This is a genomic window from Auritidibacter sp. NML120636 (assembly GCF_003185945.1).
Classification (GTDB): Bacteria; Actinomycetota; Actinomycetes; order Actinomycetales; family Micrococcaceae; genus Auritidibacter; species Auritidibacter ignavus.
In genome coordinates this window covers 1-115,343 of the sequence record NZ_QHLO01000002.1, presented here as the reverse complement: position 1 = coordinate 115,343, position 115,343 = coordinate 1, and the positions used below count along the sequence as shown (strand labels likewise).

The following is a 115,343-nucleotide window of genomic DNA, read 5'->3' as shown; positions in this document are numbered from 1 at the left end:
ACGCCCGTCCCGAAGATCTCGAGGATGAGAACATCCCCGACTGGTTGCGCGAAGAACGAGAAACACAACAAGCACAACAGCGCGACGATTCCGAAGGTCACACCCCCACCGACTCCAACACCGATTAGCGCAACATCAGCCCCCGCGCTCAGCAACACTGCCGGCGCGACGCAGGAACGTCAGCTCAGGGACATAACAACGTAGTGGGCGGGCCCGGGTGTAACCGGGCCCGCCCACTACATGGTTGTCGATCAGTTGTTGCTCAACTGAACCTTGCTACCCTTCACAGTCGGTGCAATACAGCAGACCATTTTCTTCATAAGCCACCTGGGATCGATGTCGCACCAAAAAACAGGAGGCGCAGGTGAATTCATCAGATTGTGCCGGCAGCACAGTAACCTGCAGTTCTTCATTCGACAGGTCAGCGCCGGGCAGCTCAAACCCCTCAGCAGCTTCGGCCTCGTCTTCATCGACCGCGGCAGACTGCGTATCGGTCCGACGATTCTTCAACTCCTCAATGGAGTCTTCCCGGACCTCATCGTCGTTTTTGCGGGGCGCATCGTAATCAGTTGCCATATATTTGCTATCCACTCCACTAAGTCATCGACTGAACGCACAGGTGTCAGTGTCTGACAGGTTAATCTCGGTGATTGGTTCTTTTATTCCAGGCCCAAACCGATGGCTTACCGCGGTGCATGATCCCTGGAATGACCCTCGTGACAACGCGCTCACCGAGTATCATTTCGCAGAGAATCCTACTGTCCCCGACCAAAATTTCAAATCGCCAACAGTGAACACATCTTGAAGTGCCTTGAAGCGCCGTGTTGACCGCTTTATGGGATCGCTCACACTCGTCGATCCCCCTGCGATGTGTCGCCACACCGGGCGAGATTCTGGTGTAGTGGGGGCTGACGTGGCAGAGTTCAGCACAGAACTAGGACTATTCTGGAGGCAATTTATGGATTCACCGCAGTCACCAGACCATACCACCGCGTCCGGTGCACGTCGCGCCCAACCGTTGCGCCTCGTTGGTGTCGATGATGCCGGTGACCACCTGATTCTGTCCAATGATGCTGGCGAAGAGTTCTCCCTGCCGATCACCGATGCTTTACGTCATGCCACCACCCGCCCCATTGGCCGGCCCTCGGCGGCCGCAGCCGACGAGGCAGCAGCGGTGACGTTGTCTCCCCGAGATATTCAATCCAAGATCCGCGCCGGCTACTCTGTGGACGAGCTGGCTTCTCGGTACGACGTCAGCCTGGACCGGTTGAAGATCTACGAGGCCCCGGTGCTAGCCGAACGCCGCTGGATTGTTGATCAGGCCCGCGCGATCGAAGTCTCTTCTCCGCAATTAGGTCACGATATTTACCGGGCCGTTTTTGGTGAAGAACCGGCTCTGCTGGAACCCATGGTGCGACACCGGCTGGCGGCACTGGGCTTAGACACCTCCACCCTGGAATGGGACGCGTGGAAGGAAGAGGGCTCCAACCACTGGACCATCTCGGCCAGTTTCCAAGATAACGGCGCCCAAACCCAAATCGGCGACGAGCCGGTGGCCCGCTGGAGTTTCCGTCCCGCCGCCAAGCATGTCGATAATCTCAACCGGTGGGCCCAGGTGCTCTCCGAACTCGAACCACTCGATACTCCTACCGCGACACCCACCCGACGGCTGAGCGCAGTGTCATCAGCGGAACGTGTTTTTGACGTGGAATCCACCGAAAAGCCTGACCCGCGACCGCGACGGCATTTTGATTCCGATGCGCAAGAAGAGTTACTCGAGGTCCTGCACGCCCGACGCGGGCAACGGTTGGGCGTCGATGAAGACGCTGATGACGAGCTAGCGATGATGATCACTCGCGAGGAGCACCCCACCTCCTGGACTGGACCACGTCTGGTGGTCAGCGGGGAATCCGATTCCGCTAAACCTGCTGAGTCTGAGACAGCTGATCAGACCGATCCGGATACGGAACAACCGGGGCAGCAGGAGCCGGAGCCGTCCACGCGGGCAGGGGTCGAGGACGAGTCAAGCCAACCAGAGAAGTCTACATCATCACTGTCTTCTGTCTCATCCTCTGAATATGAGGGTCAAACCGATGCCTTTGACGGGATGGATGAGGCCTCTCGCGGTAACGCCTTGCACCAGCAATCCACCCAACACCACCAGGACGGCAAAGACGGGCGGAGCGGTAGCTCCGCGTCTAAGTCCACACGCAAGCGTCCCCGGGTGCCCAGCTGGGACGAGATTATGTTCGGCACCCGCAAAGACGACTGAGACGAAGCGCTACTCTACAGCCTCCGCTCGTTGTGAGATTTCTCAGTCGATCACCAGCAGTGGCACCAGGCGTTCATCGTCGGTGGTCGATCCGTGGTGGCCCCACATCTCCCAGGACATCGCTGAAGCCCGGAGTGAGTCGTAGAGTGCGATATCGCTCTGGGCTACCACCAGCAGGTCTCCAATACGGGGCACCACCCGGGGTTCTAAGGGCCCGAACCAGCCGTCGTGTTCTGCTCGGTCGCGACTAATGACGATGGCTACTTCGCCATAGATTTTCTCCCACCGTTGCTGGATCTCGCGCCGGTGACTGTCGTCGGCCTCGGGAGCGAAATACAACTGGAAAAAGCGAGGTTCCCCGGCCGTGTGCAGCACGCCGTCGTAGAGTTCGGAATGTTCTCGGGTGTCCAACCGGTCTGCCGGGGCAATGGTGACCATACCGTGGTCGGCCGTCAGGAGCACGTTCACCGGGTGGCCGATCGTCGATAGTTTTCTGCGTAGCCGACGCATGTGACTATCGATCGCTTCCAGTACCTCAATCCATTCGGCAGAACCGACCCCGTGACGGTGCCCTGCTTTATCCAGTTCCGGGATATACAGGTAGACAAGCGCGCCGGGTCGTTGCAACTCCGTCAACGCCTTATGAAAGCGGGCTCCCAGGGACCGTGCCCCCACAAAGCGCGGACCGCGCAAACCAGCCCGGGTCAGCCCGCTGTCAGCAAACTCCGGCAAGGAGACCGTGACGGCCTCCAGCGGTGCCTGCACACTCTCAAAAAGTGTGGGATGGGGTTGCCATTGTTCGGGATTAACCTCCGGGTCCCAGTTGCCCAGCTGGTTAATAACCTGGCCACGATCCGGGTCGAAACTGTCATAGCCCACTAGTCCGTGTCGGCCGGGTAACAACCCTGTGGCCATCGAAGTCAAAGCGCTCGCCGTGGTGGTGGGTAACACCGTAGAGATTTCGGTTGGGGCACCACCGGTAGCAGCAGCGTGATCTCCTTGGCGGGTGAGCATCTGGCGCAAGGTGGGAGCGTAGGAAGAGTAGGCCACCAGCTGGCGGATTCCTAGCCCGTCGACCAGAATCACCATGCCAGACCCAGCCTGGGGAAGCTGCAGGCTCGTCGTCGCGACCGGCTGGGCATCAGACGAGGGCCTCAGCGAATTCAGCAGGGCCGGAACAACGTCCCAGATCCCCGGAGACTGGGGGTAGTGCGTATGACGATCGATCATCAGCGATGCTGGTCCCGAGCGGTCAAAAAGGTGGTCCGCAGGGTGCGGGCAAAGGCCAGGGCCTGGTCCACAGCCTGTTGGCCCTCGGCTTCGGCAGCGACCCGCAGAGCAAGATCTTCTGGTGTACTGGTTCCGGTCACCCCGTGGTCGGCAGAACAGTCGGGATCCGGGCAGACTGCCGGGACCAGCTCCAGGCGCTGATTGCCACGCCACAACACGCTCAGGGTCACCTCAGCCACCGGCAGATCCGGAGTCCACGTGGCCGGCTGGTCGTGGACGGTGGTGACCGAGACCGAGTCCAGCGCATCCAGCGGGACCATCTCGGTGGTCACTTGCGCCCGGGTGGCACCTGCGTATTCTTCGGCGACGAAGTCGGTCAGGTGCACGGCAGCCAGTGCGGTGTCGGTCAGTGCCAAGACCGTCAGGTGGCGGTGTAGGTCGTTGTAGTCCACGTGGGTCTCCACGTGGACTAGCGAAGCGAGGATCTCACGGGAATCGAGTTGATCGTACAGCGCACTGATCACCAGTTCGGGGTAGAACCCAGCGTGGTAAATGTCTGACCAGGGTGACAGCGAGGTATCGATGTCCGAGGAGAGGTCTGTCATGATCCCATCATAAAGCGTAACCGGTGGTCTGCTACTGGATATCTCATCATCCGCTCAAGGCCCGGCGGGCTGAGTCGGTCCGGCGAGCTGCGTTGGCCAGCTGGACTTCTGCTTGGAGCACGCTGACGTTGTCTTCGGAGGCCAATAGTGGCGAGAACCGCACCCGCACCACCTGGGGTAAGTCATGGGCCAAGATCGACAGCCGTCCGAGTACTTCTTTCACCCCGTGAATATCGGCCGGACGAAGCCCACCGTAGCCAAAGAGTTTGGCGGCCGCCCGCGGGGTGCGCACCATCCGTTCCAGATCTGCGCTGGTTAGCGGTGGCACCATATGCACCCAGTCGTGGAGGAGTTCTACGGCGTCACCGGAGATCCCGAAGGACACCACCGGTCCCAACAGCGGGTCTTCCACGGCCACCACCGTGCAACCTTGACCGGCCGGTGCCATCGATTGCACCTCGAGTTCAGGGCTACCGTAGCGGGTGAGCACCTCACGCATTTGGGCGACATTGCCTCGCAGTGATTCAGCATCGACAATATTCAGGCGCACCCCGCCAAGATCCAAGCGGTGGCGCAGATTGGCGTCCACGGCTTTTAGGGCGACCGGGAAGCCAAGTTCTTCAGCAGCGGCCACAGCTTCGTCTGCGGTACTAAATCCCCGGGATTCCAACACCGAGATCCCGTAGCACGCCAACAGCTCGGCGGTTTGGTGCTGATCCAGAGCCAGCAGGTCGGTGCCGACGGCTTCTTGGGCCCATTCGGTGACCAGATCAACGGCACGGTGCCGATCAAGATCAGAGTATTCGAGTTCTTTGCCCTGATCGGCGTCCCGCCAAGCCTGGTAGCGAGTCAGCTGGGCAATGACTTTCAGCGCGCTTTCCGGAGTACTGAAGACCGGTAGTCCGTGCTGGGCCGACAGTGTGATTTCTTCCGCGGCTTCAGCTTCGGTGCGTTCCCGGTAGGTGCCCGCACCGAAAACGCCGGTCGGGGTAAAGGCCTGGTCCAGCACCGCGGTAAAGCAGGCCAGCACAGTAACCTCAGTGTCGGCAGCGATCTCACCGAGTTGATTGGCCAATTCTCGGGCATCGCCAGGCAACTGAGTCATGGCTGACTGCACGCAGACCAGTACGGTATCGACCTGTTGCGATTCCACGGCCTGTTCAATGGCCTCGGAGAAGGCACCGAAAGCCTGCTCGACGGTATGGTCTTCAGGCAGTCCCGACACCGCGTCCCGGCGAGTAACCTTCAGACCCTGCATTTCGGCCGATTCGGCAACTAGCTCGTTAATAGCAACCGCATTGCCGATCACGCCGAGCCGGTCGCCACCAGGGACCGGCTGACAGGCCAGCACCTGGAGGACGTCCATCATGTGGGCGGTGGAGTTGGTCTGAATCACCCCGGCCTGGTCCAGCATCGATTCCACGGTGCCCAGCGGAGCCTGGGTGGTACGGGTGGAGTGACCGGGAGGCAACCGGCGTCCCATGGCCGGTGAACTGGCCAACACCACCGGTTTCTTCCGCGAGAGACGCCGTCCGATACGGGAGAACTTCCGCGGATTACCGAAGGATTCCAGATAAATACCCACCGCTGAGGTGTAGGGATCGTCTTCGAAGTATTGCATCGCATCGTTACCGGACACATCGGCACGGTTCCCGGCCGAAATCACCGAGGAGACCCCGATGCCACGTCGGCTGGATTCGGTGTAGAGATTAGCGCTGAGCGCAGCCGATTGGGAGAACAGTCCGATGGAGCCACGTTTGGGCATCGCCGCAGCCACCGAGGCGTTGAGCGAAACCTCGGGGTCGGTGGAAATAATTCCGGCCGAGGCGGGCCCGATCAGACGCATCCCGTAGGAACGAGCCAAGGAGACCAGCTGGCGCTGGCGGTCTATGGCCGAAGTGTCCTGGGCACTCAGATCGGAGACCACCACCAGACCGCGCACACCTTTGGCCGCACAGTCACGAATGACCTTATCAAGCTGGTGATCCGGCACCGCGATCACCGCGACGTCCACATCGCCGGGAGCCTCAGCGATGGACCCCAACGAGATCATCCCGGCCAGCTCGAGTGCTTCGGGGTTGATGCCGTAGACCGGTCCGGTGAACTTGCCTTCAATGATATTTTCCATCAGCGCGTAACCGACCGACCCCCAGTCCCGCGAGGCACCGATCACCGCAATGGATTCGGCCCGTAGCAACTCACCCAAGGACTTGGCTTCGGCGCGGTGTTCGCGCGATTCCATGACCGCACGCGTTTTGGCGGTCTCGTCCAGCGGAAATTCCACAACAATGACACCGTCTTCAAAAGAGCGTTTGATATCGAAGCCGGCGGCCTGGAAGACGGAGAGCATCTTCTGGTTCTCGGGCAACACGTCGGCCACGAAACGCCGGATCCCGTTCTCGCGGGCGGCTTCGGCCAGGTGTTCCATCAGAATCGAGGCCAGTCCGCGACCGGAGTGCCGGTCGGCGATATTGAAGGCAACCTCGGCGTCGTAGGAGTTGGGCAAGCGATCATATCGGCCAATGCCAAGCAGTTCGTCGCCGTGCAAGATCACGAACGCGACCCGGTCGCGATAGTCCACGACGGTAAAACGCTCGAGCTCTTTGGCTGACAGCGAGGACTTATACGTAAAATAGCGAAAGTAGATAGAGTCCTGGGACTGATGCTGGTGCATCTGTTGTAGCGCCTGCGCATCATGAGGTGACACCGGGCGCATCCGGGCAGTGGCACCATCGGCGAGTACGACATCTGCTTCCCAATGAGCTGGATATGCACGGTCTGTGGTGAGCTCTCCCATAGACTCAGCTTAGACTCTGGACCGATATCAGCGAAAGTATAGACCGAAGAGGACCATGGCGAAAAAGTCGACACCGCGTTCCACCGCTGACAGCAAGCTGGCGCCCCAAACCGTGCCGGACCAGGAACAGAAGATCATCGATATCGATGTGTCTGCCGAGATGGAACAGTCCTTTTTGGAATATGCCTATTCGGTTATTTATTCTCGCGCCCTGCCCGATGCCCGGGACGGACTAAAACCGGTGCAACGTCGCATCCTGTACATGATGAGCCAGATGGGGCTGACCCCAGAGAAAGGGCACGTGAAATCGGCGCGCGTGGTGGGCGAAGTGATGGGTAAGCTCCACCCGCACGGTGATGGGGCCATTTATGACGCAATGGTGCGGTTGGCTCAGGACTTTAATATGCGCCTGCCACTGGTGGATGGTCACGGGAACTTCGGCTCGGTCGATGACGGTCCAGCGGCCTCTCGGTACACCGAGGCGAAGATGACCCGGGCCGCGGTGGCGATGACCGCCGATATTGGTGAAGACACCGTAGAGTTTGAGCCCAACTACGATAATCAGATCTTCCAGCCCTCGGTGTTGCCAGCGGCCTTTCCGAACCTGTTGGTCAACGGCGCCTCCGGTATTGCGGTGGGGATGGCCACCAATATGCCACCCCACCACTTAGGTGAGGTTATTGCTGCCGCCCAACACCTGCTGGCCCACCCTGAGGCCGATACCGCCGCGTTGATGAAGTTTGTGCCCGGCCCGGACCTGCCCTCGGGTGGCAAGATCGTGGGGCTGGAGGGCATTAAAGAGGCCTATGAAACCGGCCGTGGCTCGTTCAAGATGCGGGCCAGCATCACCGTGGAGCAGGTCAGTGCTCGCCGGACCGGTTTGGTGATCACCGCCCTCCCCTACGGGGTGGGGCCGGAAAAGGTGATCGATAAGGTCAAGGACGCGGTCAATAACAAAAAAGTCACCGGCGTGGCCGACGTGGTGGATCTCACCGACCGGCATCACGGGCTACGGATGGTCATTGAGCTGAAGTCCGGGTTCAATCCGCAGGCAGTGTTGGCTCAGCTGTATAAGCACACTCCGTTGGAGGAATCCTTCGGGATCAATAACGTGGCCCTCGTCGATGGCCAGCCGCGCACGCTGGGACTAAAAGAACTGCTTCACGTCTATGTACACCACCGACTCACCGTGGTGCGTCGGCGCACCGAATACCGGTTAGGCAAACGCCGGGACCGGCTGCATTTGGTCCAGGGACTACTGTTGGCACTCGTCGATATTGACGAGGTTATTGAGATCATCCGCTCCTGCGATGACGCTGCAACGGCCCGGTCACGACTAATGATGGTCTTTGACCTCACCGAGGTACAAGCCGACCATATTCTGCAGTTGCGACTACGACAGCTGACAAAGTTCTCCCGGATCGAACTCGAATCTGAACAGGCAGAGCTTACGGCAGCGATCGCCGAACTGGAAGCGATTCTGGCTTCTGATGACAAGCTCCGCGAAACTGTCTCGGACGAGCTGGGGCAGATCGCAGAGAGTTTCTCCGACCCGCGCCGCACAACCTTGCTGAAGTCCGAGGAATTGGCGCCGGTCCCCTCGACCGCCCAGGCGAAGAAGTCCCCGGAGAAAGCTGCCTCGGCGATGATGATCGCCGATGACCCGTGCTGGGTAATTTTGTCGACCTCTGGTCAGCTGGTGCGCACTGTGGATCGAACCCCGCTCGTGGCCGCCGGGCGACGGAAACGCCATGATGTCTTCCAGTCGGTGGTCGCGACCACCGCCCGCGGCGAAGTGGGCGCGGTGACCTCCACGGGGCGGATTATTCGATTCAATACGGTCGATGTACCGGTGCTCAGTCAACCTACCGAATCGCCGACAATGACCGATGCGGTGAAGGTCTCGCAGTTCCTTCCCTTACCGGACCGAGAAGACCTCGTCGGCCTGGTGCCACTCAATAAGGTGCTGGCACTGGCGACCCGCCAGGGTGTCATCAAGCGGGTGCGGGATGAGTGGCCGTTGAACCAGGACGAATTTGATGCCATTAGCCTAAAGACCAACGATCAGGTGGTGGCAGTCGCCGTGGCCGACCGTGACGACGACACGATCGTGTTAATCACCGCCCAAGCACAGCTCTTGCGGTTTGAAGCCAGCAAGGTGCGCCCTCAAGGGCGCCACGCCGGTGGGGTGGCCGGCATCAAGCTCTCCGAGGAGGATGAGGTCATTGCCCTGGGCGTCATACCGGCTGTCGCAACCGAGCAGGCGGAGGTGGTGACCGTCACCGAGGCAGAGGAAGACCTGTTAGGCGCGGTGGGGTCAGCTAAGCGTAGCCTGCTCAGTCAGTTCCCGGCCAAAGGCCGGGCGACCAGGGGCGTGCGCGCTCACCGGATGCTACGTGGCGAGACCGGGCTGAAACTCGCCTGGGCCGGAAGCGATCCGCGCGGTAGTACCAGCGGTGGTACGGCTCGGAACCTGCCCACTGAGCACAGTGACCGGGATGCCTCCGGTGTGCTATTGGATTCGGCCGTAGAGACCGTGGGGACCGCCAGCTCACCGGTGACCGTAAACAGCGCGTCGGCACCGTCCGAACCATCCGACCAGCAACCGGAAGGATTGTTCTAGCCCCTGCCCACGCACCGGCTAACCCAGCGTCACCGCCTGGTTTCCAGCGGTGGCGAATCGGGAATCGTGGGTGACCATCACCACGGTTCGATCGGCCAAGGCCCTCTTGAGATCCGCTACGAGGTGCGCTGCTTCATCGGCACCTAGGTGTGCAGTGGGTTCATCCAAGAGCACGACGTCAGCACGAGCGATGAGAGCCCGGGCGACAGCGATGCGTTGACGTTGACCGCCGGAGACAAAATGTCCGGAGGGGCCCAGTCGAGTGTCGAGCCCGTTCGGGGCCACCTCGAGCCAGTCGGCCAGTCCCACGGTTTTCAGGGCACGGATGAGCTCGGCATCCTCGGGTCGGTCATCCGGGTCGCGGGCCAGAGCCAGGTTGGAGCGTAGCGTGGAGTCAAAAAGATACGCCTCCTGCGGGCACCAGGCGATCGCGCCCAGGGCAGATTCCGGGCCGATGATGCTGTCAGTACCGGACTCGGTGGCGTCTGTGCGCCGGGTGGCATGCAGGACCATGCGCCCGGATTGTGGTCGCAAGAAACCCAGCAGTACCGCCAACAGCGTGGACTTTCCAGACCCTGACGGTCCGGTAACCACACAAAAGTCACCGCGGGTGGCCTGCAAGCTCAAATCTGCCAGTACTAACGGTCCGTGTGGCGCATAAGCCACGTCAATCTGGTCAACCTCCACCGCGCTGACGACCACATCGCGATGGTGGGCGCGCTTCTGTTCAGCCACGTCGTCAGTCGCCGGTGGGGTGGGCACTGCCTCGACCTGCACCCAACCACCAGTGGCGGTCTGCGAGGTCTCCAGTAATGGACCGATCTTCTGCAGTTGCCGGCGGAGAATTGAGAACTCTTGAACCCCTTGGTTCAACAGTCCGAAGGGCTCGGCGAGGGCGAGCATCATCATCACCACCAGCGCGGTATGAGGGGCGTTGATGCCGTGTTGGACGCATTCCCACATGATCTGGATGGCGGCCCAGCCGGAGACCAATGAGGATAGCCCCTGGCCAAGGCCGGCAACCATCGAATGGCGTTTCAAGGGGCGCTGGTGGTGGAGATCCCAGCGGGCAAAGCGTTCCGAGGCCACCGTTGCGCCCCCATTGCCGGCCAAATCTGCGGCCGCTGTCAACAGTCGGGAGGTTTGCGACATCACCTGGGTGCGGTGATCGGCCAGCATCGCCGTCGACCGCGCATCGCTGAGAGCAACCAAGCCCGGGATGACGACGATGCCGAAAAGTCCGGCAACCAGGGCGGGCCACCAGGCTCCGGGGGCGAAGTACATGGTTATCCCCAGCGTCGCCAACCACGCGATCACCGCGGCGGGAATGGGGACGATAACGCGCGGTACTGCATCGCGCAATTCGTCAACGTCGGAGATCAACACCGACAGGGCGCCACCGGTGCGGGTCAGTCGGGTCCACTGTTGCGCTTGGGAGCCTAGAGCGTCCCAAATCTTCAGGCGCAAGTCATCAGCCCAGGACAGCACCGCGTCGTGGACCGCCAAGCGTTCGGCGTAACGAAACACTGCCCGGCCGATGCCGAAGAAACGCACCGCGACAATGATGGCCAGCAAGTAGAGGATCGGGGGCTGGTAAGAGGCCTGCACAATGAGCCATCCGGACAGGGCCGATAGGAGCGCGGCGGAAAGCACGGCAGCGGCCGACCAAAAGACTCCGGCCAGGAATTTTCCGCGGTTCAACGGCAAGAACCGGATCCACTGTCCCAGGCTGAGCCGGTGGTTCTCGGTGTCGTGTGGCTGGTGCGCCCTGTGGTGGTCTGGGGAAGACCTCTGGGGCGTGGTAGCGCTATGCTCCGCCTGGTCGGTGATTCGTGCACCGGCAGACACGGTATCTGCTACCGGTGTGGTCGCAGCGTGTGTCACGGTCTGAACGGTCGTGGCATCGGTCGTCACCCTGGCACCGTCCACCAAATGGTCGGCCAGGTGGTGCACTTCGGGATCGTGGGAGGCCACCACCATCGTGATCGGTGGAAGCAGTGGTGTCTCGCCGACGTGGTGCGTGCGATCGGTCGCTTTAGGGAGACGTCGTTGTCTCAGCGTGGCCAGCGTCTCCCGGACGGCGTCAGCGGAGGCTGGATCCAAGTGGGCGGTGGGCTCATCCAGTATCAGTAGCCAGCCACGGGCGTCGTCACCGGCGGCGAGTAACCGGATGACCACGCGGGCGAAGCCCAGGCGCCGGCGCTCCCCGGGGCTGAGATCGTTGACGATGCGGGATTGATAGTCGACCAGCCCGCTCGTAGCCAAGGCGTGAGCCACCAAGGACTCGACGGTATCGGCGGTGGCCTCAGGGCGGTCCAGTCGGACATAGAACTCCAATTCCTCGGCCACGGTGGGTTCACTGAAATTGGGGTGCTGGGCCAACCAGGCCACATGGAGCTCATCGAGGCCGCTCACCCTGCCACGGAATTCTGCTTCGGCCTCGGTGAGTACTCCGGCCAAGGCGTTGAGCACCGTAGATTTTCCGGTCCCCGAGGCCGAACCGAACACGGTGATTTCTCCCGGTGCCAAGCTCAAACTCAACCCGGTGACCACCGGGTCTAACACCTGCATCCGATGGGTCGGGCCCGCATGGTTCTTGTGGGCCAGCACTTTGGCCCGTCGTGGGTCATCGTGGTGGAGCGCCCGAATATCGGGGAGTTTTTCCGCTGTGATTTCGGTGAAGGAGCGGTAGGCAATGCTGAGGTTGTCGATGGAGACAGTGCCCGTTTCATAGGTTGACTCAGCCCGCAGGGATTCGGCGAGGGTTTTGGCTTCGGGCTGGTTGATCTGTTCGCGAGCGCGTCGCAGGGCGTCCACACCGTCTTCGGAAGAGTGGAAGGCAGAGCCAACATCACGGAAGGGCAAATATACTTCCGCGGCCAGGGTGAGCACCATCAGGCCCACGTTGAGTTCTAGTCCCCCGTAGACCAGACGCACCCCGATCAACACCGCGATCACCGCCACCGACAGGGTCGCGATGAGTTCCAGAGCCAGGCTGGACATAAACGCGGCTCGTAGGGTGGACATGGTGGTGCGTTGGTATTTTTCTGACACCGTCGCCAAGGACTTCCGCTGCACCCCAGCACGGCGCAACCCAACGAGCACGGGCAGACCGCGGGCGAGCTCTAATAAGTGATGCGAGAGCCGATTGAGCCCCGCGGTGGCGTCATCGACCCGGGATTCGGTATACCGACCGATCAGGATCATAAAGACCGGGATCAGGGGCACAGTGATGACCAAAATGAGTGCCGAAACCCAGTCGTGTAGCAGAATCCAGCCGCCAAGCAGAACGGGAATGACCAGGGCGGAAAGTAGGGCCGGCAGGAACTCGGTGTAGTACTTATCCAACCCATCGAGACCTTTGGAGGCCAGTACCGCGTCTTCGCCGGCTCGATCGGCGTGTTCGCCGGCGGCGTTGAGCCGATGAGTGACCAGCTGGGCGCGCAAATATTCTTTTTCGCCCAGCGCGGCCCGGGAGGCCAACACCTGTTGGCCCCAGACGGCGACACCGCGCAACACCGCTCCCCCGAAGCCAGTCACCACGGGAGCGAGGAATTCGGCTGTGAAGGCAGCTTGGGCTAGTGATTCGACGATGCCCGGTGAGGTGGCCGGAGGATTGAAGAAGAGGTCAATGAGTTGGGCTGCGTCCTGGGTGGGCAGTGAGGCAGCCAGCTGCGAGATGCCTCGGGCGATCCCGATGGCAATCAGGATCCATCCGAGAGCTTTCACCACGGCGAGGACGCCGAGCCCTATCAGAGCACGGCGTCCTGTCGCAGAGGTTGGTAGTTCTGGTTTCAGACCGGAGTCACGACCTTGGATTCAGGGATATGGGTTTCGGCGATCCGCTTGCGGAACACCCAGTAACTCCAGCTACTGTACGCCAAAACGATCGGCACGAAGATCGCTGCGACCACGGCCATCACGGTCAACGTGTAATCCGAGGAGGAGGCGTTGTTGACGGTAAGGTTCCACGCGTCGTTGAGCGTAGAGGGCAACACATTGGGGTACAGCGCCCAGAAGATCGCTGCCACACCGGCGGCAACGAAGACCGTCATCCCAAAGAAGGCCCAACCTTCACGTTCCTGGGCCGCGAAAACCAGTGCGGCAATCATGCCTGCCACGGCGACAACAAGCAGGATCCACGGCATCACCTTCGGGTAGAGGATCAGGACACCGACAGCCCAGCCGGCCATCGGTAACAGGTAGACCCACAGCCACCGGGACAGGTGGCGTTTGGCGGCTGCTCGTGGAGCGCCCATGGTCTTCAGGCCGAGGAAGGCCCATCCCTGAGCCAAGGCGAAACCAACCACGGCCAGTCCGCCGATCACAGCCCAAGAGTTCAGCCAGACGAAGGCGTGACCCACTCGGTCACCGTTCTCATTCAGTGGCAGACCGGTGGTGGTGATGGCCAGCATCGCCCCGACACAGAAGGCTGCCGTCAACGACCCGAGACACAGTGCCCAATCCCACAAGTTACGCACTCGTGTGGTGTGGGCTTTGCCCCGATACTCGATCGCGACCGCGCGGAAGATGAGCCCCAGCAGGGCCAGGGTCAGCGGGATGTAGAGGGTTGAGAACAACGAGGCGTACCACATTGGGAAAGCCGCGAAGGTGGCGCCACCGGCGGTGATCAACCACACTTCGTTGCCGTCCCACACGGGGCCAATCGTGTTCAGCAACACACGACGTTGGGACTCGTTGCGAGCCCAGAACTTCATGAGCATTCCGACACCGAGGTCGAAACCCTCAAGCACGAGGTATCCGGTCCAGAGCACTGCAATGAGGATGAACCACAGGGTGGGAAGAAATTCCATGATGGCGTGATTACCTTTCTCTACTGGGTTCTCTCATTTAGTACGCGAAGGACAGAACATCAGAGGAATCTTTGTTCTGGTCATCCCCGTCGTTTTCTTCATCTGCAGTCAGCTCCGGCATACCTGCCGGCACACCACCGCGGATGTAACGGACCAACAGAACCACTTCGACCACCAGCAACACCGCATAAACCAGAGTGAGGACGATCAGCGAGAACAAAATCTCACGCCCGTCGACTCCCGGTGACACCGCGGCAGCGGTAAACTGCCAGACCTGATCCACTCCGGTGGGGTCGGGGTTGGGGGCGACCGTGAAGGGTTGACGCCCCATTTCCGTGAAGATCCAACCGGCCGCGTTGGCGCCAAACGGTGCCAGGATCGACAGCCAGGCGGCGTGCATCAGCCACGGAGTTTGCGGCACGGTGCCCTTGCGCCCCAGGAAGAGTCCAATAGCGGCTGCCAAGGCCGCCAGACCACCAAAGGTGATCATCAGCCGGAAGCCCCAGTAGGTGACTTCCATGACCGGCAGGTACTCAATCTCTGACCCGGCACGTTCACCGTACATGGGGTCGTCGGGCAGGTGGGTACCGAAGTTTTCTTCATAAATCGGGATCAGGGTGTTCACACCGGGGACGTCGGTGTTGAAGTCGCCGTAGGCCAGGTAGGACAGCAGGCCCGGAATCTCAAAGACGCCCACCACGTCATCACAGGTGGTGGCTCCGTCGGTATTGGAAATATCTCCGACCGTCAGCACCGAGAAACCGGTCCCGTCGTGGCAGGCAGCTTCAGCGGCTGCCATTTTCATCGGTTGCTGTTCGATCATCATTTGAGCTTGAGCGTGACCGGTAAAGGCCGTGCCTAGGAAGGCACCCAGGGCGATCCAACCACCCCAGCGGAACGAGGTCCGCCACACGGTATGGTCAATACCGTCACGAGCTTTGGAGCCGGTGGCACCAATGATCACTTCGCCGTTGGTGTTGACGGAGTCGATACCGTCTTTGCGACGCTTCCACAGGTGGTACCAGGCCACACCGAAAAGCATGGAGCCGGCCACGGACAGGGCGCCGAAAATGGTATGGGGGAAGTGCACCAACAAGGTGGGGTTAGTTAGCACGGCCCAGATATCGATCATCTGAGCTCGACCATCGGCGTATTCAATGCCGACTGGGTGCTGCATGAAGGCGTTTGCGGCCAGAATGAAATAGGCCGACACCACCGAACCAATCACCGCGGCCCACAGAGTCGCTAAATGCAAACGAGGGGAAATTCTGCCCCAGCCGAAAATCCAGATACCGAGGAAGACCGATTCCAAGAAGAATGCGATCAGAGCTTCCATGGCCAGCGGGGCACCGAAAACGTCGCCAACGAACCGGGAGTATTCGCTCCAGGCCATTCCGAACTGGAACTCCTGGACAATACCGGTGGCTACACCCATGATGAAGTTGATCAAAAAGATCTTGCCCCAGAACTTCGTCATGCGTAAATAGTGTTCTTTACCGGTGCGATGCCACATGGTCTGCATTGACACCAGCACAATACCGAGGCCGATTGTCAATGGAACCATCAGGAAGTGGTAAACGGTCGTGATACCGAATTGCCACCGGGCTACCTCAAGTGGATCCATCAGGATTCCTTCCTCACGAGCGCCTAACGCGCCGACGAATGCAAGAGATGGGTCGAGTTCGGCTGTGGTCGACCTCGGTCAAAACCCTGTCGCCAAGGCCTCAAACTCGAGGCTCAAACGGTGATACGACACGATGCTCGCAGTGAGACTCACTCCGTACAACGCTTGATCGCCGGATAAGCTACCACCATCATAACCACTTTTCTACGCTGCGTAGAAAAGATTTCTACACGTTGTAGAAAATTCGCCTAGACTGAGGTCAACACACGGTGCCCCGGTAGCGTATGACGCAGATCAAGCAGGCGCGCCCCGTGAAAAGCACCCGAGAGCAACGGTCGTGGATATGGCATCAGGCCACTATGTCGTCATAGTGCACCGAAACTTCTACAATGCGTAGAATAAATCTACTACCGTGACCGTCAGCCCCAAGGAGTACAGAGTATGAACACTGGTTCATTAGGACAGCTGGAACAAGCCGTCATGAATCTGCTGTGGGATTCCTCTGCGCCGATGACCGCTAATGACTTACGCGAGCGATTAGAGCAGCGTACCGGCTCCACCAAGAATACTCCGGCGATCACCACGATCCTGACGGTGCTGACCCGGCTGACGAAAAAAGGTTTTGTGAATAAGGACCAGCAACAGCGTCCGCACACCTTCACCGCCCGAGCAACCCGGGAAGCCCACACCGCTGATGTTTTGCACGAGGTCCTCAACCAGGCGCCAGATCGTCAAGCGGTGCTTGCTCAATTTGTGGGCTCCATTAACTCTGAGGAACTCGCGACTCTTCGGAGCATCCTGAATGCTCGCGACGAATCACTCAGTCAGTAAACTAGAGGGGCTCAGTCCCTTAACCGCAACGCCGTCCGCCCATTCGTCGCATTCTCGACCCACGTTGTTATGGCCCCCATTCTTCTCGCCCTCGTGGCCGTGCTATTGGCCTGGCCCGTACCTGTGCTTCTGGGGCGCGCCCAGTGGCCTGCTCGCGCTCCCGTGGCAGCGATGATTTTATGGCAAGCGGTGGGGCTCGGTGGCGGTCTAGCCCTGATTTCAGCACCCTTGCTCTATGCAGTCCGCAAATTCGGCTCCGGGCTCATCCCTGCCGGGACAGAAATATTCGAGGCGATCACCAACCACGGTTTATTCGCTCTCCACCTCGACCCACGCTGGGGTGGGCTAGAGATCGTGGCTGGAACCCTGGCAGTCGCCATCGGCGTACATCTGGTGCTGAGCCTGGTGTACTCCGCATGGCGAACCACCCTGGAGCGTCGTCGCCACCGCGAGACGGTGCAGTTACTCTCCGAAGTCATCCACGACCCCACGGCCTCTGAGACCCTGACCCCATACCAACGCAATTCCGGTGGCGTCACCACTTTGTTGCTCCCCTCCGAGCACCCGCTGGCCTACTGCATTCCCGCACTGTCCGGCTCGTATACCGTGATCTCTCAGGGATTGATGGAGCGACTAACCGAGGCCGAATTGTCAGCGGTGATCGAACATGAAAAGGCCCATTTGCGTCAGCGTCACGACCTATTGCGGGTGGGGTTTGAGGCCTGGCACCGGGCGGCATCCTGGCTGGTCGCCACCGAGACCTCACGGATTGCGGTGACCACGCTCACCGAGATGCTTGCCGATGATGCAGCTCTGGCGCGCATCGATCGCGCGACCTTAATCCGGTCTATGGCCATGGTTGCCAGCCACGACTCCCCACATACCATCGCCAAACCCCTCTCCTCGGACCAGCCGGCCGACCGCACTACCTCGGTAACCGCGGTACGACTCAAACGGCTCCTCTCCAGCCGCCCCCCTCTACCCGGTTGGCAACAAGCCCTGATCATCACCCTGGCAGCCTGCCTGTTGATTGTCCCGGCAGCCCTGACGCTGTGCGGGGTGTAAGAAAACTAACAGGCTTTCATTAAGGCCAAATGCCGTCAACTTCTTCGTGACCGATAGAGTAAGAAGACATGGCTAGGCGAGCGGTCGTCGCGAACCCTATCATCGCGATTGCCCCAGACCTGGTTCCGCGAAACTGAAGTCTCCGCGTCATCGTGCCCTACCCCAGACCAGGTGGGGCTTTTGATCAACACCTCGGTCATCCGCACCCACCTGGAACCAGCGGTGTCCGTGGTGGTTCACGACAAAATGGGACTGCCGAGCTCGGCCATGAACTTTGACATCACCAACGCCTGCCTGGGATTTGTCAACGGGATGGGGTTGGCCGCGACCATGATTGATTCAGGACAAGTGGACTAGGTGGTGGTCGTTGCCGGAGAAGATGCTTCCAAGGTACACGAAGCCACCAACCGCGATGCCTTCCTCTCCCAATTCGCCACCCTGACCCTGGGATCAGGGGCCGCCGCTGCGGTTATTGGGCCGAGCGACCGTCACCCCGAGGGGCACCGCATCCTGCACAGCGTCACCCGGGCAGGTACCGAGTTCAACCATTTGTGCGCCGGAGACCATAAGGGCATGAGCACCGACTCCGCGGCTCTGCTAGCCAATGGTCTCGACCTGGTCATGGCTGCCTGGAACGACGCCGACCCGGCATGGAAGTGGTCCGAGGCCGACCGCTACATCACCCACCAGGTCTCCTCCCAGCACACCAACGCCATTATTCAGGCCGCCGGGATTGACCCAGACAAGATCCCGGTCACGTTCCCGGATTTGGGCAATATCGGACCCGCCGCGCTACCGGTGACCTTGGCCCGGGAAAAAGACATGCTGAGCCCCGGCGATTCTGTGTTGTGCATGGGTGTTGGCTCCGGACTCAACGTGGCCATGCTCGATCTGCAGTGGTAATAGCCCCACCCGGTCCACACCCTCGAGAAAGAAGAGTGTTGCTGTGATTGTGACTCGTGCCGCCCATCAACCCGACTCCGAGACCATGCAGACCGAGCTTCCCGGTTTCCGTCCAGAGTTTTCTCACCTGGTCACTCTCGCACGAGCAGAACATCCCGCCGGCTTCCACGTCATGGACACCGGCCCGGCTCTCGAAGCCCAGGGACTGACCCCCCACGCCACCATCGTGGCCGTACACGGCAACCCCACCTGGTCGTATCTGTGGCGCGCATTGCTCAACACCACCTACGACCGGGCCGTCTCCGACCCACAACGATACCCAGTCATCCGGGTGATCGCCCCCGACCAGCGGGACATGGGACTCTCCGACCGGTTAGCCCACCGGCGACTGCCTCGTCACAGCGGCAATGGTGGCGACTACCTGGCCCTGGAGGATCGGATCACCGATCTGCAGGAATTGCTCACAGTTCTCATCCCGGAAGCTGAGCACCCGGTCTTCACCCTCGGCCACGACTGGGGCGGGGTCATCTCCTTGGGCGCTGCTCTGCGAGCGCATCAGGCTGGATCCCATCACCTCGCCGGGCTGATGACACTGAACACGGCCGTGCACCAGTCCGAGGACGATCCCCTTCCTGCTCCCCTGCGGTGCGCGATCCACTGAACCTGCCTTACCGGCGCCAAGCCGACCGTGGCGGTGTGGGCGGGTTCGTCGCCGACATCCCCACTGATGCCACCCACCGCAGTGCTCCTGCGCTCCGCCGAGTGGCCACAGCACTCAGCGAGACCTCGTTACCGGCCCTGATCATCTGGGGTGCTACAGATCCGGTATTCCAGGATCGCTACCTCAACGATTTGCGCCAACGCCTGCCTCAAGCCGATGTGCACCGAGTGGAAACCGGCGGGCACCTGATCGTCGAAGACGTCGACTACGCCGCTATCGTCCTGGAATGGGTCTCCCAACAACTCTCCGCCGACGACAACTCTCCTACCGTCAACACCACCGCCACCATCACACACAGTGGTCACTCTGCCAACCAACCCCGCCCCGCCGGCTCAGCCCACGAGGTGCCCTACCAGCCACTGTGGGAGTTCCTGTACCGTGGCGAAGACTCCGCAGCTGCGGCCCTGGTGGATATGTCGGTCAGCGACCGCGGAAAACCCTTCACCGTTTCCTGGGCTCAGCTTTCCCAGCTCGTGGCCGCCATAGCCCAGGGGCTGTGGGATCTTGGACTGCGCCCCGGGGACCGGGTCTGCATCCTGGTTCCTCCCGGACGTGATCTGACCGCGGGACTTTACGCACTGTTGCGCATCGGCGGTGTCGCGGTAATTGCCGATCAAGGGCTGGGGATCACCGGTATGACCCGAGCTGTTCGTAGCGCCAACCCGGACTGGATTATTGGTGAAACCCCCGGACTGATCCTGGCTCGCGCCCAGGGATGGCCAGGCCGTCGCATCTCGGTGTCCACCCTGTCCACTCCGCTGGCTGGCGTACTGGGCGTCGAAGACTCGCTCTATGGTATGGCACTGCGCGAGAAAACCACTACCCGGCTTTCAGCCCTACAGGCTCCCACCCCGGACCCCGAGAGTCTGGCCGCCATCCTGTTCACCTCCGGCTCCACCGGGCCGGCCAAGGGTGTGCGCTACACCCACACCGGGCTCTCCCACCTCACCCAGCTGTTGCGCGATACCTTCGGCGTCACTCCCGGCGCCTCGCTTTTGGCTGGGTTCGCGCCCTTCGCGCTGCTGGGCCCGGCCATTGGTGCGACCTCGGTCACCCCGCGCATGTCGGTCACCAAACCGGCAACCCTGACCGCCTCTGCTCTGGCCGATGCGGCCATTGCCGGTCAGTCCACGATCGCCTTTGGTTCCCCGGCGGCATTGCGCAATGTGGCAGCAACCGCCCGGGAACTCTCCCGTGCCCAGCGCGAAGCACTGGCCGGGATTACCATGATGCTCTCGGCCGGGGCTCCGGTGTCCCAGGACCTAGTCAGAGATATTCAGGTGTTGATGCCACAAGCCGAGATCCACTCCCCGTATGGCATGACCGAGCCGCTGGCAACCCCGGTGTACTGGTGGGCACCCCGGCCGGTGAAGTCCGCCTTACCATGGCCCCGCTGGATGACCATGGTATCCCGGCCGAAACACTGTATAACCCCGAGGATTCGGTGGACCAGCTGGGCGAAATCGTGGTGTCGGCCTCCCATATGCGCCAAGGCTATGACGCACTGTGGTACATCACCGCTCAAGCCTCCCACGATCAGCTCGACGGGTTACGCTGGCACCGCACCGGCGATATCGGGCACCTGGATGCGCACGGCCGACTCTGGATCGAAGGACGCACCCACCACGTCATCTCCACCCCGGCTGGACCCCTGGGTCCGGTGCACATCGAAGAAAACGTCGCCGCATTACCAGAGGTATACCGGGCTGCAGCTGTCGGACACGGACCGGCCGGCACCCAAGCGCTGGTGGTCATTATCGAACCCGAGCGTGAGGTCACTGGCCCAATCAAGCCTGGACTGGCTCCCACCCAACTGACGGCAACCGTGCGCAGCGCGGTCACCACACCGGGAGATGTTCCGGTCGCCGCCGTATTGGTAGTCGACAGCATCCCGGTGGATACCCGCCATAACTCCAAGATTGACCGCTCCCGGTTGGCCCGCTGGGCCGATCGAGTCCTCACCGGAGGAAAGGTTGGCAAGCCATGAATCGTTTCGCCGTTGCTCTGCCCAATCTCAGCACGCGTCATGTCCTGGTCACCGGAGCCTCGGGACTGCTGGGTTCCGGTGTCGCATCCGCGCTGGTCGCTGCCGGCGCACAGCTAACCACGTTGCAGCGTCGCCGAAGCGGGATCGCCGGCGCTTACGACGTGCTGGGATCGATCACCGACCCGGAACTGGTTGCCCGCGCGGTCCAGGGTGTAGACACCATCATCCACGTAGCCGCCAAGGTTTCTGTTTCGGGTCCGGCCGAAGCGTACCGTAACGTCAACATTCAGGGCACGGGCAACCTGCTAGATGCTGCACACCGGGCGGGAACGGTGAACCGCTGGATTCACATATCCTCTCCCTCGGTCGCTCACGCCGGTCGCTCTCTGGTGGGTACCACCGCCCAACCGGCCGACCCCGACCAGGCACGCGGGCACTACGCCGCAACCAAAGCAGCCGGTGAGCGCCTGGTCCTTGCAGCTGACCGCGAAGACTTCCGTGTGCTGGTGCTTCGCCCCCATCTGATGTGGGGCCCTGGTGATACCCAGCTGACCGAACGCATCACCGATCGCGCCCGCAGCCACCGTATGCCCATCCTGGGTTCCGGTGCCCCACCGATCGACACGCTGTTTATCGACAACGCTATCTCGGCGGTGCTCGCAGCCGTGTCAGCTATCGAAAACCACCACGGTGAAGCCCTGGTCGTCACCAACGGGGAACCCCGTCCGGTCGGTGAACTGATTCGTCAGATTGCCATCGCCGGTGGCGCTGTAGAACCCACCTTGCGATTACCGGCCGGGCTGGCCACCGTCGCTGGAGCCGTGATTGAAAAGATCTGGGACCTCACCGGAGAACATGACGATGAGCCCCCACTGACCCGGTTTCTCGCCGAACAGCTCTCCACCGCCCACTGGTTCGACCAGCGTCGTACCCGTGAGGTTTTGGCCTGGAAACCCGAGATCAGCATTGACCGCGGGCTAGAACTCACCGCCGAGTATTACGGTAACCGCTAGGCATCAATCTGTTCCCGGTTGAGCTCTTGTGCCCCAGAGATAATGAAATCCTTGCGCGGGGCCACATGGGACCCCATCAGTAGCTCAAAGATCTCTTCGGCCGCCTCAAATTCGGAAATATTCACCCGCCGCAGCGTGCGGTAGCGCGGATCCATCGTGGTTTCTGAGAGCTGGTCGGCATCCATCTCGCCCAGACCCTTATACCGCTGAATTGGCTCCTTATACTTCCGGCCATCGGCTTCCAGCGAGCCCAGCAGGTTTTTGAGCTCTTGTTCGGAATAGGTGTACATGACCTCGTTCTCCTTCGAGCCAGAGTTGATAATTTCAACCCGGTGCAACGGTGGAACAGCGGCGTAAATCCGGCCGGCTTCCACCATCGGGCGCATGTAGCGGAAGAATAAGGTCAACAGCAAGGTGCGAATATGAGCCCCGTCCACGTCAGCATCGGTCATCAAAATCACCTTGCCGTAGCGGGCCGCGTTCAAATCAAAGGACCGCCCCGAGCCACCGCCGACCACTTGAATCAGCGCTGAACACTCAGCATTGGAGAGCATATCCCCCACTGAGGCCTTTTGAACATTGAGAATTTTGCCACGAATCGGAAACAGGGCCTGGAACTCCGAGGAACGAGCCATTTTCGCCGTCCCCAGCGCTGAGTCACCCTCAACAATGAACAATTCTGACCCGATGGCGTCATTGGTGCGGCAGTCGGCCAGCTTGGCCGGCATGGTCGAGGTTTCTAGTGCGTTCTTGCGCCGCTGATTTTCTTTATGAGTTCGGGCAGATACGCGAGATTTCATCTCCGCGACGATCTTTTCCAACAGCTGGGTGGTCTGTTGTTTGTCCTGGCGTTTCGTGGACTTCAGAATGGCACCCAGTTGCTCGGTGACCACCTTATTGACGATTTGTTTGGCAGCCGGAGTACCCAGCACCTCTTTGGTTTGACCTTCGAATTGCGGTTCGGCCAGACGCACGGTGAGCACCGCGGTGAGTCCCGCCAGGATATCGTCGCGCTCGATTTTGTCCTGACCGGGCTTCAGTTTCCGGGAATTGGCCTGAATCGCTTTCCGGAACACCTTCGTCATAGCTTGTTCAAAACCGGAGAGGTGAGTACCGCCCTTCGGGGTAGCAATGATATTCACGAAAGTTTTCACCCGAGTGTCGTACCCAATGTCCCAACGCAGAGCGACATCCACATCGCAATCACGGTCCACATCCTGCATTTGGGCATGTCCCTCCTCGTCGAGAACCGGCACGCGTTCGGTAAAGGACCCTGATCCCTGCAACCGCCAAATATCGGTAACCGGATTCAGTGTAGAGAGGTGGTCGACGAATTCCGAGATACCCCCGTCGTATTGGAAGACCTGTTCGTGGGGCCCCTCGGCTCCGGCAGTACCCGGCAACCGACGCAAATCTCGGATCGTAATCCTCAGGCCGGGCACCAGATATGCGGTCTGACGGGCACGGTCTTCAAGTTCTTGGTACTGGAAGGTGGCATCCGGGGTGAAAATCTGTTCATCGGCCCAATAGCGCACCTTCGTACCGGTGTGTCCGCGCTTCGCCTTGCCCACCACGGGGATATCTCCGGCTTCTGTTTTCGGACTAAACGGCGCCTCGGGGCTGGGAACCCGATGATCTTCAAAGGTCCCTGGCTTCCCGCGCTGGAACGACATCTGGTAAGTCGTCTTGCCACCACGAAAAACGTGCACGTCCAGACGAGAGCTCAGCGCGTTAACGACTGACGCGCCCACACCGTGGAGGCCACCGGCGGCGTTATAGGAACCACTACCAAATTTTCCGCCGGCGTGGAGCTTTGTAAACACCACTTCGACACCAGACAAGCCGGTACGGGGCTCGAGGTCGACAGGAATACCGCGTCCGTGGTCTTCAACCTCCACACTGCCATCGGCATCCAACGTGATGGTGATGGACTGCCCGTAGCCGGCCAGAGCTTCGTCCACGGAGTTATCGATGATCTCCCAGAGACAGTGCATCAGCCCCCGGGAATCGGTAGAGCCAATATACATGCCCGGCCGCTTACGAACCGCCTCAAGTCCTTCGAGTACGGAAAGCTGATGGGCATTGTATTCACTGTTTCGAGACACGGAATCCGCTGACCTTTCATCTGCTGAGTGATGGGCGCTTAAGAGCTTGGATTTTCTCTCCTGTTGACACTAGCCGTTTTTTGTCTCGCCGGAAGTATTTTGGCGTTCCAGCACATGTTCTTGGTTCGCCTTTCGCTTAAGCTCTGACAGAAACGCGACCATGTCCGGAAATCAATGCAATCATTGGTCAGGTCCAGCACCCGTTCGATGGCGTTTCGCCCACGGCGTTGTCCACTCAGGGGTGTGCCGGGACTAAAAGGCGAGATGCTTGTGTTGAACTTGTCAAAGACAGCATGTACCTGCGAGGGTGGTACCAACCGCCCAACTTCGCTTGGACCACACAGAGGAGGCCCAATGTCCACAGCAACAACAGTTGAGTCACCGACCTTGACCGGTGCCGATCGTTGCGATCGGTGCGGCGCACAGGCCTACGTTCGGGCAGTTCTCGCCTCCGGTGGCGTGTTGTTGTTCTGCGCTCACCATGCGCGCCAGGTCGAGGACCAGTTGCGTCCTCAAACCAGCACCTGGCACGATGAGACCCAGCGTCTGCACGAAGGTGCCAGTAGCGAATAAGACTCCAACGCACAAACAGCAACAGCGGGGCGGTTCTCCCCAGATCATGAGAACCGCCCCGCTGTTATCTGCTCAGACCTGCTGTCTCAGGCGACGGCAGAGTTCTTACTCGAGATAATCGCGCAGAACCTGCGACCGAGATGGGTGGCGCAATTTCGACATCGTCTTGGATTCAATCTGGCGGATGCGTTCGCGGGTCACGCTGTAGACCCGACCGATCTCGTCCAACGTCTTGGGCTGTCCATCGGTGAGACCAAAGCGCATCGCCACCACGCCAGCTTCTCGCTCAGACAGGGTGTCCAACACCGAGTGCAGTTGTTCTTGCAACAACGTGAAAGACACCGCGTCAGAAGGAACAACTGCTTCGGAGTCCTCAATCAAGTCACCAAACTCAGAGTCTCCATCTTCGCCCAGTGGAGTGTGCAAGGAGATCGGTTCGCGACCGTACTTTTGAACCTCGACCACCTTTTCGGGCGTCATATCGAGCTCGGCGGCCAATTCTTCCGGTGTGGGCTCCCGACCCAGGTCCTGGAGCATCTGGCGCTGTACGCGAGCCAACTTGTTGATGACTTCGACCATGTGCACCGGAATACGAATCGTGCGGGCTTGATCTGCCATCGCGCGAGTGATCGCCTGGCGGATCCACCAGGTGGCGTATGTCGAGAACTTGAAGCCCTTGGTGTAGTCGAACTTCTCGACCGCACGGATCAGACCGAGGTTGCCTTCCTGAATCAGGTCCAGGAACAACATGCCACGACCGGTGTAGCGCTTAGCCAGCGACACCACCAAACGCAGGTTTGCTTCTAGCAGGTGGTTCTTCGCCCGACGTCCATCAGCGATCACCAATTGCATGTCTCGGCGCATGCGCGGGTCATCGTAGGTCTCTTTCTGCATCTTGTGCTCAGCGTAGAGACCTGCCTCGACACGCAACGCAAGGTCTACCTCCTGTTCTGCATTCAACAGCGCGACCTTACCGATTTGCTTCAGATAGTCCTTGACCGGATCGGCGGTGGCACCAGTGACGTTTACGCGCTGAGCCGGGGCATCATCTTCCGCATCAGACACCACGAAGCCGGAGGACGAACTATCATTGTCGTCTTTGCTCGGCGAGACCTTCTGCCCCTTAAACGCATCCACGACTCCCCGGTCGTTCTTGGTCTCCGGCTCTTGGTCTTCAACCAGATCATCGAGATCTACCGGAGTATCGTCTTCACCTTCGACCTCGATATCATCGGCCTCATCCTCGGCGAAGTCATCGGTGTCCTCATCCAATAAGGTATCGTCAACCTCTTCGTCGTCGACCACCGGCTCGGTCTCGGCCTGAGTTGCCTTCTTACCGGAAGCCTTCTTCGCGGTGGTTTTCTTCCCCGCAGTCGACTTCTTGCTCGTCGATTTGGCCGTTGATTTAGCACCAGACTTACCGGTGGACGAAGTACCCGTCGTCTTCTTCTTGGACGAGCTCTTCTTCGTCCGAGTCGTCGAGGCCTTGGCCGTGGAGGCCTTCGTTGTCGAGGCCTTCGTCGTGGTCTTCTTTCGTGTCGAAGACTTCGATGCCGCGCTTTCTGGGTCGACAGCGTCGATCTTTACGGTACTGTCAGTCACTCGATACCTTTCCTACGGGTCAATCCCGTTCAACAGACAGTGGTCTACACACCTATGACCCTGTCAAGTCTGCGTTGCAATGGACAGAATCTCGCTGTTCTTTCGCATCGGAAAGCCAACCGGTTCTGTCCCGCAGAAACAGGGTCCATAGCAGGTGCAACGATCACAGTCGAGGTCTTATTCCCTAAACCGGGCAAAAAGTTCTTCGCTTTTCACCCAGCAGACGTCATCGTCGAACTAGGCACTCATTATTACATGTTTTTCGCTGGTCTTTTGCACCATGACAGCGAACACAGTCCTGCCCAGAAGATGAACATCAGGTACGACCGCTGGAAGACCATGCCCGCTGGGCATCTTTGGCCCAATCACAGACCATTCCACGGTCCAGAGTCTTGCCCAGTAGGTTCAACAGTTCATATCCGTCTCCCCCGGCATGTTGTAGCTGGCGGTGGTAATTGGCTGCAATGCTCCCTCGGCCTCTCACCCACTCGATATAGACAAGGTTAATCCCTAAAACAAGGACTTCCGGACCGTCGTAGATACTCATTGCATACCGTGCACAATCTTCAAACCGCTGGATCCGGGTCCAGTCTGCCACGGTGTCCGAAGCACCGATAAATGCTTGACTGAACTGTGTGCCACTGGTTGCTGTGGGGATCACGTCGAACTCATCGGCATAGCCTTGAGGGATCAGGCCCAGGTGGATGGCTCCCGCCAAGGCAGGCTCAAGACCAAAACAGGCGATATTGAGCACCATGTCACGGTAACGGTCTTCGCCCAGCCCACGGACGAGATCACACCATTCAGTAGATTCCAGCGACTGCGGTAGGGTCTCGCCAGACAGCAGGCGGTCCCACGCCTGAAGGTCCGCGTATAAGGCACGAATTTGCTCGGGCGTGTTTGCCTCAGCGACCTGATGGCGCTGTGTGGGGTCCATTGCTGGCCACGTTTCAAGTTGTTCGGCCAGTCGTTGGGTATTAAACGGCAACACCAAATCGTTCGGGCCTCGGGGTGTGTCAACACCGTCGGCGCGCATTGAGAGGTCTAAGAAACTGTTTTCGGTCGCGTCCAACGTCGCACCCTGGACAGGGCATTCGGCTCCGTGCGCGCAGTCCAGGTGCCATACTCGGTGTGGGCTGAGCACCCAAACTTCTTGAGCCGGTAATTGGTGGTGGCGCAAATGCTCTTGCAGGTTTGCAGCAAAGCGTCGGTATCCAGCTAGCCGGTCGACCGGACCGGGATCGCCCACCGTGTCATCTTCGGATTGCAAGAGCATAAAGCAACCGTCGGCCTTTGGATCGGTGCGCAGGGTTGTCGCCACGCGATCGAAGAATCCGGTGGAAATAGGGAATTCGTCCTCACCGACGGGGTCATCTAGCGCTGGCAGATCGACACGCAGTACGGCGCGGAAGCTGGACCCGCAGGTGCTAATTAACACGCAACTTCGTTGGGGGACGAATCCCAACGTATTCTGCACGAAGGCCAGGACATCTTCTTCAGTTCTGGCGAGAAACTGTCGTGGTCCTTGCGACCGGACTGGTGGTGTTGAGTCGGTGGTTCCAAGGGCTACTGAATGCTGATTATTTTCTGTCATGTACCCAGCATCAGCCCATCATCGGAGACGACACTATCCAGCGAGATGAACTGTGGACGGTTCCAGCGCAGGACCGACATTGTGGAGAACCAGCCCGACTTAGTGCTTGGGGATCTAGCGCCCGTCCGAGTCCTGAGGGTTGTCTCCGTCAGTTTCCGAACCCGACTCCGCGCCATTGGATTCTTCGGCCGACTCGTCCTCGTCGTGTGCAGTTGAGCTCAACCCGAGTCGCTCGGCGTTATGCTGCGACTGGGTATTAAGGAAGTCCTCGGCTTGAGCACCAATCTCTTCGCCGTCGGGAATGTGCTGGTTCGGCGGCAGAAGCAAAGAACGCGGCTGTTCCTGGTCTTCGGTATACCGGTCGAACTGAGCTTCCAGGGCCGCAACCATGTGTGAAATCTGGGGGGAGTTCTCGGTTTGTTGGGCCAGTTGCCGATCAACCTGACGTCCTGCTTCACGCAACTCATCGGTGGGCACCACGATGCCCATCGCCGCTGAAAGGTATTCCAGTCCGGCCACGGCCGCCTGCGGGTAGGTTGCATCGGCCAGATAATGTGGCACGTGCAGGGTGAACCCGGTGACCTTTCGGCCGTTCTCGGTGAGCTTGACCTCGAGTAATTGCGACATACCGGCCAACATCTGGGCCTGAGGAGACCAGGTGGACAGTCCTTCGAGTAATTCCTCCCGGCTACCGTGCGTGGTCACGCCCAAGGGACGAGTGTGTGGAACCGGAAGCGGAATAGCGTCCACTATCGCGACCTGTGACAGGTCCAGTTCGCGCACGATGGACATGACCGCATCGGAGAAACGTTCCCACTGGTAGTCCGGCTCAGGGCCGGACAGTACCAAAAACGGCTGGTCCATTTCATCGGTAAAGACATCCAGTGAGATTTCTGGACGCTGATAGTCGGTGAATTTTTCCCCGTCAAAGGTAATATGGGGGCGTTGAGCCCGGTAATCAATGAGCTGATCAGTATCAAAGGTGATCAGTTGCTCGTGATTGAGCCGGTTGAACAAAAGGTACCGGATCTGTTCGGTAAGGTGCCCGGCATCCAGATGACCACCGAAAAGCAGTAGTAGCTTGGTTCCTCGCAACGGTGAGGGATCGTCCTCGGACCCGGTCATGAGGTCACGACCGGCGGGACTGAACTGGATTAGGTGATGCGGATCCTGCATCCAGAAGCCTCCTCACGTCCTGGAATATCAAGTGTTCTGTCGATTCTATCGATCTTGTGCACTATAACTGTGTTCCCTACCCGATCTATTCCAACCTCCCTTTAATTCCATCCTCCCTTGACCGGGTCAGGCAGCTCTTTACTCGTCTGCGCTCTGAGAGGAACCCTTCACGTTACGCCCCTGTGACGGGCGACAAGATAGCGGTGACTGTCTAGGATTAACTGCGTTGTCATTGTAAAGATGTATGAATCACCGGGAAGTGATGTCGTTGACTGAAATCACCGAACTCATGAGCAAGTTCTGCGCCGAACCGCACCTGCGTTATGCCACCGTTGCACCGGAAGCCGATCTGGTGATCTACGGGGTCGCCGTCGGAGAAGAATCCGGAACATTGGTGGCCTCCGACGCCCCGGAGAGTCTCCATCGCCTGCTGAGTGATTTCCACGTCACCGGTGCTGCCGAGAAGGTTCTGGTCTTCCCCGCTCCAGAAGATGTTGCCGCCCGCAAGATCGCCTTCGTTGGCTTAGGCTCGGCCAAACCAGCCCCGCAGGGCACGCCGGTCCCCGATCAGCGCACACCGGATACTCTGGGACCCGAAAGCTACCGTCGCGCCGCCGGTGCTGCGGTTCGCCACCTGTTGGACCAGCACCCGGTGTCCACCGTGGTGTTTGAGATGGGCGCTGATTCGCCCGAGCTGCTCCAGGCCGTTGCCGAAGGTGCTGCCATTGCAAGCTACCGGTTCACCGCCTTTTCAACGCGTACCAGCAACGACGAGACTCCGCACGATGCGACCGGGCAGCGACAGGATCGCTTGGTCGCTGACGAATTCGTGATCCGCACCGCAGTGGAGGAAGAACAAGCCGAACGTATTGTGACTGAGGCGTCTCAGATCAGTCGTGGTGTGCACACCGTGATGAACCTGGTCAATACTCCAGCCTCGGTGCTCTACCCCGAGTCTTTCGCCGAGTTCGTCACCCAGCTGGTCTCCGATCAGCCACAGATCAGGTGCGAGATCTGGGATGAACAACAACTCCACGCCGAAGGGTGCGGTGGCATTCTGGGTATCGGTCAGGGATCGGCCCACCCGCCCCGGCTAGTCAGGCTCTCCTATCAGCCCGCCACGGACTCGCACGTCCAGCCGACTCACGTTGCCCTGGTGGGCAAAGGCATCACCTTCGACACCGGAGGGATTTCGCTCAAGCCCGCCAATTCTATGCTGACCATGAAAACCGATATGACCGGAGCTGCCACCGTGGCCGCGGTGATCAACACGGTGGCGGCACTGAACCTGCCGATCAAGGTCACCGGCTGGCTGGCCATGGCCGAAAACATGCCCTCCAGCACGGCCGTCAAGCCCTCCGATATCGTGACCATCCGTAACGGAAAGACCGTGGAAATCATGAACACCGACGCCGAAGGTCGCGTCGTGATGGCCGATGCGCTGGTAGCCGCCACCGAAGAAGCCCCCGCTGCTGTAATTGACATTGCCACTCTCACCGGCGCTCAAATGGTGGCCTTGGGGCAACGAACCACCGGCGTCATGGGGCACGACCAGGTCCGCACCCAGCTGGTCGAGGCCGCCCAACGGGCCGGAGAGCTGATCTGGCCGATGCCGATACCAGAGAACCAGCGGGAGTCCTTGGATTCACGCGTGGCTGATATCTCTAATATGGGCTCGAAGTTTGGCGGAATGCTCACCGCCGCGGCGTTCCTTCGAGACTTCGTCGGCGAGACCCCCTGGGCACACCTGGATATCGCCGGCCCCAGTTTCAACGAAGAGGCACCCTTTGGCTACACGCCCAAAGATGCCACCGGAGTCATGTTTCGAACCCTGGTGGAATACCTGCGCCAGAACGCTCAGCAGAGCTAAACATTCGAAGACAGCCCCGAAAACAGCGCTCCAAGATCAGCTGTGACGAGTTTTACACCGCAGTCGTTAATACCGCAGACAATGTGTGGCAACAGCCTGGTTGTCAGCGATAAGCTGGTTATCAAAGGCATCGAGGATCAGTGTGCGGTCCTGCACGGTGCACCGCTGACGAAAAGTCGATATTTGTCGAGCCAAACAGGCTTGACCTAGATGAGGAGAACTCAACGTGACCGAAAACGCCACAGAATTCGACGTCCTAATCCTCGGCGGTGGCTCCGCCGGTTATGGTGCCGCTCTACGAGCAGTGCAGCACGGATTCAGCGTAGGTCTGATCGAAAAAGAGAAACTCGGGGGGACGTGCTTGCACTTTGGTTGCATCCCGACCAAGGCATACCTGCACGCTGCAGAGGTAGCCGATGAAGCACGCGGCGGTTCCAAGATCGGTGTCAACTCCAACCTGGAGTCCATCGACATGTCCAAGGTCCGTGACTACAAGGACAAAATCGTCTCCGGCAAGTTCAAGGGTCTACAGGGCCTGATGAAGATGCGCAAGATCACGGTGATTGAGGGCGAAGGCAAGCTGGTGTCCGAGTCCGAAATTGAGGTCGATGGTACCCGCTACCGGGGCGAGAACATCATCCTGGCATCCGGTTCCTACTCCAAGACCATGGGCCTGCCGATCGGCAACAAGATTATGACCAGCTTCGAGGCCTTACAGCTGGACTATTTGCCCAAGTCAGCGATCGTGCTCGGTGGCGGTGTCATCGGTTCTGAGTTCGCCTCCGCCTGGAATTCCTTCGGCATTGAGGTGACCATCATCGAAGGCCTGGACCACTTGGTCCCCAACGAGGATCCGGCCATCATCAAGGTCCTAGAGCGTGAGTTCAAGTCCAAGGGCATCAAGTCCAACCTGGGGACCTTCTTCGACAAGGTCGAAGAAACTGACAACGGTGTCAAGGTCACCCTGGTGGACGGTAAAGAATTTGAAGCCGAAGTCTGCTTGGTCGCGGTGGGCCGTGGACCCAACACTGAAGGTTTGGGCTATGAAGAGGTCGGTATCCCGATGGACCGTGGCTTCGTGACCCCCAATGAACGTTTGCACACCGGCGTGGGCAACATCTACGCCATCGGTGACATCGTCCCGGGCAAGCAACTGGCCCACCGTGGTTACCAGCAGGGTATTTTCGTGGCCGAAGAAATCGCTGGCAACAACCCGATGGTCGTTCCCGATGAACGGATCCCTGCAGTGACCTTCACCAACCCCGAGATCGTCTCGGTTGGTTTGACCCAGCCCAAGGCTGAAGAGCGCTTCGGTAAAGACAACGTGGAAGTCGCCGAGTACAACCTGGCCGGTAACGGTAAGTCCTCGATCCTGGGTACGAAGGGTTTGATTAAGCTGGTGCGCCAGAAGCACGGCCCGATTGTTGGAGTCTTCGGCGTTGGTGCCCGCATTTCCGAGCAGGTCGGTGAAGCCCAGTTGATCGTCAACTGGGAAGCCTACCCTGAGGATGTGGCTTCGCTGGTGCACGCTCACCCGACGCAGAACGAATCGCTGGGTGAAGCAGCCATGATGCTGTTCGGTCACCCCCTGCACGCCTAATCATCCACCCCACCGGGTGGCTGGCAGGCACCGACCGTCGTCCACCCTTGAACCACCGACAACTACTGATCTGCAGCGAAGACATCAGCACATCATTGGCCCAAGATCAGTGGGAAATTGAGAGAGGAAACGGGACACCATGTCAGAAACCGTGAACCTGCCCGAGCTGGGCGAGTCCGTGACCGAAGGAACGGTAACGCGTTGGCTCAAAGAAATTGGCGACACCGTCGAAGTCGACGAACCCATTGTGGAAGTCTCCACCGATAAGGTCGACACCGAAATTCCCTCCCCAGTGGCCGGAACCCTGGTCGAGATTTTGGTTGACGAGGACGAGACCGTTGAGGTTGGTCAGGCTTTAGCCCAGATTGGCGATGCCGATGAAGCCAGCGGTTCTTCCTCCAACGACGAGGGCGCCGCAGACGAAACTGAAGAGAAACCTGAAGATCAACAGCAGGAAGAGCAACCGGAGGAGTCCGGTGACGACTCCGCTGACCAGCAGGCTCCGGCTGCTTCCTCCGGCGGTTCCGGCGAGGGCGAAGAGGTAACCCTGCCAGAACTCGGCGAATCGGTCACCGAAGGTACCGTGACTCGCTGGCTGAAAGACATCGGCGACACCGTCGAGGTGGACGAAGCTCTGTTGGAGATCTCCACCGATAAGGTCGACACGGAGATCCCCTCCCCAGTCGCCGGTACTCTATTAGAGATCAAGGTCAACGAAGACGATATTGCCGAGGTCGGTGATGTCCTGGCTATCGTGGGCTCCGGCGATGCCACCGAGTCCCCCTCCGAGACGCCGTCAGACGACTCGTCCACCCACGAGACCGCAGACGAACAAGCTGATGAGGAGCCGGCACCGGCCGAGCCACAGGATCAGGGCGAAGCCGAGGCCAAGACCGAAGACACCCAGAGCGCAGAACCCGCTGAACAACCGGCTACACCGGCTTCTGATGCGGAATCCGACACTGCGACTCAGAGTAGCGGTGGCTACGTCACCCCGCTGGTACGTCGTCTGGCCCGTGAGTCCGGTGTGAACCTCAATGATGTGACCGGTACCGGTGTGGGTGGTCGGATCCGTCGTCAAGACGTGCTCACTGCCGCTGAAGCTCAGAAGTACGAAGAGAAGCAGGCTCAGAAGTCTTCCTCGGCAACGACACCATCTCAGGCTCCTGCACAATCCTCTCCTCCGGAGCCGAAGTCCTCGGTCGATCCGTCCAAGCGTGGTTCCACCGAGAAGGCTTCGCGCACCCGCCAGGTGATTGCCCAGCGCATGACGGATTCCCTGCACACCACTGCCCAGCTCACCCAGGTTCACGAGGTCGATTTGACCCGTATCGTCGCCCTGCGCAATGCCGCCAAGGAACAGTTCCAGGCCCAGCACGGTGTCAAGCTGACCTACCTGGCCTTCATTACTCTGGCAACTGCGGAGGCACTGCGTGCTCACCCGGTCATCAACGCCGAGTACAACTCCGAGTCCAAGGAAATCACCTACCACGATTCCGAGGACATCGGCATCGCCGTTGATACCGAAAAGGGTCTGCTGGTGCCGGTTATCAAGGGCGCTGGCAACCTGAACCTCTCCGGCATCGCCTCCCAGATCGCTGAGCTGGCTGAGAAGTCCCGGACCGGCAAGATCTCGCCAGATCTACTCTCAGGTGGTACCTTCTCGATCACCAATTTAGGGTCCTTCGGCGCCCTGTTCGACACCCCGGTGCTCAACGCGCCGCAGTCGGCCATCTTGGGTCCGGGGAACATCGTCAAGCGACCAATGATCGTTCCGGATGCTGAAGGTAACGACAGCATTGCGATCCGCGACATGATGTATCTGTCCTTGACCTACGACCACCAGATCATCGATGGTGCCGACGCAGGTCGTTTCATGACCACGTTGAAGAACCGCCTTGAAAATGCGGAATTCGGCGCTGAGCTTGGTCTGAACTAAAGGAGCTTGACCCCACCATTATGGAAATTGTTCGTCTCATTTTTCTTGCAATTCACTTGCTCGGTTTCGCAGCGGTGGTCGGTGGATGGTTCGCGCATTTCAAGCGACCGACGGTAACCAAGTCGCAGTTCTGGGGCGCCATCGTGATTGTGCTGTCCGGACTAGTACTCTTTGGATTGGCCGAAATGATGGGCGAACCAAACCGCATCAAGCTCACTATCAAGTTGGTGCTGGGCATTACGGTGCTGGTGGTTGCCTGGGTGGGCCAACGCAAGGTCAATAAGGGTGAGCTGGTCCCCACTGGCATTGCCCACGCGACCGGCGGGACCGCGCTCATTACCGCTTTAGTAGCTGTGCTATGGCAGTAATACCCTAAGCAGATCATCCCCAACGTTTCGGGGCCACCGTCAATTCCTGCCAGGAGGATCCTGACGGTGGCCCCGAAGCCTGTGTGCGCCGTTAGTGCTCATGGACCCGGCTTATTTTCCATTCCTGGTCATACTGCAACGTGACCACGAGATCAGCGTGTGACTCTTGTACCGACGCCCTGACCACGCCGTGAGCACCTTCGTCCGTCACCTCCTGTTGCGGCCACCCCCACTGGACGGGAATACGCACTGTCGTATCATCCAGGATCTCAACCTCGCCAGTGCGTTGTCCGCGCATTGAAAAGTCCTCCAAGTTCAATCCCTGCTCCGCCAAGCCCTCAATCATTTCTCGATCGTGAACCGCCACCTCAGATTCCCCGACCGCATAACGATCCACCATGTCCGGATCGGTGGTACGAAACGCCGCTGAGCGTTGTTGCACAATCTGTTCCAACCGCTCATCCAAACGTTCCGGATCCATGTGGTCGGTGACCGAGACAGTGTCCTGTGTGGCCCTGGCTGGTTCTTGAGACTCTGCCGTCAACGACGGCGACCCGCTAATCAGCGCTAAACCAACCGCCATGGCACCCGCTCCAGCGATGAATCGTCGTTGGGCCCGTTGCCGAAGGCCACGACGCGTTTTCGGTAACCTTCTTCGGGCGGGGCGTCGGGGGCGGTTTTTCTTCTCCGACGGTGGTTCCGACAATTTGGTGGGAAGTAAGATCCTCAAGTCTGCAGCCACAATCGAATGCAACTCCAGCGCCCTGGGCTCGCCCCAATGCACGGCAGCTTCCAGACAATGACGCATAGTGGGGCGTTGTGTCGGATCATCGTCCAGACACGCCTCCAGAACATCTACCACGTGTTCATCAATGTTGGGCACCAAGGACGGGAGCGGAGCGCGCACGTATGTTTTGCCCGGCACTCGTCCGGTCAGAAGATACCAGCACAGCGCCGCCCAGCTATACACGTCCGTCGCCGATGTCACGGCTGACGCCTTAGCGTGCTGTTCTGGTGCTGCAAAACCGTGCACCGGTTGGCCCGGTCCTGCATCCGTGAGATAGGGCGCCCCGTTGAGGTCAAAAACCACCTCGGCCGGGCCCAACCCGCCATGACTGAGCCCTTGTCGGTGTAGTTCAGATAAAGCCTGAGCAACCGGGATGACAATGGTCAAACATTGCTCGAGTTCCAGCGGACCCATGGTGTTGACGAGTTTAGCGGCATGAGAACCTCGCATCAGTTGCCAGCATCCCACCTGTGGCGCCGAATCGTCGCGGAGCTCGACGGCGCCAATCAGTGGCACCACGTGCGGATGGCTAAACCGTTGGGCCCGGTCGATAATCTGTGAGTGTCTCTCCTCCCCTACCTGCCCGAGGTCTGGAATTTTTAGCACGGCGGGCGCATCTCGTGAGCTAAATCCCGGGGGACGAAACCGCCAGAGGTTAAAGCGTTCGCCGGTGCAATACAGCTCGCCGACCTCACCCGAGAGCGGCTGTGGAGGCTGAGGTAGTGCGTCGGAGGTGTGCGATGAGGGATAGGTCATCAAATAATCCTGGGCTCGTAACAACGCGGTGTGCGATGCGGGTGTGCGAGGACAAAGGTGACAATGTCTGCCCCTGATTCTGCCGGAATCGCTCCCCTCACGGGGTGAGTTATCCACAGATAACTTTCGGTAGTATAGGTGTCATTATGGCCTCAGATAATTCTTCTCCCACTAAAGATCTCAAGACTGTCAAAGCCGAGCAGAAAGAGCGTCGGCGACAGCAGAGAGCCGAAGCGAAGGCGAACAAGAAGAGCCGCAAAAAGAACCAGGACGGTTTTTTCAAACGTATTGGGCGAGTCTTTAAAGACACCAAAGAATACGATCCCGCCGTGGTGTGGTGGATGCTACTTGGTTTTGCGGTGCCGATTCTGATCGGTGTCATCCTTGCCGGTCTCACCGGCAACTGGGTGACGTGGATCTTGATTGCTATCCCGTTCGGTTTGCTGACCGCCTTGATTATCATGAACCGGCGGGCTGAACGCGCGGCTTTTGCGCGCATCGACGGACGTCCTGGTGCTACGGGCGCGGCTTTGTCAACGTTAGGCCGCGGCTGGGTGGTACCCCAGGAGCCGGTCGCCATGAACGCTAAGTCTCAGGAAGCGGTGTACCGTGCCACCGGGAAAGCTGGTGTGGTCCTGGTGGCTGAGGGCTCGTATAACAAGGCCCGTCAGCTGGCTGAAAAAGAGCGTCGCCACATGAGCCGTTATTTGCCTAATGTCGAGATCCGTATTCTGCAGGTCGGTCATGGAAAGAATGAAGTGTCACTACACCAGCTGAGAAAGACCATCAAACGGATGAAAAAAACCCTCAATAAGCACGAAGTTCGGGCCATTGAGAACCGTCTGGCGTCCTTGCCTAGTAATAAGCTCCCGATTCCTAAGGGTGTGGATCCTTTCAAATCCCGTCCAGATCGTCGGGCGATGCGAGGGCGCTAAAGCCCCGGAGCTCGAGCGTGGATACACTAACTAGGCGGTGATCACGACCGTTTTGGCGAGCAGATCGTGGACTCCACGCTGGTCCTTGTCCATCACGATCGCCGGGATAAACAGGCCCAGGAGTAGCGCACGAATTGCTGCCTGCCATAGTCCCACGGAGGCCCCGCCAACGCGAACCACCTGAATGCGGAATAGGGCTTTGCCGATGGTAGCTCCCAACAGTCCTACCAACAGCCAGTGCATCATCACGAAAAACAGCAGGGGAAGCCAGGGCTGATCACTGCCAACAAGCCAAGCCAATCCTACGGAGATAAACCAGTCGCTAAACAGTGCTCCGACACGGCGTCCCAGCGAGGCAACCGAGCTCGGCCCGGTTCTGGGGAGCCCTAATCGTTCACCGGGGTAGGTATCTTGCTCTCCCGGGGGACCTTCCACCCAGGAAGCAAGATCTTTCCGGGTGATCAACGGGTCCTCGGCGTTGTCTTCGCGACGGTGTTCTGCGGACATAAGACAACTCTATCGGTTCGGTCTTGTCATCCTCAGTGTGTGGCAGGCACGGCTCCGCCTGACCAAGACCCTTTCTCCGTTGCGCTATTGCAGAAATTCCCGACGGCTTTCCCCCGATCAAAGCGCGCTTTCTGTAGGGTTAATGCCATCGCGGAAAGTCTGCATCGCGGAAACTATGACAGGAGTAAGAATGTTCTCCACCTCAGAAGAAATTCTCGCCTATCTCAAAGACGAGGATGTGGCCTTTGTTGATGTGCGGTTCACCGACCTCTTCGGTGGAATGCACCACTTCAACCTGCCGGCCAAGGCTGTCGACAACGACTTTTTTGAAAGTGGCCAGCTCTTCGACGGCTCGTCGATTCCCGGCTTCGCCACCATCGCAGAGTCCGATATGCAACTGATTCCCGATGTGACCACCGCGTTTATCGATCCCTTCCGGGAGCAGAAGACTCTGGCGATGTTCTTCTCTATCATTAATCCCCGCACCGGGGAGCCCTACCACCGGGATCCCCGCGGTGTGGCCACGCGAGCAGAGGATTATTTAGCCTCCACCGGTATCGCCGACACTGCCAGTTTCGCCTCTGAAGCCGAGTTCTACCTGCTGGATGGCGTCCGTTACGAGAATCAGGCACATAAATCGTTCTTCGAAATTGATGCTGAAGAAGCCTGGTGGAACACCGGTCGTGAAGAGCCCGGTGGCAACCTAGGACACAAGACTCCGTCCGGTGGTGGCTACTTCCCGGTCTCCCCGATTGACCAAATCGCCGATGTGCGTGATGAAATCTGCTTACTTTTGGAACAGGTTGGGCTCGAAGTCGAGCGCTCTCATCACGAGGTGGGCTCGCCCGGGCAGGCCGAGATCAATTTCCGCTTCGATTCTTTGTTGCACTCGGCCGATAAGGCTCAGGTGTTCAAGTATGTCGTGAAAAACACCGCCTTGTTGTTCGGCAAAACCGCGACCTTTATGCCCAAGCCGGTCTACGGTGATGGCGGTTCAGGCATGCACTGCCACCAGTCCCTGTGGCAGGACGGAGAACCGCTGTTCTACGACGAAAAGGGCTACGCTTCACTGTCTGATCTGGCCCGCTGGTACATCGGCGGACTGCTGGAGCACTCCTCAGCCATTATGGCCTTCACCAACCCGACGGTGAACTCCTATAAGCGTCTGGTCAAAGGTCACGAAGCACCGATCAACATGCTCTACTCGCAGGGCAATCGCTCGGCAGCTATCCGCATTCCGATTACCGGGACCAACCCCAAAGCCAAGCGACTGGAGTTCCGTGCGCCGGATCCCTCCCAGAACCCCTATCTCGCTTTTGCAGCTCAGCTGATGGCCGGTCTGGACGGAATTCGTAATCGCATCGAGCCACCGGAGCCGGTGGATAAGGACCTCTACGAGTTGCCTCCGGAGGAAGCCGCCGATGTGAAGCAGGCGCCACGCACTCTGGAAGAAGCGATCGACGCTCTGGAAGAGGACCACGAATTCCTCCTGGCCGGTGATGTGTTCAGCGAAGACCTGATCAGCACCTGGATTGACTATAAGCGTGAGTACGAAATCAATGTGTTGCGCGCCTACGTTTCGCCGAAGGAATTCGAGCTCTACTACTCGATCTAGCACCTACGCCATCAAGGACGGCTTCGACCTTCTACCTGGCGACTCAGGTAAGTGCAACGGTGCTGGTGGGGATCACAGTGATCCCCACCAGCACCGTCGGTTAATACCGTGGTGAATCTGACACGCGTCGTAGCACCGCCAAGGAATATTTGTCTCTCGGTTGGAGCTATACGCGACAGAAACACAGATCCTGCTCACTGAAAGAAGGTTTCGAATGCCTGAAGCTGGCGCTTCAACGAACTACCGGGTTTCCATTCTCGACTTAGCCACCGTCCGCCATGGGCAGTCGATTGGTGACGCGGTCGGTGAATCGCTGACTTTGGCCCAGCGGGCCGAAGAACGAGGTTTCCACCGTATTTGGTTCGCTGAGCACCACAACATGCCCTCGATCGCTTCGTCGGCAACCTCCGTGTTGCTATCTCACATCGGCGCCCACACCTGCACGATCCGCTTGGGCTCTGGTGGCGTGATGTTGCCCAACCACGCTCCGTTGCTGATTGCCGAACAGTTCGGGATGTTGCAGGAACTCTACGGCCCCCGCATCGACCTCGGCTTGGGCCGTGCACCAGGAACCGACCAGAAGACCCTGTGGGCACTGCGTCGCGATCCTCAGTCCGCTGACCGGTTCCCCCAAGACGTTGTGGAGCTGCAGGGCTACTTAAGTGGGGACTCCCAGATTCCCGGGGTGGAAGCCTACCCGGGTAAGGACACCAACTTGCCCATCTTCATTCTCGGCTCCTCACATTTCGGCGCGCAGCTAGCTGCCAAACTGGGCCTGCCCTACACCTTCGCATCTCATTTCGCTCCGCAGATGCTGGAATCGGCTGCCAGCTTGTACCGGGAGCACTACGAGCCCTCTGAACAGCACCCGGAGCCCTACTTCATTGCGGCCCTGAACGTCATTGCCGATGAGACCGAAGAGGGCGCCCAGGCCAGCTTGGAGGCCGCTCAGCGCTCCCGGATTCGGTCCTTCCTGGGTCGCGGTAAGAACCTCAGCGACGATGAGGTGTCCTTGCTGATCCACTCTCCGGCCGGCGAACAGGTGTTGAGCATGTTGAAGTACACTGCGGTGGGCACCGCCTCAGTGGTACGCGAGTACATGGATCAGTTTGCCGAACGGGTCTCAGCCGATGAGCTGATCATGACTAATCTGGCCCCGTCGTTGCAGAGTCGCTTGACCACCTTGGACCTGGTCGGCTCCTCGGTCATCAACCGATAAACTCCAGTCACCCCGATGGGTTGAGGCTAGTTCATCCCATAGAACCGATGTTCGAACACCTGCCGAGCATGGCGGGTGATGCGCAAGTAGTCCTCTTCGAAAACACCCGCATTGCCCGACTCATACCCGCACCACTGGGCGACCGCTTCTAGGTCATCTCGGTTGGTGGGCAACGTGTCGGAGGCACGGGCCGACCAGATCATATTCGCCGAGCGGATCCTAGAGCACAGTCTCCAGGAGTTTTCCAAGGCTTGGGCCTCGTGGGCATCAAGGTGCCCGAGCTCGTGCAATGCCTCCAACGCTTCCACGGTGGAGGTGGTGCGCAATGACTCTGCTTGACCGGCGTAGCGCAACTGGAAGGTCTGCACCAGCCACTCCACATCCGACAGCGACCCACGCCCGAGCTTCACATGCCGGTTAGGATCAGCCCCGCGGGGTAGTCGCTCGGATTCCACCCGAGCTTTCATTCGACGGATCGCCCGTAACCGTTGCGGGGTCAGCTCGGTGTGATAGCGCACCGAGTCTGCCCAGTTCGTGAATTCATCCTGCAGAGCCTGTTCTCCAGCTAGCGTCCGGGCCCGCAACAGCGCCTGGATTTCCCAAATCTCAGCCCATTGCTGGTAGTAGTTCCGATAGGACTCCATCGAGCGCACCAAGGGACCCTGTTTACCTTCGGGGCGCAGGTCCGCGTCAATCATCAGTACCGGTTCCAACGGGATGGCCGGTTTCAGCGGCATCTTCAGGTAGTGGGTGAGTTTCTTGGCTTGGCTGACGGCCTGTTGGTGGGCCTCACGCTCGTCGGTGGCTGCCTCGGTGGGTTGGTGAACGAACATCACGTCCAAATCCGAGCCATAGCCGCATTCCTGTCCGCCTTGGCGCCCCATGGCCACCACCACCAGGTTCGCCAGTCGTTTCTCACCACTGTCGGCAAGTTCGCGTTCCACCAAATCTAGTCCGGCCATCGCGCTGGCTTGGTCGGCCCGGCATAGCGCGTGAGAGATCTCATCTTGGTCGATCAGTTCCAAGGCGTCAGCCATTGCGGTACGCAGAATTTCGCGTCGACGAATCAGCCGGATGTGGCGCATCGCTTCGTTGACTTCAGGGTGACGCGACAGCACCGAGCGCATCTCGGTCAGGATGGCGTCCAGGCTCAAGGGCACCAGGTCCTGGTCACGGTCTAGCCAGGCGGTGGCCTCCGGAGAGTGTTCCAGCAAGTCGCAGACATACCGGGAACTGGACAACACGGTGCAGAGTCGCTCGGCAGCATCGGAGGAGTCCCGCAACATACGCAGGTACCATCCTGAGCGACTGATCGATTCCGACAGACGCCGGAAACTCAGCAGACCACCATCGGGGTCCGGACCGGCAGCCAGCCAGCCCAACATGGCCGGTAGGAGCTGACGTTGCAACGCCGCCGAGCGAGACACGCCCTCGGTAAGGAACCCAATATGGCGGATCGCGCCCTTGGGGTCTCGGTACCCCAGGGCGACCAGCCGCTGTTGGGCAGCTTCAGAGGAGAGTCTGACCTGGTCGGCCGGCAGGGCCGCGGTGGCAGGAAGGAGCGGCCGGTAGAACAACCGCTCAAAGACCTCGGCGACGGCTCGAGCCGTCTTCTTCCAGCTGCTCAGCAACTCATCAGCGTTATGCGGATGTTCCTGCGCACCTGAGCCGACGGCCCGGGCTAGCACCCGGAGATGTTGTTCTTTTTCGGGTAGCAGGTGGGTGCGACGCATCTGGGCAAGTTGTAACCGGTGCTCCATCACGCGTAAGAACCGGTAGTAGTCCGTCATCGAGCGCGCGTCGGCCCGTCCCACGTATCCGCCGGCTTCCAAAGCCTGGATAGCTTCTTCGGTGGAGCGCACATGCAGGCTCGAATCCGTTTTTCCGTGCACCAGTTGCAACAGCTGGACCGGAAATTCAATGTCACGCAGTCCCCCACTGCCGAGCTTGATGTCACGGTGACGCTGTTTCGCCGGAATATTCTTTACCACCCGGCGTCGCATCGATTGGACCTGAGAGACGAAGCCTGGCCGGGTGGAGACCTGCCAGACCAGGGGGTAGATGGCGTTGAGATATTCCTCAGCCAAGCGGTGGTTACCGGCCAGTCGACGACACTTCAGCAAGGCCTGGAACTCCCAGGTATGGGCCCACCGGTTGTAGTACGTGCGGTGTGACGCTACCGTGCGCGACAGTTCTCCATCTTTGCCTTCGGGGCGCAGGTTGGCGTCGACCTCCCACAGCCCGGGCTCTGGGGCGGGAGACTGGATGGTGTGTGAAATCCCGGTGGCCAGTTCTCGGGCCACCGCGGTCATGGTTTCCTCCGACAAAGACTCCACATGCTCCGAGGCTGCCGGTCCGTGCACAAAAATCACGTCGACATCCGAAAGGTAGTTCAGCTCTCGGGCACCGCATTTGCCCATCCCCATCACGGTCAGGCTCGTGCCATCGATTTCTTCGCGACTAAACTTCGACTCAGCATCGAATCTCGCCACCGCCAGAGCGGCCTCCAGGGCCGCAGCAGCCAGGTCAGCCAACCACCGGGAAATAATCGGCTGGGCACCCATGGGATCGGGGGCATTGAGGTCTTGGACGGTAATGCTGAGAATTTGTCGCCGATACATAACCCGTAGCGCCACCGCCGCCTCTTTACCACCCTGGGTGGCCACCGGTTCTTCCTGCTGTGGATCAGCTCCCACAGCCTCCAGTAACAGGCAACGCAAAGCCTCGGGAGCATAGCGTGCTTCTCCGTGCGCGTCAGGCTCGTAGATCCCAGCAACTGCGGGTGCGCTGGCCACAGCGTCCTCGGACCCGGTGACGACGTCCAGGTGCTCAGGGTAGCGGATCAGAAATTCACCAAGGGCTTCCGAGGTGCCCAACAGCCGAATCAGCGAGCGGATCTGGTGTTGCTCAGCTTGGTTGAAGAGCTCTTGGACACTGGCTTCGGCCTCCACGAGTCGGATTAGCAGGATTAGCGCTTGGTCAGGATTGGCAGCCACCGAGATGACATCGAGCAACTGGTCTCGATCCAGCTCAGCGAGCTCGGGCGCTTGTAGCCGGCTTTCCGCTCGCGACAGGTCGGTGAACCCCGCTCCGGCCAGGGTGCGCCCGCGTGAGGACCGGGATCGTGAACCGGATGCGGAGGTGGGGGTACGTTTGGTCAAGGAGCTACACCGCCCCGAGGTAACGGGAGAGCTCGAACGGGGACACATTGACCCGGTATTGTTCCCATTCTTCGCGTTTATTGCGCAGAAAGGACTCAAAGACCTGTTCGCCGAGCACCTCGGCAACGAATTCAGATTCTTCCATCACCCCCAAGGCATCGTGGAGGGTGGATGGCAACGGTGAGTGCCCCAAGAGTCGGCGTTCGTGTGAGGTCAACTGTGAGATGTCCTCTTGGGCAGCCTCAGGTAGGTCATATTCTTCCTGAATACCCCTCAGACCGGCAGAGAGTAGCAACGCATAGGTCAGATAGGGGTTGGCCGCGGCATCAATACCGCGGTATTCCACCCGAGCGGATCCGGCCTTATCCGGCTTATATAAGGGAACACGGACCAGGGCGGAGCGGTTGTTGTGGCCCCAGGAGACATAAGGTGGTGCTTCTCCCCCGCCCCAGAGCCGTTTATAGGAGTTGACGAACTGGTGGGTTACCGCGGTGATCTCCGCGGAGTGTTTTAGCAGTCCGGCGATAAAACGACGGGCGGTGGTCGACAGCTGGTACTCGGCTCCGGGGGCATAGAAGGCGTTGACGTCCCCTTCGAATAACGAAAAGTGTGTGTGCATCGCTGAGCCGGGGTGTTCGCCAAAGGGCTTGGGCATGAAGGTCGCGTAGTAACCCTGCAAAGTGGCGACTTCTTTGACCACGGTGCGGAATGTCATGATGTTATCCGCGGTAGCCATCGCATCCATGGCACGTAGATCAATCTCGTTCTGGCCCGGGCCCCCTTCGTGGTGGGAGAACTCCACGGAAATTCCGACCTGCTCCAGCATGGACACCGCATGACGGCGGAAGTCTTGGGCGACCCCACCGGGCACGTGGTCAAAGTACCCGGCAGCATCCACCGGTTCGGGGTTGTGCATCATCCGCTTCGGGTCCGAGCGTTCTTCCAGATCTGCCTTGAGCAGATAAAACTCGATTTCCGGGTGCAGGTAGCACGTGAATCCCAAATCCGCGGCCTTGTCGATACTGCGTTGGAGCACGTAGCGGGGGTCAACGGCCGCCGGTTCCCCATCGGGCATCTTCACGTCGCAGAACATGCGTGAGGTTTGTTCATCTTCACCCCGCCAGGGCAAAACCTGGAAGGTCGAGGGATCCGGTTGTAAGAGCATGTCGGATTCGAAAATCCGGGTGAACCCATCGATCGAGGAGCCATCGAACCCCAGGCCCTCAGTGAAGGCGTACTCCACTTCAGCCGGGGCCAGAGCCACTGATTTCAGGGCACCGACCACATCGGTGAACCACAGTCGCACAAAGCGGACGTCTCGATCCTCAAGGGTGCGCAACACGAATTCTTGCTGCCGGTCCAATCGTTCCACGGTCGCTCTCCTGCATCAGCGTCGTGAGGTGGTGGGGCTCGCCGGTGACGAGCTACCTCGGCAAGTCTACGTCACCGCTTACTCGGTGTCGTCTAGTTCCACCGGGTCACTAGTGACCACGATCCCGTCGGCATCGGAGTAAACGTACTCTCCCGGAATGAACTCAATCCCACCGATCACCAGGTTAACATTCGTGACACCCAGTCCTTCTTTGCGGGATTTTTGGGAGTTGGTGCCCAAGGCTTTAACACCGATCGCCATCTCGGCGATCTCGGCCGAGTCGCGGATGGCGCCATGGACGATCACCCCGGCCCAGTTGTTGTCGATGGCCAGTTGAGCAATATTGTCTCCGAGCAACGCCCGGTTCAGGCTTCCGCCCCCATCGACAACAAGTACCCGCCCCTCTCCTGGCGTGGACAGCGTAGCCCGGACTTCGGTGTTGTCTTCGAAGCAACGCACCGTGGCGATCTGGCCGGCGAATTTCTGCACTCCGCCGAAGTTCCGTAGTTGAATCGGACAGCTCCGGACCGACTCTCCAAGGTGATCTGCAAGGTCTGTGGTGTTCAGTGGTGTTGTCATGCCTCGATCTTAGAACATCCTCTGTGATCTAGATCCCCTAGACTGTGAGCATGTCGAGTTCAGAGAATATCAGCTACGCCACCGAGAGCCCGAACCCGAAACGTGTTCGCACCCACCACCTCCAGCAGCTCAAAGACGCCGGCCACCGGTTTGCGATGCTCACGAGCTATGACGCCCTGACCGCCCGGATTTTCGACCAGGCCGGTATCGAGGTGTTGCTCGTTGGTGATTCCGTGGGGAACACGGTGCTCGGCTATGACACGACCATCCCGGTCACCTTAGATCAAATGGTGCTGTTCTCCCAGGCGGTCGCTCGTAGCGTCGGACGGTCCCTGGTGGTCGCGGATATGCCATTTGGTAGCTATGAGTCCTCGGTGCAGCAGGCCGTGGACAGCGGGGTTCGGCTGGTTAAAGAATCTCAGGTCGCGGCGGTCAAGCTCGAGGGTAGCGCCCGGTATGCCGAACACGTGGCTGCGATGACCTCAGCGGGCGTGGCGGTCATGGGCCATATCGGGTTCACACCGCAGTCAGAACATGTGCTCGGTGGGTTTCGGGTCCAAGGGCGTGGCCAGGACGCCACCCAACAGATGATCCAGGACGCACTAGCACTTCAAGAAGCTGGGGCGTTTACCGTGTTGATGGAAATGGTGCCCACTGAGGTGGCCGCCGCAGTCGACGAGGCCTTGCAGGTACCGACCATCGGGATTGGCGCCGGCAATGCCACCACCGGTCAGGTCTTAGTCTGGCAGGACGCTTTCGGACTTAATACGGGGCGTCTGCCTCGGTTCGTCAAGCAATACGCCACCCTTGCGGAACAGCTCTCCCAGGCGGCCAAGACCTATGCCGATGAGGTGCGCTCGGGGGCATTCCCGGACGAGGACTACTCCTTCGCCCGTTAGGTCCGTGATGGATCAGCGTGCAACGGGGAGCACGTAGCGCGGTCGAGCGCGCGCCAGCAGGCGGGGCGAGACGGCTAGTCCTCGGCTTCGTCCTCGGCCTCCCACCGCTCATTATTCTCCTGGACCTTCTCCAAGGCCCGACGAGCCTGTTCCGCCGTCTCGAAGGGGCCCAACAATTTGCGCCAGTTCGATTGGGGACCCTTTTCAACCTCGTGAGTCTCAACATTGAACCAGTACTGTGTCGCGCTGTCAGTCATGGCTCCATCCTCTCATATGGTCCCGAGCTGAGCGTCGGGGGCGAACTACCCCGCACATGCTATTCAGCGTTAGGATCAAGGTATGCCCAGCAATTCAGTGACACTTCATCCTGCCCCAGAACCCGGTACCGAGGGTTCCCATAATCTTCCGGTCGATGGTCCGGCACGGCCTGGGCCCGGCTCGCTGGCGCCGGTGGGACGACTCGCCCCGGGGTATGTTGCCCCACGCTTGCACGTACCCGCCGAAATTCCCCGGCCCGATTATGTCGGCAAAAAAGACCCGAATGAGGGTCAGCACGGCGATGTTTATGATGAGGTAGCTATCGAGAAAATCCGCGCTGCCGGACGGCTGGCCGCGGAGGCGATGAACGCGGTCGAAGCTGCGATTCAACCCGGTGTCACCACTGCCGAGTTGGACCGCATCGGCCACCAGTACATGATCGATCACGGGGCTTACCCCTCATGTTTGGACTACCGGGGTTTCCCAAAATCACTGTGTACCTCGCTGAACGAGGTCATCTGCCACGGGATCCCCGATGACACCGTGCTTGAAGACGGTGACATCATCAATATCGATATCACCGCCTACCTGGATGGTTACCACGGCGACCATAATAAGACCTTTACCGTCGGTGACACCGACGAGCAGTCCCGGTTGCTCATCCAGCGCACCCACGAAGCCATGATGCGCGGCATCAAGGCGGTCAAGCCCGGACGCGAAATCAACGTGATTGGTCGTGTGATTGAAAAATATGCCAACCGGTTTGGCTACGGTGTCGTCCGCGACTTTGTCGGCCACGGCGTGGGCCGGGAGTTCCACTCCGGGCTGATTGTGCCCCACTACGACACCGCCCCTGACCATAACACCGTGATGGTTCCGGGCATGGTGTTCACCATCGAACCGATGATCACACTGGGCGATATTTCCTGGGAGATGTGGGATGACGACTGGACGGTCACGACCAAGGACCGTCAACGCACCGCTCAGTTCGAGCACACACTCGTGGTACGCGAAGATGGCGCCGAAATTTTGACCCTAGCCGAGTAGACACGATCGGAAGACGAGTACAAGGGAACCGTGGTAGCGATGTCTGGTAACAACACCCCAACCTATATCGGCGTGGATATTGGCGGCACCGGGATGAAGGGTGGCATCGTCGCAATCTCAGCCTCCGGCCAGCAGGCCGGTGAACTCTCCGGTGAGCGGTTCCGGATTCCCACCCCGCAACCAGCGACTCCCCAGGCGGTCGCCCGCACCGTCGCTGAGATCATCGATGAACTTGACAGCCGTGAAATGGCCCCGGCCCGGGATCGCCCGGTGGGAATTTGTTTTCCGTCAGTGATTCACCACGGGCTGGCGCTGTCTGCCAACAACATCGACCCGTCCTGGATTGAGACGAATGCTCACGAGCTGTTCTCCGATCACCTGCACCGCGATGTGCGAGTCATCAACGACGCAGATGCTGCCGGGCTGGCTGAAGCCCGTTTCGGTGCTGCCCGCGGGGTGTCTGGTTCGGTGCTGGTGGTTACACTGGGCACCGGCATCGGTTCGGCCATGATCCATAACGGAGTGTTGGTGCCCAATTTCGAACTGGGTTCACTCGAGTTCCGGGGAAATATGGCCGAGCGCGATGCCTCTGCGTCGGCGCGGGAGCGTGCTGAGCTAAGTTTCCAGGAGTATGCCGAGCAACGGTTACAGCCCTATTTCTCCTACCTGGAACGACTATTTTCCCCGGAACTGTTCGTGATCGGCGGTGGCATATCGCAACGTGCCGAAGAGTTCCTGCCCTATGTGAAGCTCCGCGCACGAACTATCCCGGCACAGATGGTCAATAACGCTGGCATTATTGGCGCAGCGTTGTTCGCCTCGATCGCCGACACATCGATGTAGTCGAGGCCGGTTTCACACCGCAGTCTGCACCGCGACGACGCAGTGCCGCGGTCCATTGAGTTGAAAACCGGTGGGATCGCGGCTTCCCCTCCGCAATCCCACCGGAAAACTATTTTATCGAGTAAAGAGTTTCGCTTGTAGGGGTTCTACCGCGAAAGGATGCTCTCTCAGCTCGCTAATGGCTTTCTCGAAATCGTCCAAAGAATCAAAGTCCTGGTACACCGAGGCAAATCGCAGATACGCCACCTGGTCCAATCGGCGCAATGGTCCCAGAATGGCCAACCCGACTTCGTGGGCATCGACCTCCGAATTACCGGTCGATCGAATGGCCTCTTCAACCTCTTGCGCCAAGACAGCCAAGTCGTCTTTTGATACCGGGCGACCCTGGCAAGCTTTCGAGACACCGTTGATGACCTTATTGCGGTCAAAGGGCTCAGCGACTCCGGAACGTTTCACCACCATCAATGACGTGGTTTCTAACGTGGTGAAACGTTTACCACACGCTTGGCACTGCCGACGGCGACGAATTGCAGAGCCGTCGTCGAGGGAACGAGAATCGACCACCCGGGACTCCTCGTGTCGACAGAAAGGACAGTGCATCTTCGCTCCGATTTTCTCACCGTGTCACGGTATCGACGTTAGACATCCCCCACAATACTCCCACATATAGGCGTGTTTCAAATACACAGCTACTACATGTAGTAACCGAAGGGTTTGTGGCGCTTAGTCCAGACAGGAGGCTCCCAGCAGCACCTTGAGGTCACCAAATAGGGCTGGATTAGGTGACACGCGGAAATCTGGGCCAAGCTGCATCACGTCAATGCCGAGATTGCCCATCAGTTTCACCCGCACGTCGGTCGACCCGGAATGGTTCTTCAGGGTTTCGCCAAGCTCCCGCATCAGACTTTCGGTGGCCTTGAAATGCGGGATGCTGAGGTTCACCGGTCCCCCATGGCCTACACTGGCTTCCTGTGCGTCGATCAGCGTCATCTCTTGGGCCGAGAGCGAGACCGACCCGTCGTCACGTCGTTGGACTCTGCCTTTGACCGAGACGATGAGATCTTCGGCCAGTACGGTGGCAATCGGTGCATAGACCTGTCCGAAAAACATCACATCCATCGACCCGTTGAGATCTTCGACTTCGGTACGGGCATAGGCATTACCCGAGTTCTTCGCGATCCTGCGCTCCAGGGTGTTGATCAGGCCAGCAATGGTGACTTGGGCCCCGTCAGCAGGGCCATCTTCATCCAGGATCTGGGTGATGGTGTGGTCAGCGTATTGCGACAGCACCGATTCTAGGCCTTGCAACGGGTGATCCGAGACGTAGAGTCCCAGCATGCCACGTTCAAAGCTGAGCTTGGTCTTACGATCCCATTCCGGCACGTCCGGCACAGAGATACCCAGGCCCACGTCAGCGGCTGAGGTGTCGCTGTCGTCAAGCAGGGAGAAGAAGTCGAATTGGTTATTGGCCTCTTGCCGTTTCTGCACCACCGAGGCGTCTACGGCTTCTTCATGCACCGCCAACAACGCGCGCCGGGGGTGACGCATCGAATCGAAGCCCCCGGCTTTAATCAAGGATTCGATGGTGCGCTTATTGCACACCACCTGCGGGACCTTTTTAAAGAAGTCCTGGAAGCTGGTGAACTGACCTTGCTCTTCACGGGCGTTCACGATCCCGTGCACGACATTGTCGCCCACGTTGCGCACCGCCCCCAGGCCGAAACGAATATCGTTACCAACCGGTGTGAACTGCAAAGCTGATTCATTGACGTCGGGCGGAAGCACTGTGATACCCATGCGACGGCACTCGTTGAGATACATTGCCATCTTGTCTTTATCCGAGCCCACCGAGGTCAACAGGGCTGCCATGTATTCAGCCGGATAGTGAGCCTTCAGGTACGCGGTCCAATACGAGACGAGTCCGTAGGCAGCCGAGTGGGCCTTATTGAACGCGTAGTCAGAGAATGGAAGCAGAATGTCCCAGAGCGCAGTCACCGCCTCTTCCGAATAGCCACGGTCCAGCATGCCTTGGTGGAAGTCCACGTACTGTCGGTCCAGCTCGGCTTTCTTTTTCTTACCCATTGCGCGACGGAGAATATCCGCTTGACCCAGCGAGTAGCCGGCGACCTTCTGGGCGATGGCCATCACCTGCTCCTGGTAAACAATCAGACCGTAGGTGGTGTCCAAAATGTCTGCCAGTGGTTCTGCTAGCTCCGGGTGGATCGCGGTAATCTCTTGTTGGTTGTTCTTGCGCAACGCGTAGTTGATGTGCGAGTTGGCACCCATCGGGCCCGGGCGATATAGCGCGATGGTCGCGGAAATATCTTCGAAGTTATCCGGGCGCATCATCTTTAGTAGCTGGCGCATAGGGCCACCGTCGAGCTGGAAGACTCCGAGGGTTTCTCCACGCGCCAGCAACTCATAGGATTCGGTGTCGTCTAAGGTGAGAGCTTCCAGATCCAGTGGGGTTCCCTGGTTGGCCTCAATGTTGTCCAGGGCATCCGAGATGATGGTTAGGTTGCGCAAACCCAAGAAGTCCATTTTGATCAGCCCCAGGCCTTCACAGGTGGGGTAATCAAACTGGGTGATGACCTGGCCGTCTTGGAGTCGGCGCATAATGGGGACTACATCAATCACCGGCGCCGAGGACATGATCACCCCGGCGGCGTGCACACCCCACTGCCGCTTCAAACCTTCTAGGCCCTTCGCCGTTTCGAAGACATCTACCATCTCCGGGTCGGTCTGGAGCAATTCGCGGAACTCTGCAGCCTCGTTGTACCGAGGCGCCTCGGGGTTCTCAATGTCTTTGAGCGGAATGTCCTTAGCCATCACTGCCGGTGGGAGTGCTTTGGTGAGCTGCTCCCCCATCGAGAACGGTTTGCCCTTCACACGGGCAGAGTCTTTCAACGCCATCTTGGTCTTGATGGTGCCGTAGGTGACAATCATTGCCACCCGCTCGTCCCCGTATTTTTCGGTCACATAGTCAATAACCTCAGGACGACGGCGATCGTCGAAGTCGACGTCGAAGTCAGGCATCGAGACACGGTCCGGGTTCAAGAACCGCTCGAAGATCAGCCCGTGCTTGATGGGATCCAGCTCGGTAATCCGCATCGCGTAAGCGACCATCGAGCCTGCACCAGACCCACGGCCTGGGCCGACGCGGATGCCGTTATTCTTTGCCCAGTTGATGAAGTCTGCCACGACCAGGAAGTAACCGGGGAAACCCATGGAGATGATCACGTCAAGCTCATAGTCGGCTTGCTTCTGGGCGTAGTCGGGGACTCCATGGGGATAACGATTGCGCAGGCCTTTATTGACCTCTTTGATCAACCAGCTGGTCTCGTCTTCCCCCTCGGGCGTGGGGAAGGCCGGCATGTAGTTGGCATCGGTGTTGAAGCTGACATCGCACTGTTCGGCAATGAGCAAGGTGTTATCGCAGGCTTCGGGGAACTCTTTGAACAGAGTGCGCATTTCACGCGATGACTTCAAATAATACTCGTTGCCTGAAAAGGCGAAACGGGAACCGCCCTGATCGTAGGTGGGCTCATCCAGTCGGGACCCCGATTGCAAGGCTAAGAGGGCTTCATGGTGACCGGCGTCGTGTTCGTGGGTGTAATGCAGGTCGTTCGTAGCGACCATGGGTAGATTGAGTTTTTTGCCGATCTCAAGCAGATCGGTAAACACCCGGCGCTCAATATCGAGGCCGTGTTGCATGATTTCCAGGTAGAAATTCTCCTTACCGAAGATATCGCGGAATTCCGCAGCGGCCTCCAGCGCCTCTTGTTTCTGGCCCAGTCGCAATCGAGTCTGCACTTCCCCGGACGGGCACCCGGTGGTGGCAATAATGCCCTCCGAGTATTGGCTCAACAGATCTCGGTCGATGCGCGGCCATTTAGAGTAGACCGAATCCAGTGATGCGATCGAGGCAGCTTTGAATAAGTTGTGCATGCCGGTGTTGTTCTTCGACAACATGGTCATGTGCGTATAGGCGCCACCGCCCGAAACATCGTCACCACGCTGGCCCTGTTCGCCCCACCGCACCCTCGTTTTGTCGTGGCGGGACTGCTGGCCGGGGGCCAAATACGCTTCTAACCCGATAATGGGTTTGATGCCGGCGTTTTTGGCTTTGGACCAGAAGTCGAAGGCGCCGAAGAGATACCCGTGGTCGGTAATGGCCATGGATTCCATACCCAACCTGTTGGCCTCGGCGAATAACTCGTCCAGTTTCGCCGCTCCATCCAACATCGAGTACTCGGTGTGGGTGTGCAGGTGAACGAAACCTCGATCCTCAGAGGCAGTTGAGGTCATAGGAATTGATCATCTCCTCGACGACGGCCAGGGTCACCAGACCCCAGTCTAGTCCTTTCACACCTGCTGTGTGGCAGCTCCTCACTCGCTTCTGTACGGGGCGACTACCGATTGCGGAGCACCGAGAGAGCAAACTGCAAATCGTGAGGGTACAGGCTGGTGTAGGTGACCCATTCGCCGGTGGTGGGGTGTTGAAAACCCAGTTGGTGGGCATGCAACCACTGTCGGGTCAGCCCCAGGTTCGCGGCCAGCTTTGGATCAGCACCGTAGGTGAGGTCTCCGGCCAGCGGATGACGCATCGCGGAGAAATGGACACGGATTTGGTGGGTGCGACCGGTCTCCAACCCCACACGGATCAGCGTGGCAGTACCGAAGGATTCCAAGGTCTCGTAGTGCGTGACTGCATGTCGACCACCGTCCAGGACAGCAAACTTCCAGTCGTGTCCTGGGTCGCGACCGATCGGGGCGTCGATAGTGCCGTCGACGGGATCCGGTAGCCCCTGGACCAGAGCGTGATACGTTTTGGCCGGCACCCGGTCACGGAACTGGTCTTTCAGGTGGGTATAAGCGGTTTCACTGGTGGCCACCACCATCAGTCCACTGGTTCCCACGTCCAAGCGCTGCACGATGCCTTGTCGCTCAGCGGCCCCCGAGGTAGAGATCCGGTACCCGAGTCCGGCGAGGCCGCCGACCACGGTGGGGCCGACCCATCCCGGAGAGGGGTGTGCAGCCACGCCGACGGGTTTGTCGACGACCAGATAATCGGGATCTTCGGCGATAATCGTCAGGTCTTGCACAACCTCCACTTTAACCTCTAGCGGGTCGGGGTCTTGCGCGTCGGTGACCACCACTCTGGTACCCGGTGTAACCTTGGTGGATTTCAGTACCGGATCTCCGCTGTCAGCCTCGGTCACCAGGCCACGAGAGATCCAATCGGCTGCTTGAGAGCGCGAGACCCCTAACGCTCGCGAGAGCACCGCATCGGCGCGTCCGGATTCGGTCAGCTCAATCTGCTGCTCTGCGGGGCGCTCGGGATTAGTCTGAGACATTTTCTGGACTTTCCGCCCGGGCAGGCTCGACGGAAGCTTCGTCCTCGGCGGCATGATCGTTCATAGGTAGCCCCGTAAAGATCAGGATTACGACCGCGATCATCGAACACACAATCAGTGAGTCGGCAATGTTGAAGATCGCAAAATTGGGCAACGAGATGAAGTCAACGACGTGCCCGACGCCGAAGCCCGGTTCACGAAAGAGCCGGTCGGTGAGGTTGCCGGCAATGCCGGCGGCCAGACACCCCAGCGTGATCAACCACGGAAGGGTTCGGGCCCGGCTGATGATCAGATACATAACGACCCCCAGAGCAAGGGTTTGGATGATCGTGAAGATCCAGGTGTAGTCAGTACCGATGGAAAAAGCTGCCCCGGGGTTGCGGATAAAGTACCAGTGCAATAAGGGCGGAATGACCGGGATGGATTGTCCTTCGGACATATTTTCCACCACGACGTATTTGGTGATTTGATCGATCAGATAGCCGATGACAAGAGGGATCATGGCCATCCACCAGGGAAAAGTGCGGCGGCGTGATTGGGCATCGCTCACGGTGGTGCTCCAAGGTCGGGCGGGTTTCATCTCCAGGCTACGTACCAGCTGGTCGCAGTCCTTGACACAATTCAGCCGACCACGCTGAAAAGAACGTGGTCGGCTGAGTCGATAGTGGTATCGAGACGGTCACCCGCGCTGATTACTCAGCAATACGAGACTGGGAGTCCAGGTCCTGCAACTGACCTTCGATGAAGGCACGAAGCCGGGAGCGGTAGTCGCGCTCGAAGCCACGTAGTTCTTCCACTTCGCGTTCCAGAACCGACTTCTTCTGTTCGAACTCGTTGAGGGTCTTGCGCGACTGTTCCTGTGCGTCGCTGACCAGCTTGTCAGCTTCTGCCTGCGCGTCGGAGATGATGCGGTCGCGGGTCTGCTGACCTTCGGCAACGTATTCATCGTGCAGACGCTGAGCCATCGCCAGGACGCCGGCGGCGGAGTTCGCATCGGCGTTGGTCTGGACGTTGGCTTGTTGCGGGACAGCGCCGGTACCGTACTGGTCATTGTTGGCGAAACCAGCGGCACTCTGCGGGCCGGCAACGGGTGCGGCCTGCTCGGTCGCGGGTGTTTCGCTTTGTCCTGAAGCCTCAGCTTGAGGCTGGTGGTCTTCAGGTGCCTCGGGCTGGGTGGCGGGCTCTTCAGCCGGGGTCTCAGCGGACTGACCATCAGCAGAAACGGGGGCAGGTACGGCAGCCTGGGAACTCTCGGAGCCGGCTCCACCCTGGAGCTCGGAGACCTGACGACGTAGTTCGTCGTTCTCTTGGTTCAGCCGACGTAACTCGACGACGATCTCGTCGAGGAAATCATCTACCTCGTCCTGGTCATAGCCTTCACGGAACTTTGTGGTCTGGAACCGTTTGTTGACTACATCTTCCGGCGTGAGAGCCATGTGGTCTCCTCAATAAGTGTCGTGTCCTACCCAGCTGGGTAAAACCTAGGGTTAGGTGCTATCGGTGATCTTCACAGACCACTATTGGTCACAATGTCATCCCTGGTAACTAGATTACCACCAGCAACACCGTATCAGAGATCAAGCTGACATTGCTTCGAATGATGATATTGATTTTTTACCAGATATTGCGCGGACATCTCAACCTTTTAGTGCTGTGGGAAACAATCGACCACTGGGATTTATCTGCACGAGAAGCTGGTTACAGTTGAGGAACTTTGTGGCACGAAGTGTCAAAAACTTTACTGCAAAGGAACAAGAGCCCGCAGAAGAATAACCACAATGAATACCACGAGGAAGGCCACGTCAAGGCCGATTCCGCCCAGATTCAGCGGTGGGATCTTGGAACGTAACCAACGGATCGGTGGGTCAGTAACGGTATAGACCGCGCTAGCCAAGATGAGTGAAATCCCCCGAGGTCGCCACTGTCTGGCAAAGGACTGCACCACGTCATAAACGACTCGAACGAGCAGGCTGTACCAGTACAGCGTCAACACGAGGTGCAAGAGCGCGAAGACGATATTCACTCTCAGAGTTCCTTCTGCAACGTTGTACGGGAGACTTTAATTCTACCGGACTCGGCTGAACCTGGTGGAAAGCTCACCCGAGTCCGGCCAAAACGCAAGCTGTAGTGGCCTGATCTTAAGCCTGGTTGAAGAAGGAGACTTCTTCTTCGTTGGTCTGTGAGCCTTCGGTGATGACTTCTACGGTGTTGGGGGTCAGCAGGAAGACCTTATTGGTCACTCGCTCGATGGAGCCGTAAAGACCGAACACCAGCCCCGCCGAGAAGTCGACCAAGCGCTTGGCTTCAGCCTCGGACATGTCGGTGACGTTCATGATGACAGGAACGCCGGACCGGAACGATTCACCGATCAGTTTGGCGTCGTTATAGGAACGTGGGTGAATGGTGTTAAGCTGGTGCACTTCCGAGGCTTCCTCTCTGGTCTGAGTGGCACGCTTGATCGGGGTCACCGGTGCACGGTACCCGTTGTCGTCTCCGTCCTCGGAGCTATTGTCTGGGGAAGGCACGGCGCGTACCGGGCTGAACTCCCGCCGAAGAGTCGGCATCTGGTTGACCGGCTCAGCGACCTTTGCCTGCTGTTCGTCTGCCTCGGCCTGATTCTTCGACCGCGACGTGCCACGGTCCTGGGAACGTGACTCAGAGCGCGATGCCGTGGCCTCAGCCTTTTGTTGTTGCTCTTGCTCGTAGTGTTCGTCACCGTCGGCAAGACCCAAATAGATCATTGCCTTCTTCATTCCACCAACCATAAGTTCCTCAATCTTTCAGCTAGCGTGGACTCTATAGCTCACATTAATTCACGGGGCTAAAAATCTCGGGACCAACGGCGGTGTTTTGCCGCGTGTCACTGACTAATTCTGGTTGTCGTTGACAGGTTAGTCGGCAAAGACCATGCCTGCGCACCGCCCCACGGGGTGGCCTCCCCGGTGTGAAAAAACGCGCGAGTCTTCCAATGTGCAAATTTGGGTGCGGTGAACGGTCACGCCCAGGTCTTCCATGAGCTGCTGGCCGGCGGCAGGCAGGTCCAGCGCAGGGGTCTGCCAGCTGGTGGTGGAATACATTACCGGCATCACCGCCGAGGCTTCCGAGCGCATCTGTTCTGGCACTTCATAACATCTCCCACAGATGGATGGGCCGATCCACGCGGTGATCTCGGCCTCTGGCTCGTGTTCGCGCAAGGTGGCGATAGTGTTTTGCAAAACTCCGCTGAGCAAACCGACGCGCCCGGCGTGGGCTACCGCGGTGGCTTTCCCGGAGGTCGTGAATACCACAGGCATGCAGTCTGCGACCAGAATGGCCAACGGTGTGGCGCCGGTAGCCGAGATACTTGCATCGGCGACCACGGAATCGGTGGTCTGAGACCAGCCCGGGAGTGAATCGGCCTCAACCACGGTGGCCGAGTGTACCTGGTGCAGGAACACGGTGGTTCCTTCAGCAATCCCGGCCTGCTTTTCAACAGCACGCCGGTGAGCATAAATCTCGTCGATGCTCTCCCCTGGTTCGCGGGCCAGCAACCCGAGGTTTCCCATGTTGGCATGAGAGAAACCTACCGTGTGTCCACTGGGGCTACGGTAGGTTTCTACAAAGGCAGACCCAGTCACGAATAGTTCCGTCCGCTACGGCTTGAGGCAATACCAGAGCCTGTATGAGGCGCTGGGTGTATGGCAGAGTTTATTTCAGGAAGTCCGGAACGTCGAGGTCGTCGCGGCGATCTTCTTGGTTCTCCACCACAGTGGGGACATCTTCTGATTCCTCGTTTGTGGCATTGCCGTCTTCGTCCAGGGATTCTGGGACAGCCGGATCTGCGTCATCGGCGACCGGAGCCAACGGAGTCGCCGTCGGCACGGAACCGGTCTGTTGCTGGCCAGGAACCGACTCGCTCCGTGTATGACCAGCGGAGTTGCTGGGCAGGCTCGGTGACTGGGTAGCGCTCTGCTGCTGGTCATCGTCGTTGTCATCGAACCCGGCAGCAATAACGGTGACCCGCACTTCATCGCCAAGATTATCGGAGATGACCGCACCGAAGATGATGTTGGCTTCGGGGTGAGCCACTTCTTGCACCATGCGTGCTGCTTCGTTGATTTCGAACAATCCAAGGTCGGAACCGCCCTGGACTGAGAGCAACACGCCGTGGGCGCCGTCGATCGAGGCTTCCAGCAAAGGAGAGGCGATGGCGGCTTCAGTGGCTTTCACAGCGCGTTCTTCGCCTTGGGCGGCACCAATACCCATCAACGCCGAGCCGGCGCCCTGCATCACCGATTTCACGTCGGCGAAGTCGAGGTTGATCAAACCGGCGGTGGTGATCAGATCGGTGATGCCCTGGACACCGGAGAGTAGCACCTGGTCGGCCAGTTCAAAAGCTTCCATGACCGAGATGGAGGGGTCAGATACGGTCAGTAACCGGTCGTTGGGGATCACGATCAGCGTGTCGACTTCATCGCGTAGTGCCTCAATGCCGTTCTCTGCGCTGGTCGCGCGACGGCGACCTTCGAAAGTAAACGGGCGGGTGACAACACCGATGGTGAGTGCTCCCAGCGACCGGGCCACGCGGGCCACCACCGGAGCGGCCCCGGTACCGGTTCCGCCACCTTCACCGGCGGTCACAAACACCATGTCAGCACCTTGGAGGGCTTCTTCGATCTCTTGGACGTGATCCTCAGCAGCCTGTGCTCCGACCTCAGGGTTGGCACCGGCTCCCAGTCCACGGGTCAGTTCCCGACCCACGTCGAGCTTCACATCAGCCGAAGACATCAACAGAGCCTGTGCATCGGTGTTGACCGCAATGAATTCAACGCCGCGCAGTCCAACTTCGATCATGCGGTTGACGGCGTTCACGCCGCCTCCGCCGACGCCGACGACCTTAATGACGGCTAGATAATTCTGAGGTGATGCCACGATGTGATTCCCTTATCTGATGTCGGGTATGTCAGGCCGGCCACGGCTCGGGATCATCCCGAGTCCATTAAGCCTAAAAGTTCTACCCATGACGTTAGAGTGCCACGGCGGTCACGGCAATGACCGCCGTCGCGTGTCGTGTCGATATTTTCAGCGAATTATCGCGTCACCGGGTGGTCAGGTGCAGAGACGTCGTATTCGGAGATCTGGGCAGATTCCTCGTCAGGTAACGCCAACAACGCTTGTACCACACGTCCTTTCTTTTCGGCGTCTTGGGCATTACCCCACACCACGGTTTTGTCATTGGCCAGGGTGAGCTCAATCGAATCGATGGACTCTCCGGAGGCCTGAGTGACCTCCTGTCGCAGATCGTCGGGCAAGGAACCCAAGACTTCGGTGATGGTATTGAACAGCACCGGATCTTCGACGTCTTCGGCTGAGGACACGACCGGTAAGGTCTGGTCCTGTGCTTGGGCTGCGGTGATCGTTGCGATCTCTTCGGCTGCGTCGTTGAACACGGCGTATCCATCGCCCTTGGGGGCCATGGCTACCGGGGTGAATTCGTGCACTTCGACGAACAGGGTGTCTGGTGGTTCTGCGCGAGTGCTGACCGAGGCCACCGCTGGTGAAAAGGAGAGTAGCTCCATCACTTCGTCGTCGCCAACTTGCGGCAAGGGGCGCTCTTTGAGCGGTCCTAATAGTTCGGTAGCGCGCTGTTCGCTGAGTATCGAGGTTCCGGAGATCTCAATATTCTTGATCGCCAAAATGGGCGAATAGAACAGCACGGCAATGGCAACCAGAGCGAGTACGAGGACCCCGGCCAAAGAGATCCCCATTAGTTTCAGTCGTTTTTTCGTCAGCTGTGTGGCAGTGGGGGGAAGTTCCACCACGGTCTGATCAGCCAAGGTGCGGTCAGTTTTCTCGGTCTCGTCTTTGGTAGGACGGGAGAATCTGAGCCGAGGTTTTTTCGCTGGTTTATCCCGTTGTTCATCCCGTTGCGCAACCGGCCCTCCTGCCGGTTTTGCCGTCGGTGTTAGCTTCTGCTGGGTCGGGTCGCGTTCAGCACTGAAACTCCGCGACGTTGTCGTGGACTCAGACTCTTCGGTCTGTTCGGTATCCCGCAGATGCTCAGGCAGGGGCTTCGAGGCGCTCAGCGAGTCGTCTTCCGAGCGCTGAGCCAGCCCCGGGTATTTCTGTACTACGTCCGCGTCAGTGCTGGTGGCGGTGCGTGCGTTGGTGTCGTGAGTCTTGTTGTTCATACCGGACTGTCCGTGCTCACTGTTGTGGTGACTGTGCCCTGGCGGCCAGCTGGTCGAGGATCGTCTGGGTGGAGGCGTTAATATCTCCGGCTCCAAGCGTCAGGACCAGATCCCCGGGCTGAGCGCGGTCCACGATGGTCTCGATGGCCTCGGCAGGTGTGATGGCAACCTGGCCAGCGGCGGGAAAACCGGACCGTAGCGTCTCGGACAGCTCCTTGGTGATCAGCGAGGCGTCCACTCCGGGGATCGGTTCTTCTCGGGCGGGATAGATTTCCAAAACCCGCACGCTATCAGCTGTAGACAGTGCATTGGCAAACTCGGCGGCAAAATCCCGGGTACGAGAAAACAGGTGCGGTTGGAAAATGGCATGAACCTTTCCGCAACCGCTCAAGGTCTGGGCGGCATGGATTGCTGCCCAGACCTCAGTGGGGTGATGCGCGTAGTCATCGTAGACCTTCACCCCGGCGACTTCGCCGTGGAACTCAAAACGACGAGCCGAGCCGTGGAAGCGACGAAGACCGCGAGTACTCTCATCAGGTGAGATGCCGATCAGGTGTCCGGCTAAGACCACCGCCGCGGCGTTGAGTGCATTGTGGGTGCCCGGCTGGGCCAATGCGACACTGAGTTCCCCGGCATCGGCCAGTCGACCGGCGAAACGGTAGCTCACCCGTTGTCCGCTACCTGCTGGTTCAGAGTCGCACATCTCGAGATCCACCGGGTGGTCGCCACGACCATGTCCATAGAAATACACCTCGGGCACCGACGGGTTGTCAGCGCGAGTAGCCCTCAGCTGGTCTGCCAGGTGTCGGCAGCCGGGGTCATCTGCACACAGGATGAGCGCCCCGTCAGAGCTGACCAGGTGAGAGAAGTCTTCAAAGACCTGGTGGACGGCTTCTTCGGTGCCGTAGAAGTCGAGGTGATCGGCCTCGATGTTGGTGATGATAGCCATATCGGGACGGTAATTGAGTAGGGTTCCATCGGATTCATCGGCTTCGGCTACGAACCACTCGCCGGCTCCAGAATGGGCATTCGGGCCCAGCCCAGCCACCGCTGCTCCCACCGCGTAGGTGGGGTCCAGTCCGGCTTCGGTCAACACGGTGGCAGCCATTGACGACGTGGTGGTTTTACCGTGGGTTCCGGCCACGGTCAGGACCTTGTGGCCCTGCATGGCCATGGCTAAACCTTCCGAGCGGTGTAGCACCGGAATCCCGGCTGCCTCAGCGGCTTGGCGTTCGGGGTTTTCGGCGGTGGCTACCGAGGAGGCAATAACTAGCTCGATGGGTCCCAGTTCAGAGTCATGGTGAGCAGCGGCGAAGTTCTCGGCCCGGTAGCCTATGAAGACTCGGGCACCTTGCTCCGCCAATTCGTCAATCACGGGCAGGTGTTTGGCATCGCTACCGGAGACTTTATAACCCTGGGAGAGCATGATCCGGGCAATGCCGGAGACGCCCACTCCGCCCAGTCCGAGGAAGTGCACGTGTGTCACGGTATCGAAACGGTGGTCGGTCATCACGGGGCTCCTGGGGTTGGCACATCGGTTGTGGTCAGTGTACGGGAGGTGTTGGTCGGTGCTGGGTGGGTGCGAGCTGGTTGGCTACGAGCTGGAGCGAGACGTTAGTCGCCGGCGTGCTGGGTGACCACTTCGGTGACGATCTGGGCCATCACCTCATCGGCATCGGTCACCCCTTGCGCGGCGGCGGCCTCCGCCATGGTGGCCAGCCGTTGCGGATCGTTGAGCAACGCCGGTAAGTGGGTCCGGACCCACTCGTCGGTGAAGTCCTGGTCGTCTACCATCACTGCGGCCCCAGCATCGACGAGCCCGGCGCCGTTGAGGCGTTGCTCGCCGTTGCCGATCGGTAGCGGCACGAGGACAGCGGGTTTGCCCACGGCTGCCAACTCGCATACGGTGCCGGCTCCGGAGCGGGCTACCACCAGATCGGCGGCTTGAAAAACGGTTTCGAGCCCGTCGATATATTCGACTTGCCGGTACCCGTCCTGGCGGATCGGTGCGCCGTTCTCGTCCAATATGGTCTTGCCTTTTCCGGTCAGGTGCAGGATTTGGGCACCCGTGGCAGTCATCGCCTCACGGCTGGCAGCAATGGTCTCATTGAGGTGCTGGGCCCCGGAGGACCCACCGGTGACCACCACGGTGGTGCGGTCGGGGTCTAATCCAAGACTCTGACGTGCCCGGCGTTGTGCTGCGACGGAGGTGTCCAGGGTGGTGATTTCACGTCGCAGGGGCATGCCCACATGACGGGCACCAGGTAGCGGAGTACCTTCAAAGGCGGTGGCGACCGCGGCGGCCCGACGGGCACCGACCTTATTCGCCAGTCCGGGGCGAATATTGCCTTCGTGGACCACCACCGGGATCCGCTCGCGTTGTGCTGCCAAGTAGACGGGGGTCGCCGCGTATCCCCCCACGCCAACGACCACCTGCGCGCGCCTATCACGCAGGATCTCACGGGAGGCTTTGATCGCTGCACGCAACCGGAAAGGCATGGAGAACAGGTCCTTATTCACTGTTCGTGGCATCGGGACTTTGGGGATGGTTACTAACCGGAAGCCAGCTGCAGGCACCAGGTCGGCTTCGAGTCCTTCACGGGTACCGACCATGGTGATCTCAGCCTGTGGGTGGGCGCGCTGGATGGCCCGGGCGATTTGAATCATCGGTGACACATGGCCTGCGGTGCCACCGCCAGCCAAGACCACCCGGAGCACGGGTGGGGTGGCTGTTGAGGCGGTCGAAGTCGTGCCGGATCGTGGGCTCATCAGGAATTGACCTGCTTTCTACCAGGACGCCGCAGGGGCGAGGGTTTCTTCGGTGTGGTGCCAGGCACCGGGGCCGTCATCGACATGTCCTCGGTACCGGTGACTTCAGAGTGGTTGGCGTGGTGCTGTGTGCTGGGTCTTTCCGCATCGGCCGGCGGTGGCCCCAGCGGGGTGGTATCGTGGCTTGGCTCGTGCTCGGCCAGCTGGTCCCGGCGTTCTTGTCTGGTGAAGCTCAGCACTACCCCGACCGCCAACATGGCCATCATCATTGCCGAGCCACCGCGGGAGATAAACGGTAGTGGCACTCCGATGACCGGAAGCAGGCCGGTCACCATTGCGATATTCAAGAAGGCTTGGCCGATCAGCCAGGCGATAATGGCACCGGTGGTGATGCGCACGAAAGCGTGCTGGGTGCGAATAGCGACCCGAAACATCCCGATGGCCAGCACGATAAATAATGCCAGGGTAGCCAGTGCCCCCAGTAGCCCGAGTTCTTCACCGAGGATCGTGAAGATAAAGTCGTTTTCGGCTTCGGGGATATAGGACCATTTTTGACGCGATTGGCCCAATCCGACCCCCCACCAGCCTCCCGAGGCGAGGGCGTAGAAGCCGTGGTCGGACTGGTAGCACGGGTCCGAGGGATGATCGCAGTTACCGAACCAGGCGCCGATGCGCAACATGCGGTTATCGGACTGCATGGTGACCACCGCAACCCCGATTAGCCCGATTATTCCGGCCAGCGCGAGCCAACGGAACTTAATCCCTGCCATAAACAACAGCACGGCCAGCACCAGTAGCAAAACCAGCCCGGTGCCGAGATCTCGTCCCACCAGCACCAGGAGGATGATCATCCCGCCAACCGGCACCACCGGAAGCACCAGGTGTAACGGGTGGGTCGCATAGCGACCTTTGAGGGCGAGCACGTGGCCACCCCAGAGCGCCAGACCCAGCTTGGCTGCTTCAGCCGGCTGGAAAGAGAACCCGCCAATGCGCAACCAGTTACGATTCCCGTTAACTTCATGGCCCAGCGGGGTGAACACCAGGACCAACAGCAAGATGGAAGCGAGCACGATCCCCCAGGCCAAACGTCGCAGGGTTTCGGGTTTCAGTCGGGCGACCACCACCATCAGGATTACCCCGGCCAGGGCGTAAACCCCGTGGCTGAGCAGTGAGTCGTAGGACCCCACGGTGCCAATGTTTTCAACCGAGGAAGCCGAAAGCACCATCAACACTCCGAGAGCCGACAGCGCCAAGGTGGATCCCAGGATCAGCCAGTAGGAGGTTTTAGGCGATGACCCTTCAAGCCAGCGCCACACTCGTGAGTCCGAGGAGGAGTCAGCTGTGCTCATAACCTCGGTCTCCTGTCTGCGCTGGTGGTGGCTGAATGTCTACGACTCGTCGTCAGGTGCGTCGGTCGGCGGTGGGGCGATCCCCAGGTGTTGTCTCACGGCGTGCTGGAAGGCGTCGCCACGGTCTCCGTAGGAGCTGAACTGGTCGAAAGAGGCCGCAGCCGGAGAAAGCAACACCGTGTCTTCGTCGTCTGCCAGTTGCGCGGCCAACTCGACCACGTGCGTCATCACCGACCAGCCATCGGTGGGGTCACTGTTAGTGTCTCGCAGATACTGGGTGTAGACGGGGACCTCGGGTGCGTGTCGTGTGAGTGCCTCGGTCACAGGTGCTGGATCAAGACCGATCACGATAACAGCTTTCAGTCGCGAGGCGTGATCTTTCACCAGTTGGTCGTAGCTGAGTCCCTTGGGTAGGCCACCGGCCACCCAGATCACCGAGTTGAAGGCTTTCAGCGCCGCGTCGGTGGCATGCGGGTTGGTGGCCTTCGTATCGTCAATCCACAGGGTTTGCAGGGTCTCCCCCTGAGGCCCCCCAGCAATGAGTTCCACCCGGTGCGGTTCGGGAGCGTAGTTGCGTAGTCCCTGTTTCACCGCTTGGGGTGGGACGTCAATAGCCCGGACCAGCGCGGCGGCAGCCAGGGCGTTGGCGACCTGGTGCTCGGGGACGATCACGCCAATATCGGTAATGGCCGCCAGTTCCAAAGCGGAGTGGTGGCGGTCTTCCAAAAAGGCCCGGTCAACCAGCAACCCGTCGACCACGCCAAACATGGACCGAGCTGGTACGTCGGTGGTGAAGGAGATCGCGCGACAGCCTTCCTGCACATCGGCGTTTTCAACCATTCGCATCGTGGCCGGCTGGTTCTCGTTGAAAATACAGGCCACCCGGGTGTTCTCGTAAATCTTGGCTTTATCAGCGGCATAGTTATCGAAACCGCCGTGCCAGTCCAGGTGGTCTTCAGCTATGTTGAGCACCGCTGAGGCAGCTGGTTCGAAGTGGTGAGTCCAATGCAACTGGAAACTCGACAGCTCGATGATGAGCACATCGAAGCCTTCGGGACGGCGGATGGCATCCAGAATTGGGGTGCCGACATTGCCGACAGCAATGGCGTCGAGGCCGGCTGCTTGGGCCATGGACTCGGCCATGGTCACCACGGTGGTTTTTCCATTTGTTCCGGTCAGGGCCAGCCATTCAGCGGTGCGCCGACCCTCACGGATACGCACCCGCCAGGCCAAATCAATTTCTGACCAGATCGGTACCCCGGCGGTGGCTGCGGCAGCTAGGACGGGTTGAGCGGGGTTCCAGCCCGGCGAGGTGACCACCAACTCCAGGGGCCCGTCCCAGAGGTTCTCATCGGGTAGACCGGATACCGCCTGGTGACCGAGCAGTACCTCGCGCACGCCGACAATTTTCAGCGTGTCGGCGGCGTGACGGCGCTTGTCGTCGTCCTGGCCGTCAACCACCACGACCTCAGCGCCAAGTTCGGCCAGCGTGTCGGCCACCGAAAACCCGGTCACACCGAGCCCGGTGACCAGCACGCGAAGCCCGGCCCAGTCGGAGTCCCAGGTGGTCAGGGCCGATAGATCATGATGCACTGTCACCGCACGATCACCCATTCTGCGTAGAACATGGCCAGACCGGCCAGCGCGCACACCAATCCGACCAGCCAGAACCGAACGACCACGGTGACTTCGGCCCAGCCTTTGAGCTCAAAGTGGTGTTGTAACGGGGCCATCAGGAACACCCGCTTACCACCGGAGAGCTTGAAGTATCCGACCTGAATAATCACCGACAGCGCAATGGCCACCATCAACCCGGCCAAGACCACCAGCAACAATTCGGTGCGAGACAGAATTGCGAAGCCAGCCAGGGCACCACCCAGGGCCAACGAGCCGGTGTCTCCCATGAAAATTTTGGCAGGATTCGTGTTCCACCACAGGAATCCGATCAGACATCCGGTCAGGATAGCGGCCAGCAGGGCTAGGTCCATGGGATCGCGGGTCTGATAACACCCCGGCAGGTCTTCTGGCCCGCTACCGCAGGCCTGGTTGAGCTGGAAGACTGTGATAGCCCCGTAGGCCATGGTCACCAGCGCCACCGCGCCAGTGGCCAGACCGTCGAGCCCGTCGGTCAGGTTAACCGCGTTGGTGGTGGCGGTGGTGATCAAATTAGACCAGATCACAAACAGCACTACACCCACCACAGGTCCGGCAAAGGCCAGGTCGATACTGGTGTCGCGGAAGACAGAGATCGCAGTGGAGCCGGGAGTTAGTCCTCGGTCGTCGGGGAAGTTGAGCACCAGGATTGCAAAAGCAATACCAACCACGCCCTGCAGGATGATCTTGGCCCAGGCAGTCAGTCCCAACGAGCGTTGATTAGAGATCTTCGCGAAGTCGTCAAAGAAGCCGACCAGCCCCATTCCGGCGGTCAAAAACAGCAAGAGGAGCCCGGAGGCGGTGACTCCGGCATTGCCCAGCCCCATCAGGGACATGATGCCGTGGGTCAGGAAGTAAACGATCACCAGGTTCCCGACAATCACTGCCCCACCCATCGTGGGCGTACCGCGTTTGGTCTGGTGGCTGGTGGGCCCATCTTCACGGATGAATTGGCCGTAGTGTTTTTTCACCAAGACTTTGACCAGTAGCGGGGTGCCAATCAATGTCAGCACTAGCCCGAGCGCCAGCCCGATCAGGAGTCCGATCACTGCAGGTCACCTTGCCTTGGGGTTGTTGGGTCAGCGGTGAGCCGGTCTGCAAGTTTCCACAGGCCGGTCGAGTTCGATCCTTTAATAAATACAATGTCGCCGGGCTGAAGGCGCTGGTTGAGTAACTGTTCGGCCTCGTCGATGTCAGCCACATGGTCCACTTCGTCGCCCCAGGAGCCTTCCATAACCGCTCCAGTATAGAGCGGTCTGGCTTGTTGTCCGACCACCACCAGCTGCGAAATATTCAACCGGACCACGGCTTCACCGATGTGGATATGCTCTTTGATGCTGTTGGAACCCAGCTCGAGCATCTCCCCGAGCACCGCCCAGGTCCGCCGGCCGGTGCTACGTCCGGTGAGGGCCAATGTTTTCAGTCCGGCCCGCATGGATTCGGGATTGGCGTTATACGAGTCGTCGATGATGGTAATGCCGTCTGCTCGGTCGGTGCGGGCCATCCGGTGCTTCGAGACTGGCCCGCGTCCGTGCAGGAGGCCCCCGACCGTCTCCGGGTCGAGACCTGCCGTCACAGCCACGGCAGCGGTTGCAGCCAGATTCGTGGCGTGGTGGATACCGGTCAGTCCGCTGGTGACATAAGCTGTCGTCAGTTGTAGATCCGCCGGCTGCCCGGTGGGATTATATCCCAGGTAGAAGTGGGGGCGTTCGTTGTCGTCGGTGCTCAACTCGGCGGTGTAGACAATGGGTGCGTAGGCACTGTCATGGCGGTTGGCGGTGGAAAACCACAGCACCTCAGCCCCCTCGGGGACACGCTCTGCCATGGAGGCCACGCGCGGGTCATCAGCGTTGAGCACAGCGACCCCACCCTGGCTGAGACCTTCAACAATTTCGCCCTTCGTTTTGACAATATTCTCCACCGACCCGAAGGAGGCGGTGTGCGCGGAGCCAACGGTCAGTGCCACGGAGATATCCGGGCGCACCATCCGGCACAGGTCGGCAATATTGCCCACATGGTCGGCTCCCATTTCGACCACTAGATACCGGGTGGTGAGGCTGGCGCGGAAGATGGTCAACGGCACGCCCACTTCACCGTTATAGGAGTTTTGTGGGGCGATAACCGCGTCCGGGTCATCGGAGGCGACCGCCTCGGACAACAGCCCAGCGAGGAGATCCTTGGTGGTGGTTTTTCCGACCGAGCCGGTAATGCCAATCACCGTAGTGGGTGAATGTTCACGAATCCGGGCCACAATGTATTCGGCGAGATCACCCATGGCGACCACCGTGTCAGCGACGATAATGCCGGGAACCGGGGTCCCGTTGTCATCGGAGACTTCGCGTTGCCCCAGCATCAGTTTCGCCCCGCGCTCCCGTGCGCTGAGCACAAAGTCGTGACCGTCGGCAAATTCTCCCGGTTTGGCCACAAACAGGCCACCGGCGGTGATCTCGCGGGAGTCGGTGGTAGCTGAGTTAACGCTCGTGTCCGGATCGGTGCCAGCAACGAGCTGACCACCGGTCGCATCGGCAATCTGAGCAGCGGTGAGTTCAATCATAACGAGATGAGTTTATCCGTTACGGCTTTCGACCTGCTCACGACGCGACGAGTCGTCTCGTATTGTGACATATCCGTAATCCATCAGAGCCTGTTCTAAGGCCACTCGGTCGTCGAGCTCTACCGAGTGGGTGCCAAAGTCCTGGGAGGTCTCGTGCCCGCGACCGGCGGCCAGGATGATGTCGTGTTCTCCCGCCAGCTCTACGGCGTACGCCAGGGCCTTGTTGCGCGGGGCGATTTCGTGCAATGCGGTATCCAGCCCGTGTTCCTCGATGCTTTGGCGGGCCCCGGCCATTACGTCCAAGCGGATGGCAGTCGGGTCCTCGGAGTGCGGATCGTCATCGGAGACAATGACAATGTCGGCTCCGCGCACCGCAATGTCTCCCATCACCGCACGTTTAGTGGTATCGCGTTCGCCGGTGGCACCGAAGACCAGGATGGTTTTGCCCGGGTGCTCTGCAATCTGGTGTGCTTGGTTGACCGCTTCCAGGGCCTGGTAGAGCCCGTCAGGGTTATGGGCAAAGTCGACAATGGTGGTAGGAGCATTGGCGACAATTTCCATCCGCCCGGGCACCCGCACCGCACGGAAGGCACCGGGCTGGTCTTGGGTGGTTTCAGTCAACACGTTGGTGATCTCATCCCAGCGTTCGGTGGGATATCCGGTGAACAGCATCACGGCGGCCAGGGCGGCGTTGGCGACATTGAATTCACCGGGTAGGCCCACAGCGAGGTCGAGACAGAACCCGTCCCGGTGTTGCAACGTAAACACCGATCCTAGCCGGCGTGGCTGCAGATCGGTCACCTGCCAGATGGCGGGAATCTCTGCTTTGGTCAGCGCCGGATCAGCGATCTCGTGGGAGACGGCCGCTGGGCCGAGATCCAAGGTAATCACATGGTCGCCAAATGTATCGTCGCCATAGGCGGCCAACGCATGCTGGGCCATGTGGTAGCCGTAGTCGATCTGTGGGCCACCGTTGAGAGTGATCACCGAGGTCTGGGAATATTCGGGGGTGAACAGTTGCGCTTTGGCCAGGAAGTACTCCTGCATGCTCCCGTGCAGGTCCAGGTGATCCTGGGTGAGGTTGGTGAATCCGGACACAGCGAACTGCACGCCAGCCACCCGGCGATAAGACAGCGAATGGGAAGAGACTTCCATGGCGGTGGCTTGAATCTCACGCTCGCGCATGCTGGCTAATAACGCGTGCAGGTCGGGTGCTTCCGGGGTGGTGAATTTAGCCGGCACGTTGGCCCCACCGACCTGGATCTCGATCGTGCCGACTAGCCCGGTGGTCAACCCCATACCAGATAGCCCGGATTCCAGCAGGTAGGTCGTCGTCGTCTTGCCGTTGGTGCCGGTGACCGCATAGATCTGCGGGGCCCCGGGCGTGGCGACGGTGCCGTAGATCAGTGCCGAGACCGCACCGATCACCTCGCGGACCTGCTTGACCACAATGACCGGCAGTTGCTGACCCGAGGGATATTCGCGCAGGATTTCCAAGCCTTCCGCATCGGTCAGGATGGCGACAGCGGGGGCGGCCACTGCGGTTTCGATAAACCGTGCGCCATGGACTTTCGCGCCGGGGACCCCAATGTAGAGGTCTCCGGATTGCACGTCGCGCGAATCCAACGCCACACCGGTAATTTCCGGGGTGTCCGTGCTGTGGGTTTGGGATGACTCGTCCTGGCCCGGGGGCACCACAATGGCCGGGGAGCCGGCCTGCTCGAGCACCGCAAGTACCTCGTCGATGCTATAGGCAGGCTGGTGCTCTGGTCGGAAGGAGGGGTTGTGTTGAGTCAAAGGATCTACCATGGGCGCTTCTGTGGGTCGTCGACAAATACGTCGTAGGCTTGCGAATCGGTTGTGGAGTGAGGCACCGAGTTCTTATTCAGAACGTAGGACATTACATCTGCTGCAGTATCGGTGACCTGCCAGGATTTCCAATTCCCCTCGGGGCGATACACCGTAACGGACACCACGTACTCGGGGTCTTCCAGCGGTGCCACCATCGCGTAGGTGGTGACGTGGCTATCATAGCCACCCGATTCACCGGCGACCTGACCGGTACCTGTTTTACCGCCAACCCGGTAACCGGGAATCTTGGAGGCACCACCGCTGCCGTTTTCGACCACGCCCTCCATGAGTTTCAGCATCTCGTCGGCGGTTTCTTCGCTGATCACCCGCTGGTCTTCACCGCCATCGTAGGCGTGCTCGGTACCGTCGGGGTCCACGTAGGCGTCAATGAGTCGCGGATTCTTGCGCACTCCCCCGTTGGCCACGGTCTGGAAGATTTGGGCAGTGTGCAGGGCGGTCACGGAGTAGCCCTGACCGAACGTGGTGGTGAACTGTTGACGGCGGTCCCAGTCTTGCCAGTTGGCAAACTGCCCGGAAGAGGAATAGGGCAATCCGAGATCGATCGGATCTCCGATACCGAATTTTTTCATGTAGTCGTACCGCTGTTCTTTACTCAGCGTTTCGGCCACCTGCACCGTGCCGGTGTTATAGGACCGGGCGAAGATCCCGGCGGTGGTCATGTCATAGGTATCGTGCGGCATCGAGTCATTAATGACCTCGTGATCGAACTCCTGCTTATTCGGCACGGTATGGGGAGTAGTCGGGCCGACACCCCCTTCGTTCAGCGCGGCCGCAAAAATCGAGACTTTTCCGGTCGAGCCGGGTTCATAGGCCTGAGTCACCGAGGTAGGGCGCCAAAACAGTGAATCCGTTTTCGATGGATCGGAAGGATCAACCGTGGTGGAATCCGCGAGAGCGAGAATATTGCCGGTCTTGACTTCCTGGACCACAATATTGCCCCATTCGGCGTTGTACTCATCGACCTTTTCTGCGATCGCTTCCTGGGCGTACCACGAAACATCCTGGTCAATGGTCAACCGCAGGTCTTGGCCGTCGACCGGCTCGGTTTCTTCAAACGTGGCATGAGGGATCCGTACCCCGTTGGCGGCGATTTCAAACGTTCGCTCCCCGGGGGTACCTTCCAGAGAGGCTTCCTGGGATTGTTCCAATCCCTCCAGCCCGTGGCCTTCTTGGCCCAAGAAGCCCAAAATATTACCGGCCACGGCGCCATTGGGGTAACTACGCTCGGCGACAGGTTCAGCAATCAGACCGGGAATGTCCAGATCCAAAGCTTCATCACGGACCTCGGGGGTGACCCCGCGGGTGATGATTTGGTAGGGGCTATCACCCATCATTAATGCCCGCAGATCATCTGGGTCCATGTCCAGAATGGTGGCCAGTTCATCGATCCGATCATCGATGTCGTATTCTTGATACGAGCGACTTTCTTCGTCCCAGACGCGATAATCCTCGTTCAAGCGTTGATCGGCCACCAAGTTATAGCGGGACACTGATTCGGCGAGCACGTTGCCGTTCTTATCCAGGATCGAACCGCGTTCGGCCGGCAACGGAACCGACCGCAGCCGTTCATTCATGGCTTCATCGGCAAAACCTGCCGCATCGACCCCCTGAACCCAGACCAGACGAGTGGCGAGGACCCCTAGCAACACCAGAGCGACGGCAATGATCCACCGAATCCGCAGACGCGTGGTCATCGCGGGGTGCTGATGTTGTGATGTCATGCCACACTCATCCTTTAACGTTCTAGCCTGTTCGTCATCACTGCTGTGACTGGTTGGCCCTTGTTGGCCATGGCACCTCGTGGAAGGCATCAGGGGATGCTGATCTGAGGCGACGACATCCTCGTCTCATCCAATTCTGCATCACCGTTGGCCGATGACTCGGACCTTTGGCTCGTGTCGGAGGGACGACCAATCTCAGGGCCGTCCACCTTGCGGTCAATCTCGAGAGTTTTCGGGACCGGTTTGGCATCCACAGCCACCGGCTCTTCGCGTGCTTGGCGTTGGGATTCCGCGACCTCGACCTGGCGTCCTTCCGAGGCCGCAACCGTAGGTGATCCCACGAACTCCGTCGGGACGTTGTCGTCAGACGCCGCTTCGGTGGTACCCGAGATTTTCCCGCTGTCGAGATTGATGGAGGCGGAGGCTCCTGGCAACACCATTCCCATGTCGACGGCCTTCTGTGCCAGATTCTGAGGAGCTGCCAGATGAGCGACTTGCTGTTCGAGGTCCTCATTCTTTTCGCGTAACTCCGAGGTCTGAGAGTTCAAATCCAACAGCTCGTACTGTTTATTGGAGACCGAAATATTGATGACCAACACGACAATCAATGCCGCCAGTAGCACAGCAACGGAAAAGATGACTGTCCCCATGGGAGTGGCTCGCAACGGAGCCGTGACCACAGCAAGGTGGGGACGACGTCGCGTGGCTGTCTCGTGTTTTGGCTGGGTCGTCGGTAGTGGGGCCTTGACGGCACTCGAACCGTTGACCACAGGAAGCTTATCGGCCGTTACCGACGAGGCTGTCTGGCGGATGCTCTGGGGGGAAGCGCTCATCCGTTACTCCTGGTGGGTCTAATTTTTTCAATGACCCGGACGCGGGCGGCTGCAGCCCGGGGATTCTGCTCGATCTCAGTCGGTGTGGGTTTTTCCGTCCCTTTGCTGAGAATTTTCACCACCGGCGCGTACTCTTCGACTTCCACGGGGAACCCAGCAGGAGTCAGTGATTGCGCCTGGTGTTGAATAGCTTTTTTGACGATTTTGTCCTCTAGGGATTGGTAGCTCATGACCACCATGCGTGCGCCGATCGTCAGGACCGCCATGGCAGCGGGTATAGCGCGGGTGAGGACCTCGAGTTCGTGATTGACTTCCACGCGTAGGGCTTGGAAGGTTCGTTTGGCCGGATGACTGCCTCGGTGCGCCGCGGCAGCTGGGATAGCGCGGATAATCGTCTCAACTAGTTCTTGACTGCCACGATACGGGCGCTGTCGTCGCGTTTTGACGATCTCTGTGGCAATTCGTCGGGCGAATTTTTCATCGCCGTAGTTGCGCAACACTCGTTCCAGGTCGGCTTCCGAGTACGTGTTAACCACGTCGGCGGCGGTGAGCTGATCGGTGGGGTCCATGCGCATATCCAGCGGAGCGTCATAGGAGTAGGCAAAGCCACGGGATGGTTCATCGAGCTGATAGGACGAGACACCTAGATCAAACAGGATTCCGTCAACGCCGTCCAACCGGGTCTGCAGTTGCGTCTCGGCGGCCTGGATCGCAGCAGAGATTTCATCGTAGGTGCCGTGAAAACTCACCAGCCGGTCGGAAAACTCCCCAAGCCGTTGTTGTGCCATCTGCAGAGCCTGAGTGTCACGGTCAATGCCGATTATTCTCAGATCGGGATTATCGGAGAGCAAACGGTGAGTGTGCCCGCCCATACCCAGCGTGGCATCGATGACCACTGGGCGACGCTTCTCAGACCGCGCAACCGCCAGCCCCTCATTCAGATAGGACACCACGCGATCGATCATCACAGGAGTGTGGCGACGTGCAGCGTTTTCGTCCGGTGATACGGAATGATGCACGGTCGCCTCCTTCACTGATCCGATGCGCGTTACTCCTCTAGACGGTTCTTGATCCAGATCCCCAGCCGGATACCCTGGCCCAGGGGAAGACAGGCCAGCGAATCCTTCGGCTGGAGGTCTGAATCAAGACACCACGTTCGAGATGTCCCCATCTCGTCTGTTCAGTTATGGTCGGACCGTTTTAGAAGATTCCGGGAAGAACTTCCTCATCGGTTTCCGAGAAGGCAGTTTCTTGTTCCTCGAGGTAGTTGTTCCAGGACTCAAGATCCCAAATCTCAGCGCGTGTACCAGCACCGATGACCGCGACATCCCGGTCGAGACCGGCATATTCGCGCAGTGACACCGGAATAGTGATCCGTCCCTGCTTATCCGGTACTTCGTCCGAAGCACCCGAGAGGAAGACACGGATGTAGTCGCGTGCTTGGCGTGATGACAGTGGCGCTGAACGCATCTGTTCATGCACTCGTTCAAACTCCCGAGCCGAGAACACATAAACGCAATGCTCTTGACCGCGAGTGAGAACGAGCCCATTGGCCAATTCCTCCCGGAATTTCGCCGGAAGAATCAGTCGTGACTTCTCATCAAGGCGAGGAGTGTAGGTGCCCAAAAACATGACCCCACCACCTCTTCCTTGTTGAGTGTCTCAGAGCGTCCTCTGAGCCACCGCCCTCTACCTGCCTCCACTTTACCCCACTTCGCTCCCCCCGCAACCAAATCCGGGCGTTTTCAACTCAAAAAATGCTGAGAATTCTCGAGAGCACGGACGATGCAGCCACCGAAATTTCCCCAAAATCGGCATGATTCTGCGGTTAAACGGACGGTAGAGCACAGTGGGGATGACCTTGGGAGCAAAGTGGAGGGATTTTTCGCACAGGCCGTCAAGCGTCGTTAAAAAAACCGTCGACGCCAGCACCACCGGCTGCCAACAGCAAGGTGGAAGGCCGCTGCTGGCGACGACAGTCAACCCCATCGAGATCGGCCAAATGCGCGTGATCATGCGGATCCAGCGCAAACATCGAGGTTTTGTCCACCGAGTTCTTGAACGCCCGGTCAGCTCTTGCCCCCATGGGCAGACAGACCTCGCTGCCCGAGTGGAGGAAGGTGGAGGGGAGAATGCGGAGGGCGGTGGGGTGGGGTGTGGAGCACTATAAGCAGACCAGTTAAGCGCATGAAAAAACCGTGTCGCCGATGCGTGATCCGCACTGCGGACACATCAGGCGACACGGCCTTTTGTCTGAAGTTTTTGCCGCGTCGTTGAGACGCGGTTAGGGCTGTTGGTTACGACGCTGTTCCCAACGCTCTTCAAGACCGCTCATGAAACCCGACGATTGCTTAGACGAGGACTTCTTGGACTGACCTGTTGAGTCTGACGCGTTGGCCTTTTCGGTTTTGCCACGCAGCGTCGTGAAAAAGACACCACCGGCCATCATGACGAACCCGAGAACACCAACCCAGATCTGGTTAATGGTCACCCCGGTAAGGAGCACGACCAAACCGACCACGGCAATCAGCACGCCCAAGACGATATTTCGAGTGGAGAGCTTCCGGGCGGAGGAACCCTCTTGTATCTCCATCTGTGACGCAAACTGAGGGTCGTCACTGAGTTGCTGCTCAAGTTGGGCAAGAACCTCTTGTTCACGCTCTGATAACGCCACGATAGCCTCCTCGTCCAGCACATCAACCCGGAAAATGCGCTTCGACCACTGTCCTTGTACCTATAGTAAGTCTTATAGCTGGAAGAACGCCAAAAAAGCAGAAATACTTCCCGAGGCCTTGATCACTCGGAATCTTCACCGATTCGTTCTTGTCGGTGATGTTTAAGTAACGTAGCTGGTTTCAGCCCAGCATCAGGGAATTTGGTGTGGATTTCGTCCATCACAGCATCGGTTCTAGCCAGAGACTCCCCGGAGTTTCTGCGGTCAGACGGCTGTGAGTCTTCACTGACGTGCCAGGAAAACAAAGCCTCCTGTGCGGTGGCGGTTTCGTCGCTTGTCTCAAGGGAATCGGCATCGATCAGGCGTTCCCCACGCACCCCTAGGAGGCGCAATGGGTGCCACCGTTGTTGCATCAGCTCAGCCAAGAGCTCCTCGGCGACCGTAACGATCTGTGCACCCGAGGCGGTGGGGTGCCTCAGTCCCCGGGACTTATTGCGAGTGGCGCGGTGGTCATCTTTGACCTTCACCACAATACCTCGAGCCTGGGCGCCTTCGCTCCGTAGCCGGCGAGCGCATTCATAACTGAGATCGAGCAGATATCGGTGCACTTGCTCAGCGGAGACCAGGTCCTGATCAAAGGTATGCTCGACGCCGACTGATTTCGAGTCGCGTTGTGGCACCACCGGTCGCGGATCAATACCACGGGCCAACTGGACGAGATCGGGACCGACCACCCCCAGCCACCGACGCATTCGTTGCGGGTCCTGAGTTGCCAGATCACCAACCGTGAGGATATTGGCACTCTGGAACCGTTCGAAGAGTTTCGGCCCAACGCCCCAAATGACATTCACCGGCAGAGGGGCGAGGTATTCGGCTGTTTGTATTGCCGGGACCACACCTAACCCATCGGGTTTTGACCGGGTGGACGCAATCTTGGCCACGGATTTGTTCATCGCGACCCCGACGGTAGCTGCCAAACCTGTTCTCTCACGCACTGCCTCCTTGACCTGCACTGCGATCTCTGCCGGAGGACCGAGGCGTCTACGCGCTCCTGAAATATCGAGGAAAGCTTCATCAATAGAGAGCCGTTCCACCAACGGGGTGAAAGAGGTCCAGATCTCAGTTAGTTGAGCCGAAATGGCCGTGTACTTCTCCCGGTGTGGTTCCAGGACCTCCACCTGAGGGTACAGAGCTTGAGCGTGTGCGAGGGGCATCGCTGATTTGATGCCATATGCACGAGCCTCATAGGAAGCCGAGGTCACCACCGATCGAGGGCCATGGTGCGCCACCACAGCGGGTTTGCCTGCCAATTCGGGGCGTTGCAATAACTCCACTGACAAAAAGAACGCGTCCATATCAATATGCAAAATGGTGGAATCCCAGCTGGGGTCTTGCTGTTGATTCCTGTCTGTCTGCGCGCCCATGTCTCCACTGTAGTCACATGGCAGGTAGCGTGGGAGCAGAGCGCCGCCGACCACGTTGGCATCAAGGTAGGAGTATCGTGTCGTCCCAAGCATCCTCATCCGCCGGCAGAACTGCCGAACAGTTTCGTACCAAGCTTGCCTCCTATCTGGACACGTTTCTTCAGCAGTACCGTGACCGGGCTGAGCAGATGTCCGAACAAGCGGTTGACCTGGTCGATGAAATCTCCCGTTTGTGCTCCGGCGGTAAACGCGTTCGCGGTTTGCTCGCTTGGTATGGCTGGCGAGCTGCTGGGGGCTCAGCAACAGATCACCGCATCGTTGAAGCAGCGGCAGCATTGGAACTTTTTCAGGCTGCTGCCCTGATTCACGATGACATTGTGGACCGCTCCGATACCCGTCGCGGTGGCCCCTCGGTCCATAAATCCTTTGAGGCCTTGCACAGCATCAAAGGTTGGACTCAGGATGGCTCTCACTTTGGCGTAGCCGCCGCGGTTCTGGCCGGAGATCTGGCCCTGTCGGCCAGTGAAGAGTGCTTTAGCGCCGTGGCGGATGCCACCCCGTATGCAGCAACCGCCACCTCGGCATTTCAAATGATGCGCTTCGAAGTGATGACCGGGCAGTATCTGGATCTCGTCTCGGAAGTAGATGTATCCGCTATTTCTGCTGAAGCAATGTTGCAAAGGGCTCGCACTGTGCTACGCCATAAATCAGCCCACTACACCACCGTGTGGCCGTTTGAAATCGGTGCTATTCTCGCTGGGGCCGATGAAAATACCCTGAAAAAACTACGACGTTTTTCCACCCCCCTTGGCATTGCCTTCCAGCTTCAGGACGATATTCTCGGCGTCTTTGGCGATCCCGAACTGACCGGAAAACCCGCGGGAGATGATCTTCGGGAAGGCAAGCGGACCGAGTTGGTCGCTCACGCGCTGTTATCCCTGGACGCCGCCGGCCGAGAAACGTTGACCTCAGCTTTAGGGACCGAGGACCTCAATGATGTCTCGGTGGCTGAGATTCAAGATCTTCTCAAAGACTCAGGTGCCCTGCAACGTGTGACAACGGAGGTCTCACAGCTCGGTTCGGAAGCGCTAACCAACCTGAATAATCTCAACCTCGATGATCGCACCCGATCCGAGATCATCGATCTGACCCAACGGCTCCTGCACCGCAAGAGCTGACCTGTCAGCGTTACTGTCCTGTGAGCCAGTTACCAGGCCAACGCCTGTGCGCGACGCCGGATTTCAGCCTTCTGACCAGCGCGCAACGCATCAATAGGACGACCCGGAAGCGACTCGTCCTCGGTAAACAACCAGCGCACGATGCCTTCGTCATCAAACCCTGAATCCGACAGCACGATAATGGTCCCTTTGAGCGAGCCTAATAAACCTCGGTCGTCGAAGAACTGCGCCGGCACGCTCCGCACGTTATTCTCTCCGCGACGCAGAGCGATCAGACGGCAGTCACGAATCATGTTGTGAACCTTGGTGACCACCACGCCCAAACGCTCTGCGACCTCTGGCAGGGTTAACCATTCCCCGACCAGGTGATCGAGATCTGATGTTTCTGCTTCTTGAGTCATGCCTTAAAACTATCGGATAACCATCAATTCACAATGCCCCATGTCACCCGGGAATCACGCATTCTCCGGATTTCGCGAACATTGCACGGCGTGTCGCTAAAAAAGTGTCTCCCTCACTTCACATTAGCCCCATCAGTGTTGTAACTTTACATAGGTAACATTTTCATCAACAACACCTTGTTGCTACTCCTGTCACATTGATCTCGGGAGAACTTCCCCTGGCTACAGGTGCCTGACGCAAGAGGATATATCTATGTCTCAGCGCGCATCCGGTGCCTCCCGGCTCTATACGACCGCCATCGCAGGGACCACGTTGCCCCTGGTCACTCTGGGGTCCGTGGCCGCAGCACATGCTGACGTTCCCGCGGTCCAATTCGAACCAAAGACCGCGTCGCCAGCCAATATTGCCTCCGCACAGCAGATCATCACCAAGCGGGTCAGCGCTTCCCGAGGCACTGTGACCGAGCTCCCGGCCTCTCTGAGTTCAGCTAAAATCCCGGCCGGGCGTCAGTCTGAAAAGATTTACACCGTGAAACCTGGTGACACTCTTTCTCACATTGCCGCCCGGAACAACGTTTCGTTGTCTCAGCTGCTACGCTGGAACCCGGACCTGAGCACGCGTTCTGTGATCTACCCGGGACAGAAAATCAAGCTCTCCGGCACCAGCACCGGCTCAAAGACCCCCTCACGTCCAGCAACGAACACAAAAACCACCTCCGGCAACGCAGGCTCATCACAGTCCTCGACCTATACCGTCAAACGAGGAGACACCCTCTCCGGCATCGCCGCCCGCCACGGAGTCTCACTCTCGACACTGCTCAACGCCAACAGACTAAAAGTCAGCTCCCCCATCTATCCGGGTCAGCAACTCAAGCTCTCCGGGTCATCAAAAGCAACCACCGGATCCGTCGGAACCGCAAGCGGGTCCACCAACTCGGGCTCCGGCCAGCCGAAGCAGTTGGTGGGTAATACGTTCTTGCACTACACCTACCCGGATCACGTGGTAGCGAATGCGAATGCGAATAAGCAGGCTCTACTCAATGCTCCAACCCCTTCCCGGGCGGAGGTGCAAGCGATGGTGCGTGACACCGCCATCCGCATGGGCGTCGATCCGAAACTCGCGTTGGCTCACGCCATGGCAGAGTCGAGTTTCGATGCCACCGCGGTCTCCCCGGCCAACGCTATTGGTGTGATGCAGGTGATTCCGTCCTCCGGTGAATGGGCATCCCAGATGGTTGGTCGGAAACTGAACTTATTAAATCCTCAGGACAATATCACTGCGGGGATCGCCATCATCCGCCACTTGCAACGGACTTCCAGTTCCCTGGACTTTGGCATTGCCTCCTACTATCAGGGACAGGCCGGGGTGCGGAAGAACGGTATGTACCCCGACACCAAGGACTATGTGAAGAAGGTCCGCGGTTACATGCAACGGTTCTAAACCGGCTGAAAGCCACCCCGCTCGGCGCTGTCTCATCAACCATTAAGACTCAGCCATTATCCTGGTGGGGTGACGTCCTCAGCTCAAGACACTCTGATCGGGGTACTGGTCGACGACCGGTACCGGATTCTCGATCGACTAGCTCGTGGCGGGATGTCGACGGTCTACCGGGCCCTCGACACCCGCCTCGATCGCGAAGTTGCGCTGAAAGTCCTGTATCCGCACCTAGCCGAAGACCGTGCGTTAGTGGCTCGATTCGAACAAGAAGCCAAGACAGCTGCGAAACTTTCCCACCCCAACGTCGTCAACGTCTATGACCAAGGCGAGGGGCACACTCCCACAGGAACTGTGGTCTACTTGGCCATGGAGTATGTCAGTGGTTTTACCCTGCGTACCGTAGCGACCCGTCAGGGCGCGCTGAAACCGGATACCGCGATGACATACCTCACCGCGATGGTCCGCGGTATTGCCGCTGCGCATCAAGCGGGACTGATTCACCGCGATATTAAGCCAGAGAACGTTTTGGTGTGTCCTGAAGATGGTCGCATCAAGGTGGCAGACTTTGGCCTGGCGCGCGCCGCCACACAACACACCGGCACCGGGGCCACGTTGATGGGTACGGTGGCCTATATTTCGCCCGAACTAGTTTCGGGGAAGAAAGCCGACCAGCGTTCCGATGTTTATGCCACCGGTATCGTTGCCTACGAGCTACTGACCGGGCGTCAGCCTTTCGTCGGCGATACCGCCGTACAGGTAGCGTTCCAGCACGTCAATGCGCGAGTGCCATCGCCCGCCAATCTGGTCCCGGAGTTACCCGAATTGCTCGTCGACTTCGTGTTGGCATGTACGGAGCCAACCCCGGAAGACCGACCCCACGATGCCCTAGAAATGCTCACCATGCTCGATGCCGCCCAACAGTCGCTAGACGCTCTGGGTCATCCCGCGTTGAGTCCCCGACAGGTGGTGCAAGACTCGGCTGGAATTGTCCTGCCCACCCCACCGACAAGCCCGCCTTCACAACAGCAACCGACACCAGCTCATCCCACCAGGATGAGCCCGGAGGATGACGCTACCGCTGTGGTGGCCCCCGAAACCGACGCAACGGTTCCGGTAACCTCAGCACCGGTTTCAGCACACGACGACGATGCAACACAGCAACCACAGCATCCAAGTGCCACCACGCAACGGTGGGTTGCTGATTCTCCGGAGGTAATGCCTCCAGCAGACCGCACCACTATTTACGCCCAAGCCACTCCTCGACCGCCAGAGACGACCCCCTCGGCTTCCGCACCCCAATCGTCCTCCATGGCCACGCCACGGCAACCCCGGCTCAAAGGACGGGCACTGACACCCACACACCGACTGTCTCAGCCCGAACCACTGCGCGGGCTGATGATCAGCATTGTGATCGTGATGCTCGCAGCCGTTGCTTTACTCGTCGGCTGGATGCTGGCCGGACATTTATTCCTCAGCACTAATCTTGGTATTCCTGCCCTTTCAGCACAGGCCGAGGTTCCCGTACGGGCCGAGATGGACAGCATACCCCCGGAAACCTGGTGCAAGTTCTCGACGGTTTCCGAGGGCGATAACTGATTGATGGTGACTTAGTGGCGTGCGTCGTTTCGCGGGTGGGACAGAGCCTCGGAAACTAAAAACGCTAATTCCAGCGACTGCTGATGGTTCAGGCGCGGGTCACACAGGGTCTCATATCGATCAGCGAAGGCCGATTCGTCAATCGCGCCGGCACCGCCCAAGCATTCGGCGACATCGTCACCGGTCATTTCCACGTGCATACCGCCGGGGTGGGTGCCTAAGGCGTGGTGGACTTCGAAGAAGCCCCGCAACTCATCGACAACATCGTCAAAGCGACGGGTCTTGTATCCATTGGCTGCGGTCACCGTGTTGCCGTGCATCGGGTCGGTCACCCACAGCGGGGTGGCTCCCGAGTCACGAACGGCTTCGACCAACGGCGGGAGGTTCTCCCGAATCTTGGATGCGCCCATCCGGGAGATGAAGGTGATGCGTCCCGGCTCGCGCTCTGGGTCGAGCTTATCAAGTAGCTGTAGTGCGTCCTCAGGTGTGGTGTTCGGGCCTAGCTTGACCCCAATCGGGTTGCGCACCTTGGACAGGAACTCCACGTGAGCCCCGTCAATGTCGCGGGTGCGCTCCCCGACCCACAGGAAGTGTCCGGAGGTGGCGTAGGGCAGACCAGTACGTGAGTCCAACCTGGTCAGGGCACGTTCGTAATCCAGCAACAACGCTTCATGGGCAGCGAAGAATTCGGTGGTGCGTAGCGCCGTGAAATCCGCCCCGGCTGCGGCCATGAACCGCACGGCACGGTCGATTTCTCCGGCGAGTTCGTCGTAGCGAGCGTAGGCCGGGTTGGACATAAAACCTTTATTCCAGGCGTGCACAGCCCGTAGGTCGGCAAAACCTCCCTGGGTGAAAGCACGAATAAGGTTCAGGGTCGATGCCGAGGTGTGGTAGGCCTTGAGCATCCGTTCCGGATCATGGCGGCGGGCTTCTTCGGTGAATTCGAAGCCGTTGACGATCTCGCCGCGGAAACTGGGCAAGGTCACTCCATCACGGGTTTCGGTGTCCGAGGAACGGGGCTTAGCGAACTGGCCTGCCATCCGGCCCATTTTCACCACTGGCATGGACGCGCCGTAAGTCAGCACCACCGCCATCTGCAGTAGGGTTTTGACGCGATCGGAAATTTTATTCGCGGTGGCTCCGGCAAAGGTTTCGGCGCAGTCACCGCCTTGGAGCACGAAGGCGTCTCCGGCTGCGGCGGTGGCCAACCGCGAGCGCAATACGTCAACCTCGCCGGCGAAAACGAGCGGAGGCACCACGGATAGTTCATCAATCACGTGCTGTGCGAGCTCGGGGTCATACCACTCAGGAGCCTGTTTGATGGGCTTGGCCTGATAGTCGTCCAATCCTGGATACTGTGCGGCACCTTCAGAGAAGGTGGTTCCGAACGGTTGCACTCCTGCTGTGGCGTCAAAACTCATAGAATGAGTCTACGAAGTTGAGGACCGGTTGTCAGGTGCATGAATCTAAAAGACAAACCTCCCGAGAAGACCCCGGGGAGAAGGAGAACAACCGTGACGAGTAACCCGCAGCAACAGCCCCTGGACCTGGTGGGCCGTCCTTCAGGGATGCTGGCCGAAACGAGCACCGGTGTCTCGATGACGGCGGTAATTTTCCACGGTTTTACGTCTGGCCCGGCCTCCATCGCTCCGTGGGCTTATGACTTGGCCGAACATGGCGTCAACGTGGTCGCTCCCTTACTTCCCGGACACGGGACGCAGTGGCAAGATCTTGCCCGCACCAGCGCCGACGAGATTCGTGCCGCAGCGGCAACCACCGTCTTAGCGGTTCTCGACCGCCAGGGCCAGCAACGCCATGCCGGACACACCACCCGGCTAGTGGTGGGCGGACTATCCATGGGAGGCCTCCTGGCTCTAGATGCGGCCGCGCATCTGCCTGAAATTGACCGAGTATTTCTGGTCAATCCCGCGCTTGAACTTCACAGATGGACCAGCATCGCCGCATGGTTCACGCCGTTGCTGGCCCCTCTGGTACCCAACATTGGATCCATCGCTGACGATATAGCCGATCCATACGCGCTGTCTTCTGACACCGAGACACCGCTGTCAGAACATGCCTATCCGCGGACCCCGCTGGCTGCGGTCGAGCAACTCGCCCGTTTGATGCGCACCATACGTGGCGAGCTCTCAAAGATTTCCACCCCGGTGACCGTCTACCGTTCTACCGAAGATCAGCTGGTCTCAGATCGGTCCCTGTCGACCTTGCGTCGGCACATGGCAACAGAGCTTTTGGAGATCGTTCCACTACCCCATTCTCGTCACGTGGCGACACTGGACGCCGATGCTACGCTGATACACCAACACAGTCGCGCAACGCTATTACACGAATTCAGTCTGACCAGAGCCGGGAGAGCAGATGCCTGATCGTTCACCTGATGAGCCACACAGCGAGGAGCAACGGTGGCGGGACATCGTCTTAGAGCTCGGTGGGAGCGACACGCAGGCCACAGCGCCGGCTCCCGTCGACAGGACAGCTCACCAACACGGCGAAACCTCCACCACAACAACGCCCCGCGGACCAAGGGATTACACTCTGGCCGAGGAACCCGATGACGATTTCGTCCCGGCGACACCCCGGCCGATTTTTTCTGGTTCTCCCCGTGCTGTGCTGTCCTGGGTCACCGTCATCGGTATCCCCCTGATCTTTTTCGTGCTCTGGGTACTACCCGGCGTGCAGCTATCGTGGTGGTTCACGACAGGACTGTGGTTCGCCTGGTTCGGGGCCGCGGTCAGTTTATTTTATCTGTTACCGCGAGATCGATATAGTCGCCGAGACAGTGATGATGACTATGGGAGTGGGGCCAGGGTTTAAGTTACCGGCTTGTTTTTGGCTCCCTGACTTGCAGTGTAGGCGGAATCCGCTCCGTGCTAAGAGGTTACCCGTCTTTCGTAAATCCTGGCCATACGGACTAATATTGTGAGTTGATACACATCTCTCTAGCCACATTTTGGACAGCGCCAGGAGGATTTTTATGAAAGAAATCGTCACCGAATCAGCCAGGACCGTTGATCGGACGGAAAATATCACCGATTTGCTCGAGCACCAAGTGGTAGCGGATCGCAACCGCGCTCTTTTTGCTCGGCAAACTTCTCCTGGCGAATGGACCGACATTTCCTCTGCGACCTTCCAGGCCGAGGTGAAAGAACTCGCTCGGGCTCTGGCCGGCATCGGCATTGCACCTGGTGACCGAGTGGGCATCATGTCCGCCACCCGCTACGAATGGACGCTGGCCGATTTCGCCATCTGGTACGCCGGAGCGGTGACTGTCCCGATTTACGAAACCTCATCGCCGTCGCAGGTGGCCTGGATTCTGGAAGACTCCGGTATTAAAGCTGTGCTGGCAGAAAACCCCACTCACCAGCAGGTCGTCGAGCGAGCAGTGCGCCAAGAAAATCTCGACCCTCTAGTGGGCATCTGGCTCTTCGACGAAAACCTCGACGAACTGCGTGCTCACAGCCAAGAAGGCCCCGACGCCGAGGAAATGGAACGGCGTCGCACTATTGCCACACTGGAAGACCTAGCGACGGTAATTTACACTTCGGGCACCACCGGCAAACCGAAGGGGTGTGAACTCACGCACGGCAACTTCTCCGAACTCTCCCAGCAAGTCCTGTCCACAGAACTGGGCGACGTGGTGCGTCCGGGACACTCCACGGTGCTATTTATCCCCCTAGCTCACGTCTTCGCCCGTTTTATCGCGGTAATCGCTGTAGCCGGGGGCGCCCGGGTGGGACACACCGCCAATATCAAACAGCTGGTCCCAGATTTGCAGAGTTTCAAACCAGACTTCCTGTTGGCCGTGCCCCGGGTATTTGAGAAGGTCTACAACGCTGCGAAAATGAAGGCCGATGACTCCGGCCGTGGCAAGATCTTCGAAGCCGGCGCCCAGACCGCGGTGGATTATTCGACCGCTCTACAAGATGGCAAGGTACCCCTCGGCCTCAAGCTCAAGCACGCTCTGTTCGATAAACTTCTCTACAACAAGATCAAAGACGCCATGGGCGGTCGAGTGACCCACGCGGTCTCCGGAGGTGGCCCGCTCGGTGCCCGATTGGGGCACTTCTTCCGGGGTGTGGGGGTCACCATTCTAGAAGGCTACGGACTCACCGAGACCACTGCTCCGATCACCGTCAGCATGCCCTCGGAACTGCGCATCGGTAGTGTGGGACGCCCCATCCCGGGTAACGCCATCAAGATTGCCGACGACGGTGAAGTACTGGCCAAGGGTGTCTCCGTGATGCGTGGCTACCGCAACCGTCCTGACCTGGCCGACAGCACCTTCACCGACGGCTGGTTTGCCACCGGTGATCTCGGCGAGCTAGATGAGGACGGGTACCTGTCCATCACCGGCCGGAAGAAAGAACTGATTGTCACCGCCGGTGGTAAGAACGTTTCGCCCTCACAGCTGGAAGACGTGTTACGTTCCGACGTGTTGGTCTCTCAGGCCATCGTGATTGGTGATCAGCGTCCCTTCGTGGCCGCCCTCGTTACCATCGATGAAGAAACCGCCCCGGACTGGTTGCGTCAGCAGAAGCTGGACCCGGAGATGTCAATCAAGGAGATGTCCCAGCATCCCGACATCATTGCCCACGTCCAGACACTGGTGGACAAGGCCAATGACACCGTGTCTCGGGCCGAATCAATCCGTGAGTTCCGCATTACCACCGAGGACTTCACCGTGGAGTCCGGACAGATGACCCCGTCGTTGAAGATCAAACGTGAGGTCGTCACCCGCGACTACGAGGACCTGATCGAAGAGATCTATGCCAAGCCCAAGCCGAAAACCTCCTAAGCTGGGGTCAGACCAGCCCGGAATCCGGGACCTCCAAACCCAGCAGTGCGTTTTCGACAACTTCCGCCAAAGCCGGGTGAATCCAATACTGGCCGCGTGCCATCGTGTGGGCGTCGATGCCGAGGCTCATTGCTTGAACCAACGGCTGAATCAGGTTTGAGGAGTCCTCACCGATCAGGTGGGCACCTAACAGGGTTCCGGTACTGCGTTGGGCAATGAGTTTTACGAAGCCGAAGGCATCTCCCATCGCCCAACCATAGGCAACATCGGCGTACTGCTGGACCTTGATCGTGAGATCATCGTCGCCGTATTGGGCGCGGGCCTGTGCCTCGGTGAGTCCAGCACTGGCTATTTGGGGCCGGGAGAACACTGCGGCCGGAACCGGGTCCAGCCGGGCGGGCTTAAGCTGGTCCGGGTGGTCCATATTGTGATTGACCACCCGCTGTTCGTGATTGGCCACGTGCTTGAGCTGGTGGTCATTGGTGATATCGCCCAGCGCCCAGACCCCGGGCAATACCTCACCGTTGGAGAGCACCCGTAAATACGGGTCGGTGGAAATGCGGTGGTGTTCGTTGGTATCAATGCCGGCGGCGGTCAGGTTCAGTCGGTCGGTATTCGGCACCCGGCCGGTGGCGATCAGCACCACATCGGTTTGCACACTGAGATCCGCGCTCTGGGACTGATCGGCAGAGTTCTCTTCGGTGTTGACTGCAGTAAAATCAGCAACCACCTGATCCCCGTCAGTTTGGCGGATACCGTTGAGTGTATACCCGGTGGTGAGCTGCCATTGTTCCTGGGCTCGTTGGGTAAAGGCCGCCGAGATCTCCTCATCCTGGTGACGTAAAAGCCGGGGACTGCGGTTGACCTGGTGCACGGTCGAACCGAGACCGGAAAAAATGGCGGCAAATTCGGCGGCGATATATCCCCCACCAATGATCAGGATGTGCTCAGGCAATTGTTCGAGACGCATCACCGTATCGGAGGTGTGGACCTGTGGCAGATCCACACCGGGCACGTCAGGAATCCGCGGACGCGACCCGGCGGCAATCACGATCTGTTCGGCTTCGATCACCCGACCCGATGCGCTGGTGAGCTGGCGTGGTCCGGTGAAATGGACTTCTTCAGCAATCAGAGTCGTGTGTTCGAGTTCTTCATCGCGGTAGGCACGCCCTGAGTCAGAGATCGCGTCAATGCGGGAGAATACTCTGTCTCGCAGTCCCGACCAGTCAGCCCCATTGAAACTGACATCGACGTTAACCTCCGCGGCAGGTTCTGGGGTGGAGGCCACGGTGGAAGGATAGACATACATTTTGGTGGGGATACACCCTTTATTCAGACAGGTCCCACCAAATACCCCGGAATCGATCATGGCGACCTTCTTGTCATCCCAGCTCTCGGTGATCACCGAGTTTCCAGAACCAGACCCGATAATCGCTAAATCGTAATGTTCAACGCTCATACCCCCATCCTAGTGGGTGCCTGTCAGGGTGAAGAGGCCGCTGAAACATCACCACCTTTCGGTGCGCTTCACATCGTTAAGCCTGAGCCGCACAGATGATCACGGCGCCCGCCGACCCGGGGATACCGGCCGACAGGCGCCGTTGGTATGGTTCGTCGGTGATTGGCCGGTGCTGGCCTAGTTCTCCGGGTCGATGACCAGGACCAGATCGCCACCGTCGACCGGGGTGGGCTCGGTGAGAACCACGCGCTTCACGGTGCCTGCCACCTGGGTGGTAATCGCAGCTTCCATCTTCATCGCCTCGATGGTGGCCACAGTGTCACCGGCGTCAACGGTGTCGCCTTCTTCGACCTGGACGGTCACCGCACCGGCGAACGGGGCAGCGATGTGTCCGGGTTGGTCGCGGTCTGCCTTTTCGGCCGATCGGACGGTGGACTCCACGGAATTGTCGCGGACCTCAAGCTGGCGGGCCTGGCCGTTGAGAGTAACCATCACGGTGCGCATACCCTTTTCGTCAGGCTCAGAGATCGACTGCAGGGTGGCCAGCAAACGCACACCGGTGCCCAACGAAATCACGTGTTCCATGCCCTTGGTCATACCGTAGAGGAAGTCGCGGGTATGCAATACAGAGGTGTCACCGTAACGACGAGTATGCTCCTCATACTCGCGGGTGGGCCCGGGAAACAGCAACCGGTTCAGCGTTTCTTGACGTTCCCGACCGGATCGCTTGAGCGCCGCGGAGTCCTCGGCCGAGACCGTCTCATCCTGTTGCGGGGAAGTCTCCCGACCCTGCAGGGCCTTAGCACGGAAGGGCTCAGGCCATCCTCCGGGAGGATCGCCCAACTGACCGGAGAGGAAGTCGATAACCGAGGAAGGAATGTCGTAGTTCTGCGGGTTTTCTTCGAAATCGGCCGGGTCGGCCTGTGCCGAAACCAGAGCCAGGGCCAGGTCGCCAACGACCTTCGAGGACGGGGTGACCTTCACTAAGTTGCCCAGGATCTTATTGGCGGCACCATACATATCCTCGATCTGTTCGAAACGATCGGCTAGACCTAGCGAAATGGCCTGCTGACGCAGGTTGGACAGTTGTCCGCCGGGGATCTCATGCTGGTACACACGACCGGTCGATGCCGGGATGCCGGATTCGAACGGCGCGTAGATACTACGCACGGTCTCCCAGTAGGGTTCCAGACTGGCAACGTCGTCCAAACCCAGACCGGTCTCGCGGTCGGTGAAATTGGTGGCGGCCACCAATGCCGACATCGACACCTGCGACGTGGTACCCGACATGGACGCGACCGCCACATCCACGGCATCCACTCCAGCTTCGGAGGCAGCCAACAGGGTAGCCAGCTGACCACCGGCAGTGTCGTGGGTGTGCAGGTGTACCGGTACATCGAACCGGCTACGTAGCTCGGTGACCAACCGGCGGGCGGCCTCCGGACGCAACAATCCGGCCATGTCTTTAATACCGAGCACGTGTGCACCGGCGTCCACCATGCGTTCGGCCAGATTGAGGTAGTAGTCCAGCGTGTACAGCTTCTCATCTGGGTCCAGCAGGTTACCCGTATAGCACAGGGCCGCTTCTGCGACCGCACTGGTGCGCTCCCGGACCGCGGTGATGGCGGGGATGATCTGTTCGACGTCATTCAGCGCATCGAAGATCCGAAAAATATCGATCCCGGTTTCAGCAGCCTCAGCCACGAAGGCTTCGGTCACTTCTTGCGGGTACGGCGTGTACCCTACGGTATTGCGTCCACGCAACAGCATCTGTAGCGGGATATTCGGCATGGCTTCACGCAAACGAGCCAATCGGTCCCAGGGGTCCTCAGCCAAGAAGCGCAGCGCCACGTCGTAGGTGGCCCCGCCCCAGATTTCAGCCGAGAACAGTTGCGACAGACGGTGCGAGACCGCAGGGGCTGCGGCCAGCAGGTCGCGAGTACGGATACGGGTGGCCAAAAGCGACTGATGGGCATCACGGAACGTGGTGTCGGTCACGGCTAGCCCCTGGTGCTCACGCAGGGCTGTGGCAAAACCTTCGGGGCCCTTGTGTAGCAAGACCTTCCGCCAGCCAGCAGGTGGTTCGACCTTATGGGAGACACCGTCAAAGGGAGAACGCTCCGGCTCCTCACGCTTATCCCCGGGGAAGCTGGGCAACTTATCGCGAGGGTCAATGCCTTCGACACGAGGGCCATGTGGCTGATTGACGGTAACATCGGCCAAATACTGTAAGGCCCGGGAACCACGGTTCTTGGAACGATTAATCTGGGTCAGCTCGGGGTGCTGGTCAATGAAGTCCGTGGCAACATCACCGGCGATGAACTGAGGGTCATCCAGCACGTTAAGCAAGAACGGGATATTGGTGGCCACCCCACGAATTCGGAATTCAGCCAAGGCCCGGCGTACACGGCGACGGGCGGCGGCGAAATCGCGACCGCGACCGGTGAGCTTGACCAGCATGGAGTCAAAGTGCGGGGAAATCTCGGCACCGGTGTAGATGGTGCCACCGTCGAGGCGAATACCTGAACCCCCCGCAGAACGGTAAGCCGACACGGTTCCCGTGTCCGGGCGAAAGTCATTGGCCGGGTCTTCGGTGGTGATACGGCATTGGATGGCCGCACCGCGCAAACGCAGGTTCTCCTGGGTGATGCCGAGATCCTCCAGGGACTCACCGGTGGCGATGCGTAACTGCGAGGACACCAGATCGATATCGGTGACCTCTTCGGTCACGGTGTGCTCGACTTGAATGCGGGGGTTCATCTCAATGAAGAAGTGCTCGCCGGCACGCTCACCGGCGGTATCAACCAGGAATTCCACGGTACCGGCGTTGACGTAGTTCATGGACTTTGCGAATTTCACCGCGTCCCGGTAGAGCGCCTGCCGGATGGAGTCATCCAGGTTCGGGGCCGGCGCCATCTCCACTACTTTCTGGTGGCGACGTTGCATGGAGCAGTCACGTTCAAAAATATGGACCACATTGCCCTGGGAATCGGCCAGCACCTGGACCTCGATGTGACGAGGACGCACCACGGCCTGCTCAAGGAACACGGTGGGATCTCCGAAAGCAGTGTCGGCCTCCCGCATCGCCGCCGACAGCGCATCAGGAAGATCTTTGGCATGCTCGACACGGCGCATCCCCCGACCGCCACCGCCAGCAACTGCCTTGACGAACAGCGGGTAGCCAATGTCGTCAGCCTGAGCAATCAAGGCCTCGGCGTCATCGGTCGGATCAGTCGACTGCAACGTCGGGATACCAGCCTGACGGGCAGCCCGGAGTGAGGCCACCTTATTACCGGTGACTTCCAGAACACCGGCCGGCGGACCCACAAAGGTCAAACCAGCTTCGGCAGTCTTGCGTGCCAGTTCCGGGTTCTCGGAGAGGAAACCATATCCGGGATAGATCGCTTCGGCGTCAGCTTGCTGGGCCACGCGAATGATCTCGTCCACATCCAGATAGGCGCGAACCGGGTGTCCCTCTTCACCAATGAGGTAGGCTTCATCGGCTTTCTGCCGGTGAATGGAGTTGCGGTCTTCATACGGGAAAACCCCGACCGTCTTTGCCCCCAGCTCATAGCAGGCACGAAAGGCACGCACCGCGATTTCTCCGCGGTTAGCCACCAGTACTTTCGAAAAACCGGTCGGCTGATCGGACTGTGCCGGTCGGTTCGGCTGGACTGAGTCTTTACTCGCCACGAGACCTCCAAGGTTGCGCCGTTTCCACGCCCGGGTCGCACCACGGCTCACCCAAGCTAGCGTGGTTGATTCGTCACCGGCTCAAACCCGGCAGGGCACGAGACGGTGGGTTCTCCCATAGTTTAGCGACTCGCCTGATCAATCTCTCGTATGAGGCGTTCATGACCAGCGATAACAGCTGGTGGCGTATCTTTTTGTCCATGGCCCGCTGTGAAAACTGTTCATCATCATGGTGGTAAGCACGCTAGACTATGGTGTTGTTTCGTAACGTCTACGTGAGGATCCCTAACGGTGCAGGTCATTTCCATCTCGAGCCTCAAGGGTGGAGTCGGTAAAACCTCGGTCACCCTCGGGCTGGCGTCAGCAGCTCGAACCGCCGGCATGTCGACGCTGGTGATCGACCTCGACCCACACGCCGATGCCACCACCGGGTTGGGAATGAAGCAGGGCTTGAACACCCAGGATATCGGGACGTTATTGCGTAAGCCGAAGAAAGCCGATCTGAACACCAATGCCGAACCGGCCGGTTGGACTGAGTCTGAGGCCGAACCTTCCTCGCCCATCAACGGTAGCCGGTTGGATGTGGTCCGTGGGTCGTCCACGACCTCCATATTCGAGCGTATCTCGACTCGTTCTCGCGATGTGAACCGTCTGGCTGTGGCCCTCGATCGGGTGCGCGGTTATGATCTAGTGCTGATCGACTGCCCGCCGGCATTGAACGGAGTGACCAGGATTGCCTGGGCTGCTTCCACCGATGTGGTCCTGGTCGCTGAACCGTCGCTGTTTTCCGTAGCGGGTACTGAACGTACCTTGCGAGCTTTGGATCAGTTCCGCCGCGAGTTTGCCCCCTCTATTAAGAGTATTCGTGTGCTGGCAAATCGTGTGCGCACTGCCTCAACCGAGCACAAGTACCGGCTTACCGAAATGGAGCGGATGTACGGTGACCGCTTATTGCCACTGAGCATTCCCGAAATCTCCAACTGGCAACAGATCCAGGGCGCAGCATGGCCGATTCATCTCTGGCCGGGTGAGACCGCAGCGAGAACGGCCCGACAGTTCGACCAGCTCCTGCAGGAAATAACCCAGCAACAGGAGTCCTCCCGTCGCTCTCGACGAGCCCAGTAATCCGCGGTGTCGAGAGTGCTGACAACCTCGCCCGTCGTCATTTCCTGCGGGTAGCGCCCGGACCGCGGAAACAACAGTCCACCTAAATCAAGCGGGCTGTTTGCATATCGTGTGTGTCTTTCGGCTTCTCAGCACCCCGGGCTGGAAAGCCACGCAACGAGTGGCTTTAAGAGGCCGACTGACGGCGGGCTTCCCGGCGTGCCGACAGCTCGTCGCCAGGGAACGACTGCACGCCACGAGGATGCTGGGCGTCTTCGACCAAATATTCTGCTGGCAACTCGGCCAACGTGCCTTCGACCTCGCGCCATACCCGTCCGACAGCAATACCATAGACACCCTGTCCGCCCTGCACCAGGTCGATCACTTCATCTGCGGAGGTGCACTCGTACACCGAGGCACCATCAGACATCAGGGTAATTTGAGCGAGGTCTTCGACACCGCGCTCACGCAGGTGCTCAACAGCGCTACGAATCTGTTGCAGAGAAACGCCGGTATCCAACAGACGCTTAACCACCTTGAGGACCAAGATGTCACGGAAAGAATAGAGGCGCTGTGACCCTGAGCCCTTAGCACCGCGCAGGCTCGGCACGACCAACCCGGTGCGAGCCCAATAGTCCAGCTGGCGATAGGTGATGCCCGCAGCGTTAGAGGCAGTGGGGCCCCGATAACCGATCTCTTCAGCAAGCCAGGGCGCGTCATCACTGAAAAGTACGCCTTGAGCCTGGCGCTCGGCGTCTGTCTGTCCCGCGTCATGGATACCTGACACGATTCCTCCTGTTTCCGCGCTCCATTGTGGGGAAGTTTCTGAGTCGCGTAGACGGGCTGAAACTACCCTTGAGACTATGGTAGCCCTCGACCCGACAGAACTCATGAGGTGAGTGATCTGGAACGTCTAAGATAACGCTATGCGGTGAGCTGTCCCGGGTCAAAGACCCTGCCCATTTTTCTCCAGCGTGTCGCTCGAGTTTACATTTGTCACAACAGTATCAGTAGCGCGGGAGACTCGCAGTCGGCACTTCCCTGGGACCAGTGGTGGCATTATTCGTCAGTGGCCTCGGCGATTTCTGCACCGATCACCGCCGCATGTAGTTCAAGACAGGCCTGAGAGATATCGCGGGCAATTTCTTCACGCTGCGATGCCGCCGTAGTCTGGGCGGAGTTTTTCAGCCCGGCGGTGGCTTGTTCGATGAGCCCCAATTCTCGATCAGCCATCATCCGGAACGGGCGGAGGTGGCGGGCCTCAAACCCATGAGTGGACAAAACCATAGCCGCCCGCACTACTTTCAGAGCGTGCTCCGTGTAGCGACCGGAGTCAGTGGGCCAGATCAGTTTATTGGCTTCAAGTCCGGCGATCAGTTGTTCATCGGCACCAGTGGTTCCGATAAGCTCCGAACGGGTTAGGGGGCGGGCATGACCGGCAATTTCTTGGGCGAGCTGTTCGGAGACGCTACGAGGTTCAAACCGTAGCCCCCCGGGCAAAGATTCAGGGTGTTGTCCAGCATCCACAGCGTCCAGATAATCTTTGATCACCCGCAGGGGAAGGTACTGGTCACGTTGGACCGAGAGAATGAACCGCAACCGCTCGATATCGGTATGGGAGTATTTGCGATATCCTGCCGGTGTCCGTCGTGGGGTGATGAGTCCCTTTTCTTCCAAGAACCGAATTTTTGAGGCCCGCACCTCGGGGAACTCATCATTGATTTCAGCCAGAACCTCGCCGATGGTCAGCAGTCCTGCCACTCCACGCGAGGAACCGGAGGGATAGGAATTCAGAGCAGAAACGGGATTCACAACACGACCTTCAGAACGTCAGTCACGGGTACAACAGATCACCACTCGGTTCCCGCACAGCGAGCCGATCGCTCTAGCACATCACGGGAGTCACCCTCGAGCTACGCTAGCCGAGGTGGCGCTACTGAACCGGTTGAATACCTTCGTAGTAGGTCAACCGGAATTTGCCGATTTGAACTTCCATACCGGACCGAAGCTTGACTGAATCAACGCGGTCTTGGTTGACATAGGTGCCGTTAAGCGATCCGGTGTCGTAAAGGACGAAACCGTCTTCGACGCGCTGGAACTTCGCGTGCTGGCGGGAGACAGTGACGTCATCGAGGAAGATGTCAGCCTTGGGGTGCCGTCCGGCGACGACTTCATCACGGTCGAGCAGGAATCTGGACCCTTGGTGTGGACCTTCGTGGGCGACCAAAAGAGCCGAGCCGACGGGCAGAGCATTAATTGCTGCCCGATCTTCTGCGTTCAGAGAGCGTTCACTGATTGGCTCAAATCGAGGCAAACCGACCGTGGTCGTCTCGATTGATTCGTCCTGGGGCTCTCCTCCAGGGACCGCACCCTCATGTGCCATACCGCTCGCATGTCCTTCCTCAACGTGACGCACACGATGTGATCGCGTGTGACCTCTGAAGTCCCTATTCTATCGGTTTCACAGCCGTGATGCACTGAGAAATTTTGACGATATTTTGTCAACGAGAACCGGTTACACCGCCGGCAACAGCACATCAGAAAAGCCCAGCTCAGACATCGTGCCTGAGCTGGGCTTGTTGCTGATCTATTCGGTCGGGCTGACAGGATTTGAACCTGCGACCCCATCACCCCCAGTGATGTGCGCTACCAAGCTGCGCCACAGCCCGAATCGTGTGGTCTCCGAAGAGCACCTGGAATATACTACACCAGGTTAACCCGGAATGACGAAACGGGAGGTCGACGCGGAGATGACCGGCACGGACGTGGTGCGAACACCGTAGACTGGAGACCATGCAACACTCCCCGGTTTCCACCGCAGAACTTGATCGTGCGCTGTCCTTGATTCGTTCGGTACCGGACTATCCAGAACCGGGGGTGACATTCCGCGATATTACTCCACTCTTGGCCGACCGGCGGGCCTTCACCTCTTGCATGGCAGCCTTGATCGAACCATATGCTGGTGAGTTCGATGTCGTCGCCGGAATCGAGGCTCGGGGGTTTATCTTGGCTGGTGCCTTAGCGGTCGAGGCCAACCGTGGCTTCATCCCGTTGCGCAAAAAGGGCAAGCTCCCCCAGCCGGTTGCCTCAGTGAACTACAACTTGGAATACGGCACGGAAACCATGGAGGTTTCGGCCGACCTGGCCCCGGGGATGAAGGTGTTGCTCGTTGACGATATTTTAGCTACCGGCGGGTCGTTGCGGGCCGGAATGGATCTGATCCAGGCCCGCGGTGCCGAACTGGTCGGTATCACGGTGTTGCTAGAACTGGCAGGTCTCGGCGGTCGCGAGATTATCCCCGATGCCAAGGCCCTGTTTAGGCTCTAATCCTGGCCACTGTGTGGCGTGTGTGTTAACGCTTGCGCTTTTCGCGGATCCGCATGGTGATCTCAATCGGCGTCCCGGTAAAGTCAAACGTCTCCCGAAGCCGACGCTGAATGAACCGACGGTACCCGGGGTCCAAGAACCCGGTGGTGAACAACACAAATTTTGGAGGCCGGGCTGAGGCCTGGGTGGCAAACAGGATGCGAGGCTGTTTGCCCCCACGCACCGGGTGCGGATGGGCCGCGACCAGTTCCCCAATAAAGGAGTTGAGCTGACCGGTGGGGATGCGCTGATCCCAGGACGTCAGCGCAGTATCAAGGGCCGGCACCAGCCGGTTGTTGTGCCAGCCGGTTTTGGCGGAAATATTGATGCGTGGCGCCCAGGACACGTGGCTGAGGTCCAGATCGATTTCGCGTTCCAGATCATCCCGGCGCTCCTCATCCATCAGGTCCCATTTATTGAAGGCCAACACCATGGCTCGCCCGGACTCCAACACCATCTGGATAATCCGCACGTCTTGTTCGGAGACCACTTCGGGGGCTTCCATCAGCACCACGGCTACCTCAGCGCGGTCCAGGGCAGATTTGGTGCGCAGTGAGGCGTAGTAGTCGGACCCAGAAGCCATGTGTTGCCGTCGCCGGATGCCGGCGGTGTCAACGAATTTCCAGGTGCGACCATCCAGGGTGATCAGCTCATCGACCGGGTCGCGGGTTGTTCCCGCGGTATTGTCGACGACCACACGTTCAGCATTGGCCAGCGTGTTCAGCAACGAGGATTTACCCACGTTGGGTCGCCCCACCAGCGCCACTCGGCGCGGCCCGGTGAGATCTGGAGCCTGACCGTAGGCGGATTCTTCCGGCAGGGTGGCCACCACCGCATCGAGCAGGTCACCGGTGCCTCGACCATGGATGCCCGAGACCGGGAACGGGTAGCCGAAGCCCAGGCCCCACAGCATCGCCGCGTCAGCTTCCTGGTTCATCCCATCGACCTTATTGGCCGCCAGGATCACCGGCTTGCCGGATTTACGCAACATGGTGACCACTGCTTCGTCGGTGGCGGTGATCCCCACGGTGGCATCGACGACGAACATCACCGCATCGGCGCGTTCCACCGCGCGTTCGGCTTGTTCAGCAACGCGAGCGGCCATACCTTTGACCCCGTACTCCCAGCCACCAGTGTCAACCAGGGTAAAGTCCACGCCGTTCCATTCGGCCTGATACTGCACCCGGTCGCGGGTGACACCGGGAACATCTTCCACGACGGCTTCCCGACGGCCGATGATGCGGTTGACCAGGGTGGATTTACCCACGTTGGGGCGACCGACCACGGCCAACACGGGAGGAACATGGTTCGGTTGGAATCGGAGCGGATCCTCATCCTCGCCAGCTGCTAACAGGGCGGTGTCCTCGTCATCGAGGTCATACTGTTCCAGTCCAGCCCGATACGCAGCTTCACGGTTGCGGTAGTCCTCATCGGTCAGCGCCGCAAAGGACTCGTCGACGGTGTCGGGACCCGAGGGGGTGAACTCAGTGTCGTCGTGGTCGTCACGCTCGGTCATGATCGGTATGTCCTCTCCGCCAATTGAGTCTGCACTGCCTGCAGTGCACTGGCAATCGTCTCGTCCAGATCCAGCTCGGTGGAATCCACCAGGGCCACCCCGTCGGCCGGTGTCATGAAATCCACCACCGAGAGGTCTCGTTGGTCCCGCTCGGTAATTTCGGCGCTTAATGCTTGGGTTGATTCTTGCTGTTGTTGCAGTCCCCGTCGGGCCATCCGAGAGGTCTCGGAGGCGGTCAACAACAGTCGCGCATCAGCCTGCGGGGCGACCACGGTGGTGATATCTCGACCTTCAGCCACAATGCGCGGGCTACCAGCGATGAGCTGACGTTGCCGGGCAATCAGAATCTCGCGTACCTGGGGAATGGTGGACACCGCCGAGACCATCGACGAGACGTTTGGGTCCCGGATGGCCTCGGTGACATCGGAGCCATCCAGCAGGATGAGTTGGGCATCAGGGTCGAGGTCCTGGTGCACCGGGATGGTTTGGACCAGCTCGATGATTCGTTCGGTCCGCTCCGGGCTGGGCGCAGTAGCCAGGTCCACTCCCTGGTGGTGGCACCACAGCGCGGCGGTGCGATACATCGCCCCGGTGTCCAGGTAGCGAGCCTGGAAATGTCGTGCGAGAGCTTTCGCCACGGTGGATTTGCCCGACCCTGACGGCCCGTCGATGGCAATAACCAACGGCGCCTGAGCGGTGTGGTCAGCACGGGGTGAAGTCATCAGCTAGAGCACCTTCCATCCTCGAGAGGTCAACTCCTGCACCAGGAGATCCTTTTGGCCCGGCAACACCGAAATCTCTAACATTCCGACCTGGTACCCAGCGGAGTGGTCCATGCGCAAATCCTCGACGTTGGTACCGACCTCGGCGACATCCTGCAAGGCCGCGAGGATCTGGCCGGGCGAGTCGTCCACCAGCACGGTGATAACCGCAAAGGATTGCGCAGGGTTGCCGTGTTTACCCGGAATTCTGGCCTGTCCACGGTTGCCTTCATCGATCAGCTGGGCCACGTCCAGGCGCGCCCCGAGAGCGGTGGGGTCCTCCAGGGTGGAAATCAGGCGGTCGAGATCAGCTTTCATCCCGTAGAGGTGTGGCAGGATTTCGGTGGAGTTAGCTGCCAGAATCTGGACCCACAGCCTGGGGTCACTCCCAGCAATTCTGACCGTATCGCGCAACCCGTTGCCAGCCAGTTCCAGCGCCTGAGACGGAATATTCTGCAACCGGCTGGCCAGCAGACTCGCGGTGATCTGGGGCATGTGTGAGACCAGGGCCACCGCACGGTCGTGATCAACCGGGTCGAGGCGGTAGACGGTCGCACCTAGCACCCGAGCGAGATCTTCGGCAACGGCCAGGGCGGTAGCAGCGGTGTCTGGCCGGGCGCATACCACCCAGGGGGCAGCAGTGAATAGTTGGCCACGGGCAGCGACCGGACCAGATTTTTCGCGTCCGGCCATCGGGTGGGTACCAATATACCGGGTGGCGTCCTGACCCGCGATCACACCGGTCTGGACTGCTTGATGCACCTGATCGGCGATGGCGACTTTCACCGAGGCGATGTCAAGGACCACCGCATGCGGGTAGTGCTGGAGTGAGTCAACCACTGTCTGGCCGGTGACGTCCGGGGGTGCTGCGATCACCACGGTACCCGGCTGAGCTTGCGCGGGGTCACAGACCGCTCCCGCGCCAATATCGGCGGCCACTGCCAGGGCGGAGGGCGATGGGTCGGACAAGAGCACCTCGACTCCGGCGGCGCGCAGGCCCAGACCGATGCTGGTCCCGAGCAGTCCGGTGCCACGAATCAACACGGGTTCGGCAATGGCATGCCGCTGGGAGACTTCTTCGGTTGCCTCGGCCAGCGCTTGGGTATCGACCCGCTGAGTGCGGGAAAAACGTGGCTGGCTCACAGTCCCACCTCGGCCATCAGGTGCCCGATTTCTTGCTGGTTAAGCACCCGGAGGGTGCCTTGACGCTGGTCACCAAGCACAATGGGGCCGTGCGCGACCCGGACCAAGCGTTCCACGGGATAGCCGACGGCTTTCATCATCCGGCGCACAATTCGGTTTTGTCCCGAGTGCAAGGTGATTTCACACAGCACATGTCCGGGAGTCGAATCCACCACCCGGAAGGAGTCCACCGAGACTATGCCGTCCTCTTCGACCTCAACGCCGGCGCGCAGTTGGGCGCCCACCCCTTTAGCCAACGGCCCGCGAACCTGTACCAGGTAGGTTTTGGCAATCTCGTAGGAGGGATGCGACATCCGGTTGGCCAGTTCTCCATCGTTGGTCAGTAGCAACAGGCCTTCGGTCTCATTATCTAGCCGGCCAATGTGGAACAGGCGCTGATCGGTGGTTTCGACGTAGTCAGCCACACAGCGTCGACCCTCGGGATCGTGCATGGTAGAAATCACGCCACGGGGTTTATTGAACGCATAATAGACGGTTTCGGGGTTGGTGTGGACGCGGATTCCGTCGACGACGATCTCGGCGGTTGTCGGATCCACGCGGGTGCCCAGCTCGGTGACGAGCACGCCGTTGACTTCCACCCGGCCTTCGGTGATCAGGTCCTCACAGACGCGGCGGGAGGCTACACCGGCCGCGGCCATGACTTTCTGCAGGCGTTGTCCATCCGGGGTGTGCTGAGCGCGCGCTGAACCGCGTCGGGCGGAAGCCGACGCGGAGCGCTGGGACTTTTGGACGGATTTCACCGGGCCAAGGGTGCGGTCGTAGTCTGCTCCGGAGAAGGGCCCGCCTTTCTGCCCTGCTTTCGGGGTACGACGGGACGAGGAATGTCCGGAGCCTCGCGGCTTGCGGGTTGCCATACAGAGTTATCCTTCGGTGTCGTTGGGAATGTCCAGATCGGTAAGATCAGCCAACCCAGGAAGTAAGGGAGAAAGTTTCGGCAGGTCTGCGACAGAATCGAGACCTAGTAATTCTAAGAAATATCCGGTGGTTGTGTACAACACAGCCTGGGTGAGCGGGTCTTGACCCGAATCTTGGATCAAGCCTCGGGTTTGCAGGCTCCGAATCACCGAGTCGGAGTTCACGCCCCGAATTTGGGCAACTCGTGAACGCGTAGTCGGTTGCAAATAGGCTATCACTGCCAGGGCCTCGGAGGCAGCAGGTGACAGTTTAGCGGTGGCACCTCTGACCATGAATCGTTCCACAGTCTGCTCATACTCACCACGAGAGTAGATCCGCCAGCCTCCAGCGACATCGCGCAGTTCGAACCCCCGCCGGGGTCCGGTAGCTTCACCGTCGTAGTCGGCGCGTAACCGTTCGAGGGCCTGGAGTACCTCCGTTGGGGTGGCTTCGGTGGCTTGGACCAGCTGATCGATAGTCACCGGCTCTTCGATGACCATCAGCACCGCTTCGAGGCTGGCCCGTAGCTCGGCCAGAGACTCAGTCATGCTCCCCCTCCGTGACAGACGGCTCGGGGCGGAGCCGGGCATCACGTTCGGGGTGCCATTGCACCTGGATGTCATCTAGCGGATGGTCTTGTTCCAAGAAGATCAGCCGGTCCCGGTAGAGCTCCAAGAGACCCAGGAACCGTGCCACCACGGTCATGGTGTTGTCGGCATCGGCGACCAGCTCGGTAAAACTCATCCGTCCAGCCTGGGCTAACCGGGAGGAGAGGATACTGACTTGTTCCCAGACGGAGACCACCGGTGAGTGCAAGTGATCGGTACCGACCTGGTCAGGGCCATCCTCGACGGGAGTTCGGGAAAAGACTTGCTGCGCCAGTTGCGCGAATTCTTCGACGGTGGTGTTGAGCACCAGTGGTGGGAGAAAGTGGCTGTGGGCCGGTTCAGGACCGGGCCGTCGTGGCACCGCGCTGGCATTTTCGGCCATGCGCTGGGTCATCAGCGCAGCAGCCTGTTTGAAGGCTTTGTACTGCAACAGACGGGCAAACAACAGATCTCGTTCTTCCAGTAGCGCCAGTTCTTCGTCTGGATCCGAGATCCCAGCCGGCAATAGCCGGGCGGTTTTGAGATCTAACAGGGTCGCTGCCACCACCATGAACGAGCTGGTTTCATCCAGTGCATCAACCGTGGACTCAATGGTGCGCACATAGGCCAGGAACTCGTCGGTGACCTCCGCCAGGGCGACTTCGGTCACCTCCAGGCGTTTGCGGGCGATCAGTGACAACAACAGATCAAAGGGTCCCTCAAAATTTTTCAGGCGAAGCTGAAAACCGCCATGGTCGGTCTCCTCGAAGTCTTCGGGGTGCGCTGTAGTGGTGAGGGCATCGCCGGAGAGTTCGGCGAGGCTCACGGTGCACCACCACGACAGATCAGCTCCCGGGCCAGTTGCCGATAGGCCTGAGCACCCGGGTGGTTGTGGGCGAAAGTGGTGATCGGTTCTGCTGCCACCGTGGCGTCGGCAAATTTAATCGTCCGGGAGATGACGGTTTCGAAAACCTTATCGTCAAAGGCTTCAACGAGTCGACCGACTACTTCTTTGGAGTGCAGAGTACGCGCATCGAACATGGTGGCCAACACACCGTCGATTTCGAGGTCGGGGTTGATGCGGTCTTGAACCTTCTCAATCGTTTCTACCAGCAGAGCCACCGCGCGCAGTGCGAAGAATTCTGCGGTCAACGGGATGATGACACCGTGGGAGGCGGCCAGCGCGTTGACGGTCAGCAATCCGAGCGAGGGCTGACAGTCAATGATGATCACATCGTAGTCATCGCGTACCTGGCGCAGTGCCCGTTCGAGCACTTGTTCACGAGCCACCTCGTTGACCAGTTGCACTTCAGCAGCCGACAAGTCAATATTGGCCGGCAAGAGGTCAATATTCTCGTGTCGGGTGGGGATGATGGCATCGCGAGCAGTGATGTCTCGCTCCATCATCACGTTGTACACGGTCAGATCCATCTCGTGGGGATTGGTCCCGAAGCCTGCCGAAAGCGCACCTTGCGGGTCAAAGTCGACCATCAGCACCTTTCGCCCGTATTCAGCCAACGCTGCTCCAAGGTTGATCGACGAGGTAGTTTTGCCGACCCCACCTTTTTGGTTGACCATCGCAATGATACGTGCCGGACCGTGGGTTTCGAGTGCCGGGGGGTTGGGGAAGTCGTGTTTAGGGCGGCCGGTGGGCCCCATCACCGGTTCTCCGGTGACCATCATGACGGGTAACGGTTGCTGTTGGTCGTTCACGGTCTAGACAGCTCCTGCAAAACTTCTGGTGTATGATCTCCCCGGGGTTAGTGACCCTCGAAAATTCTTCTAACACTACCCTAATGGGAAAGTCGCAGTTTAGCCGTTGTTCACTCTCTTTCTCGGCGAGCCTTGAGGTTAAAGTGCAACCTGAAGGTATACACTTTAGGACCTCATCGCCCGCGGGTGCGCGGTCGCATATACCTCGCGCAAACTCTCAGCGGTGACCAACGTATATACCTGTGTGGTGGTCACGGAAGCGTGTCCCAACAGTTCCTGGACCACCCGCACATCAGCTCCCCCAGATAATAAGTGGGTCGCAAACGAGTGTCGCAACGTGTGTGGCGACACCTCGTCGGTGAGCTGGACCCGTTGGGCGGCTTTTTTCAAAATGGTCCACCCAGATTGGCGAGAGAGCCGGGAACCGCGCAGATTGACAAACAGTGCCGCTGTGCCCCTCCCCCGGGAGACGATGCCCGGGCGTCCCCGACGCAACCAAGCGTCTAATGCCCGGTAGGCGTAGGATCCCAGCGGCACGATGCGTTCTTTGGATCCTTTGCCGAACAGTCGCACCACCGGTTGGGAGGTGCCATCCAGAGCCTGGACAATATCGTCAACATCCAGGGCCACCGCTTCAGAAATCCGGGCTCCGGTCGCGTAGAGAAATTCCAGCAGCGCCCGGTCCCGTAGCCCAGCCGGGGTATCCGGTGAGGGTGCTTCCAACAGACGGGCAACCTCGTCGATGCTCAGAGCTTTCGGCAGGCTCTGTTCCAGGCTGGGTGGCGAAACCTCCCGAGCCGGATCGTGGTCCACCAACCCTTCGACCGCCCAGAATTCGTGTGCCCCGCGCACGGCGGCGAGCATCCGCGCTGCCGAACGGGCCACCACTGCGGTCTCGCCATCGGCCCCGGTGCGGATGGTTTGTAAGAACCCGGTGACGTGATGGGTGGTGACCTGGCTGATGTCGTTCAGCCCCTGGGAGACCAGATAGTTCACGTAGCGAGTCAAGTCATGTTCGTATGCTTTCAGAGTGTTCTCCGATAGGCCCCGTTCAATACTCACCGCATCGAGGTACCGCTGGGCTGGGGTGCTTAAACCTGCCGGGTACTCGCGCGGATCAAGCACCGCTACGACCCAACCACTTATCATCCAGCTCGCGCACCGGCCAGGATGGCTGGGTTGAACCCACGGTGTAACTCATCACCGCCATGATGGTGTTGGCATTGTGAATCTCGCCGGCCAGTACTGCCTGAATGACCCGGTCACGGTCCACCCAGTGCAGTTGCATCCCCACCTCTTCGGCGTGTAGCTCCGCCCGGTTCTCTTCGGGAATCTGGGCCACTTCGCGCGCCAGAAAGATTCGGGTCCCTTCGGTCGAGGCCCCGGAGGTGGAGAAATGATCCACCAGAATCTGCCAGTCTTTGGCTTCCAGGCCAGCCTCTTCGGCCAGTTCCCGTTGGGCTGCGGCTACCAGCGATTCGCCGCAGACGTCCAAGAGCCCGGCCGGGATTTCCCAGCAGAACGTGGACACCGGGTGACGGTATTGGCGCACCATCGCCACCTGATCCCGGTCGTTGAGCGCCAGGACCGCCACTGCCCCGGGATGGGCCATATATTCTCGGGTCAGTTCCTGGCGTTTGCCGCCGGCGTCCAGCTCGAAAGTATCGCGTCGGATATCCCAGACCACCCCGTGGAAAGCAGTTTCCCGGTGCCTCACCGGCGCCCGGTAGCTCTGATCCACACAGTCCTGGGTCTGGTTGGCGCGCTGATCTTCGTCACGGTTCTTCACGATTTCTCGAATCCTCTCTAGCACCGGGGCCTGACGGAGCGCCCGGGGTTCACTGAGTGAGTTAGTCGCAAAGTTGCGACTGGTCTAGTAGCTCGCGGGCGTGTTCCTGCGCCGAGGAGGAGTCAGCATGCCCGGCAAGCATGCGGGCCAGTTCTTCAACTCGTTCCCGACGGGTCAGTTCCTGTACATCCGAGGTCGTCACCCCGGCCGCGGTATCGGGATTCTTCGTGACTTTCAGGTGGTGATCTGCCCAAGCTGCCACCTGTGGCAGGTGAGTCACCACAATGACTTGAACCCGACGAGCCAGGGCGGCCAGACGTTGTCCAATCTGTACGGCGGCCTCTCCCCCGACCCCGGCATCAATCTCGTCAAAAACGAAGGTCGGGACCGGGTCGGTATCGGCCAGTACCAGCTCGAGTGCCAGCATGACGCGGGAGAGCTCGCCTCCGGAAGCACCTTTGCCCAGTGGCACCGGGTCGGAGCCGGGGTGGGGCCGTAGCAGAATGGCTACATCATCTGCTCCAGAGGGCCCGAAGGTCTCTAACGGGCTGACCCGGACCGTCAGTTCGGCGGTGGGCATCAACAACCCGTGCAGTTCGTCCGTAACTTTCTCCGATAGCATCTCACCGGCACCCAGGCGCAGGGAGCGGAGCTGTTCTGCTCCCTGCGTGACGGCCTGGTGGAGCTGTTGTTCTTCGGTCTCAAGCTCTTCAATGCGACCGGTATCGCCCTGTAGCTCATCGAGTCGGGACCGGTGGTCCTGGGCCCAGGCCAGCACGTCTGTCAACTCGGGACCGTAGAGACGTTTCAGCCGATCCAGTTCAGCTCGACGCTCTTGGGCCTGGTCCAACGCGTGCGGGCCTTCATCATCGAGCCCGGCCAGATAGCTGGCCAATTCGGTAGAAATATCGGCAAGCTGGATCCCCACTTCGCTCAGCCGTTGTGCGAGTTGCTGAAGCACCGGATCATCTCCCGGTGAACTCGCCAAGGACTGTCGAGCAGCCTCCACTAACACTTCTGCGCTGGGCGCATTCAGATCGGTGTCGTCTTCACCGGCCAGCCCGCCACGGGCGGTAGTTGCTGCGGACCTGAGGTCTTCAATATTTTCCAGTCGCGCAATGGTGGAAGCCAACTCTTGGTCTTCTGCCTCGGTGATCTCGGCCTCGTCGATCTCCTCCAGCGAGCGTTGCAGGTTCTCGGCCTCTAGTGCCCTGTCTTGGGCTTGGGCGCGTAGCGCCTGGAGTTCTTCTCGAACTGCGTTCCAGCGAGAGAAATTCTTCCGATAAGTCTCCAGCGTGTCTTTCAGCTCGGCTCCAGCAAAGGAATCCAGAGCTTGGCGTTGAGCGGTCGCAGAACGCAAGCGCAATTGTTCGGACTGCCCATGAATGGCGATGCAGTGTTCGCCCACGGCTACCAACAAGCTCACCGGCACACTCCGGCCACCGGCGGTGGCCCGGGAGCGAGTGGATCCGGAGGATTCGGTCACTGTCCGGGAGACCAGCACCTGGACGTTGTCCTCCAACGGGTCTACAGAGCCACCAGCTTCTTCAACCAGCCCGGCCACGGGGTGATTCTCGGGCAGAATGAATTCAGCTTCCACCGCGGCCTTGCGGTCTCCGCGACGAATCAGCGACGCATCAGCCCGGCCTCCGAGCAACAGGTTCAACGCGGTGACAATCATCGTTTTCCCGGCCCCGGTTTCACCGGTCAGGGCAGTGAAACCCGGCCCGAGGTCGAGACCCCCGGATTCGATCACGCCCAGCGACGAAATGCCTAGGTGCTCTATCACGGTACTGGCCTCCCCTTTAGTCCTCGGACCGGTTTGACGTCCGGTCTGCTCGTAATTGCGCCCTGGTCACCAGCGGATTCTTCTCATCAGCTTTCGTCACCACCGGCAACTCGGTGGTGCGCGGCTCGGTGACTTCGACTTTGGGTGCCAAGTGGTGTGGCTCCACGACTTCAACCCCGGATGAGCCGGTGGAGGCTGCGGACTGACGACGCGCCAGGGATCGGGCGGCTATTTCTGCCCGATCGGCTTCTGAGATCGACCCACGCCATCCCTTGGTGGGAAGCTTGAACTTGCGGACCAGTCGTTCGGAGAAGGGCGTGTGCGACAGCCGTGCCAGGCGCACTGGCTGATCCGAGCGGGTGACTTCCACCCGAGCTGCCTGGGGTAGATCCACGGTTCGACGGCCATCGCACCACAGCACCCCGGCCTCATTGGTGCGTTGCAACACGTCCACGGACATGACCGAGCGCGGCGAAACGACCAGGGGCCGGGCAAAGAGCGCGTGGGCAGACAGTGGCACCATCAGCATCGTTTCGACTTCGGGCCAGACGACCGGTCCTCCGGCTGAGAAAGCATAGGCAGTCGAACCGGTCGGGGTAGCCATCACGACCCCGTCACATCCGAAGGTGGAGATCGGGCGATCATCGACCCCGATGACGACCTCGAGAGTGCGTTCGCGGTTGGATTTTTCGACCGAGGCTTCATTCAATGCCCACGTTCGGGCCACCAGCTGATCGTCAACTAAAACTCTGACATCGATGGTCATGCGCTCTTCAACGTCGTAAGCCTCTTCAGCCACCGCAGCCACGGTGGAGGGAATATCGGTGCGTTCAGATTCGGCCAAGAAGCCGATGTGGCCGAGGTTGACCGCCAGCAACGGCAGTTCGGTACCGCGCACCAGCTCAGCAGCCCGCAACACCGAACCGTCTCCGCCCAGCACCACGCACAGATCAATATCACCAAGCTGACCGGCATCTTCGAGAACGTCGGCCACCATGGTGCGACGGGGCACGGCCCCGGTGATAATGGCCTGATTGATCGCTTCGGCATCATCACGCATCATGACCGGTTGTAGCCCGTACGTTAACAGTTCGTCAGCAACATCGAGTCCGGATTGAATGGCATCTTCACGACCGGTGTGGGTCAGGATCAGAATCCTGCGTGGCGCCATTCCAATACCTCCAAGCTCGCGCGTCTCGCTTCAGATCACTGTACCGTCTCACGGGATCAGCGTGTACTTTTCGGCCAGCACTCTGTGGAGAAAACATCGGCACTGACCCGGTCAGTCAACCGTTACTCTCCCCAGTCTACGTTTTGGCGTCGTACCCAGTCGGCAAGCGCGTCGGCCGAGACGGCGGAGGGCCTTTTCACGGCGTGACAGAAGAATTCCCGGTTGCCATCCTGTCCTGGCAAAGTGGATGCGCTGAGCCCGACCGGGTCGAGCCCATGCCGGGCAGCAGTATGCACCACGCGAGTCACCGCTTGCAATCGGGCCTGGGGGTCGGTCACCACTCCGGATTTGGGGAGTGCTTTCTTGCCGACCTCAAATTGTGGTTTGACCATCAGCATCACATCGGCGCCGTCGGCACACACTCCACCCAGCGGTTCCAGCACCAAGGTCAGTGAGATGAATGATAGGTCGGAAACCACCACCTCCACGGGCTCCCCGAGCGTTTCGAGGCTCAGCGCGCGAATGTTCAGGCCTTCATACACGCTCACCCGGGGGTCAACTCGCAGCCGTGGCACCAGCTGGTCATGGCCCACGTCCACCGCGTGCACGTGTCCAGCTCCATGGTGCAATAACACGTCGGTAAATCCTCCCGTGGAAGCTCCGGCATCCAGGCAGGTAGCGCCCTTGACGTCTATTCCGCGGAAAATGTCCAAAGCACCGGCCAGTTTATGCCCGGCCCGAGATGCCCACTGCTGCTGGTCGGCCTGGGATTCCACCGTATCGTCGGAGGCAACTTTTTTCCCGGGTTTATGTACCACCTGGCCGTTGACGGTGATCACCCCCTGCTGAATCAAGCCTGCCGCCTGGCTTCGGGTGGGTGCCAGCCCGGCACTAACCAAATAGTGGTCCAACCGTTGCCCAGGTGTCGAGGTCACAGCGTGGGCCCTGCCGCATTCGGGTCGTTGAGATGATCCTGGAGCTGATTCAGCACCTGCTCGTATCGCTGACGCTCGGTGGCGATGTCTTGGTCCTGGATCCCGTCGAGAGTTTGGAGAATCTCGAGTAACCTGGCATCCGTGAGTTCAACGTCGTCATTCATGGGCGCCCTCGACCAATTGTCCCAAATGATCAATGATCACGTCAGGTTGTTCTGTTCTGTCACGACCGGCTACGTCGGCTGGCTGGTGGATTCCGGTGGTTACCAGGGCCGCAGTAAATCCCGCCGCATGTGCACCTTTAATATCGGTATCGAGCCGGTCACCGACCATCAGCGGGCGGTTCATTCCCTGAGCTTGGGCGGCCAGCTGGAATAATTGCGGTTCCGGCTTGCCAGCCACCACATCGGGGCCTCTGCCCACGGCCTGGGTGACCGCTCCAATCAGCGATCCGTTGCCGGGAGCGATGCCTTGTTCTTGAGGGATCGTCAGGTCCAAATTGGTAGCCACCCAGAAGGCGCCCCGGTGGATTGCGAAGCTCGCTTCGGCGAGATTCTTCCACCCGATTCCGGGGTCGAAACCTTGAATGACCGCCTCAGGCTGCTGGCTCGCGTGGTCCACCATCTGAAATCCGGCCTGTTCTACCGCTTGTCGCAGACTGTCCGAACCGACGACGAGGACCGTTGCTCCGGGCTGTTGTTCAGCGCGCAGTATTTCAACACCGGCTTGAGCTGAGGAGTACACGTGAGCTGGCGCGGCGTGGACGCCGAGCTTCTGGAGTTTCGCTGCCACGGCCTCGGTAGATTTCGAGGCGTTATTGGTTACGAAGCCCACGGCCACACCGTGATCGATGAGGTCATTGAGGATCTCGGCTCCGGAAATCAACTGGTCCCCGGCATAGACCACCCCGTCGAGATCACAGAGGAGCCCATCGTGTCCGTCACGAAGTTTCATCGGCGTAGGTTTCCTTGTCCCGAGTGTTTTTTCTGGGTGCGGGGACTTTTATCTGGCGCTGGCTCAAAATCTTCACCGAGGTCGATGATCGCTGGATCATCATCAGTCACCGAGAACCCGAGTGCTGATTCCGCTCGAGCGGTGCGTTGGCGCCACAGACGCGCTTCGCGCTCTTGTCCTGCGTTCTCTAATGCGTCCGCGTAAGCCGTAAATAGTCGCGGACTATAGCTAAAGGCCTTGTGCCGATCTAGTTCCGGAATCTGGAGCGCTGCAACGGCTTCCTGAGCGCGACCGAGGTCCTGCAAGATCCCGGAGACCACGATAGCAAGTTCGACCCGGACACGTTTGGTTAGTTTTTCTCGGTTGACTTCCGCGGCGGTTTGGAGTGCTTTTTCGCCACGCCCCAGGGCACGCTCACAGTCCACGATCTCCGGAATATGGGTATCGTCTCCCGAAATACGTCGATACGTCCGGAACTCGCGTAGCGCATCCTGATATTTCTCTGCTTCGTAGGCGGTGATCCCGACCGCTTCCCTGACCACCCCGATGCGACCGCCACGGCTGGAGGCGGCGCGTGCGTGGTCAAAGGCGAGCTCGGGGTCTGCTTCTAAGTACCGGGCGGCCATCACCAAGTGCTTGGCGACCTTGACGCGGTTGTGCTCTTCTAAAGCCGCTAGTTCGCGGGTGACAGCCACGTCCAGTTCCCGTCCGGTGACATCTCCGTCAATCTGTGGCTCCCGTGGGCGGTCCTTGCGCGGGCCCCGAACAGATCGCTGCCCGTGATGCCCACGCCCACGGTTTGGGTGTGACCGACCACCGTGGTTGTTGTGACGGTGCGGGCGCTGGCCTCCGTGGTCACGTCGTGGGGAGGACTGCTGTTCTGAATGTTCTGTCACTAACGAGCCGTTCTAACGATCGAAAATACCTTGCTACACGTCGGAGTTAGTCTACTAGAAAGCCACCGGTGTTGTTCGGTCAGACGAGGCCGGCTGAGCCACTGATCGGTTGAGAAACATCCTCAGGAACTGAAATCACTGTGCTCGCCACTCGCGCTTCTTCAACAGCGTGCACAGCAGACGTTAAAGCACACATTTCACGGTCGCTGTCGCCGTACCGAAGGACCAACGACCGTGAAATGTCAGCGTGGAGACTCGCTACAGTAGCTTGTTCGGTTGCCCCAGAAGGTCAACCACCTCGGCAAGGAACAACGCCGCAGGATACCCATCGTTCAACCGGTGATCCACCGTCAAACTCAAGGGCAACTCGTGGCGCCACACGAAGCCTGACCCAAACCGTGTCGGCACTTCACGAACCCGACCAATTCCCAAAATCGCTGACTGTGGCGGGTTAATGATGGGGGTGAAGAAATCAATTCCTTGCCCACCAAGTGCAGTGATGGAAAAAGTTCCTCCATCAAAGTCATCAGCGCCCAGGTCCTGGTCACGCGCACGTGTGGCCAGTTCCCGCGTGGTCTCTGCCATCTCGGCCAGCCCGAGGCGTTCGGCGTTGTGGATCACCGGAACAACGAGCCCGTCCTCGAGTGCCACCGCAAAACCTAGGTTGATCACGCCCGGATCGACGATGGAGTCGTCTTCCAGTCGGGAATTCAACAACGGATGGTGTCCGAGAGCGGCCGCTACCGCCCGCAGAACGGCGTCCATGTAGGACGGTTTCTTCACTCCGCCACCGACATCACCCCGGAAGGTTTCAAAGTCCGTGATATCCGCTGTGGTCGTCAGCGTATATTGTGCGGTGTCGGACAGGCTGGCGTGCATCCGATCGGCAATGACTTTACGTAGCCGTGGGATTTTCTCCCGCGTTTCGCCTTCTGCTGAGACGCCACCGGCTTCGGCCGTACTTGGTTGCTCCTGGGCTTGGTCATCGGCAGGTGCAGCGTCGCGACCTTCGATAACGTCTCGGACGTCTTGGGCCACAATCCGGCCTGAGGTTCCGCTGCCGTCGATCTGAGCAAGGTCGATGTCGTGTTCTTTGGCCAGTTTGCGAGCCAAAGGAACCACCCCGGTGATGCGACCGGATTTCATGCGAGCTTCTTCAATCCCTCGCGGTGCACCCGCATCATGCGAGGTGTTCTCGCTGGTGCGCCGCTCAGATTCGGTCGGTGATGTCGAAGTGGTCTCAGACGGTGACTCATCCCCGTCCTGAGGCGCTGCCTGTTGCTGCATCGCACCATCACCCACGACGCACAGCACAGTGTTAACCTCAACGGTGTCGTCTACGTCAACCAAAATTTCCTGAACGGTTCCCGCTGTTGGAGAGCTGACATCGTCGGTGACTTTGGCAGCTTCTATTTCAACGAGAGGTTGGCCAGCTTCTACTTCGTCGCCAACACTGACATACCACTGCGTGACGGTACCTTCACCCATTGACATGCCCCACTGTGGGAGCTTGATTTCAGTCGTCACAACGGCCCCTCTCATTCCATGGTTTGGTGTACGGCCGCAACGATGCGGTCGGCGTTCGGATATAGCGGTTTTTCCATCGACTGCACGTATGGAATGTGAGTGTGCGGAGTGGTCACTCGCTGGATCGGTGCTTCCAGGTCCCAGAAACCTTCTTGGACAACTTCGGCCGAGATCTGTGAAGCAATCGAGGAAAAGTCATGACATGGGTCGGCCACAACAAGCTTTCCTGTCTTGGCGACAGAGGTCAGAATCGCTTCCAGGTCCAGAGGCAAAATCGATCGCGGGTCCAAGATCTCGGCGTCAATTCCTTCGTCGGCTAGTTGATTTGCTGCAGCCTCGGCAGCACCCAGTGCCCCGGCAACCGTCACGATGGTGACGTCTGAGCCTTCCCGTTTGATATCGGCCCGGCCCAAGGGAATCGTGAATTCCTCGTCGGCATCCGGAACTTCGCCACGTACACCGGTACGGGTGAAATCTTCCAGGACCACCACCGGATCGTCGGTTTGGATTGCTTGACGCAACAGCCCGTACATGTCTCTGGGCGTGGACGGCGCAATAATCTTCAGCCCGGGAATGGTTGCAAGGGTAGAAATCGGACGATCCGAGTGCTGGGCTGCGTTGCCCACGTTATAAATCATGGGCATCCGGATTGTTATGGGTAGCGATGCTTGACCACCGTAGATATATGTGGATTTCGAAATAATGGACACCAGTTGGTCCATGGCAACGTAGATGAACGGTGCAATTTCAATTTCGACGATGGGTCGCATCCCAACCATCGCAGCGCCCGCTCCAGTGCCAACGTAGCCATTCTCTGAAATGGGAGCGTCCCGAACACGTTCTAACCCGAACTGCTCTGAGAGTTTGCCATTCTTGTTCCCCGTTGTTCCGGTAATGTTCCAAGACACGTCCAAGCCCATGAGGAACACGTTCTCATCACGGGCCATCTCGTCACGTTGTGCTTCGACGATAGCGTCGAGATATGTCAAAGTACGCATTGCCTGTATCCTCTTCTCACACAGCTAGTGTCGAATCTCGACGGGTTCGGTGAATAGGTGGGTGAACGCCTCATCCGCCGATGGCTCCGGCGAGGCTTTGGCAAATTCAACCGCTTCATTGACTTCATCGATAATCGCTTCATCAATGCTGTCTAAATCAGCAATATTCAGACCGAATTCCTCAGCCTTATCACGGAACAGGACCAGGGGATCACGGTTCTCTCGCCACTCGTCGATCTCTTCGTCGTCCCGATATTCCTCAACGGGCAACCCAATCGCATGGTTCTCGAAACGGTAGGTGCGAGTCTCCACCAGCGAGGGTCCTTCACCGGACCGTGCCCGATCAACCGCTGTCTTGACCGCCTCATACACAGCCATGAACTCTTGTCCGTCAACAACAACGCCCGGCATATCGTAAGCCACGGAGCGGGCAGCGATTGATTCCGATGCCACTACCTTTCCCCAGGAGGTAAACTCACCATAACCGTTATTCTCACAGACGTACACGACGGGCAGATCCCAGATCGAGGCGATGTTGAGAGCCTCATGAAATGCACCTTCATTGGAAGCACCATCACCAAAGAAACATAAGGTGACCTGGTCTTTCCCCTGCAATTTCGTGCCCAACCCGGCGCCGGTAGCGACAGGCAGTCCGGACCCAACGATCGAGGTCTCCCCGAGCGACCCAACGGAGAAATCAGACAGGTGCATCGACCCGCCCTTACCTTCGTTAACACCGTCCACGCGGCCGAATAATTCAGCCATCAGCCCCTTGATATCGGCGCCTTTGCCGATAGGGTGCCCGTGTGACCGGTGTGTACCAACCATATAATCGGTCTCTTCAAGAGCTAAACACGACCCGACAATAGAGGCCTCTTGCCCCGCCGAAGTGTGAAACGCTCCATAAAGCTGACCATCAAGTAATAAATCTTTTGTTACTTCTTCAAACTGCCGAATTCGACTCATCCGCCGATAGGCTTCGATGAGCCGGTCCTCCTCGAGTTTCATGTTCCCGCCCCTCAACGTTTCCGCCTGAGGAAAGTCACCACGGAAACGTTCCGATGTGCAACTTGGACATTCAACTTTATCAGTAAATCGTTATCTAAACGCTCTACCGATATATTTAATATTACCAGGGCCACGCCCTCTGGGCCGACAGTTGAGGTGCTGATGCCCACAGCAACAACACGTCAAGAGCACTCAGGGAACGCGTTGCATTACCAAGAAACGCGCGGAAGTGATCGCCGTAGCATGAAGTCGGATAGAAACGACTGGACACTAGCTCATTGCGCCCGGGTAGCGGTCAGTGACAAACAATGATTGGAAGAGACTACAACAGATACACATAAAATAGCACAGTCCGAAGCACTGGCACTTTTTTAGCGCTGAATACGTACCTGCGTACCTGAACACCTCGATCAGGTGTTTGGTGGGTTAAATGGTGGTCGGGGACGAACAGAGCCTGGGGGGTGGTGGCGTCGTTGTCACCAGGGTGGTCTGTTCGTCCCCGACCGTGTAATGATTGTCCGGCGGTGTCCTACTCTCCCACACACTCCCGTGTGCAGTACCATCGGCGCTGTAGGTCTTAGCTTCCGGGTTCGGAATGGGACCGGGCGTTTCCCCTACGCTATAACCACCGTAACTCTTCTCACCAACCCCCAGGGGGTGGGGGTGGGAAACCTTGTCTTCGATTGTGTGGGCCTGTGTGTTTCACACACGGCGGTGTTAGTTGGGGTAATCCCATAGTGGACGTTGGCATGGTTGTGCTGGGCTAGAACACGATGGGTGTCGTGTTTTTTGTGTGTGCCGTGAGTGTTTGCTCGTGATCACCCTGACAGGCCACCCCCGGTTGGGGTGGTGTTGTGTCAGGGTGTGGTGTTGTCTCTGGCTTACCAT

94 protein-coding genes, 1 tRNA gene, 1 rRNA gene and 1 pseudogene (1 of these 97 running past the window's edge) are annotated in these 115,343 nt (G+C 59.3%); 29 read left to right on the top strand and 68 right to left on the bottom strand.

Annotated features, from left to right (window positions below):
- A protein-coding gene (locus DCC25_RS02325; RefSeq protein WP_110099699.1) for a DUF3093 domain-containing protein crosses the window boundary here: on the top strand, positions 1 to 128 show its final stretch. It extends 484 nt beyond the left edge of the window; 128 of the gene's 612 nt are visible here — the last part of the coding sequence; its start codon lies beyond the left edge, outside the window; its stop codon occupies positions 126 to 128.
- Between the two features lie 148 nt (positions 129 to 276).
- Here DCC25_RS02325 and DCC25_RS02320 read toward each other — a convergent pair whose 3' ends face one another.
- Positions 277 to 576 (bottom strand): DUF4193 domain-containing protein, encoded by a 300-nt coding sequence (locus DCC25_RS02320; protein ID WP_110099700.1) that lies wholly within the window; start codon positions 574 to 576, stop codon positions 277 to 279.
- A 337-nt stretch (positions 577 to 913) separates the two neighbouring features.
- Between DCC25_RS02320 and sepH the strand changes: the two genes are divergently transcribed.
- On the top strand, positions 914 to 2,272 hold the full coding sequence (gene sepH / locus DCC25_RS02315) for a septation protein SepH (protein ID WP_158524703.1): 1,359 nt from the start codon (positions 914 to 916) through the stop codon (positions 2,270 to 2,272).
- 42 nt (positions 2,273 to 2,314) lie between these two features.
- Here the strand turns inward: sepH and DCC25_RS02310 are convergent, their stop codons facing one another.
- Genes DCC25_RS02310 through DCC25_RS02300 form a run of 3 tightly spaced genes read right to left on the bottom strand, consistent with a single transcriptional unit; the run spans position 2,315 to position 6,904 of the window.
- A complete protein-coding gene (locus tag DCC25_RS02310) occupies positions 2,315 to 3,502 on the bottom strand; it encodes an alkaline phosphatase family protein (RefSeq protein WP_110100472.1) in 1,188 nt (395 codons plus the stop codon).
- Positions 3,502 to 4,107, bottom strand: a complete 606-nt coding sequence (locus tag DCC25_RS02305) for a DUF5998 family protein (RefSeq protein WP_110100471.1) — start codon at positions 4,105 to 4,107, stop codon at positions 3,502 to 3,504. The genes DCC25_RS02310 and DCC25_RS02305 overlap by 1 nt, the downstream gene beginning before the upstream one ends.
- Positions 4,108 to 4,153: 46 nt before the next feature.
- Positions 4,154 to 6,904 carry a bifunctional GNAT family N-acetyltransferase/acetate--CoA ligase family protein gene (locus tag DCC25_RS02300; RefSeq protein ID WP_110100470.1) on the bottom strand — a complete coding sequence of 917 codons (2,751 nt, stop codon included), beginning with the start codon at positions 6,902 to 6,904 and terminating at the stop codon, positions 4,154 to 4,156.
- Positions 6,905 to 6,959: 55 nt separating this feature from the next.
- Here DCC25_RS02300 and DCC25_RS02295 point away from each other — a divergent pair, with 55 nt between their 5' ends.
- Positions 6,960 to 9,527 carry a DNA topoisomerase (ATP-hydrolyzing) subunit A gene (locus DCC25_RS02295; RefSeq protein ID WP_110100469.1) on the top strand — a complete coding sequence of 856 codons (2,568 nt, stop codon included), beginning with the start codon at positions 6,960 to 6,962 and terminating at the stop codon, positions 9,525 to 9,527.
- An 18-nt stretch (positions 9,528 to 9,545) separates the two neighbouring features.
- Here DCC25_RS02295 and cydC read toward each other — a convergent pair whose 3' ends face one another.
- From cydC to DCC25_RS02280, 3 genes are all read right to left on the bottom strand, one after another.
- Positions 9,546 to 13,259: a thiol reductant ABC exporter subunit CydC gene (gene cydC / locus DCC25_RS02290; protein ID WP_110100468.1), complete on the bottom strand. Its 3,714-nt coding sequence runs from the start codon at positions 13,257 to 13,259 to the stop codon at positions 9,546 to 9,548.
- Positions 13,260 to 13,321: 62 nt separating this feature from the next.
- Positions 13,322 to 14,341 carry a cytochrome d ubiquinol oxidase subunit II gene (gene cydB, locus DCC25_RS02285; protein ID WP_110100467.1) on the bottom strand — a complete coding sequence of 340 codons (1,020 nt, stop codon included), beginning with the start codon at positions 14,339 to 14,341 and terminating at the stop codon, positions 13,322 to 13,324.
- Between the two features lie 37 nt (positions 14,342 to 14,378).
- Positions 14,379 to 15,965 (bottom strand): cytochrome ubiquinol oxidase subunit I, encoded by a 1,587-nt coding sequence (locus tag DCC25_RS02280; protein WP_110100466.1) that lies wholly within the window; start codon positions 15,963 to 15,965, stop codon positions 14,379 to 14,381.
- A gap of 441 nt (positions 15,966 to 16,406) precedes the next feature.
- Between DCC25_RS02280 and DCC25_RS02275 the strand changes: the two genes are divergently transcribed.
- From DCC25_RS02275 to DCC25_RS02255, 7 genes and pseudogenes are all read left to right on the top strand, one after another.
- Positions 16,407 to 16,796, top strand: coding sequence for a BlaI/MecI/CopY family transcriptional regulator (locus DCC25_RS02275; protein WP_110100465.1), 390 nt, complete (start codon positions 16,407 to 16,409; stop codon positions 16,794 to 16,796).
- A 69-nt stretch (positions 16,797 to 16,865) separates the two neighbouring features.
- Positions 16,866 to 17,861, top strand: a complete 996-nt coding sequence (locus tag DCC25_RS02270; protein WP_110100464.1) for a M56 family metallopeptidase — start codon at positions 16,866 to 16,868, stop codon at positions 17,859 to 17,861.
- Positions 17,862 to 18,026: 165 nt separating this feature from the next.
- Positions 18,027 to 18,764: pseudogene (locus DCC25_RS02265) on the top strand (3-oxoacyl-ACP synthase III); the annotation flags it as partial.
- Between the two features lie 43 nt (positions 18,765 to 18,807).
- Positions 18,808 to 19,425, top strand: a complete 618-nt coding sequence (locus DCC25_RS11855; protein WP_334228380.1) for an alpha/beta fold hydrolase — start codon at positions 18,808 to 18,810, stop codon at positions 19,423 to 19,425.
- On the top strand, positions 19,410 to 21,302 hold the full coding sequence (locus DCC25_RS02260; RefSeq protein ID WP_334228381.1) for an alpha/beta fold hydrolase: 1,893 nt from the start codon (positions 19,410 to 19,412) through the stop codon (positions 21,300 to 21,302). The genes DCC25_RS11855 and DCC25_RS02260 overlap by 16 nt, the downstream gene beginning before the upstream one ends.
- 8 nt (positions 21,303 to 21,310) lie before the next feature.
- Positions 21,311 to 21,472, top strand: coding sequence for a hypothetical protein (locus DCC25_RS11850; RefSeq protein WP_334228382.1), 162 nt, complete (start codon positions 21,311 to 21,313; stop codon positions 21,470 to 21,472).
- The gene (locus tag DCC25_RS02255; RefSeq protein ID WP_110100463.1) at positions 21,469 to 22,485 is read left to right on the top strand and encodes an NAD(P)-dependent oxidoreductase; all 1,017 of its coding nucleotides are present in this window, start codon (positions 21,469 to 21,471) and stop codon (positions 22,483 to 22,485) included. The genes DCC25_RS11850 and DCC25_RS02255 overlap by 4 nt, the downstream gene beginning before the upstream one ends.
- Here DCC25_RS02255 and DCC25_RS02250 read toward each other — a convergent pair.
- Positions 22,482 to 24,590: a type IIA DNA topoisomerase subunit B gene (locus DCC25_RS02250; protein WP_110100462.1), complete on the bottom strand. Its 2,109-nt coding sequence runs from the start codon at positions 24,588 to 24,590 to the stop codon at positions 22,482 to 22,484. The genes DCC25_RS02255 and DCC25_RS02250 overlap by 4 nt on opposite strands.
- Positions 24,591 to 24,944: 354 nt before the next feature.
- Here DCC25_RS02250 and DCC25_RS02245 point away from each other — a divergent pair, with 354 nt between their 5' ends.
- Positions 24,945 to 25,163: a hypothetical protein gene (locus DCC25_RS02245; RefSeq protein ID WP_110099352.1), complete on the top strand. Its 219-nt coding sequence runs from the start codon at positions 24,945 to 24,947 to the stop codon at positions 25,161 to 25,163.
- Positions 25,164 to 25,268: 105 nt separating this feature from the next.
- Here the strand turns inward: DCC25_RS02245 and DCC25_RS02240 are convergent, their stop codons facing one another.
- The 3 genes from DCC25_RS02240 to DCC25_RS02230 all read right to left on the bottom strand — a co-directional run bounded on the left by DCC25_RS02240 (position 25,269) and on the right by DCC25_RS02230 (position 29,535).
- Positions 25,269 to 26,765: an RNA polymerase sigma factor gene (locus DCC25_RS02240; protein WP_110099351.1), complete on the bottom strand. Its 1,497-nt coding sequence runs from the start codon at positions 26,763 to 26,765 to the stop codon at positions 25,269 to 25,271.
- Positions 26,766 to 27,081: 316 nt separating this feature from the next.
- The gene (locus tag DCC25_RS02235; RefSeq protein ID WP_110100461.1) at positions 27,082 to 28,359 is read right to left on the bottom strand and encodes a DUF4192 family protein; all 1,278 of its coding nucleotides are present in this window, start codon (positions 28,357 to 28,359) and stop codon (positions 27,082 to 27,084) included.
- A 114-nt stretch (positions 28,360 to 28,473) separates the two neighbouring features.
- Complete coding sequence (locus tag DCC25_RS02230) at positions 28,474 to 29,535, bottom strand: proteasome assembly chaperone family protein (protein WP_110100460.1); 1,062 nt, start codon at positions 29,533 to 29,535, stop codon at positions 28,474 to 28,476.
- Between the two features lie 244 nt (positions 29,536 to 29,779).
- Between DCC25_RS02230 and DCC25_RS02225 the strand changes: the two genes are divergently transcribed.
- The 4 genes from DCC25_RS02225 (at position 29,780) to DCC25_RS02210 (ending at position 35,312) form a co-directional block, all read left to right on the top strand.
- The gene (locus tag DCC25_RS02225; RefSeq protein WP_233487854.1) at positions 29,780 to 31,405 is read left to right on the top strand and encodes a leucyl aminopeptidase; all 1,626 of its coding nucleotides are present in this window, start codon (positions 29,780 to 29,782) and stop codon (positions 31,403 to 31,405) included.
- Positions 31,406 to 31,631: 226 nt separating this feature from the next.
- On the top strand, positions 31,632 to 33,005 hold the full coding sequence (gene lpdA / locus DCC25_RS02220) for a dihydrolipoyl dehydrogenase (RefSeq protein ID WP_110100459.1): 1,374 nt from the start codon (positions 31,632 to 31,634) through the stop codon (positions 33,003 to 33,005).
- Between the two features lie 139 nt (positions 33,006 to 33,144).
- The gene (sucB, locus tag DCC25_RS02215) at positions 33,145 to 34,944 is read left to right on the top strand and encodes a 2-oxoglutarate dehydrogenase, E2 component, dihydrolipoamide succinyltransferase (protein WP_110100458.1); all 1,800 of its coding nucleotides are present in this window, start codon (positions 33,145 to 33,147) and stop codon (positions 34,942 to 34,944) included.
- A gap of 20 nt (positions 34,945 to 34,964) precedes the next feature.
- On the top strand, positions 34,965 to 35,312 hold the full coding sequence (locus DCC25_RS02210; protein WP_110099346.1) for a hypothetical protein: 348 nt from the start codon (positions 34,965 to 34,967) through the stop codon (positions 35,310 to 35,312).
- A 91-nt stretch (positions 35,313 to 35,403) separates the two neighbouring features.
- On the opposite strand, the gene DCC25_RS02205 is transcribed toward DCC25_RS02210, so the two are convergent.
- Positions 35,404 to 36,855, bottom strand: a complete 1,452-nt coding sequence (locus tag DCC25_RS02205) for a protein kinase (protein ID WP_110100457.1) — start codon at positions 36,853 to 36,855, stop codon at positions 35,404 to 35,406.
- Between the two features lie 146 nt (positions 36,856 to 37,001).
- On the opposite strand from DCC25_RS02205, the gene DCC25_RS02200 reads away from it, so the two are divergent.
- The gene (locus DCC25_RS02200; protein WP_110099344.1) at positions 37,002 to 37,790 is read left to right on the top strand and encodes a DUF4191 domain-containing protein; all 789 of its coding nucleotides are present in this window, start codon (positions 37,002 to 37,004) and stop codon (positions 37,788 to 37,790) included.
- Between the two features lie 30 nt (positions 37,791 to 37,820).
- On the opposite strand, the gene DCC25_RS02195 is transcribed toward DCC25_RS02200, so the two are convergent.
- Entirely contained in the window at positions 37,821 to 38,297 is a 477-nt protein-coding gene (locus DCC25_RS02195) for an RDD family protein (protein ID WP_110100456.1), read from the bottom strand.
- Between the two features lie 190 nt (positions 38,298 to 38,487).
- On the opposite strand from DCC25_RS02195, the gene glnA (DCC25_RS02190) reads away from it, so the two are divergent.
- Complete coding sequence (glnA, locus tag DCC25_RS02190) at positions 38,488 to 39,912, top strand: type I glutamate--ammonia ligase (protein ID WP_110100455.1); 1,425 nt, start codon at positions 38,488 to 38,490, stop codon at positions 39,910 to 39,912.
- Positions 39,913 to 40,126: 214 nt separating this feature from the next.
- Entirely contained in the window at positions 40,127 to 41,131 is a 1,005-nt protein-coding gene (locus tag DCC25_RS02185; RefSeq protein ID WP_110100454.1) for an LLM class flavin-dependent oxidoreductase, read from the top strand.
- Positions 41,132 to 41,157: 26 nt separating this feature from the next.
- Here the strand turns inward: DCC25_RS02185 and DCC25_RS02180 are convergent, their stop codons facing one another.
- From DCC25_RS02180 to rraA, 3 genes are all read right to left on the bottom strand, one after another.
- Positions 41,158 to 44,340, bottom strand: coding sequence for a bifunctional [glutamine synthetase] adenylyltransferase/[glutamine synthetase]-adenylyl-L-tyrosine phosphorylase (locus tag DCC25_RS02180; RefSeq protein ID WP_110100453.1), 3,183 nt, complete (start codon positions 44,338 to 44,340; stop codon positions 41,158 to 41,160).
- Positions 44,297 to 45,655 (bottom strand): type I glutamate--ammonia ligase, encoded by a 1,359-nt coding sequence (gene glnA / locus DCC25_RS02175; RefSeq protein WP_110100592.1) that lies wholly within the window; start codon positions 45,653 to 45,655, stop codon positions 44,297 to 44,299. Before glnA (DCC25_RS02175) ends, DCC25_RS02180 begins: the two co-directional genes overlap by 44 nt.
- Positions 45,656 to 45,742: 87 nt before the next feature.
- Positions 45,743 to 46,243, bottom strand: coding sequence for a ribonuclease E activity regulator RraA (gene rraA, locus DCC25_RS02170; protein ID WP_110099339.1), 501 nt, complete (start codon positions 46,241 to 46,243; stop codon positions 45,743 to 45,745).
- A gap of 50 nt (positions 46,244 to 46,293) precedes the next feature.
- Here rraA and panB point away from each other — a divergent pair, with 50 nt between their 5' ends.
- A complete protein-coding gene (panB, locus tag DCC25_RS02165) occupies positions 46,294 to 47,142 on the top strand; it encodes a 3-methyl-2-oxobutanoate hydroxymethyltransferase (RefSeq protein ID WP_110100452.1) in 849 nt (282 codons plus the stop codon).
- A 74-nt stretch (positions 47,143 to 47,216) separates the two neighbouring features.
- Here panB and DCC25_RS02160 read toward each other — a convergent pair whose 3' ends face one another.
- The gene (locus DCC25_RS02160) at positions 47,217 to 47,399 is read right to left on the bottom strand and encodes an SPOR domain-containing protein (RefSeq protein WP_110100451.1); all 183 of its coding nucleotides are present in this window, start codon (positions 47,397 to 47,399) and stop codon (positions 47,217 to 47,219) included.
- Positions 47,400 to 47,481: 82 nt separating this feature from the next.
- Here DCC25_RS02160 and map point away from each other — a divergent pair, with 82 nt between their 5' ends.
- Positions 47,482 to 48,447 carry a type I methionyl aminopeptidase gene (map, locus tag DCC25_RS02155; RefSeq protein ID WP_110099336.1) on the top strand — a complete coding sequence of 322 codons (966 nt, stop codon included), beginning with the start codon at positions 47,482 to 47,484 and terminating at the stop codon, positions 48,445 to 48,447.
- A gap of 39 nt (positions 48,448 to 48,486) precedes the next feature.
- Positions 48,487 to 49,290 carry a polyphosphate--glucose phosphotransferase gene (ppgK, locus tag DCC25_RS02150; protein WP_110100450.1) on the top strand — a complete coding sequence of 268 codons (804 nt, stop codon included), beginning with the start codon at positions 48,487 to 48,489 and terminating at the stop codon, positions 49,288 to 49,290.
- A gap of 114 nt (positions 49,291 to 49,404) precedes the next feature.
- Here ppgK and nrdR read toward each other — a convergent pair whose 3' ends face one another.
- The 24 genes from nrdR to dinB form a co-directional block, all read right to left on the bottom strand.
- Positions 49,405 to 49,890 carry a transcriptional regulator NrdR gene (nrdR, locus tag DCC25_RS02145; RefSeq protein WP_110099334.1) on the bottom strand — a complete coding sequence of 162 codons (486 nt, stop codon included), beginning with the start codon at positions 49,888 to 49,890 and terminating at the stop codon, positions 49,405 to 49,407.
- A 123-nt stretch (positions 49,891 to 50,013) separates the two neighbouring features.
- On the bottom strand, positions 50,014 to 53,598 hold the full coding sequence (gene dnaE, locus DCC25_RS02140) for a DNA polymerase III subunit alpha (RefSeq protein WP_110100449.1): 3,585 nt from the start codon (positions 53,596 to 53,598) through the stop codon (positions 50,014 to 50,016).
- A gap of 104 nt (positions 53,599 to 53,702) precedes the next feature.
- Positions 53,703 to 54,647, bottom strand: coding sequence for an RluA family pseudouridine synthase (locus tag DCC25_RS02135; protein WP_110100448.1), 945 nt, complete (start codon positions 54,645 to 54,647; stop codon positions 53,703 to 53,705).
- Positions 54,634 to 55,197 (bottom strand): signal peptidase II, encoded by a 564-nt coding sequence (lspA, locus tag DCC25_RS02130; RefSeq protein ID WP_233242901.1) that lies wholly within the window; start codon positions 55,195 to 55,197, stop codon positions 54,634 to 54,636. Before lspA ends, DCC25_RS02135 begins: the two co-directional genes overlap by 14 nt.
- Before the next feature lie 142 nt (positions 55,198 to 55,339).
- On the bottom strand, positions 55,340 to 56,083 hold the full coding sequence (locus DCC25_RS02125; RefSeq protein WP_110100447.1) for a DivIVA domain-containing protein: 744 nt from the start codon (positions 56,081 to 56,083) through the stop codon (positions 55,340 to 55,342).
- A gap of 302 nt (positions 56,084 to 56,385) precedes the next feature.
- Positions 56,386 to 56,670 (bottom strand): YggT family protein, encoded by a 285-nt coding sequence (locus tag DCC25_RS02120; protein WP_110099330.1) that lies wholly within the window; start codon positions 56,668 to 56,670, stop codon positions 56,386 to 56,388.
- Positions 56,671 to 56,785: 115 nt separating this feature from the next.
- Complete coding sequence (locus DCC25_RS02115; RefSeq protein WP_110099329.1) at positions 56,786 to 57,412, bottom strand: cell division protein SepF; 627 nt, start codon at positions 57,410 to 57,412, stop codon at positions 56,786 to 56,788.
- Positions 57,413 to 57,538: 126 nt separating this feature from the next.
- Positions 57,539 to 58,264 carry a polyphenol oxidase family protein gene (locus tag DCC25_RS02110; protein WP_146206397.1) on the bottom strand — a complete coding sequence of 242 codons (726 nt, stop codon included), beginning with the start codon at positions 58,262 to 58,264 and terminating at the stop codon, positions 57,539 to 57,541.
- A 70-nt stretch (positions 58,265 to 58,334) separates the two neighbouring features.
- A complete protein-coding gene (gene ftsZ, locus DCC25_RS02105) occupies positions 58,335 to 59,558 on the bottom strand; it encodes a cell division protein FtsZ (RefSeq protein ID WP_110099327.1) in 1,224 nt (407 codons plus the stop codon).
- Between the two features lie 158 nt (positions 59,559 to 59,716).
- On the bottom strand, positions 59,717 to 60,817 hold the full coding sequence (locus DCC25_RS02100; RefSeq protein ID WP_110100445.1) for a cell division protein FtsQ/DivIB: 1,101 nt from the start codon (positions 60,815 to 60,817) through the stop codon (positions 59,717 to 59,719).
- A 16-nt stretch (positions 60,818 to 60,833) separates the two neighbouring features.
- Entirely contained in the window at positions 60,834 to 62,327 is a 1,494-nt protein-coding gene (gene murC / locus DCC25_RS02095) for a UDP-N-acetylmuramate--L-alanine ligase (protein ID WP_110100444.1), read from the bottom strand.
- 104 nt (positions 62,328 to 62,431) lie between these two features.
- Positions 62,432 to 63,586 carry an undecaprenyldiphospho-muramoylpentapeptide beta-N-acetylglucosaminyltransferase gene (murG, locus tag DCC25_RS02090; RefSeq protein ID WP_110100443.1) on the bottom strand — a complete coding sequence of 385 codons (1,155 nt, stop codon included), beginning with the start codon at positions 63,584 to 63,586 and terminating at the stop codon, positions 62,432 to 62,434.
- Complete coding sequence (gene ftsW / locus DCC25_RS02085) at positions 63,586 to 64,935, bottom strand: putative lipid II flippase FtsW (RefSeq protein ID WP_208392065.1); 1,350 nt, start codon at positions 64,933 to 64,935, stop codon at positions 63,586 to 63,588. Before ftsW ends, murG begins: the two co-directional genes overlap by 1 nt.
- A 39-nt stretch (positions 64,936 to 64,974) precedes the next feature.
- On the bottom strand, positions 64,975 to 66,549 hold the full coding sequence (gene murD, locus DCC25_RS02080) for a UDP-N-acetylmuramoyl-L-alanine--D-glutamate ligase (protein WP_110099323.1): 1,575 nt from the start codon (positions 66,547 to 66,549) through the stop codon (positions 64,975 to 64,977).
- The gene (gene mraY, locus DCC25_RS02075) at positions 66,531 to 67,637 is read right to left on the bottom strand and encodes a phospho-N-acetylmuramoyl-pentapeptide-transferase (protein WP_110099367.1); all 1,107 of its coding nucleotides are present in this window, start codon (positions 67,635 to 67,637) and stop codon (positions 66,531 to 66,533) included. The genes murD and mraY overlap by 19 nt, the downstream gene beginning before the upstream one ends.
- Positions 67,634 to 69,142 (bottom strand): UDP-N-acetylmuramoyl-tripeptide--D-alanyl-D-alanine ligase, encoded by a 1,509-nt coding sequence (murF, locus tag DCC25_RS02070; RefSeq protein ID WP_110099322.1) that lies wholly within the window; start codon positions 69,140 to 69,142, stop codon positions 67,634 to 67,636. The genes mraY and murF overlap by 4 nt, the downstream gene beginning before the upstream one ends.
- 12 nt (positions 69,143 to 69,154) lie before the next feature.
- Positions 69,155 to 70,939, bottom strand: a complete 1,785-nt coding sequence (locus DCC25_RS02065; RefSeq protein ID WP_233487852.1) for a Mur ligase family protein — start codon at positions 70,937 to 70,939, stop codon at positions 69,155 to 69,157.
- 5 nt (positions 70,940 to 70,944) lie between these two features.
- A complete protein-coding gene (locus DCC25_RS02060) occupies positions 70,945 to 72,735 on the bottom strand; it encodes a penicillin-binding protein 2 (RefSeq protein WP_110100441.1) in 1,791 nt (596 codons plus the stop codon).
- Between the two features lie 89 nt (positions 72,736 to 72,824).
- The gene (locus DCC25_RS02055; RefSeq protein WP_110100440.1) at positions 72,825 to 73,568 is read right to left on the bottom strand and encodes a cell division protein FtsL; all 744 of its coding nucleotides are present in this window, start codon (positions 73,566 to 73,568) and stop codon (positions 72,825 to 72,827) included.
- Positions 73,565 to 74,587: a 16S rRNA (cytosine(1402)-N(4))-methyltransferase RsmH gene (rsmH, locus tag DCC25_RS02050; protein WP_255410739.1), complete on the bottom strand. Its 1,023-nt coding sequence runs from the start codon at positions 74,585 to 74,587 to the stop codon at positions 73,565 to 73,567. Before rsmH ends, DCC25_RS02055 begins: the two co-directional genes overlap by 4 nt.
- A gap of 181 nt (positions 74,588 to 74,768) precedes the next feature.
- On the bottom strand, positions 74,769 to 75,200 hold the full coding sequence (mraZ, locus tag DCC25_RS02045) for a division/cell wall cluster transcriptional repressor MraZ (RefSeq protein ID WP_110099318.1): 432 nt from the start codon (positions 75,198 to 75,200) through the stop codon (positions 74,769 to 74,771).
- Between the two features lie 265 nt (positions 75,201 to 75,465).
- On the bottom strand, positions 75,466 to 75,654 hold the full coding sequence (locus tag DCC25_RS02040) for a hypothetical protein (RefSeq protein WP_110099317.1): 189 nt from the start codon (positions 75,652 to 75,654) through the stop codon (positions 75,466 to 75,468).
- Between the two features lie 198 nt (positions 75,655 to 75,852).
- Positions 75,853 to 76,242: a DUF3040 domain-containing protein gene (locus DCC25_RS02035; RefSeq protein WP_110099365.1), complete on the bottom strand. Its 390-nt coding sequence runs from the start codon at positions 76,240 to 76,242 to the stop codon at positions 75,853 to 75,855.
- A gap of 122 nt (positions 76,243 to 76,364) precedes the next feature.
- On the bottom strand, positions 76,365 to 77,759 hold the full coding sequence (gene dinB / locus DCC25_RS02030) for a DNA polymerase IV (protein WP_233242845.1): 1,395 nt from the start codon (positions 77,757 to 77,759) through the stop codon (positions 76,365 to 76,367).
- On the opposite strand from dinB, the gene DCC25_RS02025 reads away from it, so the two are divergent.
- On the top strand, positions 77,744 to 78,844 hold the full coding sequence (locus DCC25_RS02025) for a polyprenyl synthetase family protein (protein ID WP_233242844.1): 1,101 nt from the start codon (positions 77,744 to 77,746) through the stop codon (positions 78,842 to 78,844). The genes dinB and DCC25_RS02025 overlap by 16 nt on opposite strands.
- 29 nt (positions 78,845 to 78,873) lie before the next feature.
- On the opposite strand, the gene DCC25_RS02020 is transcribed toward DCC25_RS02025, so the two are convergent.
- Positions 78,874 to 79,245, bottom strand: a complete 372-nt coding sequence (locus DCC25_RS02020; RefSeq protein WP_110100439.1) for an Rv2175c family DNA-binding protein — start codon at positions 79,243 to 79,245, stop codon at positions 78,874 to 78,876.
- A gap of 253 nt (positions 79,246 to 79,498) precedes the next feature.
- On the opposite strand from DCC25_RS02020, the gene DCC25_RS02015 reads away from it, so the two are divergent.
- Complete coding sequence (locus tag DCC25_RS02015) at positions 79,499 to 80,686, top strand: LysM peptidoglycan-binding domain-containing protein (protein WP_110100438.1); 1,188 nt, start codon at positions 79,499 to 79,501, stop codon at positions 80,684 to 80,686.
- Positions 80,687 to 80,755: 69 nt separating this feature from the next.
- Complete coding sequence (locus DCC25_RS02010; protein WP_233487850.1) at positions 80,756 to 82,279, top strand: protein kinase; 1,524 nt, start codon at positions 80,756 to 80,758, stop codon at positions 82,277 to 82,279.
- A gap of 11 nt (positions 82,280 to 82,290) precedes the next feature.
- Here DCC25_RS02010 and DCC25_RS02005 read toward each other — a convergent pair whose 3' ends face one another.
- Positions 82,291 to 83,700: a class II 3-deoxy-7-phosphoheptulonate synthase gene (locus DCC25_RS02005; RefSeq protein ID WP_110099314.1), complete on the bottom strand. Its 1,410-nt coding sequence runs from the start codon at positions 83,698 to 83,700 to the stop codon at positions 82,291 to 82,293.
- Positions 83,701 to 83,793: 93 nt separating this feature from the next.
- Here DCC25_RS02005 and DCC25_RS02000 point away from each other — a divergent pair, with 93 nt between their 5' ends.
- From DCC25_RS02000 to DCC25_RS01990, 3 genes are all read left to right on the top strand, one after another.
- On the top strand, positions 83,794 to 84,663 hold the full coding sequence (locus DCC25_RS02000; RefSeq protein ID WP_158524702.1) for a carboxylesterase: 870 nt from the start codon (positions 83,794 to 83,796) through the stop codon (positions 84,661 to 84,663).
- Positions 84,656 to 85,111, top strand: coding sequence for a hypothetical protein (locus tag DCC25_RS01995; protein ID WP_110100436.1), 456 nt, complete (start codon positions 84,656 to 84,658; stop codon positions 85,109 to 85,111). Before DCC25_RS02000 ends, DCC25_RS01995 begins: the two co-directional genes overlap by 8 nt.
- Before the next feature lie 160 nt (positions 85,112 to 85,271).
- Entirely contained in the window at positions 85,272 to 87,092 is a 1,821-nt protein-coding gene (locus DCC25_RS01990) for a long-chain fatty acid--CoA ligase (protein WP_110099311.1), read from the top strand.
- 7 nt (positions 87,093 to 87,099) lie between these two features.
- Here the strand turns inward: DCC25_RS01990 and DCC25_RS01985 are convergent, their stop codons facing one another.
- Both DCC25_RS01985 and DCC25_RS01980 read right to left on the bottom strand, forming a co-directional pair.
- The gene (locus DCC25_RS01985; RefSeq protein WP_110100435.1) at positions 87,100 to 88,551 is read right to left on the bottom strand and encodes a mycothione reductase; all 1,452 of its coding nucleotides are present in this window, start codon (positions 88,549 to 88,551) and stop codon (positions 87,100 to 87,102) included.
- Positions 88,552 to 88,728: 177 nt separating this feature from the next.
- Complete coding sequence (locus DCC25_RS01980; protein ID WP_110100434.1) at positions 88,729 to 92,244, bottom strand: pyruvate carboxylase; 3,516 nt, start codon at positions 92,242 to 92,244, stop codon at positions 88,729 to 88,731.
- 291 nt (positions 92,245 to 92,535) lie between these two features.
- Between DCC25_RS01980 and DCC25_RS01975 the strand changes: the two genes are divergently transcribed.
- A complete protein-coding gene (locus DCC25_RS01975; RefSeq protein WP_110100433.1) occupies positions 92,536 to 93,369 on the top strand; it encodes a ParA family protein in 834 nt (277 codons plus the stop codon).
- A 166-nt stretch (positions 93,370 to 93,535) separates the two neighbouring features.
- Here DCC25_RS01975 and DCC25_RS01970 read toward each other — a convergent pair whose 3' ends face one another.
- The 4 genes from DCC25_RS01970 to DCC25_RS01955 all read right to left on the bottom strand — a co-directional run bounded on the left by DCC25_RS01970 (position 93,536) and on the right by DCC25_RS01955 (position 96,017).
- Positions 93,536 to 94,135 carry a MerR family transcriptional regulator gene (locus DCC25_RS01970; protein ID WP_233242807.1) on the bottom strand — a complete coding sequence of 200 codons (600 nt, stop codon included), beginning with the start codon at positions 94,133 to 94,135 and terminating at the stop codon, positions 93,536 to 93,538.
- Between the two features lie 272 nt (positions 94,136 to 94,407).
- The gene (locus DCC25_RS01965) at positions 94,408 to 95,160 is read right to left on the bottom strand and encodes a MerR family transcriptional regulator (RefSeq protein ID WP_233487848.1); all 753 of its coding nucleotides are present in this window, start codon (positions 95,158 to 95,160) and stop codon (positions 94,408 to 94,410) included.
- Positions 95,161 to 95,281: 121 nt separating this feature from the next.
- Positions 95,282 to 95,731, bottom strand: coding sequence for an FHA domain-containing protein (locus tag DCC25_RS01960; protein ID WP_110100432.1), 450 nt, complete (start codon positions 95,729 to 95,731; stop codon positions 95,282 to 95,284).
- A gap of 212 nt (positions 95,732 to 95,943) precedes the next feature.
- Positions 95,944 to 96,017 (bottom strand) — tRNA-Pro (locus DCC25_RS01955).
- A gap of 124 nt (positions 96,018 to 96,141) precedes the next feature.
- Here DCC25_RS01955 and DCC25_RS01950 point away from each other — a divergent pair.
- Positions 96,142 to 96,675, top strand: a complete 534-nt coding sequence (locus tag DCC25_RS01950; RefSeq protein ID WP_110100431.1) for an adenine phosphoribosyltransferase — start codon at positions 96,142 to 96,144, stop codon at positions 96,673 to 96,675.
- Between the two features lie 25 nt (positions 96,676 to 96,700).
- On the opposite strand, the gene der is transcribed toward DCC25_RS01950, so the two are convergent.
- The 19 genes from der to rrf form a co-directional block, all read right to left on the bottom strand.
- Positions 96,701 to 98,230 (bottom strand): ribosome biogenesis GTPase Der, encoded by a 1,530-nt coding sequence (der, locus tag DCC25_RS01945; RefSeq protein WP_110099304.1) that lies wholly within the window; start codon positions 98,228 to 98,230, stop codon positions 96,701 to 96,703.
- Positions 98,227 to 98,952: a (d)CMP kinase gene (gene cmk / locus DCC25_RS01940; RefSeq protein ID WP_110099303.1), complete on the bottom strand. Its 726-nt coding sequence runs from the start codon at positions 98,950 to 98,952 to the stop codon at positions 98,227 to 98,229. The genes der and cmk overlap by 4 nt, the downstream gene beginning before the upstream one ends.
- Before the next feature lie 3 nt (positions 98,953 to 98,955).
- Positions 98,956 to 100,086, bottom strand: a complete 1,131-nt coding sequence (locus DCC25_RS01935; protein WP_110100588.1) for a prephenate dehydrogenase — start codon at positions 100,084 to 100,086, stop codon at positions 98,956 to 98,958.
- Between the two features lie 44 nt (positions 100,087 to 100,130).
- Positions 100,131 to 101,048 carry a pseudouridine synthase gene (locus DCC25_RS01930; RefSeq protein ID WP_110099302.1) on the bottom strand — a complete coding sequence of 306 codons (918 nt, stop codon included), beginning with the start codon at positions 101,046 to 101,048 and terminating at the stop codon, positions 100,131 to 100,133.
- A 6-nt stretch (positions 101,049 to 101,054) separates the two neighbouring features.
- Positions 101,055 to 101,636, bottom strand: coding sequence for an SMC-Scp complex subunit ScpB (gene scpB, locus DCC25_RS01925; protein ID WP_233487846.1), 582 nt, complete (start codon positions 101,634 to 101,636; stop codon positions 101,055 to 101,057).
- Positions 101,629 to 102,501: a ScpA family protein gene (locus DCC25_RS01920; protein WP_158524701.1), complete on the bottom strand. Its 873-nt coding sequence runs from the start codon at positions 102,499 to 102,501 to the stop codon at positions 101,629 to 101,631. The genes scpB and DCC25_RS01920 overlap by 8 nt, the downstream gene beginning before the upstream one ends.
- Entirely contained in the window at positions 102,498 to 103,358 is an 861-nt protein-coding gene (locus DCC25_RS01915; RefSeq protein ID WP_110099358.1) for a ParA family protein, read from the bottom strand. Before DCC25_RS01915 ends, DCC25_RS01920 begins: the two co-directional genes overlap by 4 nt.
- A 195-nt stretch (positions 103,359 to 103,553) precedes the next feature.
- Positions 103,554 to 104,537, bottom strand: coding sequence for a site-specific tyrosine recombinase XerD (gene xerD, locus DCC25_RS01910; protein WP_110100429.1), 984 nt, complete (start codon positions 104,535 to 104,537; stop codon positions 103,554 to 103,556).
- Positions 104,506 to 105,177, bottom strand: a complete 672-nt coding sequence (locus DCC25_RS01905) for an NUDIX hydrolase (protein WP_110100428.1) — start codon at positions 105,175 to 105,177, stop codon at positions 104,506 to 104,508. The genes xerD and DCC25_RS01905 overlap by 32 nt, the downstream gene beginning before the upstream one ends.
- 61 nt (positions 105,178 to 105,238) lie before the next feature.
- Entirely contained in the window at positions 105,239 to 106,966 is a 1,728-nt protein-coding gene (recN, locus tag DCC25_RS01900; protein ID WP_110100427.1) for a DNA repair protein RecN, read from the bottom strand.
- Between the two features lie 16 nt (positions 106,967 to 106,982).
- Positions 106,983 to 108,137, bottom strand: coding sequence for an NAD kinase (locus tag DCC25_RS01895; protein ID WP_110099297.1), 1,155 nt, complete (start codon positions 108,135 to 108,137; stop codon positions 106,983 to 106,985).
- A 122-nt stretch (positions 108,138 to 108,259) separates the two neighbouring features.
- Positions 108,260 to 109,072 carry a TlyA family RNA methyltransferase gene (locus DCC25_RS01890; RefSeq protein ID WP_110100426.1) on the bottom strand — a complete coding sequence of 271 codons (813 nt, stop codon included), beginning with the start codon at positions 109,070 to 109,072 and terminating at the stop codon, positions 108,260 to 108,262.
- Entirely contained in the window at positions 109,069 to 109,236 is a 168-nt protein-coding gene (locus tag DCC25_RS11265; protein ID WP_158524631.1) for a hypothetical protein, read from the bottom strand. The genes DCC25_RS01890 and DCC25_RS11265 overlap by 4 nt, the downstream gene beginning before the upstream one ends.
- Positions 109,229 to 110,026, bottom strand: coding sequence for an HAD-IIA family hydrolase (locus DCC25_RS01885; RefSeq protein ID WP_110100425.1), 798 nt, complete (start codon positions 110,024 to 110,026; stop codon positions 109,229 to 109,231). Before DCC25_RS01885 ends, DCC25_RS11265 begins: the two co-directional genes overlap by 8 nt.
- Positions 110,023 to 110,922, bottom strand: a complete 900-nt coding sequence (locus tag DCC25_RS01880; protein ID WP_110100424.1) for a hypothetical protein — start codon at positions 110,920 to 110,922, stop codon at positions 110,023 to 110,025. Before DCC25_RS01880 ends, DCC25_RS01885 begins: the two co-directional genes overlap by 4 nt.
- A gap of 258 nt (positions 110,923 to 111,180) precedes the next feature.
- Positions 111,181 to 112,449 (bottom strand): dihydrolipoamide acetyltransferase family protein, encoded by a 1,269-nt coding sequence (locus DCC25_RS01875; protein WP_158524700.1) that lies wholly within the window; start codon positions 112,447 to 112,449, stop codon positions 111,181 to 111,183.
- Between the two features lie 11 nt (positions 112,450 to 112,460).
- On the bottom strand, positions 112,461 to 113,447 hold the full coding sequence (locus tag DCC25_RS01870) for an alpha-ketoacid dehydrogenase subunit beta (RefSeq protein WP_110100422.1): 987 nt from the start codon (positions 113,445 to 113,447) through the stop codon (positions 112,461 to 112,463).
- A gap of 24 nt (positions 113,448 to 113,471) precedes the next feature.
- Entirely contained in the window at positions 113,472 to 114,455 is a 984-nt protein-coding gene (locus tag DCC25_RS01865) for a thiamine pyrophosphate-dependent dehydrogenase E1 component subunit alpha (protein WP_110100421.1), read from the bottom strand.
- A 516-nt stretch (positions 114,456 to 114,971) separates the two neighbouring features.
- Positions 114,972 to 115,088: ribosomal RNA gene (gene rrf, locus DCC25_RS01860) — 5S ribosomal RNA — on the bottom strand.
- Positions 115,089 to 115,343 lie beyond the last annotated feature (255 nt).

What these genes read in the sequence shown, in the direction of transcription:
- DCC25_RS02320 (WP_110099700.1), bottom strand. Translation starts at nt 576, where the DNA reads ATGGCAACTGATTACGATGCGCCCCGCAAAAACGACGATGAGGTCCGG.
- DCC25_RS02310 (WP_110100472.1), bottom strand. Translation starts at nt 3,502, where the DNA reads ATGATCGATCGTCATACGCACTACCCCCAGTCTCCGGGGATCTGGGAC.
- DCC25_RS02305 (WP_110100471.1), bottom strand. Translation starts at nt 4,107, where the DNA reads ATGACAGACCTCTCCTCGGACATCGATACCTCGCTGTCACCCTGGTCA.
- DCC25_RS02300 (WP_110100470.1), bottom strand. Translation starts at nt 6,904, where the DNA reads ATGGGAGAGCTCACCACAGACCGTGCATATCCAGCTCATTGGGAAGCA.
- DCC25_RS02295 (WP_110100469.1), top strand. Translation starts at nt 6,960, where the DNA reads ATGGCGAAAAAGTCGACACCGCGTTCCACCGCTGACAGCAAGCTGGCG.
- cydB (WP_110100467.1), bottom strand. Translation starts at nt 14,341, where the DNA reads ATGGAATTTCTTCCCACCCTGTGGTTCATCCTCATTGCAGTGCTCTGG.
- DCC25_RS02280 (WP_110100466.1), bottom strand. Translation starts at nt 15,965, where the DNA reads ATGGATCCACTTGAGGTAGCCCGGTGGCAATTCGGTATCACGACCGTT.
- DCC25_RS02275 (WP_110100465.1), top strand. Translation starts at nt 16,407, where the DNA reads ATGAACACTGGTTCATTAGGACAGCTGGAACAAGCCGTCATGAATCTG.
- DCC25_RS02270 (WP_110100464.1), top strand. Translation starts at nt 16,866, where the DNA reads ATGGCCCCCATTCTTCTCGCCCTCGTGGCCGTGCTATTGGCCTGGCCC.
- DCC25_RS02255 (WP_110100463.1), top strand. Translation starts at nt 21,469, where the DNA reads ATGAATCGTTTCGCCGTTGCTCTGCCCAATCTCAGCACGCGTCATGTC.
- DCC25_RS02245 (WP_110099352.1), top strand. Translation starts at nt 24,945, where the DNA reads ATGTCCACAGCAACAACAGTTGAGTCACCGACCTTGACCGGTGCCGAT.
- DCC25_RS02235 (WP_110100461.1), bottom strand. Translation starts at nt 28,359, where the DNA reads ATGACAGAAAATAATCAGCATTCAGTAGCCCTTGGAACCACCGACTCA.
- DCC25_RS02230 (WP_110100460.1), bottom strand. Translation starts at nt 29,535, where the DNA reads ATGCAGGATCCGCATCACCTAATCCAGTTCAGTCCCGCCGGTCGTGAC.
- DCC25_RS02225 (WP_233487854.1), top strand. Translation starts at nt 29,780, where the DNA reads ATGAATCACCGGGAAGTGATGTCGTTGACTGAAATCACCGAACTCATG.
- sucB (WP_110100458.1), top strand. Translation starts at nt 33,145, where the DNA reads ATGTCAGAAACCGTGAACCTGCCCGAGCTGGGCGAGTCCGTGACCGAA.
- DCC25_RS02210 (WP_110099346.1), top strand. Translation starts at nt 34,965, where the DNA reads ATGGAAATTGTTCGTCTCATTTTTCTTGCAATTCACTTGCTCGGTTTC.
- DCC25_RS02205 (WP_110100457.1), bottom strand. Translation starts at nt 36,855, where the DNA reads ATGACCTATCCCTCATCGCACACCTCCGACGCACTACCTCAGCCTCCA.
- DCC25_RS02200 (WP_110099344.1), top strand. Translation starts at nt 37,002, where the DNA reads ATGGCCTCAGATAATTCTTCTCCCACTAAAGATCTCAAGACTGTCAAA.
- DCC25_RS02195 (WP_110100456.1), bottom strand. Translation starts at nt 38,297, where the DNA reads ATGTCCGCAGAACACCGTCGCGAAGACAACGCCGAGGACCCGTTGATC.
- glnA (WP_110100455.1), top strand. Translation starts at nt 38,488, where the DNA reads ATGTTCTCCACCTCAGAAGAAATTCTCGCCTATCTCAAAGACGAGGAT.
- DCC25_RS02185 (WP_110100454.1), top strand. Translation starts at nt 40,127, where the DNA reads ATGCCTGAAGCTGGCGCTTCAACGAACTACCGGGTTTCCATTCTCGAC.
- DCC25_RS02180 (WP_110100453.1), bottom strand. Translation starts at nt 44,340, where the DNA reads ATGTGTCCCCGTTCGAGCTCTCCCGTTACCTCGGGGCGGTGTAGCTCC.
- rraA (WP_110099339.1), bottom strand. Translation starts at nt 46,243, where the DNA reads ATGACAACACCACTGAACACCACAGACCTTGCAGATCACCTTGGAGAG.
- panB (WP_110100452.1), top strand. Translation starts at nt 46,294, where the DNA reads ATGTCGAGTTCAGAGAATATCAGCTACGCCACCGAGAGCCCGAACCCG.
- DCC25_RS02160 (WP_110100451.1), bottom strand. Translation starts at nt 47,399, where the DNA reads ATGACTGACAGCGCGACACAGTACTGGTTCAATGTTGAGACTCACGAG.
- map (WP_110099336.1), top strand. Translation starts at nt 47,482, where the DNA reads ATGCCCAGCAATTCAGTGACACTTCATCCTGCCCCAGAACCCGGTACC.
- ppgK (WP_110100450.1), top strand. Translation starts at nt 48,487, where the DNA reads ATGTCTGGTAACAACACCCCAACCTATATCGGCGTGGATATTGGCGGC.
- nrdR (WP_110099334.1), bottom strand. Translation starts at nt 49,890, where the DNA reads ATGCACTGTCCTTTCTGTCGACACGAGGAGTCCCGGGTGGTCGATTCT.
- dnaE (WP_110100449.1), bottom strand. Translation starts at nt 53,598, where the DNA reads ATGACCTCAACTGCCTCTGAGGATCGAGGTTTCGTTCACCTGCACACC.
- DCC25_RS02135 (WP_110100448.1), bottom strand. Translation starts at nt 54,647, where the DNA reads ATGTCTCAGACTAATCCCGAGCGCCCCGCAGAGCAGCAGATTGAGCTG.
- DCC25_RS02125 (WP_110100447.1), bottom strand. Translation starts at nt 56,083, where the DNA reads ATGGCTCTCACGCCGGAAGATGTAGTCAACAAACGGTTCCAGACCACA.
- DCC25_RS02115 (WP_110099329.1), bottom strand. Translation starts at nt 57,412, where the DNA reads ATGGTTGGTGGAATGAAGAAGGCAATGATCTATTTGGGTCTTGCCGAC.
- DCC25_RS02100 (WP_110100445.1), bottom strand. Translation starts at nt 60,817, where the DNA reads ATGAACAACAAGACTCACGACACCAACGCACGCACCGCCACCAGCACT.
- murC (WP_110100444.1), bottom strand. Translation starts at nt 62,327, where the DNA reads ATGACCGACCACCGTTTCGATACCGTGACACACGTGCACTTCCTCGGA.
- murG (WP_110100443.1), bottom strand. Translation starts at nt 63,586, where the DNA reads ATGAGCCCACGATCCGGCACGACTTCGACCGCCTCAACAGCCACCCCA.
- ftsW (WP_208392065.1), bottom strand. Translation starts at nt 64,935, where the DNA reads ATGAGCACAGCTGACTCCTCCTCGGACTCACGAGTGTGGCGCTGGCTT.
- murD (WP_110099323.1), bottom strand. Translation starts at nt 66,549, where the DNA reads ATGGGTGATCGTGCGGTGACAGTGCATCATGATCTATCGGCCCTGACC.
- murF (WP_110099322.1), bottom strand. Translation starts at nt 69,142, where the DNA reads ATGATTGAACTCACCGCTGCTCAGATTGCCGATGCGACCGGTGGTCAG.
- DCC25_RS02060 (WP_110100441.1), bottom strand. Translation starts at nt 72,735, where the DNA reads ATGACATCACAACATCAGCACCCCGCGATGACCACGCGTCTGCGGATT.
- DCC25_RS02055 (WP_110100440.1), bottom strand. Translation starts at nt 73,568, where the DNA reads ATGAGCGCTTCCCCCCAGAGCATCCGCCAGACAGCCTCGTCGGTAACG.
- mraZ (WP_110099318.1), bottom strand. Translation starts at nt 75,200, where the DNA reads ATGTTTTTGGGCACCTACACTCCTCGCCTTGATGAGAAGTCACGACTG.
- DCC25_RS02040 (WP_110099317.1), bottom strand. Translation starts at nt 75,654, where the DNA reads ATGGGGGCAAGAGCTGACCGGGCGTTCAAGAACTCGGTGGACAAAACC.
- dinB (WP_233242845.1), bottom strand. Translation starts at nt 77,759, where the DNA reads ATGCTTGGGACGACACGATACTCCTACCTTGATGCCAACGTGGTCGGC.
- DCC25_RS02020 (WP_110100439.1), bottom strand. Translation starts at nt 79,245, where the DNA reads ATGACTCAAGAAGCAGAAACATCAGATCTCGATCACCTGGTCGGGGAA.
- DCC25_RS02015 (WP_110100438.1), top strand. Translation starts at nt 79,499, where the DNA reads ATGTCTCAGCGCGCATCCGGTGCCTCCCGGCTCTATACGACCGCCATC.
- DCC25_RS02005 (WP_110099314.1), bottom strand. Translation starts at nt 83,700, where the DNA reads ATGAGTTTTGACGCCACAGCAGGAGTGCAACCGTTCGGAACCACCTTC.
- DCC25_RS01995 (WP_110100436.1), top strand. Translation starts at nt 84,656, where the DNA reads ATGCCTGATCGTTCACCTGATGAGCCACACAGCGAGGAGCAACGGTGG.
- DCC25_RS01990 (WP_110099311.1), top strand. Translation starts at nt 85,272, where the DNA reads ATGAAAGAAATCGTCACCGAATCAGCCAGGACCGTTGATCGGACGGAA.
- DCC25_RS01985 (WP_110100435.1), bottom strand. Translation starts at nt 88,551, where the DNA reads ATGAGCGTTGAACATTACGATTTAGCGATTATCGGGTCTGGTTCTGGA.
- DCC25_RS01960 (WP_110100432.1), bottom strand. Translation starts at nt 95,731, where the DNA reads ATGGCACATGAGGGTGCGGTCCCTGGAGGAGAGCCCCAGGACGAATCA.
- DCC25_RS01950 (WP_110100431.1), top strand. Translation starts at nt 96,142, where the DNA reads ATGCAACACTCCCCGGTTTCCACCGCAGAACTTGATCGTGCGCTGTCC.
- der (WP_110099304.1), bottom strand. Translation starts at nt 98,230, where the DNA reads ATGACCGAGCGTGACGACCACGACGACACTGAGTTCACCCCCTCGGGT.
- cmk (WP_110099303.1), bottom strand. Translation starts at nt 98,952, where the DNA reads ATGACTTCACCCCGTGCTGACCACACCGCTCAGGCGCCGTTGGTTATT.
- DCC25_RS01930 (WP_110099302.1), bottom strand. Translation starts at nt 101,048, where the DNA reads ATGGCAACCCGCAAGCCGCGAGGCTCCGGACATTCCTCGTCCCGTCGT.
- scpB (WP_233487846.1), bottom strand. Translation starts at nt 101,636, where the DNA reads ATGACTGAGTCTCTGGCCGAGCTACGGGCCAGCCTCGAAGCGGTGCTG.
- DCC25_RS01915 (WP_110099358.1), bottom strand. Translation starts at nt 103,358, where the DNA reads ATGATGGTCACCGGAGAACCGGTGATGGGGCCCACCGGCCGCCCTAAA.
- xerD (WP_110100429.1), bottom strand. Translation starts at nt 104,537, where the DNA reads ATGATAAGTGGTTGGGTCGTAGCGGTGCTTGATCCGCGCGAGTACCCG.
- DCC25_RS01895 (WP_110099297.1), bottom strand. Translation starts at nt 108,137, where the DNA reads ATGGCGCCACGCAGGATTCTGATCCTGACCCACACCGGTCGTGAAGAT.
- DCC25_RS11265 (WP_158524631.1), bottom strand. Translation starts at nt 109,236, where the DNA reads ATGAATGACGACGTTGAACTCACGGATGCCAGGTTACTCGAGATTCTC.
- DCC25_RS01885 (WP_110100425.1), bottom strand. Translation starts at nt 110,026, where the DNA reads ATGAAACTTCGTGACGGACACGATGGGCTCCTCTGTGATCTCGACGGG.
- DCC25_RS01870 (WP_110100422.1), bottom strand. Translation starts at nt 113,447, where the DNA reads ATGCGTACTTTGACATATCTCGACGCTATCGTCGAAGCACAACGTGAC.
- DCC25_RS01865 (WP_110100421.1), bottom strand. Translation starts at nt 114,455, where the DNA reads ATGAAACTCGAGGAGGACCGGCTCATCGAAGCCTATCGGCGGATGAGT.